General features: G+C 51.0%; 100 protein-coding genes and 2 pseudogenes (2 of these 102 running past the window's edge). 38 read left to right on the plus strand and 64 right to left on the minus strand.

Annotated features, from left to right (window positions below; genetic code table 11):
• Together LAT77_RS02280 and LAT77_RS02285 are read left to right on the plus strand one after the other, a co-directional pair.
• Positions 1-370, plus strand: the 3' portion of a protein-coding gene (locus tag LAT77_RS02280; protein WP_290562926.1) for a response regulator transcription factor. The gene continues 329 nt to the left of window position 1, outside the view; the window shows 370 of its 699 coding nt (coding positions 330-699); the start codon falls outside the window, past its left edge; the stop codon is at positions 368-370.
• A 3-nt stretch (positions 371-373) separates the two neighbouring features.
• Entirely contained in the window at positions 374-1,597 is a 1,224-nt protein-coding gene (locus LAT77_RS02285; RefSeq protein ID WP_290562927.1) for an ATP-binding protein, read from the plus strand.
• On the opposite strand, the gene pyrE is transcribed toward LAT77_RS02285, so the two are convergent.
• Complete coding sequence (gene pyrE, locus LAT77_RS02290) at positions 1,594-2,235, minus strand: orotate phosphoribosyltransferase (RefSeq protein WP_126793666.1); 642 nt, start codon at positions 2,233-2,235, stop codon at positions 1,594-1,596. The genes LAT77_RS02285 and pyrE overlap by 4 nt on opposite strands.
• Positions 2,232-2,948 (minus strand): ribonuclease PH, encoded by a 717-nt coding sequence (gene rph, locus LAT77_RS02295; RefSeq protein ID WP_290562928.1) that lies wholly within the window; start codon positions 2,946-2,948, stop codon positions 2,232-2,234. Before rph ends, pyrE begins: the two co-directional genes overlap by 4 nt.
• 227 nt (positions 2,949-3,175) lie before the next feature.
• On the opposite strand from rph, the gene LAT77_RS02300 reads away from it, so the two are divergent.
• A complete protein-coding gene (locus tag LAT77_RS02300; RefSeq protein ID WP_290562929.1) occupies positions 3,176-4,039 on the plus strand; it encodes a YicC/YloC family endoribonuclease in 864 nt (287 codons plus the stop codon).
• 18 nt (positions 4,040-4,057) lie between these two features.
• Here LAT77_RS02300 and LAT77_RS02305 read toward each other — a convergent pair whose 3' ends face one another.
• The gene (locus LAT77_RS02305) at positions 4,058-5,131 is read right to left on the minus strand and encodes a Fic family protein (protein WP_290562930.1); all 1,074 of its coding nucleotides are present in this window, start codon (positions 5,129-5,131) and stop codon (positions 4,058-4,060) included.
• A gap of 302 nt (positions 5,132-5,433) precedes the next feature.
• Entirely contained in the window at positions 5,434-5,559 is a 126-nt protein-coding gene (locus tag LAT77_RS02310; protein WP_290562931.1) for a hypothetical protein, read from the minus strand.
• A gap of 218 nt (positions 5,560-5,777) precedes the next feature.
• On the opposite strand from LAT77_RS02310, the gene LAT77_RS02315 reads away from it, so the two are divergent.
• Positions 5,778-6,074 (plus strand): hypothetical protein, encoded by a 297-nt coding sequence (locus LAT77_RS02315; protein ID WP_290562932.1) that lies wholly within the window; start codon positions 5,778-5,780, stop codon positions 6,072-6,074.
• A gap of 65 nt (positions 6,075-6,139) precedes the next feature.
• Here the strand turns inward: LAT77_RS02315 and LAT77_RS02320 are convergent, their stop codons facing one another.
• Entirely contained in the window at positions 6,140-6,967 is an 828-nt protein-coding gene (locus tag LAT77_RS02320; protein WP_290562933.1) for a MipA/OmpV family protein, read from the minus strand.
• A 232-nt stretch (positions 6,968-7,199) separates the two neighbouring features.
• Positions 7,200-8,585, minus strand: coding sequence for an amidohydrolase family protein (locus LAT77_RS02325; RefSeq protein WP_290562934.1), 1,386 nt, complete (start codon positions 8,583-8,585; stop codon positions 7,200-7,202).
• 283 nt (positions 8,586-8,868) lie between these two features.
• Between LAT77_RS02325 and LAT77_RS02330 the strand changes: the two genes are divergently transcribed.
• Complete coding sequence (locus tag LAT77_RS02330) at positions 8,869-10,323, plus strand: phospholipase D-like domain-containing protein (protein ID WP_290562935.1); 1,455 nt, start codon at positions 8,869-8,871, stop codon at positions 10,321-10,323.
• 7 nt (positions 10,324-10,330) lie between these two features.
• On the opposite strand, the gene LAT77_RS02335 is transcribed toward LAT77_RS02330, so the two are convergent.
• The 3 genes from LAT77_RS02335 to LAT77_RS02345 all read right to left on the minus strand — a co-directional run bounded on the left by LAT77_RS02335 (position 10,331) and on the right by LAT77_RS02345 (position 13,338).
• Positions 10,331-10,486 carry a hypothetical protein gene (locus LAT77_RS02335; protein ID WP_290562936.1) on the minus strand — a complete coding sequence of 52 codons (156 nt, stop codon included), beginning with the start codon at positions 10,484-10,486 and terminating at the stop codon, positions 10,331-10,333.
• 42 nt (positions 10,487-10,528) lie between these two features.
• Positions 10,529-11,839, minus strand: a complete 1,311-nt coding sequence (locus LAT77_RS02340) for a PQQ-binding-like beta-propeller repeat protein (RefSeq protein WP_290562937.1) — start codon at positions 11,837-11,839, stop codon at positions 10,529-10,531.
• 89 nt (positions 11,840-11,928) lie between these two features.
• Positions 11,929-13,338, minus strand: a complete 1,410-nt coding sequence (locus LAT77_RS02345) for a winged helix-turn-helix domain-containing protein (RefSeq protein ID WP_290562938.1) — start codon at positions 13,336-13,338, stop codon at positions 11,929-11,931.
• Positions 13,339-13,533: 195 nt separating this feature from the next.
• Here LAT77_RS02345 and LAT77_RS02350 point away from each other — a divergent pair, with 195 nt between their 5' ends.
• Positions 13,534-14,532 carry an alpha/beta fold hydrolase gene (locus LAT77_RS02350; protein ID WP_290562939.1) on the plus strand — a complete coding sequence of 333 codons (999 nt, stop codon included), beginning with the start codon at positions 13,534-13,536 and terminating at the stop codon, positions 14,530-14,532.
• Here LAT77_RS02350 and LAT77_RS02355 read toward each other — a convergent pair.
• The gene (locus LAT77_RS02355; RefSeq protein ID WP_290562940.1) at positions 14,507-15,244 is read right to left on the minus strand and encodes an endonuclease/exonuclease/phosphatase family protein; all 738 of its coding nucleotides are present in this window, start codon (positions 15,242-15,244) and stop codon (positions 14,507-14,509) included. The genes LAT77_RS02350 and LAT77_RS02355 overlap by 26 nt on opposite strands.
• Before the next feature lie 240 nt (positions 15,245-15,484).
• Here LAT77_RS02355 and LAT77_RS02360 point away from each other — a divergent pair, with 240 nt between their 5' ends.
• Both LAT77_RS02360 and LAT77_RS02365 read left to right on the plus strand, forming a co-directional pair.
• Positions 15,485-15,826: a PadR family transcriptional regulator gene (locus LAT77_RS02360; RefSeq protein WP_290562941.1), complete on the plus strand. Its 342-nt coding sequence runs from the start codon at positions 15,485-15,487 to the stop codon at positions 15,824-15,826.
• Positions 15,827-15,829: 3 nt separating this feature from the next.
• Positions 15,830-16,837 (plus strand): hypothetical protein, encoded by a 1,008-nt coding sequence (locus LAT77_RS02365; protein ID WP_290562942.1) that lies wholly within the window; start codon positions 15,830-15,832, stop codon positions 16,835-16,837.
• A 2-nt stretch (positions 16,838-16,839) separates the two neighbouring features.
• Here LAT77_RS02365 and LAT77_RS02370 read toward each other — a convergent pair whose 3' ends face one another.
• Positions 16,840-17,706: an alpha/beta hydrolase gene (locus LAT77_RS02370; protein ID WP_290562943.1), complete on the minus strand. Its 867-nt coding sequence runs from the start codon at positions 17,704-17,706 to the stop codon at positions 16,840-16,842.
• 182 nt (positions 17,707-17,888) lie between these two features.
• On the opposite strand from LAT77_RS02370, the gene LAT77_RS02375 reads away from it, so the two are divergent.
• Positions 17,889-18,980, plus strand: a complete 1,092-nt coding sequence (locus LAT77_RS02375; protein ID WP_290562944.1) for a sensor histidine kinase — start codon at positions 17,889-17,891, stop codon at positions 18,978-18,980.
• Positions 18,977-19,573, plus strand: coding sequence for a DNA-binding response regulator (locus LAT77_RS02380; RefSeq protein WP_290562945.1), 597 nt, complete (start codon positions 18,977-18,979; stop codon positions 19,571-19,573). The genes LAT77_RS02375 and LAT77_RS02380 overlap by 4 nt, the downstream gene beginning before the upstream one ends.
• Before the next feature lie 10 nt (positions 19,574-19,583).
• Here LAT77_RS02380 and LAT77_RS02385 read toward each other — a convergent pair whose 3' ends face one another.
• From LAT77_RS02385 to LAT77_RS02400, 4 genes and pseudogenes are all read right to left on the minus strand, one after another.
• Complete coding sequence (locus tag LAT77_RS02385; RefSeq protein WP_290562946.1) at positions 19,584-20,696, minus strand: diguanylate cyclase; 1,113 nt, start codon at positions 20,694-20,696, stop codon at positions 19,584-19,586.
• A 215-nt stretch (positions 20,697-20,911) separates the two neighbouring features.
• Positions 20,912-21,028: pseudogene (locus LAT77_RS02390) on the minus strand (glucokinase); the annotation flags it as partial.
• Between the two features lie 133 nt (positions 21,029-21,161).
• A complete protein-coding gene (locus tag LAT77_RS02395; protein WP_290562947.1) occupies positions 21,162-21,998 on the minus strand; it encodes a putative RNA methyltransferase in 837 nt (278 codons plus the stop codon).
• A complete protein-coding gene (locus LAT77_RS02400) occupies positions 21,998-22,459 on the minus strand; it encodes a DUF4870 domain-containing protein (protein ID WP_290562948.1) in 462 nt (153 codons plus the stop codon). Before LAT77_RS02400 ends, LAT77_RS02395 begins: the two co-directional genes overlap by 1 nt.
• A 279-nt stretch (positions 22,460-22,738) precedes the next feature.
• On the opposite strand from LAT77_RS02400, the gene LAT77_RS02405 reads away from it, so the two are divergent.
• The 3 genes from LAT77_RS02405 (at position 22,739) to LAT77_RS02415 (ending at position 24,815) form a co-directional block, all read left to right on the plus strand.
• Positions 22,739-23,065 (plus strand): helix-turn-helix transcriptional regulator, encoded by a 327-nt coding sequence (locus tag LAT77_RS02405; RefSeq protein WP_290562949.1) that lies wholly within the window; start codon positions 22,739-22,741, stop codon positions 23,063-23,065.
• The gene (locus LAT77_RS02410) at positions 23,065-24,375 is read left to right on the plus strand and encodes a type II toxin-antitoxin system HipA family toxin (RefSeq protein ID WP_367118125.1); all 1,311 of its coding nucleotides are present in this window, start codon (positions 23,065-23,067) and stop codon (positions 24,373-24,375) included. The genes LAT77_RS02405 and LAT77_RS02410 overlap by 1 nt, the downstream gene beginning before the upstream one ends.
• Positions 24,376-24,605: 230 nt before the next feature.
• Positions 24,606-24,815 (plus strand): cold-shock protein, encoded by a 210-nt coding sequence (locus tag LAT77_RS02415; RefSeq protein WP_126792102.1) that lies wholly within the window; start codon positions 24,606-24,608, stop codon positions 24,813-24,815.
• Positions 24,816-24,901: 86 nt separating this feature from the next.
• Here LAT77_RS02415 and LAT77_RS02420 read toward each other — a convergent pair whose 3' ends face one another.
• The 6 genes from LAT77_RS02420 to LAT77_RS02445 all read right to left on the minus strand — a co-directional run bounded on the left by LAT77_RS02420 (position 24,902) and on the right by LAT77_RS02445 (position 33,795).
• Complete coding sequence (locus LAT77_RS02420) at positions 24,902-26,311, minus strand: GGDEF domain-containing protein (RefSeq protein ID WP_290562951.1); 1,410 nt, start codon at positions 26,309-26,311, stop codon at positions 24,902-24,904.
• A gap of 114 nt (positions 26,312-26,425) precedes the next feature.
• On the minus strand, positions 26,426-27,310 hold the full coding sequence (locus LAT77_RS02425; RefSeq protein WP_290562952.1) for an alpha/beta hydrolase: 885 nt from the start codon (positions 27,308-27,310) through the stop codon (positions 26,426-26,428).
• Complete coding sequence (locus LAT77_RS02430; RefSeq protein WP_290562953.1) at positions 27,307-28,773, minus strand: NAD(P)/FAD-dependent oxidoreductase; 1,467 nt, start codon at positions 28,771-28,773, stop codon at positions 27,307-27,309. The genes LAT77_RS02425 and LAT77_RS02430 overlap by 4 nt, the downstream gene beginning before the upstream one ends.
• 10 nt (positions 28,774-28,783) lie before the next feature.
• Positions 28,784-29,665 carry a sensor domain-containing diguanylate cyclase gene (locus LAT77_RS02435; RefSeq protein ID WP_290562954.1) on the minus strand — a complete coding sequence of 294 codons (882 nt, stop codon included), beginning with the start codon at positions 29,663-29,665 and terminating at the stop codon, positions 28,784-28,786.
• Between the two features lie 72 nt (positions 29,666-29,737).
• Complete coding sequence (locus LAT77_RS02440) at positions 29,738-32,170, minus strand: adenylate/guanylate cyclase domain-containing protein (protein ID WP_290562955.1); 2,433 nt, start codon at positions 32,168-32,170, stop codon at positions 29,738-29,740.
• An 8-nt stretch (positions 32,171-32,178) separates the two neighbouring features.
• The gene (locus LAT77_RS02445) at positions 32,179-33,795 is read right to left on the minus strand and encodes an HD family phosphohydrolase (protein ID WP_290562956.1); all 1,617 of its coding nucleotides are present in this window, start codon (positions 33,793-33,795) and stop codon (positions 32,179-32,181) included.
• A gap of 212 nt (positions 33,796-34,007) precedes the next feature.
• On the opposite strand from LAT77_RS02445, the gene LAT77_RS02450 reads away from it, so the two are divergent.
• Complete coding sequence (locus LAT77_RS02450; RefSeq protein WP_290562957.1) at positions 34,008-34,196, plus strand: DUF2892 domain-containing protein; 189 nt, start codon at positions 34,008-34,010, stop codon at positions 34,194-34,196.
• A gap of 148 nt (positions 34,197-34,344) precedes the next feature.
• Positions 34,345-35,270: pseudogene (locus LAT77_RS02455) on the plus strand (linear amide C-N hydrolase).
• A gap of 4 nt (positions 35,271-35,274) precedes the next feature.
• On the opposite strand, the gene kynU reads toward LAT77_RS02455, so the two are convergent.
• The gene (gene kynU / locus LAT77_RS02460) at positions 35,275-36,513 is read right to left on the minus strand and encodes a kynureninase (RefSeq protein WP_290562958.1); all 1,239 of its coding nucleotides are present in this window, start codon (positions 36,511-36,513) and stop codon (positions 35,275-35,277) included.
• Positions 36,514-36,515: 2 nt separating this feature from the next.
• Positions 36,516-37,331, minus strand: a complete 816-nt coding sequence (locus tag LAT77_RS02465; RefSeq protein ID WP_290562959.1) for an alpha/beta hydrolase — start codon at positions 37,329-37,331, stop codon at positions 36,516-36,518.
• 159 nt (positions 37,332-37,490) lie between these two features.
• Between LAT77_RS02465 and LAT77_RS02470 the strand changes: the two genes are divergently transcribed.
• A complete protein-coding gene (locus LAT77_RS02470; RefSeq protein ID WP_290562960.1) occupies positions 37,491-39,542 on the plus strand; it encodes a PAS domain-containing protein in 2,052 nt (683 codons plus the stop codon).
• A 45-nt stretch (positions 39,543-39,587) separates the two neighbouring features.
• Here LAT77_RS02470 and LAT77_RS02475 read toward each other — a convergent pair whose 3' ends face one another.
• The 4 genes from LAT77_RS02475 to LAT77_RS02490 form a co-directional block, all read right to left on the minus strand.
• Positions 39,588-41,552 carry an Ig-like domain-containing protein gene (locus LAT77_RS02475; RefSeq protein WP_290562961.1) on the minus strand — a complete coding sequence of 655 codons (1,965 nt, stop codon included), beginning with the start codon at positions 41,550-41,552 and terminating at the stop codon, positions 39,588-39,590.
• A gap of 121 nt (positions 41,553-41,673) precedes the next feature.
• Positions 41,674-42,231 carry a YIP1 family protein gene (locus LAT77_RS02480; protein WP_290562962.1) on the minus strand — a complete coding sequence of 186 codons (558 nt, stop codon included), beginning with the start codon at positions 42,229-42,231 and terminating at the stop codon, positions 41,674-41,676.
• A 125-nt stretch (positions 42,232-42,356) separates the two neighbouring features.
• A complete protein-coding gene (locus tag LAT77_RS02485) occupies positions 42,357-43,403 on the minus strand; it encodes a transcriptional regulator (protein ID WP_290562963.1) in 1,047 nt (348 codons plus the stop codon).
• Positions 43,400-43,954 carry a hypothetical protein gene (locus LAT77_RS02490; RefSeq protein ID WP_290562964.1) on the minus strand — a complete coding sequence of 185 codons (555 nt, stop codon included), beginning with the start codon at positions 43,952-43,954 and terminating at the stop codon, positions 43,400-43,402. The genes LAT77_RS02485 and LAT77_RS02490 overlap by 4 nt, the downstream gene beginning before the upstream one ends.
• Positions 43,955-44,156: 202 nt before the next feature.
• On the opposite strand from LAT77_RS02490, the gene LAT77_RS02495 reads away from it, so the two are divergent.
• Positions 44,157-44,426, plus strand: a complete 270-nt coding sequence (locus LAT77_RS02495; protein WP_290562965.1) for a DUF4160 domain-containing protein — start codon at positions 44,157-44,159, stop codon at positions 44,424-44,426.
• A complete protein-coding gene (locus LAT77_RS02500; RefSeq protein ID WP_290562966.1) occupies positions 44,420-44,941 on the plus strand; it encodes a transcriptional regulator in 522 nt (173 codons plus the stop codon). The genes LAT77_RS02495 and LAT77_RS02500 overlap by 7 nt, the downstream gene beginning before the upstream one ends.
• On the opposite strand, the gene LAT77_RS02505 is transcribed toward LAT77_RS02500, so the two are convergent.
• Entirely contained in the window at positions 44,919-45,674 is a 756-nt protein-coding gene (locus LAT77_RS02505; protein ID WP_290562967.1) for a helix-turn-helix transcriptional regulator, read from the minus strand. The two genes, LAT77_RS02500 and LAT77_RS02505, sit on opposite strands and share 23 nt — an antisense overlap.
• A 137-nt stretch (positions 45,675-45,811) precedes the next feature.
• On the opposite strand from LAT77_RS02505, the gene LAT77_RS02510 reads away from it, so the two are divergent.
• Positions 45,812-46,801 (plus strand): M23 family metallopeptidase, encoded by a 990-nt coding sequence (locus tag LAT77_RS02510; protein WP_290562968.1) that lies wholly within the window; start codon positions 45,812-45,814, stop codon positions 46,799-46,801.
• Here LAT77_RS02510 and LAT77_RS02515 read toward each other — a convergent pair.
• The 14 genes from LAT77_RS02515 to LAT77_RS02580 form a co-directional block, all read right to left on the minus strand.
• Positions 46,798-48,663: a sigma 54-interacting transcriptional regulator gene (locus LAT77_RS02515; RefSeq protein ID WP_290562969.1), complete on the minus strand. Its 1,866-nt coding sequence runs from the start codon at positions 48,661-48,663 to the stop codon at positions 46,798-46,800. The two genes, LAT77_RS02510 and LAT77_RS02515, sit on opposite strands and share 4 nt — an antisense overlap.
• A gap of 21 nt (positions 48,664-48,684) precedes the next feature.
• A complete protein-coding gene (leuD, locus tag LAT77_RS02520) occupies positions 48,685-49,332 on the minus strand; it encodes a 3-isopropylmalate dehydratase small subunit (protein ID WP_290562970.1) in 648 nt (215 codons plus the stop codon).
• Positions 49,329-50,744 (minus strand): 3-isopropylmalate dehydratase large subunit, encoded by a 1,416-nt coding sequence (leuC, locus tag LAT77_RS02525; protein WP_290562971.1) that lies wholly within the window; start codon positions 50,742-50,744, stop codon positions 49,329-49,331. Before leuC ends, leuD begins: the two co-directional genes overlap by 4 nt.
• 8 nt (positions 50,745-50,752) lie before the next feature.
• The gene (locus LAT77_RS02530) at positions 50,753-51,157 is read right to left on the minus strand and encodes a hypothetical protein (RefSeq protein ID WP_290562972.1); all 405 of its coding nucleotides are present in this window, start codon (positions 51,155-51,157) and stop codon (positions 50,753-50,755) included.
• Positions 51,150-51,755, minus strand: a complete 606-nt coding sequence (locus LAT77_RS02535) for an isochorismatase family protein (RefSeq protein ID WP_290562973.1) — start codon at positions 51,753-51,755, stop codon at positions 51,150-51,152. The genes LAT77_RS02530 and LAT77_RS02535 overlap by 8 nt, the downstream gene beginning before the upstream one ends.
• A 2-nt stretch (positions 51,756-51,757) precedes the next feature.
• Positions 51,758-53,620: a hydantoinase B/oxoprolinase family protein gene (locus LAT77_RS02540; protein ID WP_290562974.1), complete on the minus strand. Its 1,863-nt coding sequence runs from the start codon at positions 53,618-53,620 to the stop codon at positions 51,758-51,760.
• A gap of 4 nt (positions 53,621-53,624) precedes the next feature.
• Positions 53,625-55,694 carry a hydantoinase/oxoprolinase family protein gene (locus LAT77_RS02545; protein ID WP_290562975.1) on the minus strand — a complete coding sequence of 690 codons (2,070 nt, stop codon included), beginning with the start codon at positions 55,692-55,694 and terminating at the stop codon, positions 53,625-53,627.
• Between the two features lie 45 nt (positions 55,695-55,739).
• Positions 55,740-57,005, minus strand: coding sequence for a DUF1329 domain-containing protein (locus LAT77_RS02550; protein ID WP_290562976.1), 1,266 nt, complete (start codon positions 57,003-57,005; stop codon positions 55,740-55,742).
• Positions 57,006-57,015: 10 nt separating this feature from the next.
• Complete coding sequence (locus tag LAT77_RS02555; protein WP_290562977.1) at positions 57,016-58,662, minus strand: DUF1302 family protein; 1,647 nt, start codon at positions 58,660-58,662, stop codon at positions 57,016-57,018.
• Between the two features lie 12 nt (positions 58,663-58,674).
• Positions 58,675-61,068 (minus strand): efflux RND transporter permease subunit, encoded by a 2,394-nt coding sequence (locus LAT77_RS02560; RefSeq protein WP_290562978.1) that lies wholly within the window; start codon positions 61,066-61,068, stop codon positions 58,675-58,677.
• Positions 61,065-62,087: a YCF48-related protein gene (locus tag LAT77_RS02565; protein ID WP_290562979.1), complete on the minus strand. Its 1,023-nt coding sequence runs from the start codon at positions 62,085-62,087 to the stop codon at positions 61,065-61,067. The genes LAT77_RS02560 and LAT77_RS02565 overlap by 4 nt, the downstream gene beginning before the upstream one ends.
• Positions 62,077-63,003: a hydroxymethylglutaryl-CoA lyase gene (locus LAT77_RS02570; RefSeq protein WP_290562980.1), complete on the minus strand. Its 927-nt coding sequence runs from the start codon at positions 63,001-63,003 to the stop codon at positions 62,077-62,079. Before LAT77_RS02570 ends, LAT77_RS02565 begins: the two co-directional genes overlap by 11 nt.
• An 8-nt stretch (positions 63,004-63,011) precedes the next feature.
• Positions 63,012-64,208, minus strand: coding sequence for a CaiB/BaiF CoA-transferase family protein (locus LAT77_RS02575; protein WP_290562981.1), 1,197 nt, complete (start codon positions 64,206-64,208; stop codon positions 63,012-63,014).
• A gap of 292 nt (positions 64,209-64,500) precedes the next feature.
• Complete coding sequence (locus LAT77_RS02580) at positions 64,501-66,549, minus strand: TonB-dependent copper receptor (RefSeq protein ID WP_290562982.1); 2,049 nt, start codon at positions 66,547-66,549, stop codon at positions 64,501-64,503.
• A gap of 184 nt (positions 66,550-66,733) precedes the next feature.
• Here LAT77_RS02580 and LAT77_RS02585 point away from each other — a divergent pair, with 184 nt between their 5' ends.
• The 3 genes from LAT77_RS02585 (at position 66,734) to LAT77_RS02595 (ending at position 70,612) form a co-directional block, all read left to right on the plus strand.
• A complete protein-coding gene (locus tag LAT77_RS02585) occupies positions 66,734-67,315 on the plus strand; it encodes a bifunctional 2-polyprenyl-6-hydroxyphenol methylase/3-demethylubiquinol 3-O-methyltransferase UbiG (RefSeq protein WP_290562983.1) in 582 nt (193 codons plus the stop codon).
• A 3-nt stretch (positions 67,316-67,318) separates the two neighbouring features.
• Positions 67,319-69,766, plus strand: coding sequence for a DEAD/DEAH box helicase family protein (locus LAT77_RS02590; protein WP_290562984.1), 2,448 nt, complete (start codon positions 67,319-67,321; stop codon positions 69,764-69,766).
• Between the two features lie 87 nt (positions 69,767-69,853).
• Entirely contained in the window at positions 69,854-70,612 is a 759-nt protein-coding gene (locus tag LAT77_RS02595; RefSeq protein WP_290562985.1) for a nuclease-related domain-containing protein, read from the plus strand.
• A gap of 221 nt (positions 70,613-70,833) precedes the next feature.
• Here LAT77_RS02595 and LAT77_RS02600 read toward each other — a convergent pair whose 3' ends face one another.
• The 3 genes from LAT77_RS02600 to LAT77_RS02610 form a co-directional block, all read right to left on the minus strand.
• Positions 70,834-71,598: an SDR family oxidoreductase gene (locus LAT77_RS02600; protein WP_290562986.1), complete on the minus strand. Its 765-nt coding sequence runs from the start codon at positions 71,596-71,598 to the stop codon at positions 70,834-70,836.
• A gap of 83 nt (positions 71,599-71,681) precedes the next feature.
• Positions 71,682-72,242 carry a hypothetical protein gene (locus tag LAT77_RS02605; RefSeq protein WP_290562987.1) on the minus strand — a complete coding sequence of 187 codons (561 nt, stop codon included), beginning with the start codon at positions 72,240-72,242 and terminating at the stop codon, positions 71,682-71,684.
• A gap of 130 nt (positions 72,243-72,372) precedes the next feature.
• Positions 72,373-73,035 (minus strand): YoaK family protein, encoded by a 663-nt coding sequence (locus LAT77_RS02610; protein ID WP_290563124.1) that lies wholly within the window; start codon positions 73,033-73,035, stop codon positions 72,373-72,375.
• Between the two features lie 223 nt (positions 73,036-73,258).
• Between LAT77_RS02610 and LAT77_RS02615 the strand changes: the two genes are divergently transcribed.
• Entirely contained in the window at positions 73,259-75,334 is a 2,076-nt protein-coding gene (locus tag LAT77_RS02615; protein ID WP_290562988.1) for a TonB-dependent receptor, read from the plus strand.
• Positions 75,335-75,443: 109 nt separating this feature from the next.
• On the opposite strand, the gene LAT77_RS02620 is transcribed toward LAT77_RS02615, so the two are convergent.
• A complete protein-coding gene (locus LAT77_RS02620; RefSeq protein ID WP_290562989.1) occupies positions 75,444-76,229 on the minus strand; it encodes a hypothetical protein in 786 nt (261 codons plus the stop codon).
• Between the two features lie 199 nt (positions 76,230-76,428).
• Here LAT77_RS02620 and LAT77_RS02625 point away from each other — a divergent pair, with 199 nt between their 5' ends.
• From LAT77_RS02625 to LAT77_RS02635, 3 genes are all read left to right on the plus strand, one after another.
• Positions 76,429-76,923, plus strand: a complete 495-nt coding sequence (locus LAT77_RS02625; RefSeq protein WP_290562990.1) for a hypothetical protein — start codon at positions 76,429-76,431, stop codon at positions 76,921-76,923.
• A gap of 17 nt (positions 76,924-76,940) precedes the next feature.
• On the plus strand, positions 76,941-77,519 hold the full coding sequence (locus LAT77_RS02630) for an SOS response-associated peptidase (protein WP_290562991.1): 579 nt from the start codon (positions 76,941-76,943) through the stop codon (positions 77,517-77,519).
• 125 nt (positions 77,520-77,644) lie between these two features.
• Positions 77,645-78,163 carry a hypothetical protein gene (locus LAT77_RS02635; RefSeq protein ID WP_290562992.1) on the plus strand — a complete coding sequence of 173 codons (519 nt, stop codon included), beginning with the start codon at positions 77,645-77,647 and terminating at the stop codon, positions 78,161-78,163.
• Positions 78,164-78,167: 4 nt separating this feature from the next.
• Here LAT77_RS02635 and LAT77_RS02640 read toward each other — a convergent pair whose 3' ends face one another.
• The 5 genes from LAT77_RS02640 to LAT77_RS02660 form a co-directional block, all read right to left on the minus strand.
• Entirely contained in the window at positions 78,168-78,347 is a 180-nt protein-coding gene (locus tag LAT77_RS02640) for a DUF6435 family protein (protein ID WP_290562993.1), read from the minus strand.
• Positions 78,348-78,453: 106 nt separating this feature from the next.
• Positions 78,454-79,152 (minus strand): OmpW family outer membrane protein, encoded by a 699-nt coding sequence (locus LAT77_RS02645; protein WP_290562994.1) that lies wholly within the window; start codon positions 79,150-79,152, stop codon positions 78,454-78,456.
• 244 nt (positions 79,153-79,396) lie between these two features.
• Positions 79,397-80,665, minus strand: a complete 1,269-nt coding sequence (locus tag LAT77_RS02650) for a DUF4236 domain-containing protein (protein ID WP_290562995.1) — start codon at positions 80,663-80,665, stop codon at positions 79,397-79,399.
• Between the two features lie 157 nt (positions 80,666-80,822).
• Positions 80,823-82,127 (minus strand): ethylbenzene dehydrogenase-related protein, encoded by a 1,305-nt coding sequence (locus LAT77_RS02655; protein WP_290562996.1) that lies wholly within the window; start codon positions 82,125-82,127, stop codon positions 80,823-80,825.
• Between the two features lie 68 nt (positions 82,128-82,195).
• Positions 82,196-84,721 carry an EAL domain-containing protein gene (locus LAT77_RS02660; protein WP_290562997.1) on the minus strand — a complete coding sequence of 842 codons (2,526 nt, stop codon included), beginning with the start codon at positions 84,719-84,721 and terminating at the stop codon, positions 82,196-82,198.
• A 233-nt stretch (positions 84,722-84,954) separates the two neighbouring features.
• Between LAT77_RS02660 and LAT77_RS02665 the strand changes: the two genes are divergently transcribed.
• Positions 84,955-87,453 (plus strand): EAL domain-containing protein, encoded by a 2,499-nt coding sequence (locus LAT77_RS02665; RefSeq protein ID WP_290562998.1) that lies wholly within the window; start codon positions 84,955-84,957, stop codon positions 87,451-87,453.
• On the opposite strand, the gene LAT77_RS02670 is transcribed toward LAT77_RS02665, so the two are convergent.
• Positions 87,442-88,020, minus strand: a complete 579-nt coding sequence (locus LAT77_RS02670) for a gamma-glutamylcyclotransferase (RefSeq protein ID WP_290562999.1) — start codon at positions 88,018-88,020, stop codon at positions 87,442-87,444. The genes LAT77_RS02665 and LAT77_RS02670 overlap by 12 nt on opposite strands.
• A 251-nt stretch (positions 88,021-88,271) precedes the next feature.
• On the opposite strand from LAT77_RS02670, the gene recC reads away from it, so the two are divergent.
• Genes recC through recD form a run of 3 tightly spaced genes read left to right on the plus strand, consistent with a single transcriptional unit; the run spans position 88,272 to position 97,682 of the window.
• Positions 88,272-91,928 (plus strand): exodeoxyribonuclease V subunit gamma, encoded by a 3,657-nt coding sequence (gene recC, locus LAT77_RS02675; protein WP_290563000.1) that lies wholly within the window; start codon positions 88,272-88,274, stop codon positions 91,926-91,928.
• Positions 91,925-95,677: an exodeoxyribonuclease V subunit beta gene (gene recB / locus LAT77_RS02680; RefSeq protein WP_290563001.1), complete on the plus strand. Its 3,753-nt coding sequence runs from the start codon at positions 91,925-91,927 to the stop codon at positions 95,675-95,677. The genes recC and recB overlap by 4 nt, the downstream gene beginning before the upstream one ends.
• Entirely contained in the window at positions 95,670-97,682 is a 2,013-nt protein-coding gene (gene recD / locus LAT77_RS02685) for an exodeoxyribonuclease V subunit alpha (RefSeq protein WP_290563002.1), read from the plus strand. The genes recB and recD overlap by 8 nt, the downstream gene beginning before the upstream one ends.
• Here recD and LAT77_RS02690 read toward each other — a convergent pair.
• From LAT77_RS02690 to LAT77_RS02710, 5 genes are read right to left on the minus strand one after another with little or no spacing between them, the layout of a single operon-like run.
• Positions 97,656-99,326 (minus strand): diguanylate cyclase, encoded by a 1,671-nt coding sequence (locus LAT77_RS02690; RefSeq protein WP_290563003.1) that lies wholly within the window; start codon positions 99,324-99,326, stop codon positions 97,656-97,658. The two genes, recD and LAT77_RS02690, sit on opposite strands and share 27 nt — an antisense overlap.
• Positions 99,327-99,330: 4 nt before the next feature.
• Complete coding sequence (pnuC, locus tag LAT77_RS02695) at positions 99,331-100,080, minus strand: nicotinamide riboside transporter PnuC (protein WP_290563004.1); 750 nt, start codon at positions 100,078-100,080, stop codon at positions 99,331-99,333.
• Positions 100,081-100,106: 26 nt separating this feature from the next.
• Positions 100,107-101,564: an NAD-dependent succinate-semialdehyde dehydrogenase gene (locus tag LAT77_RS02700; RefSeq protein WP_290563005.1), complete on the minus strand. Its 1,458-nt coding sequence runs from the start codon at positions 101,562-101,564 to the stop codon at positions 100,107-100,109.
• A 15-nt stretch (positions 101,565-101,579) separates the two neighbouring features.
• Positions 101,580-102,140 (minus strand): cytochrome b, encoded by a 561-nt coding sequence (locus LAT77_RS02705; RefSeq protein WP_290563006.1) that lies wholly within the window; start codon positions 102,138-102,140, stop codon positions 101,580-101,582.
• A 5-nt stretch (positions 102,141-102,145) separates the two neighbouring features.
• On the minus strand, positions 102,146-103,186 hold the full coding sequence (locus LAT77_RS02710) for a catalase family peroxidase (protein WP_290563007.1): 1,041 nt from the start codon (positions 103,184-103,186) through the stop codon (positions 102,146-102,148).
• Between the two features lie 208 nt (positions 103,187-103,394).
• Here LAT77_RS02710 and LAT77_RS02715 point away from each other — a divergent pair, with 208 nt between their 5' ends.
• A complete protein-coding gene (locus tag LAT77_RS02715) occupies positions 103,395-104,306 on the plus strand; it encodes a tetratricopeptide repeat protein (RefSeq protein WP_290563008.1) in 912 nt (303 codons plus the stop codon).
• 138 nt (positions 104,307-104,444) lie between these two features.
• Here the strand turns inward: LAT77_RS02715 and LAT77_RS02720 are convergent, their stop codons facing one another.
• Positions 104,445-105,137 carry a hypothetical protein gene (locus LAT77_RS02720; RefSeq protein WP_290563009.1) on the minus strand — a complete coding sequence of 231 codons (693 nt, stop codon included), beginning with the start codon at positions 105,135-105,137 and terminating at the stop codon, positions 104,445-104,447.
• Positions 105,138-105,408: 271 nt separating this feature from the next.
• Here LAT77_RS02720 and ubiG point away from each other — a divergent pair, with 271 nt between their 5' ends.
• Positions 105,409-106,155: a bifunctional 2-polyprenyl-6-hydroxyphenol methylase/3-demethylubiquinol 3-O-methyltransferase UbiG gene (ubiG, locus tag LAT77_RS02725; protein ID WP_290563010.1), complete on the plus strand. Its 747-nt coding sequence runs from the start codon at positions 105,409-105,411 to the stop codon at positions 106,153-106,155.
• On the opposite strand, the gene LAT77_RS02730 is transcribed toward ubiG, so the two are convergent.
• The 5 genes from LAT77_RS02730 to LAT77_RS02750 form a co-directional block, all read right to left on the minus strand.
• Positions 106,148-106,669 (minus strand): hypothetical protein, encoded by a 522-nt coding sequence (locus LAT77_RS02730; RefSeq protein ID WP_290563011.1) that lies wholly within the window; start codon positions 106,667-106,669, stop codon positions 106,148-106,150. The genes ubiG and LAT77_RS02730 overlap by 8 nt on opposite strands.
• A gap of 62 nt (positions 106,670-106,731) precedes the next feature.
• On the minus strand, positions 106,732-107,334 hold the full coding sequence (locus LAT77_RS02735) for a hypothetical protein (RefSeq protein WP_290563012.1): 603 nt from the start codon (positions 107,332-107,334) through the stop codon (positions 106,732-106,734).
• Positions 107,335-107,344: 10 nt separating this feature from the next.
• A complete protein-coding gene (locus LAT77_RS02740; protein WP_126792202.1) occupies positions 107,345-107,557 on the minus strand; it encodes a helix-turn-helix transcriptional regulator in 213 nt (70 codons plus the stop codon).
• Between the two features lie 22 nt (positions 107,558-107,579).
• A complete protein-coding gene (locus LAT77_RS02745) occupies positions 107,580-108,185 on the minus strand; it encodes a hypothetical protein (RefSeq protein ID WP_290563013.1) in 606 nt (201 codons plus the stop codon).
• 195 nt (positions 108,186-108,380) lie between these two features.
• Positions 108,381-109,181, minus strand: a complete 801-nt coding sequence (locus tag LAT77_RS02750) for a class III extradiol ring-cleavage dioxygenase (RefSeq protein WP_290563014.1) — start codon at positions 109,179-109,181, stop codon at positions 108,381-108,383.
• Between the two features lie 265 nt (positions 109,182-109,446).
• Between LAT77_RS02750 and frdA the strand changes: the two genes are divergently transcribed.
• The 5 genes from frdA to LAT77_RS02775 are packed head-to-tail and all read left to right on the plus strand — an operon-like array spanning position 109,447 to position 113,353.
• Positions 109,447-111,222 carry a fumarate reductase (quinol) flavoprotein subunit gene (gene frdA, locus LAT77_RS02755; RefSeq protein WP_290563015.1) on the plus strand — a complete coding sequence of 592 codons (1,776 nt, stop codon included), beginning with the start codon at positions 109,447-109,449 and terminating at the stop codon, positions 111,220-111,222.
• A gap of 1 nt (position 111,223) precedes the next feature.
• Positions 111,224-111,955 carry a succinate dehydrogenase/fumarate reductase iron-sulfur subunit gene (locus LAT77_RS02760; RefSeq protein ID WP_290563016.1) on the plus strand — a complete coding sequence of 244 codons (732 nt, stop codon included), beginning with the start codon at positions 111,224-111,226 and terminating at the stop codon, positions 111,953-111,955.
• 2 nt (positions 111,956-111,957) lie between these two features.
• The gene (locus LAT77_RS02765) at positions 111,958-112,338 is read left to right on the plus strand and encodes a fumarate reductase subunit C (RefSeq protein WP_290563017.1); all 381 of its coding nucleotides are present in this window, start codon (positions 111,958-111,960) and stop codon (positions 112,336-112,338) included.
• Complete coding sequence (frdD, locus tag LAT77_RS02770) at positions 112,335-112,685, plus strand: fumarate reductase subunit FrdD (protein ID WP_290563018.1); 351 nt, start codon at positions 112,335-112,337, stop codon at positions 112,683-112,685. Before LAT77_RS02765 ends, frdD begins: the two co-directional genes overlap by 4 nt.
• A complete protein-coding gene (locus LAT77_RS02775) occupies positions 112,682-113,353 on the plus strand; it encodes a DNA-3-methyladenine glycosylase I (protein WP_290563019.1) in 672 nt (223 codons plus the stop codon). Before frdD ends, LAT77_RS02775 begins: the two co-directional genes overlap by 4 nt.
• On the opposite strand, the gene LAT77_RS02780 is transcribed toward LAT77_RS02775, so the two are convergent.
• Positions 113,354-114,289 carry a sodium-dependent bicarbonate transport family permease gene (locus LAT77_RS02780; protein ID WP_290563020.1) on the minus strand — a complete coding sequence of 312 codons (936 nt, stop codon included), beginning with the start codon at positions 114,287-114,289 and terminating at the stop codon, positions 113,354-113,356.
• 213 nt (positions 114,290-114,502) lie between these two features.
• On the opposite strand from LAT77_RS02780, the gene LAT77_RS02785 reads away from it, so the two are divergent.
• Positions 114,503-115,343 carry the 5' portion of a thiamine pyrophosphate-binding protein gene (locus LAT77_RS02785; protein WP_290563021.1) on the plus strand. Its footprint extends 761 nt past the window's final position, so 841 of the gene's 1,602 nt are visible here — the first part of the coding sequence; the start codon lies at positions 114,503-114,505; its stop codon lies beyond the right edge, outside the window.

Below are 115,343 nucleotides of genomic sequence, written 5' to 3' on the forward strand. Positions count from 1 at the left end.
GGCGCGCATTGAAGCCTTACTGCGCCGTTTTCAACCGCGCGACAGCTTGGAAAATAGTAAAGCGCTGGAGTTTGGCCGGTTAAAACTCAACGCCAAATCACGAGCCGCGCGCTTTGGTGATGACGAAATTAAGCTCACTAGCCATGAATTCGATTTGTTGTGGTATCTCGCCCAACATGCGGGCGATTTAGTGACTCGGGAAACCATTCACTTTGACGTGATCGGCCGCGAGTACGACGGCGTCGATCGCACCGTTGACATGCGCGTGTCGAATATCCGCAAAAAAATGGCCGAATACACCGGCCGTGACGACGCGATTAAAACCGTGTGGGGGCGTGGCTACGTGTTTGTTGCCGACGCTTGGGACTAACCCGTGCGGCGCCTCGCGTTTCACTTCTATGGATTCTTATTACTGGCCGTGGTCGGCCTTGGCTGGACCATCGAGCAGTTGTGGAGCAGCCAACAGAACGACATGCCCGCTTGGGTCGAGCCATTAGCCGAGTCGTTCGTGAACTTAAGCCAGTATATCGAGCGCCCCGAACAGCTTGAGCAGGCACTTGATTTGCCGGTGCAAGTGGTCGGCAGCGGGCAAGTGCGCTGGCCCGCAGCACAACAAAGTAAGTTTGCGGCCGGTGAGCCGGTGATTCTGTTTGGCGACAGCACGCAATTGTACGTGTATATCCAACACCGCGACGATATCTGGCGAGTTGGCCCAGTCATTGATGAAACGCCAAGCCCAACCTATGCCTATCATTTGCTGTTTTTTTTGCTTCTCGCTGTGGTCACAACGATTTGGCTGTGGCCGTTGTCACGTGATTTAAAACGACTGGAAGAGCATTTGCGTTATGTTTCGCAACCTGACCAAAAGCCGCTGAATCTATCGAAACGCTCTTTGGTGTATCCGCTGGCGCTGAGCTTTAATACCATGCGTGAACGCATTTGGTACTTACTCGGTATTCAGCGCGACCTGACCCATGCCGTGTCCCACGACTTACGCACGCCGTTAGCGCGAATGAAGTTTGCCTTGGCGCTGCCTGACTCGCCGACGAAAACCGAAGCGCTGCAAGAAGACGTGCAAGAAATGGAAGCGATCGTCGACACCCTGCTCGACTATGCGCGCATGGAAGCCCAAGAAGAGCTGATGGAACGCGAAGACGTGGATGTCAGCGAGCTGTGTTCGCACGTGGTCGAGAAATACCAACGCGACGGTGCCCGGAGCATTCATTTAACCGCCCCTGAACATCTGCATTTTTGCTGTGACGGCCATTACCTCGAGCGCGCGTTAAACAACTTGCTGCAAAACGCCAGCCGCCATGCCAACAACAAGGTGCATGTGGAAGTGATTCAACGGCAGGGAGAGCTTGTGATTCACGTTGATGACGACGGTGCCGGCATTCCGGCCAGCGAACGGCAGAAAATCTTGAAGCCGTTTGTGCGTTTAGAAGAAAGTCGCTCGCGAGACAGCGGTGGTGCCGGTTTAGGGCTGACCATTGTCAGCCGGATCATGGAGTGGCATGGCGGGCGTATCGACATTAGCGATAGCCCGCTCGGCGGCGCTCGGTTCAGTTTAATATTGCCCGAGCCACCGAAGATTTAAATCCCGTATTGCTGGCGATACTCGCGCACTTTTTCGAGCATGGCTTCCTGGCCCGGTTGCTCGCTTAAGTACTCGATAATGTCGCCAAGCGTCACAATAGCAATGACTTTGGCATTGTAGTCGCGCTCCACTTCCTGAATTGCACTGAGCTCGCCTTTGCCTTTTTCCTGCCGGTCTAACGCAATCAACACGCCCGCAAGGCTAGCGCCATTGGCTTCAACAATGTCCATCGACTCACGAATGGCAGTGCCGGCGGTGATGACATCGTCGACCAACATAATCCGACCTTTCAGCTCCGAGCCAACCAAGTTGCCACCTTCGCCGTGAGTTTTCGCTTCTTTGCGGTTAAAGCAGTAGGGCACGTCTTTGCCATGGTGCTCAAACAGACTGACCGCTGCCGCCGTGGCAATTGGAATGCCTTTGTAGGCCGGGCCAAAGAGAACGTCGAACTCGATGCCCGAGTCTTGCAGCGCCGCCGCGTAATAACGGCCAAGCTTGGCTAAGTCAGCGCCGGTGTTAAATAAACCCGCGTTGAAAAAGTAGGGACTCGTACGGCCAGACTTCAACGTAAACTCGCCGAATTTTAAAACACCTTTGCCAAGGGCAAATTCAATAAATTCGCGTTGATAAGCCTTCATGAATTTAAAGCCTCTTTCTGTAAGTCGTTGAGCTCACGAATGGCGTGTTTAGCTAGCTCAACCATCTGGTTCATGTCGTCAAAACTAAACGGTTCCGCTTCGGCAGTCCCTTGAATCTCAATAATTTTACCGGTGTCGGTCATGACCACGTTCATGTCGGTGTCAGCTTCCGAATCTTCCGGGTAGTCCAAGTCAGCAACCGCTTCACCGCGATACATACCCACCGAAACCGCCGCAACCATACACTTCAACGGGTTTGATTTGACGAGGTTCTTTTTGCGTAAATGGTTAATTGCGTCCACCAAGGCCACGCAAGCGCCAGTAATTGAAGCTGTGCGGGTGCCACCGTCGGCCTGAATGACGTCACAGTCAACGGTAATAGTGTTCTCGCCCAGTGCACTTAAGTCGACCGCAGCGCGCAATGAACGCGCGATTAAACGCTGAATTTCCATGGTGCGACCGCCTTGCTTGCCACGTGCCGCTTCGCGATCCGAACGCGTGTGCGTCGCCCGCGGTAACATGCCGTATTCGGCAGTAATCCAGCCTTGGCCTTTGCCCTTCAAAAAGCGCGGTACCCCTTCTTGCACACTGGCGTTACACAATACTTTCGTGTCACCGAATTCAATCAGCACACTTCCTTCAGCGTGGCGGGTATAGTTGCGAGTAATCGTAACCGGACGAATTTGTTGAGCTGTACGGCCGCTTGGACGCATAGGAAAACCTCTTGCTTAGGTGGGTGGAATGAGCTGGGGGCATAGTATAAGCGTTTTGGCGCATTTTCGCCACGCATGGCCGCGCTGGCGGGACGGTCATTTCCCTGCGGCCATTTCCCAGTAGCTCAGCGAAACGCTATACTAAGCGGACATTTTGCTGCTTCTGAATGCGAAATTGACAGCAAAATGGACCTTTTATTTTCGATTAAAAACAAGAGAGCCATTTTATGATTTACAGTATGACCGCCTACGCCCGTGAAGAAGTGAAAGCCGACTGGGGCACCGCCGTTTGGGAACTGCGCTCAGTGAACCAGCGCTACCTTGAAACCTACTTCCGCCTGCCAGAACAATTCCGTGGCGTCGAGCCCGTACTGCGCGAGCGCCTGCGCCAAGCGCTACAACGCGGCAAAGTAGAATGCGGCTTGCGCTTTACCGCCAACCCAGGCGCGAGCAGCGAATTGAAAATTAACGAAGCCTTAGCGACTGCGTTACTGCGTAGCGCCGAGTGGGTGCAAAGCCAAGGCGCCAAAGCCTCAATTGACCCGATTGATGTACTGCGCTGGCCAGGCGTGCTGGAAGCCGCCGAAGCCGACATGGACGCCATTCAAGCCGAACTGATTGCCGGCTTCGACCGCGCCCTGCAGGCATTCATTGACGCCCGTGCCAGCGAAGGCGCCAACATGCGTGCATTAATCGAAACCCGCCTTGATGGCATTGCCGAACAAGCAGCATTCGTACGCGGCCGCATGCCAGAAGTACTGGAGTGGCAGCGCGAACGCCTACGCGGCAAGTTTGAAGAAGCACAGATGGAACTGGACTCCGAGCGCCTCGCCCAAGAAATGGTGCTGCTGGCACAGAAAACCGACGTTGCCGAAGAACTCGACCGCCTCGACAGCCACATTAAAGAAACCCGCAACGTGTTGCGCAAAGGTGGCGCCTGCGGCCGCCGCTTAGACTTCATGATGCAAGAATTCAACCGCGAAGCGAACACCCTCGGGTCGAAATCGATTAATGCGGACATTACCAATGCAGCGGTGGAGTTGAAGGTGTTGATTGAGCAGATGCGGGAGCAGATTCAGAATATTGAATAAACCACGCCCAGCATCCGCTTAACTTTGTGTTATTAATAGCGCGCACAGGGGCTCATTAACATAGTAGTTTGCGCGCCCGATCCGGTGCTTGGTAACGAAGCCGTGTTCAACGAGTTGCTCAAGGTACTTGCTGGCCGTGAGTCTACTCACACCTAATTCATTTTCGACAAACTCTATCTTGGTATACGGGTGGTGGAATAGGTTGTTGAGCAGCTCTTGACGATAGATCTTGGGCAACTCACCCCGCATGCGATGTTTTACATCTTTCATGAGAGATTTCATTGCTGTAATGAGCTCAATTGTACGCTTAGATGTCTCGCTTACACCCTCTAACATATAGAGTAGCCATGGCTCCCACTCGCCCGTTTCGCGCACGTGCTGCAACAGTCGATAGTATTCGGCTTTATTGCGCGTTATGTATCTACTTAAATACAAAACAGGAAGGTTCAGAAGATCCTTCGTAACCAAATACAGAATGTTTAAGATGCGACCCGAGCGGCCATTGCCATCGTAAAAAGGATGAATGCTTTCAAATTGATGATGGACAATTGCCATTTTTATCAATGGATCGGTATCACAGAGATGGTCATCGTTCATGTATTGAACGAGGTTATCCATTAAATTCGCAATTTCTTCGGCATGTTGGGGCGGGGTATAGACGACTTCGCCAGTAGCCATATTTCGCAGTTCGGTGCCGGGCAGTCGTCGCAGTCCAGCTTTGTTATGTTCAAGGTGACGCTGGACCTCAAGAATGTCGTGGAGACGAATGACTTTGGAGTGACGCACTTTTGCAAAGGATTGCTTTAAAGCAATGGCATAGTCTTGAACTTCTTTAGCGGCAGGATGCACGGTTCCACCTTCGAACAGACTCGCTTTATAAAGCTCATCGTGCGTGGTGACTATATTCTCAATTTCAGAGCTATCTTTGGCTTCCTGAAGCGACAAGGTATTAATGAGGATACTCTCATTCGGAATACTTGCTGCAACACCTTTCAGCTCTGCTAGAAAACGGTGTGCCTCAGCTGCTTTTTTGAGTACAGCTCGAGTCTCCAAGCGTTCTATGTCGGTGAGAGGAAGCATGGGTACAGACATATAGAAAATCCTATTATTAATGCAAGTGACCGTATTTATGTATAGATAATAGCATTATTTATACATATTGATTGGTATATGTATAGAAAATTCGTTTATTTATGCATGAGAGTTGTGGTGGCCAACTACCTTTGGCCACTTAATTAAAGGTGTTCCCACAAAACATACATGTAACGCAGCGGTTAGTGTTACACCGCAACACCACAAACAGTGGTTCAGGGATAACTTGCTCCGAAAATTAGGGATATAAGCGGTTCTGGCTACGAAATCAGAGCTAGGCTTAACCATCCAAAACTAATCCCCTATTCACGTGATTTCTTATTGTTACCCTTCCCAAATTTATCTCTATTGAGGTACACAAAAATGCCGATCAAGGCGAGGGCGAACAAAGGGGCGCCACCCAGAAAAATGGCCTGTGTTGTGCTCATAAGATAACTCCTCGTAAACGTTACTGTGTATCGCGCAAGCAACCCACTAACAGCTGCTTGATTAGCTCCTCTGGCGCAATACCAAGTTCGGCAGCCGGTACTTGTATCCCCAAGCAGGCGTGCTGTAAAAAACTACCCCGTGGCGGGGCAGTGCGCGCTATTATGTGCCTCTTGACTAGTTTCTAGGATATTATTTTGAGAGCTCAAGGCGTTTAACCATGCGTAAATCCGACAAACAACTCGAAAATGAAATCATTCGGCGTTTAACCGATGTGTGTGAAACGATGAAGCCGCAGCTGACAGGCTTTGTTTGGCTTACCCATGAGGTGAATTACAAGCGCTTTCCGGCAAGCTTAGTGGTCACTTTGGTTTTTAATGACGAGGTAACCGAGCAAGTCTTGCTGGAAGAATTTGCTGTCTTGCTGCCAAAAGTTCAAGCTGCACTGCAACCGGTGCTCGGTAAAGACTTACCCGCGAAACAAATTGAAGCAAGGCGCGAACATCGACTGCATTAGCTAATAAGCCAAAATAAAACGCCGAATAGAAAACTATCCGGCGCTAGTCTCATCCTGCGAAATAATTAAAACACGTAAATAAAACCAATACCGACTTCAGCTTCGAAGTTGCTGCGTGCAATTGGGCTGTTGCGCACGTCGCTGCTGTAATATTCATACAAAACTTCGCCGAAAATCTGCCAGTTTTTGTTCACAATGTGGCGATAACTATAGTCCAAACCGACCGAACGGAAGCCGCCGCTCATGCGGGTTTCCCGCAAGCCCGAAGCTGCCGCTTGTTGGGCGGTGATACCGAAGTCTTTGTTGGCAAACTCGCTATCATGGAATACCGCAACGAGGTTAATTTCTGAACCCGAGCCGTCAAACTTGTCGCCGAAACGACGGCCGACACCGAATAGGCCAAGGTTACCGTTTTCGCTAGCGACGACGCGGCCGACTAACCAATTTCGCCAGTCAGCGTCGAACGCACGTCGTGCTTCGAAGACGAACTCAAGGCCTTCTTTACCGTCACCAAGGCCGTCTAAATAGCCTTTGTCTGAGTCACCCTCTTCACGACCTTCGTCAAAGCCAATCAGCGCTTGCAAAAACCAAGTGTCGTTACGCAAACCACGCCAACCGAGTGCTTCGCCAGCGAAGAAAAAAATGTCATTGCCGCGGCGCCACTGAATGGCTCCCGCCGGGTCTACCTCGAAGCCAAATTCGTCCGAGCCTTCATAGGCCGTTTCATATTCAATACCGAGACCAAGTCCAAACGCCCAGCCGTCTTGTCCTCGAGTAAAATCATCGACAGAGGGCAACGGAACTAAAGCTGTACGCTCTTCTTGGGCCGTGGCGGTTTGTAAAAACAAGCTAGGAATCAACACTAACGCGAGTAAACCAGTGAGCTTTTTCATATCTATTTGCCTGCAAATATTCGGACAAATCCGAAAGTGGACCAAAGTTGGAATCGTTGGCTTCAATTTACGTTTCCCGCTTAATTCAGGAGCTTAGTTTGCTACTTTTTTTACAGGCCTCTTAAATTAGAACAACCCTTAGCAATTCCTCTAGTTGATGAACCTCGAACTCGCAATCCCACAAGGCCCTTTACCCACAAATTCTTATCCTCTCCCCCTTGAAGACTTGAAATCAGAGCGCGGACTGGATCACTTGTCCATCTTGCTTGTAAATTTTTCCTTCTTTCATGACAAATTCCACTTTTTGCAGCAAATTTATATAGCGCAATACATCGCCTCGAACAGCGATAATGTCGGCCACTTTGCCAGCTTGTAGGGTTCCAAATCGATCTTGGACACCCATCATTACGGCAGGCCAATAGGTTGCAGCGCGAATGGTCTCTTGAGCATCAAACTCCATTTCTTCAACCCACCATGCCATTTCTTGCCATGTAGACTGGCAATGAAATTTCATTGGAATACCGCTGTCCGTTCCAATCAACATAACCACGCCGGTGTCTTTTAGTTGCGCAATTTTATTCTTCAACGTCGAGCGACGGAGCGGGGTTAGCTGCATGTAGCCAAGCTGCGAAGGGTGTTGAATGGAGCTTCGAATGTCAGCTATCACTTCGTCAGAAAGGCCTCGCTCCCAACAGGGATCAGTCAAGCGGGTTGGGTTAGCAACAGTATTTGAATAATTCCAAAGCCCTTCAACCGTTGGTGTCCAGAATAACAAGCCGTCAAAAATACCCGTTGCAGTTCGCTCTATCAGGGCATCAAGGACATCCTGTGGGTAACCGGGCGCTGTGGTTAGGCCAGTGTGCTCAAAATTATCGATACCAATCTCGACACCGATCCGAATTTCATTTGGTTTGTGGGCATGGGCGACCACTTTCATTCCTAACCGATGGGCTTCTTCTACAATGGCTCGCGCAACCTCAATTTCCATATCGTCATGGTCAATCAGCTTAACGATCTCCATGCCGGCTTCGTGAAGTTCCCGAACGCGTAAACGCGCTTCCCTAACAGTTTTGACTTCCCAACGATAACCCTTCTGCCAATCATCCACTTCATGTTGCAGGAAAGGGCCTGAGGTATACAGGTGTGGTCCCGGAATACGGCCTTCGCGAATGGCGGCCTTTACATTAACCGACGCTGTTAATGGTGCACCCAAGTCGCGTGCACTGGTGACGCCAGCAAGTAATAATTGCAAAGCTGCCGCGGGCATAATTTCTGACTCGAAGCGATCAGAATAGGTGGCATTCCAGTGAGGGTAGTCCGCATGTCCCACCAGCATCAAGTGGGCGTGGTTTTCCCATAAGCCGGGCAAAATATCATGGCCGCCCATATTAATCTCACGATATCCCTCAGGAACTGGAAGCGAATCGACGGTGCCAACTTGCTGAATAATGCCATCATCAATCAAAATGACACTGTGTAACATAGGCGGTGCAACCGTTCCGTCGATTAAACGACCACCCACTAAGGCTATTTTTTCCGCGTGGACAGGAAGGCTCATTACCATCGCTAAACAACACAGCCAGATTTGAGTGACCGGCCAACTCCGCCTTTTTGTCATTTTTATTACCTCGAGCATTGTCAATAAAATCAGATTCTTATTGAGCATAGACGGAAATACGCTGGCGTCAATTTTCGTAGCGGTCGGTGATTACCGGCCAGAATCCAGCGAGCGCTTATGCGGTCGTCGCTACCATGGTCAAGCATTTGCGTTAAGTAGCGTGATGCAAGCTCACTAACACGCCCTCATTGCGAGGGTGTTTCTATTTACGCAGAATTATCATGTGCCCGTGCGATTTTTCCATTACACTCGTTAAAACAACACTATGAATGGAAGTCGTGGCATGAAATCGCGTTCAGTGATTCGAATTATCTTCTTGTGTTTTGCGAGTGTTTGGCTCGTGACCGCTGTGTATCATGTCTACAAACCGCTGCCTGCTGGGCTTAATTTAGCTGGCGCTGAACACCCGGTCGCGCAAGTTTCGTTTCTCACTGACATCACTTATGGTCACGCTGGCGAACCTGAAAGTCGTTACATAGAGCAGGAAATTTTCGACGGCGTACTCGACATGGTCGCCAACGCGCGTCAGTTTATCCTGGTCGACATGTTCCTGTTTAACGACTTTCAGGGGGCCGTCAGTGAAGATCACCGGGCGCTGTCGGCGGAGTTAACGCAGGCGCTTATCGATCAAAAACAACGGTACCCCGAGATCAACATCCACGTCATTTCTGACCCGCTGAATACGGTGTACGGTGGCCAAACATCCGAGCATTTTCAGCGTTTAGAAGCGGCGAATATTGACGTGACGTTAACCCGGCTTGCGCGTTTACGAGACAGCAACCCGGCCTACTCAGGGCTTTGGCGTTTGGTGTTTCAGCAATTTGGCAATAGCGAAGCGAACACGGCACCGAATCCGTTTGGTGACGGGCGCGTGTCCATTCGTAGTTACCTCGCGTTGCTCAACTTCAAAGCCAACCATCGTAAACTCATCATTAGCGACCAGCACGAAAGTTCAGAACTTGTCGCCTTAGTCACCAGCGCCAACCCGCACGATGGCAGCAGCGCCCACGGTAATGTTGCGTTGCGCTTTACCGGCCCTGCAGTGCTTGACCTACTTGAAAGTGAGAAGGCTGTACTCGGATTTTCTGGTGGTCCAGAAGTAATATTAAATGTACCAAGCCCAGAATCAACGCCAGAACCAACACCAACAAACACGACGCTGCAAGTCGTCACCGAGCGTGCCGTTGAACAAGCACTTGTCGACATCATTGACGCCGCTCAGCCCTCGGAAAACCTAGACCTAGCCGTGTTTTACCTGTCTGATCGACACGTCATCAGTGCGTTAAAACGCGCGACAACGCGCGGCGTTATCGTTCGCGTTTTACTTGATCCAAACAAAGACGCATTCGGCCGCGAAAAGAATGGTGTGCCCAATCGCCCGGTTGGCCACGAGCTCGCTCAAGTCGGCGTAACAGTGCGCTGGTGCGCGACGCAAGGCGAACAGTGCCATGCCAAATGGCTCATGCATCGCAGCGCCACCGGCCAGGCGACTATGCTATTGGGGTCGACTAATTTCACCCGCCGGAACCTCCACAACCTTAACCTCGAAACCAGTGTGATTTTGCGTGGGTCGGTAACCGAGCAAGCACTGCACGAAGGAGTCGAATGGTTCGACGATCAATGGCACAATCGCGATGGCCGCGTGTTCAGTGCTGACTATGAAGTCTTTGCCGACAGTAGCGTGAAACGCCGTTTGCTTTATCGGTTCATGGAAGCGACGGGTTTGAGTACGTTTTAGTACGAACTTATTTCTTCATGCCATCAAATATCAACCCAAGGACAATGGCAATACCGATTCCGGCGCCAATGTTGTCTATCGATAAGCCGACCGCGACCCCGAGGGGCAGGCTTACGTAAAAGCCAACGCCGGGCCAGCTTGATTTCTTCTTTTTGTCACTCATGACAATCTCCGTTTATGGTGTAATGAAGTAAGTTCAACAAATTTAGTTCGCTTGCCAAATATAAATATCACCAGCATTGCTGATCAGGATTAGTTGCTCGTTAGCCCAAGCAGGTGTTGCCATGAAGCCGCCACTGGCAAGTACGCGTGACATTAAGCCGTAGAGTGAGTCGTGCCGACTACCGTTCTGAGCTAGGTCCGCCAGACGACCGTTCTCGTCTAAAATGCGGTAAGTATCGGTGTGGTAAGCACCAAGGCGTTGCTCCCAAATCAGCTCACCGCTGAAATTCAGAGCCACGATTTTGCCAAGCATTGAGCTGAAGAGAACGGCGTCGTTAAATAATAATGGTGAGCTGTAATTCCAACTCTGTGTGGTATAGCGCCAGAGTTCATTGCCTGTATCGCGCTCAATGGCAATGACTAAACCAGTATCTGAACTGCCAACGAAGACAAGTTGCTCACTGACGGCTACGGTTGTTAGTACCCACGACCGCGCCATGTCATAGCGCCATTCAATCTCGCCAGTCGCAGCGTCCAAACGATACAAATAGCCATCGCGTCCGCCAATATAGATTTGGTCGTCGACCACAGTCGGGCTTGCTTGAACACCGAGCCAAACACTAAACTCTTGTTCCGACTCGGTGGCAAATTGCCATCGAAGTTTGCCGCTTGCTGCATCAAGCGCGTAAATGCGGCCGTCCCAAGAACCAACAATCACCACATCTCCCCAAAGTGCTGGAGAACTATGCACAGCACCACCCGTTTTATAACTCCAGACTCGTTTGCCAGTTGCTCGCTCGAGTGCGTAGACATGGTGGCCACTGCTACCAAAAATTACCAAGTCATTTGAAATTACCGCAGACGACGAAAGATAGTCCCATGGGTCAACAATGGGCGTGTCCTCTTGGATATTTAAGTAACCATAAGCAGAAAATCGTTGCTGACCGAGCGTTTTAAATTGCCAGGTCACGCGTCCTGTGGCGAGTTCAAAAGCATAGAAGTTACCGTCTTCACTGAGCACGTAACCATGATTCGCATCGGCAGTGGCAGTTGCACGAATGCTCGCCCCTGTGGGTAGCGTCCAAATAATTGTCTGCGTATTGATGTCAAATGCATAAAGTACACCGTCAAGTCCTGCAACAATCAGCCGATCCTCGCTCACAATCGGCGATGCTGTGACGGTTGTCGGTAGTTTGTGCTGCCAAACGAGGGTTAAATCCTGTGCAAAATTTTGTGCAACGCGGCCGTTGCGTTGGTTGTCACCTTTAAAACCAACCCAATCGGTGTGTGCGAAAAGCGCGCTACTAAACAGCAGAGCCGATGCACAAAGGATACGCGGAATTATTGTTTTCATTGGGTAATGCCTCAGTTAAGAAAGGCATCAGCATCAATCAAAACGGCGGCTAAGTCCTGAAGTAAGCTAAAGTTTAAGGTTAAGTTTTGTTAATTTTGTCCAGTAAGCTGCTGAAAATGGGTAGCGACGTCGATAAATTCAGGGTGGACATAGAGGGGTTCATAATGCGGGTCAACCAAGAGCCAAAGCACCTCCCATTGACGCTCAGCGATGGCTTGACGAATGGCAGCAATGGCCAAGTCGTTATGTCCGGCAACAATGGCGTGGCGCGCGGTTGCCATGGGTGGTCGATAATGACCGAGTTCCGGTGTCAGCGGATTTTGCATCAGAGCCTCGTGTACTGATGGAAGCCCTCCTTTTTCATAATGTTGCTGCAATTCCATTTGTATATCCTCAGCGACCTTAGCGAATTGCAGCAATTCAGCAAGGTATTGCCAGGCTAAATCATCATGCCCAGCCTGATATGCAACATGTTGTGCCGAGACTAAAATTTCCGCACTCGCCGGTTCAACCGCAAGGATTCGGCTGATCTCAAGCTGAGCCCTTTCGGTGTCACCGAGCAACAAGTGAAGCCACGCAAGCATTGGTGCTGCATAGTATTCTGGGTGATGACGTCGAAGCTCGCGAATGGCTCGTTCGACCCACGTAGACTCACCAAGCGCGAGCATGACCTCAGAAAACTGCAGTAAGAAACGAGGTGAGCGGTTGTCACGATTGAATTCACCGACCAGTAACTCTTTTGCTGTCGCAAAATCCCAACGGCCATAAAAATAGATCATGCCGAGTAGCCATTCGGCCTCAGGTAATTGCGCATCTTCTGCTAATGCCCGTTCAATTAAACTAATTAACTCATCGGCATGGATAGGGATTTCATGGGGCGATATCCGAGTTAATTTGGCTTTAGCCATGCCGTAGTAGGCTTGTGCATTCGGTTCTTCAGACAAAATATCGCGGTACAGTCGAATCGCTTCGTCAATCTCACGATCATTGCCGCTAGCGACCAACAAAGAGGCACGGTTTAGTGTTTCGTAATGTGCAAGTTGTGTTCCTGCTTGGTGATCTAGTTTTGCTGATGGCCAGAGGATGATACTGACGACAACAACGACAAGAAATGCCGCGCTGGCAGTGATGCCCTTACGCCACGTCGAACGCGGAGGTTTGGACGTTGCTGTATCATGCAGTCGTTGCGTACTGATCTTCCAGGCATACCCTTGACCCGGCACAGTTTTGATATAACCGGGGCCTTTTCCTTCCCGCAAATGCCGACGCAATTGACTGATAGCAACCGTTAAGCTCTCTTCAGAGACGACCCGTGGCGCCCAAATTTCATCAATGAGAAAATCACGGCTGAGTGTCTCGCCGGGGCGTTGACAAAACAATTCAAGCAAGCGCCCGAGACGTGGCTCAAGTTGCACCGTATCGCCATGTTCATGCACGAGACGATAGTCATCACAGTAATAGGTCCATTGCCCAAAAACAAAGCACTGACGCAAAATCATTCCTCGCTCAATGAGGTGTTGTTTAATGTTAGTCGAATTGAATGCAAACGAAGATAAACAGTGGCTTAAGCTTACCGTCTTTTTGTTGAAAAGGCTTTATTAAGGAAGGTTAAGGTTACTTCTTAATAAAGCTTCACTGGTGATAGGCGCGGTGCTCGATAAACTTGTTGTCATCAAACTAACGGGAGAGCAATCATGTACCAATCTACTCACACTAACAAACAAGCACATCAGCGTAGGGTTGGTCGGCTGGCTTCATTGTTGTTTTTTGCGGTGCTCGTCAGTTTTCAATCGGCGGCAGCAGAACCGCTACGCCAACAGTTTGCAGTCGCTCATGCGGGTAACACACTTCACGTCGAGGTAACGCGCGATGCTCAACGAGAGGGACGACAGCCTCTCGTCATATTTCTGGTCGGCTCCGGTGAGCCGTCGACCATCGCCAACAATCGCGCGATGATTGATTTTTTTTTGGAGCAACCCTTGCTACCCAAAGGCTATGCTGTGGCTGCGTTTGATAAGCGAGGGACTGGTAAATCGAGTGGCGTTTGGTATACCGCAAATTTTTCCGACCGTGCTGCTGACGCCGTGGCGGTTGCTCAATCACTCCAGCAGCTGAACTGGGTGGATCCTGAGCGTATTTATCTGGTGGGGCATAGCCAGGGTGGCTGGATTGTTCAAATTGCGCTTGCTGATCACCCTGATTTGTTTGCTGCTGGGATAAGCATGGCAGGACCAACCTTCGGTGTTCGCGAACAGCTCATTAATGATTATGCTAGCGCGTATCAATGCAAACATAATACGACGGAAGACAAAGCGTATCGAGTGATGTCGCGTCGGGTAAGCCTAGGGTTGTCACTGGCACGCTGGCTACGATTTTCAGATGAATTGAAACAACTTAATGTTATTAAAGACTTTACGCCAGATGATTATTTGACTGAGGTGACGCAACCGTTACTGCTGCTTTTTGCCGAAAACGACCCGCTTGTTAGCCCGGAACGGAGTATTGCTGCGCTGAACGACCTGTTTCCTGCAGGGGTACCGGAAAATATTAGCTATTATACGGCACTGGGTGAGGAACATTCATTTAAAAGCGCGCCGAAATGCTACGACGGTGCTTGGCGTGACATCGAGTTTTCACCCGCCACGCGTGATTACCTCGTGACTTGGCTCACACAGCAAAACGCGCATAAATAGGGTTGTGGTCAGACACCGTTGTCGTGTCGATAGCGGTGGCTTCTTTCAGCACCAAGTCGCGATAGAAAATGAAATCGAGCGGGTGGGTTCGATAGGTTTTAATGTGGTGGTCATCTGACATGTACGCCTGACGCAAGCCAACGCTGCGACAAAAACGCAGTAAGTGCAAGCGGCGCTGTCTGTTCCAAACGTTAAAGTCGCCCGCAACAATCAATGGCCCATTGTGATGATTCAATTCAGCGCGTAACAACTCCATTTCCCGCAAGAAATAGTTGGCACTGACAAAATTTATCGCGTGCACATTCACGATTAACAGCGACTGGTCATTCGCCAGTGGATGATAAGACAACATGTAGCTTTTATGGGTTGCGAACAAACCTTCGCGTTTGCTGGTGAGTCGTGTTTGCACGTCGGTAAAGGCGATTTGCGACGCAGTGAGAACGCCGTACACCGAACGGCTCGTTTGCATATTCGGTGCAACTGCGTATGACCAATGCGGAATTTTCCAATCATTGTGTAAGGTAAGTTTTGCTTCTTGGAGCAGCAAAAAAAGGCTCGGGAATTGATGCAGAATACGCGCTAACGCCACCTGAAATTTTAGTGTTTGCGTCAGCTTTTGTGTATTCCAGCACAGCACGCCAAACTCTTCACCACGAATAATCGCTTGTTGGTGAATAAAGCGTTGAGGAACAATGATTCTGGGCTTTAGCACTTCTCCGCCTTTCAATCGGTAATGGATGATCGCTGCAGTTTTAGACCATACTGCTTAAGAATTATACCAAAAAACCGTGGCAGACTCGTCTAGTTTTTCCGTGGATTTACCCCAAAAAACAATGTCTAGCCAATGTCTAGCCAATGCCTATCGACATTTTTTCACGAAATCTTGATCAATTTAGGTTTGTTTAGTAAAGTTAATTGCATTAGGCTTATTAAACATAGCTAAAGTGAATCCATGGCCAGAAACGAAAGTGAACAAATCTATAAAGGGCTGCTCGACACCTTAGTGTTGAATGTGTTGTTGGTCGCGCCAAATTATGGATTTGGAATTAAAGAAAGCTTGCGCGAGCAGCTTGGCGATGATGCCGAGGTGGTGAAAGAGGCGACCTTGTACCCACTCTTGCACCGTCTAGAACGCAAAGAGCTCGTGCTGTCATATCGTCAGCCGGGTGACCGCGGTACGCCCCGTAAATATTACAACATCACGCGATCTGGACATCTGTATCTGAAACAACAAATTGAAGCTTGGCGGCAAGTCTCGGCATTACTTGACCGAACAATTTTTAAGAAGGACTGACGTATGAACTTTCATCGCTTAACACGCTTTCCGAAGCATGCCTACCCGACCGACTTAGACACCGGCAATGCGGCGATCGACCAGTACTTGCGAAATCTTGATACGCGCTTAGTTGGTAGTACTGGGGTACGTAAAATCACGCTCGAGGAAACGCGCGACCATCTGCTCGAGTCGAGTGAGCTCTATCTTCAACAGGGTGAATCGCCAGAGGCGGCAGGACAACAGGCCGTGGCAAGCTTTGGCGACGCTGAAGTGCACGCCCAAGAGCAACGACAAGGTCGCTACAAGGTATTCGGTACAATGTTTCTTCGTTTTGGCTTAACATTTGCGACCCTCATGTTGTTGATGAGTTTGCTTTCGATGCCGTCGTTTCTTGGTGAAGAAAAGGCAGCGCGCGGACTCATTGAAAACGTACCGACGTTAGCCAAAACCTATCTCTTTAATGCCATATTCTTCGGGTTCTTCATGAGCTACTGGTATACCTTTGCGTTTACGCAAGCCAAACCAGCACCGGTAAAACCAACAGACGACGGTGAAGTGCTGGAAGTCTATTCGCAGAAAAGTAGCAAGTTCGCCGCTGTATTTTTGTTGATAGCCATGGGCTTTATTTCACTCTCCTGTTTAGCCGGTCTATTTGGCTGGGGTTATATGGCGCCGAGTGGTGTGGCGTTGAATATCATACTGTTTTTGCTCGGTGCACAGATGGCCATTGGTGGTTTCATTGCATGGGATCGTTACGAGTTGTCTCAAGAAGCATTCACCATCCGCTCGTTTACTGGCAATCACACGGTTCCGCGGGCAAGCATCGTGGACTTGCAGGAAAAGTCCTTTTTGAAGAGCTTTCTCGGTTTAGGGATTGGCAAACATTATGCGCTGATTTGGCAGGATGAGGCGGGTCAACGACACGCCATCAATCTGGTACTCAATGGCGAAATGCATAATTCCGACAGTCTCATTGCGACTTTAAAAGCAACTGCTGACGACAGCGCAACCGTCGCCAGCGATAACTAAAGTTAAAGCTCGGTCATAAACGCCTGAATCATGGTGACCAACCATTCAGGAGCGTCGGCCATAATGAAATGGCGCGATTGCTCAGCAAAGGCAAAGCGGTGGTAGTGCTTTGCCACGTGCTCAAACTGGTCTTCATAGTTTTTTTGCACTTGCTCGGCGGTCGCATACGGTGCGCCATTTTGCAGGGCGCCAAGCGTCAACATAGGTACCTGTAAACGGGCCAGTTCCTCACGCAGGTCAGCCATCATTAGTTCGCCCATGACTTGACCAGAGGTCATGCCGTCAGAGCTGAACATGTCGGCAACAATCCGCTCGTGCCAATCGCTGTTATTGCTCATGCCAGCCGCCATCGCGTGCGGGTCGAAAGCAGATGGCGCTGTTTCTGCCGCGTCCTGCTCGAATGGCCCGAATAAGGCGCCCAGTGCCGGTAGGCTATCCACATTGACCACGCCGGCGAGCAGTTCAGGATGCGTTAACGCAAGTTGCATTCCAATAAACCCACCGAGTGAATGACCAACGATAACCGGTTCAGTGAGGTCATGGCGAACAATATAATCCTCAATCGCCGAGCGTTGTGTGTGAATAAATCCCTGTTGTAACTGCTCAGCTGGCAGCGCCGGTAGACCGGCAAAACCGGCTAACTGGAAAACGTGCAATTGATAACTGTCTTTCAGCGCTGCAACCGTGTCGTCCCAGACGCTTGCAGACGACGATAAGCCAGGAATGAGCAGAATCGGCTGGCCAGTGCCATAAATGGTGACGTTGAATTCCGGCGTTTCAAGCGTTCTCGGCGCATTCTCGTCGAGAGCAGCGAAAGCAGGGTTGGTGGCCAGAAATAAGATCGTGACAAAAAGTGTTTTGATGTTCATCGTTGATTGCTCCAGTGGTTAAATTCGAAGCAATTATCCGACTTGGCGCGGGCCATTGGAGCTGTCCAATGTCACGGATTCGAGATGCACTTCGCATTTTATTTGATGACAAGTGTCACTAGCGTGGGCAGGAGAACACGATTAGTATGTTGCTCAGAAATTATGCATAGGACGAACGCACGATGAGCACGCACATAGAGCAATTACCGCAAAAGTATTCTTGGGTTTACCTCGTTAACCTGGTGTTTTTCTTTATTCCTTTCTTCGTGTTTCCCTACTCACTGGTCGAAGCCGCAGTTATGTTGCTGGGACTAGGGGTGTTTTTATGGCTCTACTTTACCGCCTACAAAAGCACGCAGGCGATGATGTTTAAGTATGCAGTTGCCATTGCCGCGCTCGGCTTTGCCTTGTTGTTAATGAACCCTGGCGCAGTGGCTTTGCTGGTGTTTTCTGGATTTTTCTTCGGTTATGCTTTGCCGTTGCAGCGTTACCTCCTCAGTGTTGGTGCTTTGATTGTCGGTGTTGGCCTGTTTGGCTATATCGGCCCCGGCAATTTTCACCCTTTCTTTCTGATATCGATGCCAGTTATTGCGTGGATTAGCTTCTTTGGCTGGGTCGAACAGAAGAAAATGGAGCAGCGGCGCGCGAAGGAACGAACCAACCAAGAAATTGAATATCTAGCGGCCAGTGTCGAGCGTGAGCGCATTGCTCGGGACTTGCACGATATCCTTGGACACACCTTGTCGTGTCTTGCGCTGAAAGCTGAACTGGCAGAAAAATTGCTGGCGCATGGCCAAGTTCAAGATGCCCAACAGCACCTTAGCGAGCTCAGCCAAACCGCTCGTGATGCCCTGACTCAAGTGCGTCAGAGCGTGTCGGGCTACAAACATGACGGGCTTAAAAACGAAGTGACGCGTCTGCGTAATCGTCTCGCTGACAGCGGTTTTAAGGTCACGGTCGAAGGTGACATACCGCTGCTTCCGGCACAGCTCGAAACGGTTCTTGTGCTCGCCTTAACCGAATTAGTCACCAATGTTTTGCGGCATAGTCAGGGCGATGCATGCGCTATTGAGTTTTCTCAACAAGCGGGTCACTGCGTCCAAGTCTATGACAATGGAACGGCGCAGACGCTCGACGAAGGTAATGGTTTGCAGGGTGTGCGAGAGCGCTTGCGTGCTTTTGGCGGCTCACTTGAGCTTGCGGTTACTGCAGACGGCACAGCTGCTCGAATCATGCTGCCGTTACCAGCGACATCAACGCCGGAGGCTCCATGAAAATACTACTTGCTGAAGACCAAGCTATGATTCGCACAGCCCTAGCGAGTTTGTTGCAGCTTGAAGGTGGGTTTACGGTTGTTGAAGTCGCCAATGGCAGTGACGCGTTAGTCCAGCTGCGAAACGCCGAATTTGATGTGCTGCTAACCGATATCGAAATGCCTGGCGCTACGGGAATCGAGCTGGCGCAATTCGTGCAAAAACACAAGCTAGCTACCAAAGTGGTCATCTTTACGACGTTTGGTCGCAGTGGTTATGTCAAACGTGCGATGGATGCGAACGTCAGCGGTTTCCTGCTCAAAGACGCGCCCGTGCAAAGTCTCATTCAAGCCATTCACGACGTCATGGCAGGCAAGAAAGTGGTCGACACGCAACTTCTACTCGATTCACTCGGCAGCCAAGATCCGTTAAACGATAAAGAACGCAACGCCTTGCGCTTGGCTGCCGAAGGCAAAAGCACCAGTGAAATTGCACAAGCGCTCTTTATCGCGGAGGGCACCGCGCGCAACTACCTTTCCGAAGCGATTAGCAAGTTGAATGCTGCAAATCGTATCGACGCTGCGCGGATCGCTAGTCAGAAAGGCTGGTTGTAGCTGTACCCAACTACAATTTCCGCTTCGCATCATAAAGCAGAATATCTGCATGGCGCATGAGATCTTGCACGTTGTTTGCTTGTTCTGAAGCGCAAGCACCAACACTAAAGGTCATGGCTTCACCGAGGTTTAGTTCGCTTTGCGAAGCGAAATCGTAGCGCAACTGGGAAATAATCTGCTCGTGTGCAATTGGGGTGTTGGTGGGCAGTAATAAACCGAACTCTTCTCCGCCGAGTCGGCCGCTAACACCCAACATATTTGTTTCTAGTTTCAGTAAAAGCTTGCCGAAAATCCGCAATACTTCGTCACCGGTTGCATGGCCAGAACGGTCATTTACCGCTTTAAATTTATCGATATCGATAAAATACAAAGTGAAACGCTCACCTTCTTGAATTCGGACGCTGACCGCTTTTTCGAAACTTTGACGATTGTGGATGGCGGTCAAATAGTCAATGTTAGCGCGCTTTTGCAGCTTCTCGTCGGAGCGCTCTTTGAGAAAACCAATAAAGCCTATGCCATTACCCAATGCACTAATGAACGTAGTAAACATGAACAACTGATTACTAAATACGGCTTGGGTTATGATGTAATCTGGGTTGTTGACCGCAAAGAGTCCGCGCATGAAACATAGTAGGGTAATGAAAAGGTTTACCGCCAATAATACTTTTGGAAAAACACTGCCCAGATGTTGGCGGCTGAGCCGATACAGCGCGTAGACATTCATACCCAGCGGCACGACCAAGAGAAATGAAATGGTCACCACGGTCAGGTTGTTCGGGCCATCACCGCTGGTGAAATGTACAAGCGTGAAAATGGCACTCGAAAGCACGAAACCGCTAACGAGATACAGGGCGGATATCTGGGTTTTTGACAGCCGCAAGTAAGCCTTAACTTCGGCCCAGCAGCCCAAAATAATGACTAGGTTAGCTACCCAACGTAGATCATTTGACGCGTAATAGAGGGCAATTGCATAAACAGCAAATGAAATGGCTTTAATGAATTGAGCCTGAGCCCAGGGTCGACAAGCCGCATGGGATTCTGGGTTGTTCACTTGCTGCCAACTGTAGAGCGCAAATGTCAGGTTGGTAATGCCCGTGAGCACTATAATTGTGAGTATGTCCATGCGTTTGTGGCATTTCCCATGAAGCCATTGAAGCCTAGTTCGAAACTTTATGGCTTTATGCACCAGCTTGCAAGTATTCTGACTTTGAAGGACTAACTGGGCAACGGAGATACTATGAACGAACTTTTTATCCTACTCACGCCGCAACTCGCAGCTATCCCAGCAAAAACATTGCAAAGCCCAATCGGCAGGTGCGTGTTGCCAGTGTGAAAAGCTCATGATTGACGTTCCAGTTTTTGTTTTAAATATTGGCCAACACCGCGCAAGCCTGCGTATTCAGCGGTGATCACGAAACAAGGAATGGCTTCGGCGACTTTGCAAAAGCGTCCTTTGTGTGCAAAGCGCGGAAAGCTAGTTTGGTATTCTCATTGCCTTTACCGTGACGCCGACCATAGTAATGCAGAGCTCGAGCGCGACAGAATCGAGTTTTTGCGCCGCCGGAATTGATTGTGCGGAATTCAACGTCTAGTCGCAGTTAACGAACTCACGCAGCCAAACATCAACGGTGACGGTCAGCTCGGAAAGTGCCTCCGCGCGAGATCTTCCTTCGCTGCTGGCGCGATAAAGGTGTGGCGTCATGACCAGCAGGTCACGAACAGCTTGGTTGCTAGGTAGGGTGACTGTGAATGTTACGCGCTGTTCGCTCGTTAACTGCCAGCTCGCGCCGGTAATTGGTAACTGATACGGCTTAGCTTTCACGTCCGTGTATATGACTTGTTTTAGCTCAATGAGATGATTCTCGGCGGGATCGACCATGATTAAGCGCCCATTTGGCGCAAGAACCCGAGCAAACTCTGCTTCGACTGGAAAGCCGAACACGCACAGCAGGGCGTCGATACTGCCTGCAGCAATTGGGATTTGATTGTTTGAGGCCACCAGCCAAGTTGCACGTTTGTCGCTGCGCGCCGCAGCTTGCACGGCCCATTTGGAAATATCGAGGGCGACAAGGTCTATATTCAGCCCGCTAGTTTGCGCAGCATCCAAGATCTGACGTAAGTAATAACCCTCACCACAGCCGGCGTCGAGTATGCTCTTTGGCTGTTGTTGTAAAACAACGCGTGTCAGCGCCTCTGCCAGTGGCTGATAAAAGCCACTGGCGAGAAACTCGGCGCGTGCCTGCACCATGGCTTTACTGTCGCCGGGATCCTTCGAGCGCTTGTTCTGCACCGGCAACAGGTTCACGTAGCCCTGCTTAGCTACATCGAAGCTGTGACCGTTTTCACAGCGCCAGGTTTTGCCATCGAGTACCAGCGCCGAGCCGCAGTTCAGCGGGCAACACAGTTTAGTGAATGGCTGCACCATTAGACTTTAAAGAACTTAATGCTCAGTGGATAGTGCCAAAGTTCGCCGTCCTTCGCTTTCATTGCGCCGATAATGGCAAAGACAACGTGGCAAATAACGAGTGCGAACAAGATAAAGAAACCAACTAGTACCGCTGCCAAAATGAGGCCGACGATTGAATAGATGACTGAGCTGATTAGCCAGTTCGCCACAATACGACCGTTTTGGTCAATGAACGGCTCTTCTTTCTTCACCAGCCAGAGTACGATGGGCACGATTAAGCCGATCCACGGAAAGACCAAACCAAGTAAAAGCGACAGGTGAATGAACATGGAGTAATCGCGGCTGTCGGTTGCGTTCAGCACCGAGCCTGTTGGACGAGGATCGTCGAGCAGCTTTTTCTTTTCTGCTTGATACTCCTCCTCACTTAAAACTCCATCTTCTTTTAGCTTATGTAAATCACGTAATTTTTCGGTATCCATAAGATTTTCCTTGTTATTCTTTTTCTTGAGTGCGCTAGCGCGTATCTGCGAATGTAGCCCGAATTTCTTAAAACAACAAGCGAGTGACTTCGCCTTGGGCATGAGCTCCGCTCTGAATGAATTTAATTAAAGTATAAATTTAATTACATAAAGTGGATTTTTTGCTATTAGTGGGCATTATTAATTACATTGATTATATTTTTTGATATCGTGAAGTAATGTGCTAAATTAGTATCATAAGTGAAAAAAGTGACGTTAAAGTAATGAAAAGGTATCACTATGCGGTTCAGAACGGCGCCTGTCGAAGCGATTCTTGCGGAGCTTGGTCAACGACTCAAGCAGGCTCGCCTCAATAAGAATCTAACCCAAGAAGACGTTGCCAAAAAAGTCGGGGTGGCGCGGCGCACCGTTGTTGAAGCGGAGAAAGGCCATGCGCGGTTGGAAACTTTTGTAGCAATTCTACAGGTGCTTGGTGTCGCTGAACAGCTTGAGAACTTCTTACCCGAACAAGATCTTTCGCCTCTGGAAATATTGAAACTCAAAGGGAAAAAGCGCCAACGAGCAAGTGGTCAAGTCGACGATAGCGAGGGCATGGAACAATGGTAATGGAAGTTGTTACGGTTCGCTATAAGGGCGAGGATGCCGGCGCGTTAAGCTTTGATACCACAAAAGGGTACGGCAGCTTTCAATATACCCCCAGCTTTATTAAGCGTGGCGTCGAGTTGTCGCCATTGACCATGCCCTTACAACCAAATCCGTATTCCTTTCCTGAACTGAACTTTGAAACTTTCAAAGGACTAACGGGCTTAGTCGCCGACTCATTGCCCGACGACTTTGGTAATGCCGTCATGAATGCTTGGGTAGCGGCACAAGGCAAGTCACCCCAGGACATAACGCCACTGCAGCGCCTACAATATACCGGCGTTCGTGGCATGGGCGCGCTGGAGTATGCGCCGGCCATAAACAAAAGGCTCTTAAACAAAGCGCAGCAAATAGAAATCGATAGCCTTATCGCGGTTGCGCAAGAGGTGATGAATAGCCGCGACCAGTTTTCAGTTAACCTCGCAACTGACCGTCAAGCCGACCGCCAAGCCATGATGGAGCTCTTATCGGTTGGCATGAGCGCAGGTGGTGCGCGGCCGAAAGCGGTACTAGCGTTTAACGACGACTTCACGCAAGTTCGTTCAGGGCAAACCACAGTGCCTGCAGGGTTCACTCACTATTTGATGAAGTTCGACGGTGTCACCGAGCACAATGCCAATCGCGAGACCTTTGGTGACCCAAGTGGTTTCGGTGTGATGGAGTATATCTATTATCGCATGGCCACAGCAGCCGGTATTCACATGGAGCACTGTGCGCTTTTACCCGAAGGCAATCGGCGACATTTCATTACCAAGCGTTTTGACCGCATCGGGAATGACAAGGTGCATGTGCAAACTTTAAATGGCCTAGCTCACGTCGACTACAAGAAGCCCGGTTCGTTTTCCTACGAAGAGCTATTCAGTGTCGGTCGTGAACTGCGTTTAAGTCGTGACGAGGCAGAACAACTGTTGCGGCGAATGTGCTTTAACATTGTCGCGCGCAATCACGACGATCACAGTAAAAACTTTGCTTTTATGCTTCCTGATAAGAAATGGCAACTAGCTCCAGCTTATGACGTTGCCTTCAGCTATAAGCCCGGCAGTAAGTGGGTCAACAGCCACTGGATGAGCTTAAACGGCAAACGCGAAGACTTTAGCCGTAAAGATTTTTATGGCCTCGAACGGTTCGGTAAGATTTTCAGTCCCGCGAATATCGATCAGATTCTCGACGAAACCATTGAGCAGGTCTCGCAATGGCGCACACTCGCTGTCGCGCATGAACTACCCGAGCATTTTATTCAGCAAGTGGAACAAGGTTTGCGTTTAGATTTGTAAGCCTTGTCGTCCCTTCAAGCTTCGCAGGTAGTAAAACTATTTCACGAATAAGTTTGACTTCCTGCCAGATCAGCGTAGAGTGCACGTCTCTGGTTAGTAAATATTCAGTTGTTCTACACTTCGTTGCCACATTATTCGTAATTAACTCCGTTCTGTTGCATTAACCGCTCTTATTTTCTCTCCAATGCATGCCTCGACAGGCGATTTTTATTATTTTAGGAAGTTTAATTATGTCTAATACAGTTACTGGTACCGTTAAATGGTTCAACGAAGCGAAAGGTTTTGGTTTTATTGAGCGTCAAGGTGGAGCAGACGTGTTTGCTCACTTCAGCGCGATTGCCAGCACAGGTTTCAAAACCTTAGCTGAAGGTCAAGCAGTGTCTTTCACTGTGACCCAGGGCGCGAAAGGCCCACAAGCTGAAAATATCGTTGCTATCTAAATCAACGTTTGGTGTGGTCACAGGCCGCATCCGTTGACAAAGACAATGATGAAACAAGGAGCCGCGAGGCTCCTTTTTGTTGTCTGCTAATCACTCACAATCTGATCGCGACCATTCTGCTTGGCCCGATACATGGCTTGGTCGGCACGGGCAATGAGGCCTTCGGGTGTATCACCCGGGCGCAACTCAGTGACGCCGACAGAGCAGGTTTGTCCGCGCGGCACACTTCGACGCATCCGCTCCAGCAATGGAATAGAGGCTGAGGCACTGGTTTCCGGTAAAACCACAACAAATTCTTCGCCACCAATTCGAGCGAGTCGATCACTTTGGCGTAAGACGGTCGACCAATTTGCGACCAATTCCACGAGTAAAGCATCACCTTCGGCATGGCCATATTGGTCGTTAAATGCTTTAAAGCGATCTAAATCGGCAAATGCGACCGTCAGTGGCTTATCGAGTCGTTGCGCACGGTACATCTCATGGCTTAAGACTTCATCGAGAAAGCGTCGGTTGCCGGCTTGGGTGAGCGGATCAATGCGGGTCAATTGTTCGAGCTTGTCCGCTTGTTCGTGGGTTTTCCGAATCAGCCCCGCCATGCGGTAAATCACCAGTAAAAAGAGAATAATCGACACGAATGCAGCGACGCGAACGGTTAGGACATCAGCACCAGCACTGAATAGAATGACTACCGGGGCCATCACTGTAGCCAGACTTAATACCAGTAGCCGTCGACTTGACATTTCCGCGGCTGACGCATGATCTTCAGGCACTTTCGTAGCTGAAGGATGCCACACGGCGACGGCTATAAATAGATATGCAGTTAGCCACAAACCATCGGTAAGACCACCTGCCAGATACCAACCACTGGAATTACCATGGGCGTACAACATGTCGGCAGCCAAATACGCAAGCATGCCAATCAGTAAGAAGTAATGTGAAAGAATGCGCGAACGATTAATAAAAATAAGTCGTATTATCAGTGGTAAAACGACTAAGTCTGCTACTGGATAGGCGGTCAGAACGATCAATTGCGTCAACGCCAGATTGGCCTCTAAATAAGGCGCGATCAAATAACTCCAGGCCGGTACTGCCGCTGCCACACCGACGATTACGGCGTCGGTCAGTGCGCCGTCGGAGCGGCCACGATGGCGGCCGAGCGTCCACAGCGCGAGAATGAACAATGGATAAACGGCTAAGTAAAAGGCGTCGGCAAGTGACGGAACCGGCTCTAAACCGTATAGATCGAGCCAAAACCAAATAATGTGACCAATTGCGGCCAACGCCAGAGCGCTAGCGATATACAGCCAGGCCTGCCCGCGAAATAAGGGGCGCTGCTGTCGCACGGCAGCAAAAACGGACACACTCGCCGCAGCGGTAATCACGACATACAGCAAACCGGCAAATTCTCCATAGGGAATCATGACATACAGCGCAATTACGAGTAAGCCGATAATCAGTAGCGATTGCCATGGCGAAAGAGGCTGAATGCGCGTCAAGCTATGATTCCTCAAAACAGACGATAGCGCTGCTGTGGTCAGATTTTGTACCGAAGGTGTATTTTACGGGGTTTCTGCGACGACAACAAGTACTCACGATGAGGTCTACCCTATCTACTGTGGAGGCGCTAAGGCCTGTAAGGCTTGTTTCACCGCTTGGGTCGCTTCTGGCAGCTGATGACAATGTAGTTGGAAGACATGCCACATGCCTTCAAAAACTTGTAAGTCTGCCGATACTCCGGCTTTCACTGCGGCTTTGTGCAGTTCTACGGCGTCATCTAGCAAAATCTCATCGGTACCGACTTGAATTAGCATGCGGGGTAAACCCTGTAAGTCAGCAAAAAGCGGCGAGCAAAGCGGATGTTCGCGCGGAGTCTGCGTACAATAAGCTGCTGCACAGTGTTGTAAACCGGATGGCAAGAGCATCGGATCGAGTGCCGCATTGCCAAAATGACTGGCGCGAGTCACGGTGAGATCCACCCATGGCGAGAACAAGGCTAATCCACGCGGTAACGGCACACCTTCATCGCGTAAGCGCACGGCTAAGGCGACACTGAGACCTCCACCGGCGGAATCACCAGCGACGATAATATCGTTAGGGCTAATGGCTTTATCCAGCAGTGCCTCATAGGCTGCTACGGCATCGTCGAGTGCTGCTGGAAATGGCTTTTCCGGTGCCAGACGATAATGGGGCATCCAAACCGTAGCGCGACCGATCACGGCTAAGCCATCGACGATTTGGCGATGGGTAGACACATCACCAAAGACGTAGCCTCCGCCATGCAAGTAGAGTATGTGCAGGGAGCCGGCGTGTGCCGCTGCTGCTTTGTAGGTCACCACGCCACCTAAGATCAATTCATCGCGCTGAACACCGCGTTGTTTGCGTTGCAGAAGTGCCGCACTCTTCATCAATTTGCGTCGCAACGAAAATGGCACGCGCGGGTGAAACAGCGGTTGAATCGCGAATTTAATCAGTCGGCGTAGCTGTTGTTTTTTCATGATGGCTCTCGCACCCAGTCATAGTCATCGACCTTTACGCGACGCGTCATCCAGCGGTAACTAAAGGTAAAACCAAACCAGTTGACGACATTGCGGCCGTTGTCGTCCAAATACCAAGAACTGCAACCGGACGACCACACGGTATTGTCTAATTTCTTTTGTAGTTTAGTGACATAGTGCTGCTGGCGCTCTGGCTTTACATCCATCGTCACGGCCCGGTGGCGTTCAAGTGCCCGCAAACACTGCAGGACATAATGCATTTGCGACTCGAGCATGAGTAAAATAGAGCTGTGAGAAAGATTGGTATTCGGGCCATAGAGCATAAATAAATTGGGGAAACCGCTGACCGATATGCCTTTGTAAGCTTCGGCACCTTGCGCCCATGCCTGATTAAGGTCAATGCCCTGACGACCAATGACCCGTATTGGGGTTAGAAATTCCGTCGCGCGAAATCCCGTACCAAGCACTAAAACGTCACTTGGATGTTCGACGCCATCGGCGGTCACAACGCCGCGCGCGGTGACACCTTTAATCGGCGAGGTGACCAGATCAACATGAGGTAAATCGATGCTGCTATACCAGTCGTTAGCCAAAAGGATGCGATTACAGCCAATCTTGTAATTCGGGATCAGTTGTTGGCGTTTCTGCTCATTGCTCATGTCACGGCGGGCTAGCCGGTGCGCTTGCCACTCACCATACTTTAAGAGCCAATTAAAGCGCGTAAACACCACCGCACGTGACTCGGTTTTTAAATACAAAAAGGTGCGGTACAAGCGAGCAACACCGGGGATATTCTGGAAACACCAGTGTTCCCAACGATGAAAAGGCCGGTCGTTTTTGCCAATCACCCAAGAGCCAGAACGCTGAAAAACCTGTAAGCGCTTGGCAATTTTGCTCAGTTGCGGCACGAATTGAATGGCGGAAGCGCCAGTACCGATGACGCCAACCGTTTTGCCGGTAAGCTCGACGCTGTGATCCCAGCGCGCTGAATGAAAGACTGGCCCTTGGAAGTCCGCCAACCCGTCAATGTTGGGATACAGTGGCTGGTTCAGTTGGCCAACAGCGGTAATCACGGTGCGGCTGAGGAGGACGTCGCCACTTGCCAGCGTGACGTGCCACAACTTTGCGCTGTCGTGAAAGCGCATTTCGGTCACTTCGGCATTGCAACGTAAGTGCGGTTGCAGATTGAACTGGCTGACACAAGACTCGATATACCGCTGAATCTCGGCTTGCGAACCGTAGCGGCGCGACCAATCGCGTTTCGGCGCAAATGACAGTGAATAGAGGTGAGATTCGACATCGCAGGCAGCCCCAGGATAGGTATTATCGCGCCAGGTTCCACCGACACTGCCCGCTTTTTCAAGGACGAGAAAATCGTGGCGACCGGTTTTTTTTAGTTGAATGGCCATGCCAATGCCACCGAAACCGGAGCCAATAATCAATGCGTCATACGTCTTGGTCATGGACGTGCACTCACTTGGCGAATTTATTACGGTACATGGAATGATCGGCATGCTGAAGTAATTGTTCAATGGTAAGCCCATGCACAGGCCAGAGTGCAATGCCGATGCTAATGCCAATATTAATCGGGAGCGACTCCACCTGCAGTGGTTGCGCGAACGCCTCGTCAATCTTTTTTACCACGGTATTCACCGCAGCTTCGGGGGCTAACTGGCTGTTACCGACATCGACAAGCACCACAAACTCATCGCCGCCTAAGCGAGCAATGGTGTCGGTCGGACGAACCGAATGTTGTAACCGTTGGCCGACGGCTTTTAAAACTTCGTCGCCGAAGGCATGACCTTGTTCATCGTTCATTTGTTTAAACTTGTCTAAATCGATGTAGAGCACGCCAAAACCGCGCTGAGAACGCTGGGCACGGGTGATCGCACCTTCGGCTCGGTCCGCAAATAACACTCGGTTGGGTAGCCCCGTTAACGAATCCGTGAGGGCCATCGACTCCAGCTTTGCTATCAAGGCTTCACGCTCGACTTCAAGTCGTTTCTGCTCAGTAATATCCCGAGCAACGCCGACGCGAACTTGGTCCTTTTCGGACCAACGTGTCGTCCAGTGAATATCGATCGCGTGACCGTCTTTGTGAATGTACTTGTTCTCGAAGTGGACGACATCACCGCCGGCGTTAACGCGGGCGGCCTGACGCAATGACGCTTCGCGATAATCCGGGTGCATGAATTCATAGATCATCCGACCGACCATTTCGTCCGGTCGATAGCCAAACACCCGCTCAGCGCCTCGGCTCACATAGCTGATGCGGTGATTCGGCTCAACCACACAAATTGCTTCAAGCAGCAAATCAAGATATTCAGCAAGTTCTGCAAACGCAGTGGAGGACATAGATAAGCTCGGTATCTTTTTATTGTTGTTAGCGATTGTTTATTAAGCCACCGTTTTTTGTAACCTGCAAATTTAATGCGGCGGATCGAGGAGATTCGCTGCTGCAGCGCGCATTGCTTGTCGTTGTTTGTTAAGACCACTTAACCACTGCTGAAAGCGCGGTTCGTCGTGCAGCGATGCAAAGTACAAGTTTTGCTCGGGGGTGTATCCGAAAAGTGTGGAGTGCTGCAACGTAATGATGCTCTCGGCGTGTAATTTCTCGAGCTCGTCGAGGGCGGCCTGTCGCTCACCCATCAAGGCAAGGACTTCGGCTCGAGTATAGACAATCCCGTAGATGCCGCGGTACGCAAGGTCGTTCTCTTGTAGGCGTGCCCAGATCCGCTCAAATAATGCGTTGCTTTCGTGCGTTTCCCCAAGCTGACGCAAACTATAGGCCTTGACCATGGCGGATTGAATTTGCGTACGGTCGAGACGTTCTTGCGGATTTTTGAGGCTACTTAGCGTCGACACCAGCTCAATTGCCTCGGTATAGCGCCCGATACTCATCAGCAGTTGAGCCAGCGGCGTCAAGGCTGTTTGTTGTCGCCCGGTAGCGTAGGCTTCCGCCAGTGAAGCCAGTGACGCATCGATATCGCCTTGAATCCATTCCGTGGTTCCTTGCATCGCCAAGCGGTAATACGGCTCTTCAATCGGTTGTGCCCAACCCATGGCTTGTTCGGTGGCATGCAAATAGTTAGCTAACGTCGCGGCATTGAAATAAAAGTGACTGTGCGGTGTGTGCTTGAGTTCTTGGTGAATAAGTTCTAATGCTTTGTCGAACTCGAAGGTGACAAACGCGTAATAGTTTTTCAGACAATAATAACTCGTATGCGGATCGTGGAGCTCGTCTTTCAATCGATGACAGAGTGCTTGCATCGCCGGGAAGTCGCCATAATACATGTGATAAAAAGCTTGTGAGCCGACATAGAGAGGATTGAGCGGATCGAGTTCGAGAATCCGCCGGAAGTACTGATTCGCTAGGTCATTGCGCGTGGTAAAGCTAAGAATATTGCGATAGGACATGAGCAGGCCAATATCATTCGGCTCTTGCTCCAAACCTTGCAAATAGTAGGATTCGGCGCCGTCGATGTCACCACTCAAATAGGCCACATAGCCCGCAAAGCGTAGTACATCAGTGCGCTGACCGAGTCCGCGTTCTAGGTACTCGTCGACTTGATGTTGCAATTCAGCCAGCGTCTCTGCAAATGGCAGGAGTCCACTTCCGACCATAAATCCACGTTGCAAAGAAACCGCAACTTCGGCTTCAATAAAATCAGGATCGAGTTCATGGGCGATTTCATACCAGCGCAACCGCTCGAGTCGATCTTGATAGGCGCTGCCGGTTGTGTCACGAGCACGCAAAAACGCCTCGTAAGCCGCTAAACTCTCAGTGCCGCGCGGGGTTACTTTGGTGAGTTGTAAAATGTCCGGAATTTCGTTGGCGACGGCGATAGCAATATCATCTTGAACGTCAAAGATAGCCGTTGTCGTCAGGGTCCGCTCAAATGATTCTTGCCAAATCGCGCGCCCCGATTGCGTGTCCACAAGCTCCGCCGTAATGCGCATACGTTCCCCCGCACGACGCACACTACCCGTAAGCAAATAACGCACGTGCAACTGCTCGGCTATCCTAAGCGGATCTTCACTTTGGTCACGGAAGCGGAACGACGAAGTGCGAGCGGAGACCCGTAAGCCATCAATTCGCGATAACGTCAGGATCATTTCTTCCGAAAGGCCATCGGAAAAATAGTCGGAGTCGCTTTCATGGCTGAGGTTACGAAAGGGTAAAACCGCAAGCGTGGCTAAATCACCCTTTCCGGAGGTAGTGGTTGTCGTGATCGGAGGCTCTTGATTCGGCGCAATGCTGCTCGGCGGCCAATTCAACCAGACCAGAATCACTAATCCAAGCAACACGGTCAGAGCCACAGCGATCTGAACAGCCGACGCTTTGGGTTTGGGCGCAGCAGTGACCGGTTGACCTTGTAAGCGAAAGACCTCAATCGGCTTGGCGACGTTCTTTAGACGCTTTTCACCTTGACTGAGTACTTGAAAATTGTCGTGGCCTAGCAAGGCTTGAGCAATCCCGTCGCTCACGAATATGTCGCCTGCGCTGGCCTCAGATTCAATCCGCGCAGCGACGTTGACGCCATCACCATAGACATCGTCGCCGGCGAGAATGATGTCACCTAAGTGCAAACCAATCCGAATTTGAAAGGGGGCTGCATCAAGAGCTTGCTGCAATGCCAACGCACAGGATGCCGCTTCAATGGAACTCTTAAAGATACATAAATAGCCATCGCCGAGTGCCTTGATCAATTCACCATGATAGGCGGGAAGCAGTCCTTTTAGTTCATGGCGAACCTGACGAACAGCAGCTATCGCTTGTTTTTCGCTGGTCGACATGAGCGACGTATAGCCGACAATGTCGATAAACATAATCGCGCATAACTTGCGGCGTTCGCTCATGACACTCCTTATCCTTTTTCTCTAAAGTTGTAGTGCAACAAAGCGTCTTCGTCGACCGAATCAAGTTGTTCGGCTTTTAGATGTTTCTTGGCGTAGTCGAGGTAAACTTTCTTGGAGACAAAAAGCGCGAAAATATCAGGATCAAGATGATAGTTCTCAACCATGCCTTTCATGATGCCCAAAGCCTGCGAAAGCGGCATGGGCTTTTTGTATGGGCGTTCATGCGCAGTCAGTGCCTCAAACACATCTGCGACACCCATCATGCGCGCGGGAATCGACATCTGATCGCGAGTTAAACCACGCGGGTAACCGCGCCCATCCATTCGTTCATGGTGTCCGCAGGCATACTCAGGAACGCGCTGGAGATGCTTCGGAAAGGGCAGCTTTTCCAACATGGCGACGGTATGGACCATGTGATCTTCCATAATCTTTCGTTCTTCGGCGTTGAGCGTGCCGCGTCGAATGCACAGGTTTTGGCACTCTTCTGCCGTGATCACGGGTCGGATTTGCCCGGCGCTGTCAGTCCAGGTCAAACCGGCAAGCTCTTCAATCCGCGCAATGTCACTGTCGCTGAGGAACTCGCCACCAATATTGACCTTGCGCAAAAAGTCCTCGGTGGCATGCATCGCAGCCAGTTGCGCGTCAAGCTCAGGCCGCGGTTGTCGCGCTGACGGGTCTTGCCGAAACCATTGTAGCTCAAGATCTTTTGCGGCCAGCTGCAAGCGTTCACAGACAGCGTCGATGCCGTCGCGCACAGTTTCGAGTTTGGTCGACTTTTCCATCACATGATGGGGGGTGATGATCTTGCCACAGTCATGTAGCCAGGACGCTATTCGTAATTCATATTCATCTGCTGGGCTCAGTGTAAATTCTTCCAAGCCGGGGAACTCCGCACCACTGGCAGCTTTTGCGATCATCATCGTGGCATCGGGAACGCGTCGACAATGGGCGCCGGTAGAGGGTGATTTGGCATCGATGGCGGTCGCGATGACTTCCGTAAAGCGGTCAAATAGCTGATGTAACTCGGTGATTAAATTTTGATTCGTCAGTGCCACTGCGCCTTGTGAAGCAAGTGATTCAGTTAATTCGCAATCATCGTCGTCAAAATGAGTGACCACGTCGTCGACTTTTTTGTTGATGAGCTGTAACGCGCCGATAACATCGCCTTCGTGGTTGCGCATGGGCACCGTTAAAAATGCTTGGGAGCGATAACCGGTGCGGCCATCGAAGGCTTTCGTACCGCTGAAGTCAAACTGATGATTGTTGTAGACATCGTCAACGCGAACTGTTGTTGCGGTCAGAACGGACTGGACGACGACCATGTTGTCGTTGGCCTGCCCAGACTCCAAATAGAGTGGGATATCGGGGAACTGTGCCCCGCGTTCGGCAACGGCGCAATTGACATCGAGCTGGAGCGATTCATTTTGAATGAAAGCAAAAGAGAGCGTTTGTGTTGCCGCATTGACAAGATAAAGAGAGCCCGCATCGGCTTGCGTCAGCTCGCGTGCGCTTTGCAAAATCGCGCGCAAAAGTGCGGAGTGACTGCGCTCTGCAGACAATGCAATCCCAATCGCGTTGAGTTTTTTTACCTTGTCGACTCGTGAATGTGGTCTCGATGATGTCATTTGAGTACTTATCCTTAACGACTCAGACTCGTTGGCTAACAAATTAACGTTGACCATAAGCATACTAACGAATTTTTAATCACTTCACCAATCGGTGGTAAATACGCACATTCAACATGCGACTGAGGCAGATTGCCACGGCAATAACATGCGCGACTTTGATGAATTTAGTCTACGCTTAAAGCGGACAAACAACCCAAAAGGAACGTCTCATGGCTAGTATGGTCAATGTCGGAACTGCCGACCGTGCAATTCGCATTATTGTTGGTCTTTTGCTCGCAGTTTGGAGTATTAATGCTGGTAACTTTTGGTGGATTTTGGGTATCGCACTGATTGCCACAGGTATTTTCCGTTTCTGTGGTTTGTATCGGCTGCTAGGTATCAACACCTGTAAGACGTAAACCAAGACTCGGAGTATTCATGAAAAAATCGCTTTCTGTCGTAGCTGCGGCAGTATTAACCGTGGCCGCTACCTACGTTCCTTAGTCCCATGCATGTACACGCCTCGTTTATTTGGGTCCTGACAATACGGTGCTCACCGGTCGGAGTATGGACTTCTCCATCGACATACCCGCAAATCTGTGGATATTTCCTCGTGGCATGGAACGTCAGGGCATGGTTGGCCCGAACTCGATTGCGTGGAAGTCGAAATATGGCAGTGTCGCCGCGAGTTCATGGGATATTTCCACACCCGATGGCATGAATGAGAAGGGCTGGTAGCCAATATGCTGTGGCTCGTTGCTTCTGAGTATCCGACCTTTGATCCGCAAGGTGATCAGCCGGGCCTTACGATTTCCGCTTGGGGGCAATATGCGCTGGATAATTTTGCCACCGTCGCCGAAGCCGTTGAGTTTTTCAGCGATGTACCCTTTGCGATTGTTTCTGACTTTATTCCCGGCACGGATAAATTCACCACAGTGCATCTTTCCTTGTCTGATGCGACGGGTGACAGCGCGATTTTTGAATATATCGGCGGTGAGCTTCAAATCCACCATAGCCGAGACTATCAAGTGATGACCAATGACCCGCCGTTTGAACAGCAGCTAGCAATCAAGAGTTATTGGGACACGGTGCCGGGGCAAGCATTTTTGCCGGGTACTGGTAAAGCAGCTGATCGTTTCGTTCGTGCTTCCTACTACTTAAACATGATCCCACAAACCAGTGATCCACGCATCGCAGCCGCTAGCGTATTTAGTGTCGTTCGCAATGTGTCCGTACCTTACGGCATTGGTTCACCCGAGCAACCGCATCTTTCCAATACCCGCTGGCGTGTGGTGGCAGACCAACGAAACTTGATTTACTACTGCGAAAATGTACTAACGCCGAATACGGTTTGGGTTAACTTCGCCAATGTTGATTTTAGTGAAGGGGCAGATGTGAAAAAATTAGAACTCGACCGCGAACAAATCTATGCGGGCGAATCGAGTTCTTATTTTGTCGCAGCGGAGCCGTTCCAATTTCAAGGTCTAGAATAACTGCTCAGGTGACCTGATTGCGCTGCTGAAACTTGGGGTTGAGGTAGCGCTTCTCTTGCATAATCTTCGCGAGTCGCTGTACAGCTGACTCCACTTCGGCGTAGCTATTGTAGAGTGGTGCGAAGCCGATACGTAGGTACTCAGGCGCGCGAAAATCGGCAATCACACCGTCGGCGATCAAGGCTTGGCAAATTGCGTACGCTTGTTCATGCTGAAACGCGAGTTGGCTGCCGCGTTCCTCAGCATGGGCTGGCGAAATGCTGGGCATTTCAGCCAGTAAATGATGCTTGTCCATACACTCTAACCAGTAGTTCGCTAGACCGATCGACTTATTGCGCACATCATGCATGCTGACATCGGCGAACAGGTCGAGCGCCGCATCGACCGCCACTAACGACAGCACCGGCGGTGTACCTGTGAGAAACTGACGGATACCTTGCGCTGGCGCGTAGTCGACAGCAAACGCAAAGGGTGCTGCATGACCCAACCAACCATAAAGTGGTTGTAAAGGCTGTGTTTGCGCGTCGAGATGGCGTTTGGCGACGTACAAAAATGCTGGCGCCCCAGGGCCCGCATTAAAATACTTGTACGTACAGCCCACTGCAAAATCAATGTCGTTAGCCTCCAGATGAACCGGCAAAGCACCGGCACTATGGGCAAGATCGACAATGGTCAAAGCGCCCAGCTTTCGTGCTCGCTCACTGAGATGGGCCATCGGTAAGCGTCGCCCGGTGCGGAAATTCACTTCTGTGACCAACACTGCGGCTGTATTTTCATTGATGGATTGCAGTAGTGAGTCTTCACTAACTAAACGCAAGGTGCAGCGCTCACCGAGTAATTGTTCAATCCCTTGAACCATGTACAGGTCGGTTGGGAAATTGTCTTCCGTGGACAGTATTTCCTGCCGTCCTTGGTTAATTTGCAGCGCGGCACACAGTACTTTAAATAAATTGATGGACGTCGAATCGCAGCAAATCGTTCGCCCTTCTGGCGCACCGATTAATCGGCCAATTTTGTTACCGACGGTTACCGGCAGGTCGATCCAACCATGTTTATTCCAGCTTGTGATCACGTCATCGCCCCACTCATGACGCAACGCTTGGTTCACGCGCTCATGCACGGACGGGGCCATCAGCCCCAATGAATTGCCGTCTAAATAAATGGTATTGGCTGGGATGTGAAACGCAGCACGCTTGTGCGCAAGTGGATCGTCTTTGTCGAGCGGATGCACGGCTGTCGTCATGATTACCTCGTTAATTCTGGATAGAGACTGCGAATGGTCGCAAGCACTTGTGCGAACGCCTCGGTGCCTGGATGAATCAAATCAAAATGGCCGGCGCCGGAGATTTCTACTGCTTCCGCGCCATCGAGTTGTTGTTGCTCGGCACCGACAATCGTATCTTGATCGCCATGGAATAAAAAGACCAGCGAATGGCGTGATTGATAAACTGGATTCATCGCTTCGGCCTGCTCGGGTGCGGTGGCCATGAAGTTCGCGCCCGCTTGTTGGCAGCCACTTTCACCTGCTGCATATGCTTCAATATCGGTGATCGCCGCCAGTCCCAATACGCCCCGAACCGGCAGTCGTCGTTGCGGTTGACTCGCTAACAAGGCCAAGTGGCCACCCGCGCTATGACCCACGAGCGTGAAGCTGTTCGGTCGATAGGAAGGTGCATCAGCGCTGCTTAACACCTCAATCGCAGTGACAATATCCTCTAAGCTTCCAGGCCAACCACCGCCTTCGTCGTTTAAGCGCCGATACTCCACCAACGCCACGGCAAAACCGTCGTCACGCAAGCCTTCGGCAAAACCGCGCGCATGGTCGACACCGAAACTGTTTTGCCAGCAACCACCATGAATATAGACGATTAAAGGAACGTCACTGGAAGCAGACTCTGGAAAATAGAGCTCAACGAACTGCGGTTCGGCGTCGCCATAATGAAGAATTTCATGGGCGCGAGCGGTTGAACGTTCCATCACCTGTTGAAAACTGACCGGCGAGTTTAACAGAGGTGTCGTGATCAACAACCAACTGAAAAGAAAGCTGAGCGCATAAGGCACAGTTGAGGCTCCTTTAAATTACCTGACAATGTTAAAACCAAAATCAAAGTTTGCGCGTAAGTGCCCTTAAGACAGCGCTATGACGTTACTCATATCCGACTATTATCAAATATTGATCAGTGCTAATATTTAAAAGTAAAGCTCAATGGAGTGAATCGTTTGCAGAATCAGTCACATTTTATGACTGCGTCGCAGTCACATATCCTGAACATTCTTCATAACTCAGAAATTGGCTTATGGGAATGGGATATGCAAAACGACATCAATCAGATCAATGAGCGTTGGGCCGCCATGATTGGTTATACAGTGGCGGAGCTTTCCCCGCTGACCTTTACCCGCTTCCAGAGTCTAATTCATCACGACGATGTTGCTATAGTTGGTGCTGCGCTTGACGCGAAAAAAGCCGTACCGGAACATTTGTTTAGCTGTGTATTTCGCATGCGCCACAAGCATGGACATTGGGTTTGGGTGAAAGCGCGCGGAGACTATAGTCGTTTTGAGGGCGATCAACCGGTAGCTATGGCGGGCGTGCACTTTGAAGTCACTGAGTTGATGGGTAAAATTGAACTTGATCGCGTCGTCTACCAGCAGCTCGACGAGTTGATGGCAGGTACGCGCGTTGCCTTTTATGCATTTGAACCAACGCCACCTTTTCATGTGAGCTACGTTTCGCCGAACCTAACTGCCGAGTTTGGTTTGTCGATGCACACTGGTGAAATCAATCGCGATTGGCAGGAACGCCTGCACCCAGATGAACGTGAATACGTTATCGCGGAGTTTCGTCAGTTCATGGCATCGAAAACCAGGACTGATTTAATCCGTACTTTTCGGATGCAAAATAACGAAGGAGTCTATCAGTACATCGAAGATCACTGCCACAAAGTGTTTGAGAACGGCAAACTCGTGCGCGTAGTTGGCTCAGCGCAAAATGTCCAAGAGTTTATGGACAAAGACCGGCTCTTGAAGCGGATCGCCGATGTTGCTCTGGGTTTACTGTATAAATTCGTGCAGCGTCCTGATGGCACGATTAGCTTTCCCTTCGTGAATAAATCGATCTTCGAAATCTACGGCGTGACTGCTGAGGAAGTCACCGAGGATGCAACGTCAGTATTCAATACAATTCATCCAGATGATGTGCAACATGTTGCTGACTCCATTGAACAGTCTGCAAAAACCTTAAAACCATGGGATTGTGAATATCGCGTGATTCGCGAGAATGACACCATTTGGGTGCGCGGACAGTCGGTACCCGAACTCGAAGCCGATGGTTCGATAGCTTGGTACGGCCTGATTATGGATATCACTGAGGCGAAAAAGACCGAGCAACAGCTTCGTGACTATCAAATGCAACTCGAGCGTGTGCAAGAAATTGCCAAACTTGGTCATTGGCGAGCCGATATGGCGACGGGTGAACTCTTTTGGTCTGACATCATTTACGATATCTTCGGCTTCGATAAGTCGGAAATCACACCTTCAGTTCAGCTCTTCAGTAGTTGTGTTCACCCCGAAGACATCGAAGCGGTGCGCGAAAGTGAACGGGTCGCGATGGAAACAGGCTTGCACGATGTTCAACACCGGATTATTCGTCCGGATGGCGAAGTTCGATGGGTGCATGAATTAGCTGACTTTACTCAAACCGACGGAAAGGGTAAATATCTTACCGGAACCGTGCGTGACATTACCGAAACTAAGCTTCTCGAGCTTGAGTTACGGAACTTGTCAGACACCGATGCGTTAACCCAAGTTGATAATCGGCGTTCATTCTTTTTAAAAGCACTACCGATATTCAACCGTCAAAGTCGGACGCAACTGCCGGTGAGTGTCATCATGTTTGATATCGATCATTTCAAACACGTGAACGATCAATATGGCCATGCCGCGGGCGATCAAGTGTTGGTCAAGGTCAGTAGAGCGGTGCGCAATCGTCTACGCGGCATGGATGTGTTAGCACGCCTCGGAGGCGAAGAATTTATTGTCCTCACGGAGGGTATTTCACTGTCGCAAGCCGCGAATGTTGCTGAACAACTGCGAGAGGTGATTGGCGGGTTGAACATCCAACTTGATCGTGATCGACATTTTTCAGTCACAGCCAGCTTTGGGGTTGCGGAGCGCCTGACGGATGAGTCAGTTGACGAACTTTTAAACCGTGCCGATAAAGCTATGTACAGAGCAAAGCAGCAGGGCCGTAATCAAGTTGTTGTAGCTGAATAATAGGTGTTCATCCCCAGCCGAAGTTGGGGATGAACATTTTCCACTCTACTCGTCTAAATACACTTCACTATCCACTGCAATCGCGCGACCGGCCGCGTCTACCATACCAGCGCCAAAGCTTAAATAGAACGATTGGTCGGCGGGCAGCGCAGTGCGTTGCTCATTTTCAAAACCATCCAGCGACACCACCAAGTGCAAGGTATTCTCCAGCCACACGGGCAGATAGGGGACCTCGGCATGCGTACTCGCATGGCGTAATTGCAAATTCGCCTCAACACTGTCACGGTCGACTGCTTGCGAAAACTCAATCGTCACTGAACTTCCCAATGCCTTGTCAAAAATCACTGCGGCGCCTGTCGTCTCATGGCTGGGCGAGTGATCTGGGATACGCAGATCAATGACGTTATCAATCTCGATGAACTGGCTCCGCCAGCGGAAATACGTGGCTTTAGAAACCTCTTCTTCATCGGCACCGGCCAGTAATTCCGCGAGATTCACCACTTGCACCCAATGTTGGCTGGCATAGGGGCGAGTAAACATGACAAAGAGTTGGTCACCAATCACCTGCAGACCATAACTGCGCTCTTCGTTTTGTCCTAGATTCAGTGGTAACAGCAAACGACGGGTTTCACCGCTGATGGCATTGATCATCATGATAAATTCTTGTTCCCAAGCGTTTCCGGCCCTTGCTTCTGCCATGTAAGCTAAAAACCAATCGCCATAGACGGCTTTAAAGCTGCCGAGATGACTCAGTCCAGCGAAAACGAGTGACTCATCGTAGAAAATGGGCTCGGCCTGCGGCGGTAGGATTGAATACATCCGTTTTGGCTCGGTACTTTGATTAAACAAACGCCCGTGTGGTCCACGGAAAATAAAGCCGAACGGACCACGCAGCGAGTCCGAAAAGTCAGCCCGCTCGATGCCGTCCGCATCGGCATGAACGATACGTGCCGAGAGGTTTCGGTCAAGTGCAAAGACTGTGTCGGCGTCGTCATAGTAAAGACCACCGGATGCGATGGATTGCACGTGGCTGAGTTCGCCATCGCTGTACTTCTGAATGACATAACCCGCGTCGTCGCCGCTGGTGGTGAGCGCTTCGATGAAAAGTTCGCCATGTGGATTGGCATGCATGGAGAATACGCGTTGGTCGGTCGGGGTGATGGCTTCAACATGGCCATCCAGGTCTAGTTGATAAACAGCGTTGGCGTTGTCACGTGCAACCCGACACCAACCGGTGAATTCACAATCGCCGGTGACGGTATAGGTCGTTGCAAAGAAATACAGGACGCCGACCCAATTCCCTTGCTCGTCCGTACGTGGATCCACCCGCAAAATGGGGTTTTCTTTACGTGGTCGCGTCGAATCGAAACCAGCGAAAATCAAATCGGGTGCCATACATGCGTACTCATCCGTGCTGCGGTCAACTCTCACCAAGCCACAGTTTTCGGTATGGACAAAATAGTTTTCGGAATCGGTACCGCCCAAGGCCAAGAAAACATAACGGCCGTCGGGACTGGTCGCAACATCATAGGCGGCGATATCGACGTTCGCTTCGGCAATAAAACGATAGTCGCCTTCGCTCGTCCAACCGACGAGATTGGACGCTTCCGTGAATGTGCTCACATTTTCGAATTCGTCGCGCGCATAGGTCAAGCGGAAAAGGGTTTCGACGTCTTCGGTGTGGAATGCTAATTCGATCGGCGGACGACCGAAATAAGCGGTAAAGTCGCACGGCGCAGTGACCGGGCCAACCGTATATTTATCGCCGTCTAACCGACCATTACAACCATCGGCACCATGAATTACGAAATCGTCGTAGGGCTCCAAGGTGAAGACATAGGTTCTGCCGTGCAAGGCGGAAACAGCGTTTGGCGTCAGCTTGCCGGGACCATAAGCGAACGCCTGCACCAGATGTCGCTGTTCGGGTGGTGGCTCTGACCCACCACCACCGCCGCAACCGACGAGAGCTGCGGTTAGCCCGAAGGCAAGGATGTTCTTCCAATGATTCATGACTACTCCAAAAAAAGAAGCACCCGAGCGGGTGCTTGAGTCGAAGATTTCATGTTAATGGATCGTTAACAAAATAGCTGCGATAAATTTGTAAACGTGTGTTGCGAGATAAATTGGGTATTTAGTACATCCAAATAATCAGCATCAACAACACCCAAGCCGCAAGCGATGCCGACATAATGGTATAAGTGGCGGACATACTCGTGATATCTATCGACGCGCGATGGCTTAATGCGCGTGTGCCAATGTAGACAATGACACAGGAGGCAATCAGACCAATGCCAACGACGAAGGCAGCGATTAACGCACTGGGAAAGAGTAAACCAACTGAAGAAAGCCACATCGGAATAGGCGCAATACCAGCGAGTAGGTAAGCATCATGATAGGTAATTTCCAGTTTGTTCTGTTCGAGAACGGAATGAATTAACCAACCCATGACAAAGAATGTCAGCAATTCGGCCAGAAAAAACGTCGTGGTAATAAACTGCCAATTCTTATTGGCAAACTCGGGTAAAAAGCCAGCGCCGTAATGGGTGCCGTTAAAGTACAAAAAAATAGGTGGCAGTAACGACAGTGGAATTACAAGTTTCCAAGCAAGGGAGGGAATATCGATGTCCATACCCTGTAATTGACCCCAACCTTTGCCCGAAAAGGGCAAGAAGAGAGTTGCAAGTTTCATAGCGCTTCCTTAAACATACATTCTATATCTATGTTTAGAGTGTCTAACGGAAATTTGCAAGTGAAGTGGCCCTTTATTTTTTCACCATCCCGAAGGCGAGAGGTAAAACGTCGACAATGTGAACCTCAATGTGAGGGGTTGAGTCGTTGTCGTGCTAGTTGCAGTGCGACCACCACGGCTGTCACAAATAAGCTACCTTCCACAACTGCAGAAAGTAGCTCAAGTTGTGTACTAAAAAACGGTTTGGGAAGATTGCTTGCTGGCACATTTTCGGCGACTAGGTTGAGGCTGCCTGCTAAAAGTTGGCCGCCACTTGCGACAATAGATGTCGCAGCAGCAGCGCCGATCACGCTGGCCGTGAGGAGCAAACGGCGCTGATTGTTATGCGTTGTCATGACATAAGCGAGCCCAACTGCGCCGCCAATAACGAAGCCTTCGACGGCACCGGTAATGTCGCCAGGGCTAGCGCCGAGCAGCAGGTGGAAGGTGTCGACCGCAGCGAGTTTCACAAACGCGCCAATCAGCAGCCCGCCACAGGCAGCGCTAAACACCACAAATGACCAGCGTCGACCCACGGCTAAATGTTGTTTAGCGAAGACATCACCGGCGGCCGTAGCAAAGGCCACACCGGCACCACCGAGCAAAGCGACTAAGACCGTAATCGCAATCATGACAAACATAATGGAAGCAGCACCAAACTGAGTGAGCGCCGCATGACTCAGCGTCAACGCCGCCAACAACGTACCACCGATAACGCCAGCCATGCCAGCACCTAAGGTGCCGAAACCGCCGAGCGTAACGATCTGATGAAAATGGGAGAGTTGCGGAGTTACCACGGCCTCAGTCGCACGCGACTTTCTCCTGACCGGTGCAATAAAACGATAGCCATGCTTGGGCACGGTTTCAATAAACTGAGACTGGCGCGCGCTGTCTCCTAAGACTTTGCGTAGCGTGCGAATACATTGCGTTAGCGCCTCGTCGGTAACGGCGATTCCGCCCCACACTTCGTGTAGAAATCGCTCTTTACTAATCAGCGTTCCCGGCTCGGACACCAGCAGAAGCAAGGCGTCAAAATAACGGCTGGTGAGCTCCACGGGTTGCGACTGCTTGAGCAGTAGCCGCTCCGTTGGATGTATGCTGAAATTGGAAAATTCAATGACGTCTGGAGTCATGCTTCATTCTGCGTTGCCGGTTTGACCTCATCATAGCGACCACCGGCGACTTTGAATAGTCCCGCTGCAATTAACCATAGAATGGCAAACGCTGAATTTAAGAAAAACGCCGGCTGTAAATCTGTAGGCAGCTTTAAGAGCACAGCTGCAATGGAAATGCTAAGTTGTGTAATTGCCGTAGCTATCATCAGCCAGCTCATCGCATTGGTTTTGGCACGCAAAAACACAGTGCCGACAGCGACCAATCCAAGCACGCTCAAATACATGAAGTTAGCTGGATTATCCTCATTCCCGATAATACCAACGGCAAGATTCAGCCAGATAATCAACAAGCAGTTGATTACTGCAATGGTCATACCCACGCGAAAGGCAGTGTTCGTCGACAACTTCGCACCCACCTCGATCAGTAAACCCGAGCCGCCCAACAACACTGCCGCCACGACAAAATCGAATGCGGTCCATTGCACCTCATCAGTGAAGCGCATCGCAATCGCCGGTGTTATTAACAAAGCCACAACCAAGCCCCAACCCAATACTCGAAACCAAGACATACTCACCTCCACAGTTAACTAAACGCTGGCAGCGTAGACGAAGCGAACAACGAAAGTCATGAGCAAATTCTGAGGAGTTGCTGATTGGTGGGAAATTGCTTAAATGATTGGTGATTTGTAAGGAGAGAGTCATGCTTATGTTGGTAATTTTAATTTAACTTGTCTCTAAAAAGAGACTATTCTATAGTTAATAGAGGTAAGGATGCCTGAAATAGATGCGTGGTTAGGATTGTCATTTCGAATGTACTTCTTTGATATCCAACAGCACGCCCAACCTCATGTGCACGTTTGTTATGGTGAATATGAATTAGTAATTGCGATTCAATCGGGCGAAAATTTGGCGGGATATTTGCCAAGTCGACAACGAAGGCGAGCTGAGCAGCATATAAAAAAACATCGAGTTCAACTTTTAGCAATGTGGGGCTTAGCGGTCATTGGCGTTAACCCAGGAAAATTAGGTGCGATATGTTAAAAATAGTTGATGTCGAATATCTTGGGAAATGTAATTTTGAGTTCGTTTTTAACGACGGACTTAAGGGGATGGCTGATCTTGAAGAGTTATTTGAGCAACCTAGTTTCGCTAACGGTGCCTATATAGAGAAGTTCTCACTCACTGCTGAAGGTAATCTACGCTGGGGACGAAGTGAATTAACCGCCACAGATGCAAAGCGTTATTCAATTCAGCTCACACCAACCACGTGCCTCGAACCTGCGGATGTCGAGTCTATTCTCAAACAAGCAGCGTGGGACTCTTTAAAACTCGGTCGCGCAGATATTCTCCAAGCCGCACTGCGGGCGTATGTAGAAAAGTTTGGCCATAAAAATGTCATAGCACGGGCTGGTATCAAGAGTCGAACAAGTGCCTATCGTTCGTTGAAACCTAATACCACACCGAATTTCTCAACCATGGTTCAAATCGGTCATGCGGTCATCGAGCTAGCCCAAGAACGTGATCACGAAAAAGCTAACAAGAATCCAGCGGAATAATGCTTGGCGATGGTTCGGCATCGGTGGCGTGCATGGCGACGGCGACTTGGCAACTGGGGGCGTCGGCGAAGAGTAACTCCGAAGCTTCGGCGTATTTATCGATGACTTGGCGAAGTTCGTCTTGGAGTTTGCGAGCGGCATGCTCGGGTAGATGCAGCGGTTTTAGCAGCATAAAGTCGAGGGATTCACGCTTATCATTTAACAGCCGAGCACTGGTGTCGGTTAAGGCCTGTGTAATCGATTGCCGTAAAACGCGGCTATTGGCGCGAAATCCTAACGGCGCACGAACCACGAACTTCACTTGGTTGCCGGGCGCTACCGCAATTAACTCCAAATTTTCCAACGCACGCAAATATCGATAAGTACTGAGTTCACTCAGGCCATGCGCTTCGGCAATTTCTTTGGGTGATTGTTGCTCAAAAAACAACGCTACAAAATAGGCATAAAGGTGTGGGTTGTCGGCGAAGGCGGCGTCCTGGCGGTCACTAAAAAAGTAGTGGGTCCCGTGCGTGACCGTGGCCGAGTCGATAAGCTCAAGACCATCAAGCCCACAAATTTCCGCCAGCCGCAGTAACCGCGTCAGGGTAATATCATCCTGATTCAGCATACGCGTGACCGTTACCACCGACAGATTCATGCGCTCGGCGAGCATGGTGTAGGTAATACCTTGGCGTTTCAGTTCTTGTTTAATCCGCGTTAAGCAGCGTTGAACCGTGAGCGTCGCTAGGGTCATATCGAACCGCCTTTTATATCATTTTATGATAGTTAAGCTATCATAAAATGATAGATAGTAAATTGAAACCACCAAACTATTGCTCCACCACCGTGCACTCTCTAAAGTTCATGACATTGAAACTGCACAGGTGAACTATGAAAAATCGCGACTGGTTAAAAGCTTGGTATACACCGATATTCTTTGCGCTACCGACGTATTTCCTGTTGATGTTTGCCCTCCAAATGGTCGCTGATGTCGACCTTAACCGCTGGCTTAAACTCGGGCTCTACTTTGCTTTGTATTTTTTCTTTGTGTGGTTTCTGGCAAAAATTGCCAATGCTGGAACCGACCTTGCCACGGAACGACACCCCGCCTATGACTGGCCGATTTCAGGGCCGATTCGCTACGTTGGAAAATATGTATTCTTCCTCACCTTCTATCCCACGCTAATATTGTCGTCGCTGAATCCGTTTCAATTCGTGCAACAATTTCGGCAAATTTTCGGTCAGGCCAAAGCGGCCAAGCGCTTGCAAGGTAACGAAGAGACCAACGCCAATTACCAAACGAAAGCGACCTACCGACTGCCTTTTAGCGGCGAGTGGTTGGTGTTTAATGGTGGCTTGAAAGAGGCGACGTCACACTCGTGGCAAGTGCTAGCACAACGTTATGCCTATGATTTCGTGCAAGCTGATGCGGAGTTTCGTCGTCACCGCGGCCAAGGTATGCGCTTGCGCGACTATTTCTGTTACGACCAACCGATTCTTGCTGCGGCCGACGGCGAGGTCGTTGATGTCGTCGATAAAATCGGCCCTGCGCCGTTAGTTGGTTTTGGAATTGCCGATTTCCTCTGCCGTCATTTCGCTGGCAACCATGTGGTGATTCGCCACGCCGATGGTGAATATGGTTTCTATGCTCATTTAATCAAAGGCACGATTCCGGTCAAAATTGGTGACTTCGTCAAGGCTGGCGAAGAAATTGGTCGCTGCGGCCATACCGGTCATTCGTCCGAACCGCACCTACATTTCCACCTGCAGGACACCCCCAGCATTTTCACTGGCATGGGTTTACCGATTCGCTTTCACGGGGTGGGCGAGATTGTTCGCGGCCAGCGCGTGGTTGGTACGCCGGTAAGCTCACCCAATTAAAGCTCCAGCTCTTTTAGGCGGCGCCAGAGGGTCGTCGGGCTGATGCCAAGGAATTCGGCGGTGCGCGTGCGGTTGCCATTGAAGCGTTCGAGCGCTTCAAGGATTTTCTGGCGTTCCACTTGCTGCAAGGTGTTGCCGTCATGACCGTTGTGCCGAGAAGATGGCGCACGTTGGTAAATTTCGGGAGCAATCTGGCGCAGTGCTTGGCGGAAGGTGTCGTTTAAACCGTAAATCGAGGATGAAACGACAATCCGCTCGAGCAGATTTTCGAGCTGGCGCACGTTTCCGGGCCAGTGATATTGACTGAAGTCGGGCAGTAACTCGCGAATTAACGCGTCAATATCGATGTTAATTTGATACTGCTCGGCGATCTTATTCATGAAATAGGTCATCAGCGGCTCAAGATCTTCAAGGCGCTCTTTCAGTGGCGGTAAATTAACAATGAATACGTTCAGTCGATAGTACAAATCTTCTCGAAAATTCCCAGCGCGCACTTCTTCCATCAAGTCGTGATGGCAGGCAGCGACAAACTTGATATTCAATGGAATCGAGCGCCGCGAACCGACCGGCCGCACTTCTCGCTCCTGCAGGACGCGCAACAATTTGGCTTGCTGTGGCATCGGCAGGGCGTTAATTTCGTCCATAAAAAAGGTGCCATTATTGGCTGATTCGAGCAGACCCGACTTACCGCCACTGCGCGAATGGGTAAACGCCCCGTCGGCATAACCAAACAATTCTGACTCGAATAATTCGCTTGGGATTGCCGCGCAGTTAATGGCAATAAATGGCCCTTCGGAAAAATGCGACGCGTAATGAATCTCGCGCGCGGCTAGCTCTTTACCCGTGCCGGTTTCGCCTTGCAGCAGCACGGTTCCCGGCGTCGCGCCGTAAACCTTCAATAACTTCGCCACTTCGCCCATTTTCTGCGAACGGTGAATCAGTCGTGACTGACTTTTCGCGTCGCTAATGGTCGACATCGGCGTTGCGCGGAAACGATAGAGGTAACCGACTAACTCGTCGTTCACTTCAAATGGCTTCTTATCGACATGGCAAAGCCGTTCGTTCAGGGTAATACTCTCGGCGGAAACACTGGTGCTTTGCAAAAAGCGCGAGTCGAGCACGCGGTCAATGCGTCGGTTCGGTTTTAGTCCTGGCACCAGCTGCGCTGCACCAGGGTTGAAATGAACAATAATATCGTCGGCGTTGGTGATAATGGACGCAGTTTGGGTGTTTTCTAATAAAAACTCGGCAAAAGCCGTTTGCTCCAGTCGGCGTTTCTCGGTCACCGCTCGGTCAATTGCCCGCTGAATCAAGTTCCGACAGGATTCCCGAGAATACACCATTACATAGGGAATATCGGCCGCTTCGGCTAAGTCACACACGAAGCTCGAGCCGATCACGACACCGAAACGTGACGGCTGCATGTTGTTAAACAAGTCTTTCGCTTCATCGACTGTGGTGTAGGTTTTGTGGGTGATATTCAGCCCTTGAAAATAGTCGCCGACGTCGGTTTGCAGCAACTGGTGAGCGTGCGTCAACAAGAGCACATCGCTACTCACGGCGCGAGCCTTTAACAGCGCTACAAACAAGTCACTTTGGTTCATTTCCAACGCAACAACAGGCACGGGCAGAGTGTCTTGCAAGTAAAAGGCATTGGCGCCGGCACTCATGAAAACGTCGATGGCGTCATGCTCAATCAAGCGTCGGGCTGCATGCAGGGCGTCATTAAAAATACTGTCGATAATCGTGACGTCGGCCACATCACGAAATTCAGGCAACAGCGAGTGCACCATCTTATTCAGTTTGGTGTTACCAATTAAACAAAGACGTACTTTACTCGCTTGTTTATTGGAAAACTCCACGGCACTCTCCCGCTGTAATGGTTAGTCCCCGGACTGAAAGAGCCAAGGGCGTTGTTGTCGGCGTTGTTGCTCGAATTGCAAAATCGCGTCTTTTTCGCGTAACGTCTCGCCTATACTATCAAGCCCAGCGAGAAGCGCTGCTTTTTTATTTGCGTCAATATGAAATGGCCAAACTTGCTCACCGCTCGACACGGTTTGTGCCTCAAGGTCGATGGTCAATTGCAAGCTCTGCACCGAACGCGACTCAATTGCCAAAATTTGCTTCACCTCAGTGTCACTGAGCGTGATCGGTAAAAGACCGTTGTTAAAACAATTTTGCCAAAAAATATCACCAAAACTTGGGGCAATAATGGCGCGAATACCGAAGTCACGCAATGCCCAAACCGCATGCTCACGGCTTGAGCCGCAGCCAAAGTTTGCGCCAGCGACGACAATCTCGGCATGGGTGTAAGGCGTCTGATTTAAAATAAAACTCGGGTTTTTCTTGCGCGTGCTGGGGTCGATATCGACATCACCTGGCGTCAAATAGCGTTCATCGTCAAAGAGAAAGTCGCCATAGCCAAACTTCTCAAGCTTCTTTAAGTAGTTTTTCGGCAGCATCGCATCGGTATCAATGTTGGCGCGCGGAAAGGGGACGACGATGCCTTTCACGGTTGTAAATGGTTTCATTTGAGTAGCTCCCGCACGTCAGTGATGTGGCCGTGGATCGCCGCCGCAGCAGCCATAATCGGGCTCATTAAATGGGTGCGCCCACCTTTGCCCTGACGACCTTCAAAATTCCGATTCGAGGTTGCAGCACAACGTTCGAATTCACCCAGTTTATCGTCGTTCATGCCTAAGCACATGGAACAGCCGGAGTCGCGCCACTCGAACCCTGCGGCAATAAAAATAGCCGCCAAACCTTCCGCTTCCGCTTGTGCTTTCACTAGACCCGACCCCGGCACAATAATCGCCTGTTGCACGTTGGCAGCGACCCGTTCGCCTTCGACGAGATCAGCGACCGCACGAAGATCTTCAATACGCGCATTAGTGCAGGAGCCGATAAAGACCTTATCGATGGCTAAACCCAGTAACGGTTGACCGGCTGCGAGCCCCATATAGTTGAGTGCGCGCTGCATGCTGCTGGTGTCGGCATCACGGGCGTTTGCCAAGCTAGGAATTTGACCATCGACGCCAATGACCATTTCCGGTGAGGTTCCCCACGTCACCTGCGGTGCGAGGTTGGCAACGTCGATGTGTATTTCGGTGTCAAACGTCGCGTCGGAGTCAGAGTGCAAGGTTTGCCAATAGTCCTCGGCTTGCGCCAAGGCTTCGCCCCGTGGCGCACGCGGGCGACCACGCACATAAGCGGCGGTCACTTCGTCGAAGGCGACTAAACCGGCTCGGGCACCTGCTTCAATGGTCATATTACATAACGTCATGCGGGCTTCGACACTGAGTGAACGGACGACGTCACCAGCGTACTCAATGGCATAGCCGCGCCCACCGGCGGTGCCGATTTTTTCAATGAGGGCGAGAATCAAGTCTTTAGCGCCAATACCCGGTGGTAACTTGCCGTCGAAAGTGACGCGCATGTTCTTCAATTTTTGCGTTCGCAAGGTTTGCGTCGCTAACACATGCTCTACTTCGCTAGTGCCAATCCCCATCGCTAAGGTCGCTAGCGCACCGTGGGTCGAGGTGTGTGAATCACCACACACAATCGTCATACCCGGCAAGGTTAGACCCTGTTCGGGGCCAATGACATGGACAATGCCTTGTCGTGCGTCGGTTAAATCAAACAACTCGACACCGAACTCAGCGCAGTTGTCGGCGAGGGTTTTGACTTGTTTACGGGCAATGGCGTCTTCAATACCAATCAGACCGTGTTCACGAAATCGGGTTGGCACCGCATGATCGGGGACGGCTAAGTTCGCATCCAAACGCCAAGGCTTGCGGCCAAACTGACGCAAACCATCGAAGGCTTGGGGCGACGTAATTTCATGCAGTAACTGCCGGTCGATGTAAAGCAAGCTGGTGCCATCATCAAGTGTAGTCACTAAGTGTTCATGCCAAAGTTTGTCGTAAAGCGTTGCGCCTGCCATTTGGACTCCTAATTTCTCGGCTCAACCTGTTGCCATTCTACCCATTGGTGCACTTCGTCCTGACTCGTGTCGGCAAAACGGTAACCGCACCAAGAGGTCAACGTGCCGTTCTGCTGCGGTTCAATAATGCACAAAGGGCGTGTGCACTGCGCGGTAGTCGTTTCGTCGGCAGCCAGTGCTTGCAACCGAGTGCGCTCAGCCGCTTGTTGCTGATCATTGCCGGCACTCATTGCAGCAACGTGGGCGACAAAACTGCGAACATAGTCTTGGCGGTAACTGGCGCAGGCTTCACCCTCATCACTTAGCCCCTGCTGCACAACTTGTTGTGCTGGCGTGAGCTGTGGACCTGTGGCGACACAAGCGACCAATAGCCCAGTTCCGAAAATAGCCAGAATCAGCCGAAATTTAATCACGAACCACCTCATCGAGTGTGGCTAAGGTCTCCGCCAGCGATAGCACGTTGACATACTTTAATGCTAGGTCGCGGAGATTCGATTCATGTGCAACATTGTCACGATCACCCACTGCTTCACGCGGGACAATTACCCGCAAATTGTGCTGCAAAGCATCGACCGCTGTCGCGCGGACACAGCCGCTGGTGGTTAAACCGGTGACCACGACACCATCGACTTGCGCAGCTTGCAATTGCGCGGCCAAATCGGTGCCAAAAAAGGCGCTGGCCCACTGCTTTTCAATCACCAGTTCGTCAGCGTGACGATGTAAACGCGGGTCGATGTCCTCTAAGCCGGAACCGCGTTGCAGCACGTTCAAAGCCGGTAATTTCTCACGAAAAACCGACGCTTGGGCATCATTGTCATACACAACCGTGGTAAAAAAGCAGGGAAAATCCTGCTGACGAAACCACGTCAGCAGGATTTGATTGGCTTCAATCACAGCGTCCGCCGCTGTCGCTAGCGGACTACGTGTTGGGTCGGTAAACCCAACACTGAGGTCGACGAGGATCAAGGCATACGTTTTGCCCGCGTCAATGTCTCGCTGTGGTAATGCCATGCTTAACGCTCCCATACCGGTGTGGCTGGCGCTTCGAGGCCGGTTTCGGCCAAGGCGCGTGCTTTGATCTCTGCAATCGTGCCACCACGGTTAAACAACGGCAATGCCTCGGTGCGACTGTCTTTCATGCTCGCCCGCAATTGCTCGGTCGCCGCTTCGTCAATGACACCATTGGCGTCAGCCACGACACCGAAGCGACGTGCGCCATCGACGCTAATTAAGCCGCGCTTGATGTCCGCACTCATGGCCCCTAAGTCGCGCTCGAGTGGGTCGCCCCAACCGCCGCCACCCCAAGTATCAAAGATCACCAAGTCGCCTTTCTCGACCTTAATGTTGTCGCACTTCGACGGCAAGATAATCTCTTCACCATTGGTTTTCTTCAGGATCTTACGGCTACGTTGACCCGGATCGCCACCGTTAACACCCCATGGATACGTCAGCCAGCGATCGTCGTGAATCGAAATCTCGCCTTTCGCTAACAAGCGATAGCCAACCCGAATACCATTACCGCCGCGATGCTTACCGGCACCACCGGAGTCTGGAATCGACTCATAGGTTTCGATGCGCAGCGGGAAGTAAGCTTCGATAAACTCGTTCGGGACGTTGGTGAAGCCCGGCCACAGTGAATGACCGTCAACACCGTCGCCAACCGGACGACCTGGAATACCACCAAAGCCGATCTGGAATAGCTGGAACCACTCGTCGTTCTCGTCATAACCTGAGTACATGAAGTGTGGTGAGTCACTGAAGCCCGCGGCACTCATGGCATCCGGTGTACCTTGACCGAGCAAACCACCCATGACATCGAAAATCCGACCTAATAAATGGGTCCGGCACGATAGCGCCGCAGGGAAATTCGGTTTCAGGATCGAACCTTGCGGAATCCGTACATCAACTAAATCGTAGAAGCCGTCATTAAATAGAATCGACGGGTCAAACAAGTTAATCGTGAAGGCACCGAAGAACATCTTGAACATTTCTTCGTTGAGGTAGAAGTTCACCGACGAAGGTGCTTGTGGATCGGTTCCGGCAAAGTCAAAAATAGCTTTGTCACCTTCGCGCCACATGGTGCAGCGAATCGTGTAAGGACCGAGGCCGGCACCGTCATCACAAATGTAGTCTTCGAACGACTGCTTCGACTCGGGCACCACCATGCGAATGATTTCGCGCATGGCCACGTAGTTCCGTTCGAGCATCATTTGCAGCGCGCTGATATAGGTGTCGTCACCGAAACGTTCCGCTAATTCAACACAGCGCTTACCGGCGGTACGGCAGGCCGCAACAATGGCATTAAAGTCAGCCTTGTTCCAGCGCGGTACGCGGACGTTGTGTAAGATCAAGTCGAGCACATCGCTATTTAGTTCGCCATTTTTGTAGATTTTCAATGGCGGAATACGAATGCCTTCCTCAAAAATGGTTTTCGCGTCAGTTGGCAAACTGCCCGGCACTTTACCGCCAACATCTGACATATGACCGAACATCGCGGCCCAGTTGATCAACCGACCGCCTTTGAAAATCGGCACCATGACCAACCAATCGGGTAAATGGCTGACTGCGCCATCACACATGTAAGGGTCGTTGGTTAAGAAAATATCACCTTCTTCAATGGTGCCGGCATACGACTGAATAAAGCCGGTAATGAAGGAGCCAAATTGACCGACGACCATTTTTCCTTCGTGATTGGCAATCATCGGGAAGGCGTCGCCTTGTTCGCGAATACCCGGTGACATTGCGGTGCGGAAGAGTACCGCGTCCATCTCGTTGCGGGCGTTCGCCATGGCATTTTCAATGATGTCGAGGGTCACGGTTTCAACGTCGATGCGTTGAAACGGTTTTTCGTTCTTGTGCACAATAGTTGCTGGCATAATTTTACTCCTTTCCACCGTGTTCAGGTTGAATCAGTAAGTTCCCAACCTTATCCACGTTGGCTTCATAGCCCGGTAAAATAACGGTCGTGGAATCCATTTCCAACACAATGGCAGGTCCTTGAATACGATGACCTGGGGTTAGTAAATCGCGATTGTAGTGCAGGGCGTTGTAGTGCTTCCCTTGGAAGTAAATTTCACTTTCGCCAATGCGTGCACTTTCAAGTTCGCGCTTCTCGCTGCCAAACTGCTTCTCAGCAATATTTGGACGTGGCGCACGGGCAATTGCGCGCAAGTTCACCAACTCGTGCTCTTCCTCAAGCGCAAAGCTGAACAGCTGTTCATGCTCAGCGTCGAACGACTTCGATAGCAGCTGTGAACCTTGTTCACGTAATGCTTCAGGATCCACGTCTTGGGTCAACAACAAGGCTTGACCTTGGTAGCGCAAGTCCGCTTGCCAAACAATACTTTGCTGGTCACGCGGAATGTCCTGACGGGCCAGAGACGACTGCACTTGCTCGGTCAGTTGCTCGAGGATTTTTAGGACTTCTTGGTCAGAGATTTTCGAGAAGCCTTTAATCAGTGAACGCGATGCTTCGTCTTTCACCCGTGTTGTGGCGTCACCGTAAGCACATAAAACACCCGGTGCTGGCGGCACAATCACTGGCCAAGCATTCATCAGCATACCCAGCGCGTTGGCGTGCAACGGACCGGCACCGCCGAAACCACAGAGCGCAAATTCACGCGGGTCGTAGCCTTGTTCGACGGAAATCAAACGCAGCGCACCAAACATGTGCTCGTTCGCAATCCGAACAATGCCTTCCGCCGCTTCATACAAAGAAATGCCCATCGCGTCGGCCACTTTTTGCACCGCAGCTTCAGCAAGATCTTTGCGCACTTGCATGTCTCCACCGAGCTTTTGGTTCGCCGGTAAGTAGCCCAGCACCACGTTCGCATCTGTGGTCGTTGGCAATTCACCGCCTTTGTTGTAGGCCGCTGGCCCTGGCTCAGCACCAGCACTGTCGGGGCCAACCCGCAAGGCTTTGGTCAGTTCCGGTACAAACGCAATCGAACCACCACCGGCACCAATTGTCCGCACATCCACCGAAGGTGCGCGGACAGCGATGTCACCGACGCGGGTTTCGCGGCGTAAACGGGCACTACCGTTTTCAATCAGAGCCACGTCGGTCGAGGTACCACCGACGTCAAAGGTCAGCACCTTGTCGAAGCCGCCACGACTACAGAAATAGGTCGCCCCGGCAACACCACCCGCAGGACCAGAAAGTAATAGGTTTACTGGTGTATCAGCGGCCGAGTCACAGGCAGACAAACCGCCGTCTGAGCGCAAAATGGAGAGCTCGACGTCGTCAGCCAAGCGCGCTTTCAGTTCGCGCTCTAAGTTGGCAATGTACTTCGACACTTCTGGGCGTACATAGCTATTCACCACGGTCGTTTCCGTGCGCTCATACTCTTGCATTTCAGGCACAACGTCAGAGGAAATAGAAACCGGTACATTGGGCATCACTTCACCAGCAATGGCTGCGATTTCTTGTTCATGCTCGCCGTTACTGTAGGCGTTAATCAACGACACCGTTAACGCTTCAATGCCTTTGTCCCGCAGCACTTCTAAGTCGCGACGAATAGCATCTTTGTCCAGCGCGGTGACCACTGAGCCGTCCGCTGCAATCCGCTCGTTGGCTTCAATGGTGTGCTCCAAGGTGGCAAGTAATTCGCCTTTTTGGAAAATAACCCAACCACCTAAACCCCCGGGTACAAACGAACGCGCAATGTGCAGCACTTGTTTGTAGCCTTTGGTGGTGACCAAGCCGACTTTTGCGCCTTTGCGGGTCAAGATAGCGTTCGTTGCAACCGTGGTGCCATGCATCACTTTGCGGATTTCTTTCGGATCAACCCCAGAAGTGCGGCAGATCTTCTCGATACCATTGAGTACACCAATCGATGAGTCCTTTGGTGTGGATGGAACCTTCGCGGTATACGTTGCGCCGGTATCATCGTTGATGAGCAGGAGGTCCGTAAAGGTACCTCCAACGTCAACGCCTAATCGATAACTCATAATTCCTCCTCAGTACTGCTCTTATCTTGTTAGGGCGAGCAGTGCTTAACGCACTGCCGCTCGTTCTAATTCACGTAAACTAATGGAGTTACCGTCGACACCTTGGGTATTCAGGCGAGCGTTCGGCGCAAGCACGAAGATGGTCGCGTGACGGCGTTGGTAATCAATGGTGAAACCGGCATTGGAGACAATACCACGGTCGCCATCTTCCGTTTCTAAGGTGCGTAGGTTGTAGTTCATCCACTTCCAGAACTCACCGCGGCGGTCATAGACATCGGCCATATAGAAACGTGGAAACTCGGTGTCCATGTACATGACTTTTTTCGAGTACGGATGTTCTGGTGGTGCAATCGCTTCGACCACCCACACTTCCCGCACTTCCCATTCGTCGCTTGGGTTCCACGCCGGGCTTGATTCAAGGTCAACAATCGGGAATTGCGCATTACCGCGCGCATTTTGGTCCCATGGAATCCGCTGGCTATTGGCAACCACCAGCATGTGGCGACGGTCAAGAATCCGATACTCTGGATACCAGGTTGGATGAGCATTGAAGATCTCGATGTCATCGTTGAGCTGATCGGTACCACCGATCGGATCCATCCAAGTACCGCCCGACAAACGGCGAGTACGGCGAACAGAACGCAAGTAGGCCCAGCTGTCATCGAGGCGTGGGCTGTCGTAGCGCACGGTGTACAAACCTAAGCCACGAATATCGGCTGGGAACGTTGCATACAATAACTGTTTCCAAAGGATATCGCCGTCACCTTCACTATGGTCTTCTTCACCTAAACGACCTTTCATGTAGTAACGCTGCAACACCCACTCTTGGGTCCGCTCGAGACCACGACGGCCGTCCACGAACAAATAGGCGAAGCTCTGATAGTCTTGGAAGTTCTTGGTTGGCTGAGCAACATGGTGGTTCCAGATTAACTTCTCGGCGCCATGCGGGTCGTCGATGGTGACATCCGGGAACGGAATACCCGCTTGCCAACCTTCCATCATGCGCGTTTCTGGATTGAACGTAACCGTACCGCGATAAGCGTCAGTGGCAGCCATATAGTCGCGACCGAGCTCTACCGGCTCTGAAGCCTTCAAGGTAATGACAAGGCCTTCGTTTTCAATCAGGTACACTTGCCGCTCTGACAATAAGTCACGCAACGTGTGACCTTCGAAGGTGTCGCCCAAGCGATCGTTGATATTACTGGCATTAATGACATCACCCGGCGCAAGTTCAGCCGCAAATGCCATATGCGTGCTCAGAAGAGCAGCTGCCGACAATGTGACGAGCGTTTTCAGATTAAATGATTTCATGTCGCTCTCCTTAGAATTGATACGTGAGTCGGGCTACAAACTGATCATTGCCAGAGAAGTAACCGAACAAATTCGTGCGATTAAAGCCTTGCAACGGCAAGTCTTGATCACGCTTGTGGAAGAAGATGTCCGCTTCTAAACGAACACGAATATTGTTGCCGTAGGCGAATTCGACCGACGGGATGACGAAGCCACCGCCATAGGTCAGATCCGTACCAACAGCTAATGACGGGTTAATCCGGTCATTGGAGTAGTTCATGCCGAGAATCGCCGTCAGGATCGTGCTGTGCTCACGCGCCGCGCCACCAAAACCAGCAAGGTTGACGATTTGTTCGTCTGCGCGGAAGTCGGTGATCCAGGTATTAAATAACTGCACCGACAAGAACGATGGACGGCTGGTGCCAATCACGTTTTGGAGATTGACTTGCTTGTCCATCCGCACCATGGTCGATAGCACTGACTTTTCGACGATGCCGCAGAAGCCAGGGAAGAAGCCACAACCGGGACCTTCGGCAATGCTGTATAAACCAACGTTGTAAGGTGATTTAGGGACATACGCGACTTCGGTGCTGAATACGGCATCAATACCGGGGAAGTAGTTGTTCGCTGTGAATCCGAAAACATCAATGAAGGGGTAAATGAACTCACCCGCTTCGGTCGCACCACCTTGATAAACGCCTTTGTATGGGCCGGTTTGCAGTTGTGGCTCGCCTGGGTTCGATGCCGGATTAGCGTTGGCAACCGGATCTTGACTTGGGCCATGGAACCACGCAAGTGAATAGCCCCAATCACCGGCAATGCCTGACCAGCGCAAGCCGTACGAGTCATCGCGCATATCTGCGTCTGGATGACGGTAGTTATAGCGGACGTTGGCGCCAAATGGCGCACTGGCAAAGGTAATTCCTTTGTTTGGATTATTCGCCCAACGACCACCTTCAACATCATAGCTGTTTCCGCGATATTGGTTGTCATTCAAGCTGCCGGGCACATAAACGAACTGCAAGCTGCCGTTTTGGTCGTCAAAACGACGTACCAAACTAACCATATTCAGCGGCTTACGCAGCTCTTCGTTTTCTGGCTCCAAGAACGAACGCCAGCGGAAGTCATAGCCGTGAATAACGTCGAGCAAGGTGAAGAAATCGGTTTCACCCCAAACAATTTGTTGGCGACCGACTTTGTATTCCCAGTTGTCGGCAAAGCTGCCTTCTACCCAGAATTCGCGCAAGTCTTCTTCGTCATAGACGTCCTTGCGCAGGTTCACGGCAGAGCCCGGCGCGCCGCCAGTCATTGCCCATTCGTCCATTACGGACTGCAAATCTTTCATGTAGTCAGTCGACTGTTCACGCGACACGCGGCCCGCAACTTTAAAGCGCACGTTGCCAAAGTCGCGATATAAACCGACGTTAAGAATCGTCCGCGACATCGACAAGTCATGGCGGTAGTTGCCGCGTTGCTCGCCATCAGGGCCGACTAGTGTCGGGTTCTCTAAGTTAAATGAGAGATGTTGGCGGATATAGCCGCTGACTTCCCAATCCTGTCCCAGCCAATTAGAGCTATTCGCTTGAGCGGTTCCGGGTTGTAAGCCCAACGCCACCGCTACAGCGACTCCAGTTAGTAGGACACGACCTCCTCGGTATTTCTGTTGTTGTGTTTTCATCGTGTTACCCTGTTATTGCTGTGAAGTTACAGTTTCCCGCTCGGGTACCACTGAGCGGTGGTGATTGGCGTGGTCGCCAAAAATGAATTTCGGTTTGAGAACGCGAACTAACGACGGCATTACGAACAGTGATGAGAACGCCGACGTCAGCAGCCAAAGTCCAATCAAGGTGCCCATCTCGGCCTGGAAGCGCAGCGAAGACAACGACCAGAACAGCACACCGGCGGCGAGCGTGACGGACGTTAACAACACGCCACGGCCAGCGGTAAAGACAGACTGGTGAATCGCTTCGACAGGATCGGCGAGCGGGTTTTTCTCTAAATATTCTTTGACGGAATCGACGATGTAGAAGGCGTAATCGACGCCAAGACCGATTCCGAGTGCGACCACCGGCAAGGTGCTAATGCTCATGCCGATGCCTTGCCAAGACATGAAGGCAAAGGTGACGATGTTAGAAATCAGCACGGGCACAATAAAGAAGATGCCGCTGGCAGAAGAGCGATAGACCACTAAGCAGCTGATAATCACTACCAATAAGGCTAGCGAAACCGCCTCAATTTGGTCGTTCAGTAAAATTTCATTCACCGCCGCAATCATGCCCGATGAACCGCCGGCCAAGCGCACGGTGACGCCATCGAGTGGATGCTCGTCAATGAAGCGGTTGATTTGATAAGTGGTCTGGCGCAGGTTTTCACCTTGACGGTCGCGTAGGAAAATCAGTACCGAGCCGGTGGTAAAGGTGGCATCAGCGAATTGCGCGAGATCGTCTGGCGCCGCGCCTTGCATGTAGAAGCTAATCAGCTCCCCATTTTCCAGCTGTGACGCGCCCAACTCACGATAACGTGGATTGCCTTCGTACAGGTTGCGGCGCACATCGGTGACAATATCGGCTAACGACACGGTGCCACCGACATGGGGTAAGCGCTCAATGCGGCGTTGGAAGTCTTGCATCCACTGCAACACGTCAGGGCGTTTGAGAATGTCCATTTCGTCACTTTCAAGGACAATGAACATCTGCTCGGAGCCTGGATAGCGCGAGTTAATCAACGCATTGTCTTGGTTAAACGAGGAGTCTTCCCAAAGTATTGGTGAGCCGGGGTCGGTGTCGCCGATATTAATTTGCACGGCTTGGTAAAGCAGCCCGGTCATCAACACCAGCACTACAGGAATCACCGCAAAGCGAGCACGCGTTTCAACCACTTTGGCAGCAACACCGAGCACCGCATTCAAAACTGGACGGCAGTTGAGCGGATGCGCTTTCGGCAGCGGTTTTTTCACCCAGCTGAGTAACACTGGCGTGAGAATAACGGCCGAGAAACCAATGGTCAGGACCCAAATTGCACCAATAATCGCGACTTTTTGCAGCAACGGAATAGGGGTGACAACGACACAGAGTATCGCGCCCGCGTCCGAGACAATACCGAGCAAACCGGGACGGAAGAGTTCTTTGAGCGTCACTTCAGCCGCTTTGCGTGGCTCCAAGCCGTCGTCATCGACGAGGTCGTCGAAGCGAACAATGAGTTGCACCGCATGACTGAAACATCGGGCGGTAATAATAAAGGCGACGACAATCACCAGCGGATCGAAATTGAACCCGAACATGACGCCGAGGCCGAGCGCCCACACCGCAGAGACCACGCCACTGAGCAGTGGCAGTAGCGTGCCGCGCCAAGTCTGGTTAAGAATAAACAAGGCCACCAACATAGCGGTCAGTGAAATCAGCGCAATGGTGACGGTTTCATCGAGGTGATACCGCACCCAGCCGTACAGAATTGGCTCGCCGACGAGGTGGTGCGTGACTAAATCAGCAACCGGCGTGTCATCGAGAATGGCTTGGATTTCCGGCAGGATCTTGGCGTAATCAACACGTTGGTCGTAAAAGTCGATTTGAATCAGTGCAGATTCGAGCTCGAGGTCGACATAAATGCCGTAAACCAGTGCGTTATTAATCACCGCCTCACGTAGAGCTTCGATTTCGCCCTCCGACGTCGGCACGTCCGGCCACATTAGGGGAACACTTTCGATACCCATGGACGAGGCATTAATGGACTTCAACTGACGCGACGCAATCGACACGATTTGGAACGGATTGACACCGCTGACCGTTTCCATGCCGCGTGTGACGCGTTGAATCTCTTCAAGGATGTCGCGCTGGAAAATCTCACCATCGCGAGCCTGCACCAAAATCGACACTTTGTTGGTGCCGCCAAAGGTTTCTTTGTATTGTTCGTGCACTTCTACATACGGGTGATTACTCGGCACCATGTCGCTAAACACCGTGCGCACGTCAATCCGGAATAAGCTCAATGCCATCAGCAAGGTGGAGATGACAATAACAGCGACCGTAGCCTTGCGGTGACGGATACACGAAGCGGCCAGCCAAGTGGCAAATTGATTCATACTCATGGGGTCATCTCTTGCGTTGTGTTCGGAAGGCTGAACCACTGCGAAGCGTGATCCGAATGATGGTCATGACTGAGTTTGCCGAGCTGACGGCCGGCGACTAGGGTGTAGTCACCAAACGCGATGGCGCGAGCGAAATACTGATTGCCCGACTCGGCGCTACGCAGGCTTTGCCAGCCATTCATGCCATCGGTGCTGGTCAATAACGTGCCGGCATCACCGACAATCACCCAGCGCGCTTGTTCGCTTTGCTGTTGCCAAATGACGTCATATAAATGCTCGTTTCCTGGAGTTGGCAAGGCAGTCCAACTGTCGCCTTGGTCGCGAGTGATGGCGATAAAACCTTGGTTACCGACGGCAATGCCGGTACTGCCATTGAAGCTAATCGCGCGAATACTTTCTTCGCCGAGCTCGTGACGACGCCAGCTGTCACCACCATCATTGGAGTGCAATAAAGTGCCGAATTCGGCAGCAATCCAAATCTGCTCGCCATCAACAAAAATACTGTTGAGGTTGATGTCTTCGTCGACTGAGAGGCTATTCCAGGTGACCAGATTCGAACTGGTGTAAACCGCACCCATCTCGCCGATGACATAAAAGCGTTGACCGTCGGTTGCCACATCGGTGAGCTTGTTAGCGAAGTCCGACAGCGGCAACTGCGTTTGCTCCCAGCTTTCGCCACGGTTGGTGCTGGTGTACAACCAACCGCCATTACCAGCAATCACCATGCGGCCGCGATCGTCAACCGCAATCGCTTGCAGGTTGTTGTCATCGACATTCATGCGCTGCCAACTGGCGGCGTCAATGTCGCCGCGTAAGACAGTGCCACCACCGCCGACAAACCACGCTTGACCGTCTTCGGTGACGGCAACGTCAAAGAACATGTCGCGCGATTCAACCAACGGCTGGGGCAGTTCGAGAGGTTCAATTTGCGGCGAAATAAACGCAGCGGCATAGGCTAAACCGCCAAGAATGGCCCATGGTGCAATCTGTGCAGCCACGCCACCAATTTTACGCAACATGCTCGCCTCCCGTTTGTTTGGCGATCTGTTGAGTCAGCCAGTTATAGCTGCGGCCACCGAGCTGTTTATTGACCAGTTTGCTGGCGGTGTCGATGGCGGCGACTAGGTCGAGCGGTGCAATGCCCGTTTTCAAGCCCATACTGTCGAGCATGAGCACCACGTCTTCAGTGGCAACATTACCGCTGGCGCCCGGCGAGAACGGACAACCGCCCATACCGCCAATGGCGCTGTCGAACTCACGAATGTCGCCGTCGAGCGCGGCTAAGGTATTGGCTAAGCCCATACCTCGGGTGTCGTGAAAATGGCAGGAGACCTTGTTGGCCGACGTCAGTGCAGTAACTTTGGCAATAAGAGAGCGCACTTCGGCGGGGTTCGCGGCACCAATCGTGTCGGCGATAATCAGCTTGTCAGCACCGGCTTTGAGCATTTTCTCCACCAGAGCCAAGACCACCCGCTCGGGCACTTTGCCTTCAAACGGACAGGTAAACGCCACCGCTAAATAAGCGTGCGCGTGAATGCCATCGGCTTTCGCTGCTTTGACAATTTCCGCACACGCCGCAGTCGTTTCCGCGAGCGACATGCGAATGTTTTTCTGATTCATGGTATCGGTGACGGAAAGCACCACGTTCACCGCTTGAGCGCCGGCAGCTTTGGCGTTTTCATAGCCGCGCAAATTGGGCACCAGTGCCGAATAGTTGACACTTTCGGTGAGCGGTAGCTGTTGAAACAATTCGTCCGTGCCAGCCATTTGCGGAACCGCTTTCGGCGACACAAAACTACCGGCCTCAATATGACGCAGACCTGCGTCGTTCAACGCCCGAATCAAGGCGATGCGGTCAGCAACAGACAGCACCGAACCAAGACTTTGCAAACCATCGCGTGGACCTACTTCATTCACAATCACAGAATCGCGCATGGGAATACCTATTTAATGATGTTTTGAGCTTTGAGCTGCGCAATCAAATCCGCGCTGTAGCCCATTTGCTGGAGAACGTGCTCGGTATGTTCACCAAGCTGCGGAGGAGCGGTGTAACTGTCTTCAGTGTCGACCGAGAGCTTAATTGGGTTACCCGGGGCCTTCACAAACTGGCCGTCGCCTTGGGGAATATCGACCACCATTTTGCGGAACAAAATTTGTGGGTCGGATAACGCCTGCGAGAAGCGATTGACCGGCGCACAGGGAATGCGCGCGGCAGTTAACTGTTCCACCCAATAGTCGGTTGGTTTGGTTTTCAGGAGCTCGGAAATTTTGTGATTAATCAGGTGGCGGTCAGCAAAACGTCCAGGTTGGGTGAGGTACTTTTCGTCACGTAATTCGTCAATATTGAGGACATTCAGTAAGTTGACCCAGAAGCTGTCAAAAATCACCGCGATAATCACAAAGCCGTCGGCGGTTGGGAACGTGTCGTAAGGCACGTGGACGAAATGGCTGTTACCGAGAGGCTTGGGATCTTCGCCGCTGAGGAAATACATGGTCGCCATGTAGTTCAACATACTGATTTGGCAGTCGAGCATGGAAATATCGACATGCTGACCGTGACCTTTGGCATTGCGTGCTTCGAGTGCGGCAAGTATACCCATGACCGCAAACATGCCACCACCGAGGTCACCAATAGGAATCCCCGATCGCGTTGGATGATTTTCGTCATGGCCGGTAATCGACATACCGCCACCAATGCCTTGCACCACTTGGTCGAACGCCGGGCGCTGGAAATGAGGGCCGTTTTGGCCAAAGCCAGTGACCGAGCAGGTAATAATTTTGGGATTTATTTTCTGCAAATGCTCATGGTCGATTTTGAGCTTGGTCGGGACACCTGCTGAGAAATTATCGAGAACAACGTCGGCATCCTTCACTAAGTCATAAAAAACCTTCAGGCCTTCTTCCGTTTTCAAATCGATGCAGATGCTCTTCTTGTTGCGGTTCAAGGTGATGAAATAAGCACCCTGACCGGCATAACTATGCTTGGGGTCATTCGCCAAAAGTTTGCGTGTTCCTTCACCGTGCAAAGGCTCAACTTTGATCGTGTCGGCACCGAGGTCGGCCAACAACATTCCCGCGTAGGGACCCGACAGCATGTGCGTCAGGTCAATAATTCGTACGTGATCCAAAGGCTTTGTCATATCGGTTCCATCTCATCCATTTTGAAAAATACAAAGTGAAAGACTGAAATGCGTTTCACATGAAATAGTCAGCAACATAAATGCCAACTTTGTTTTTAAATTGTTGATGTGAACTTAAGTAGAAGAAATGCAAGGGATTTATTTGTTAATTATGGGTTAATGATGTGGTTTTAAGATTTTGGAAGGGTATTTCAGGATAGAAAGATTATTTCAAGATGAAATAAAAGCATTTCAAAATGAAATGCTTTTATCGAGTGAAACGCTTTGTTTTACTGCCGTAAGTTGAGTACGGCTATAATCGGAAATTAACACTGGCCCATACGGTTCGGCCAGGCTCGGGTACTCGGCTCGGTTCGTTAAAACCAATCACCGCAGCACCGTTGCGACTGAGATGTTCAGCGTAATCGTTGTCGAACAGATTATCGATGCCAACATACAAGGTTGCGTTCGCAGTGAGTACGCGTGTCGCGTTAATTGAGAGGACACCGAACCCCGGCGAGCGCTCACCACGATCCAGTCCGGCGATGGTTCCCTGATTTGCAGCAAATCGATGTTGGGCAGCCGCCAGTCGCCATTGGGCGGCAAGGCTCCAGTTCTCTTGCAAGTATTCAACGGAAAAACGAGCCGAAAGCGGAGGTTGTTGCGCCAATGGCAAGCCGTCGGTCTTATTCCGACCACGAACATAGCTAATACTTGCACCCGTTTGCCATTGTGGTGTCAGTTTAAATGAGGCGTCCGCCTCACCACCCCAACTTGCGGTGGCGACATTACGCACAAACTCGCCCGTGTCGGTGAGTTCAATCAGAATGAAATCGCTGATGTCATTATAGAAAACACTCACCGCATAATCGGCGTGTTGGCGTTGCCACGCCAGTCCAGCATCGACTTGTTGTAAACGCTCAGACTCCGTGAAAAATGCACTGCGACTCTCGTCACTTGCGCGGTTGCGGCCAATCAATTCCCAGTAGTCTGGAAAACGATCGCTTTGACCCCACCCCAGATAGGCATGCGCGTCTTGCCAATGCCATTCGTGGCGAATAAAGCCGCTCCACAGTGTTTCAGAGCGTTTAGCCATGGCCGTTTCATTGGCAACGCCGGCGCCCATGCCCATTGGATTGTCATAAATAAACTCGCGTAAGTCCTGAGCTTGCCAGTGGTCAGCGCGAATACCAACATGCAGGCTCCGTAACGCATTCACCGTATACACGTTCTGCAGATAAACACTGGTTTGTTCGCTGTCCGAGTCGGCAACACGTGGACGCTCTTTGTAGGGCATCATGCGATCATTCATTGTCACGCGCGAACGATGCTCGGTGGTTAAGTAATCCATTCCGACTTTCATTTGCCACTGCTTTGACCAGTCAATTTCAGCAAAGCCAGCCAACCCGCGTGAGTATCGGTCGGGATTCGACGCGGAAAGCCGCTCGGGATTCATCGCTGGACGTAAACTGAAATTGTCCATGACATGGTCTTGATAACTAAAGGTACCGCGCAATTGGACTTTCGAAACGAGCGGATTGACATCGGTTAGGCTCCAACGTAACGCGACGTTCTCGGTATAAAACTTCGTGCCGTCCATGTGGCGGTCGGCGTAAGCCACGCGGCCATCGCCAGACGCTATGCTGAATACTAATTCCTGCCGATCCGACGGCGTGTAGGCAGCGGTCAGTTGCGTGTTATAACGTTGAAACTGTGAATGCACACGATTGCCGGAGCCGTCCTTGTAATCGCTGGAATGGGCAAAGTTATGATTGAGACGAACATAGCCCTGACTACCACCCCAAGTAAGTTCGGTTGTGGTGTCGGCGCGCTCAAAGCTACCCGCAGTGGCGCTAAAGAATCCCTGCAGTGCTTGCTCATCAAAGTTAGGTGTTGCCCGGGTAAAGTTGACGGTGGACGCCGACGCAGCCGGACCACTGTCGACACTCTGCGGGCCTTTGACAATGACCACGTGATCAAAACTCTGCGGTGACAAATAGGCAGTGGGTGGATCCATACGTGAGGGGCAACTCCCCATAAGTGGCTCGCCATCACTAAGCACCATCACCCGCGAGCCAGCCATTCCGCGAAAGACTAAATCGGACGATGCGCCACCTTTGCGTACCGCATGAAAACCGGTGATCGAGCGCAAATAGTCAGCACCATCAAAAGCAGGTAACGGTTGCACCGGCACTCGCGTATTCTGCATGACCATCCCGGCGTGTTCCATAACTTGACCAACAACCTGAATACGCTCGTAGTTGTCGTCGGTCGTCGGCTCAGTTTCCGATGCGGATGAAGAATGACTCAGTATGGACAGAATCGATACGGATAGCAGGGACAGTACAGCATGGTGTTTCATGATCAATGAGCTCTATATTTTATAAATGCAGAGCGAATATATTAGGTTTTACCCATGTAGTCGTGTGGCATATTGTTGCAGTGCTGGGGAGTGTTGCGACGGTGGGTGTCGCGAGTGAAACACCGAGAGTTCGGCTTTACGAAGAATTGCGCTATGATGGTTCAAAGAATTAAGGATAGACGCAATGAGCATTGATTATTACAACGAAAATGCAAAAGCTTTTGACGCCGATACAGCCGACGTCGACATGTCAGCGCTATATCAAGAGTTCCTACCATTATTGCCAGCTGGCGCTCATATTGTCGATGCAGGCTGTGGTTCAGGCCGCGATGCGATGGCATTTCAATCGCAAGGATTCCGCGTGACCGCATTTGATGCCAGTGAAGCCTTGATTACAATTGCCTGTCAGCGTCTTGGTGCTGACCTTGCAGTCCAAGCAACCTTTTTAGAGTTCTCAGTGAAAGAACCGGTCGACGCGATCTGGGCTTGCGCTTCGTTGTTGCATGTTCCTTTTGATGATTTGCCACGAACGTTCCAACACTTGGCTCATCAGCTGAAACCAAGTGGAGTGTTTTACTGCTCGTTTAAATATGGTGATAACGAAAGTGAACGGGGTGGCCGACGTTTCACCAATTTAAATGAGGCGCTTTTGGCACAGGTGATTGAGAGTGCATCATTGCGCGTGAAGAAAGCGTGGGTGACTGGTGACGCGCGACCGGAGCGTGAGCATGAAAAGTGGCTGAACGCTATTTTGGTGAAGGATTAAGTAATGGAATTGGCGAAGGGATATTTGCTGACTACAGGGACATCGAAAGACCCGCTCTTACCCAAGTTAATTCATGCCATTAATCATGCAACGGCGATTGATATTTGTGTTTCGTTTGCACAGCCTTCGGGTGTGGCATTACTGCTTGAACCGCTGATTGATGCAATAGATAACAATGCTGTCATTCGTATTATGACTTCGGATTATTTGAGCATTACGCACCCCCAAGCACTTCGCCAACTGTTACTTCTGCAGCAACGTGGTGCTGAAGTTAAGCTATATAAATGCTCGGATCGTAAGGCATTTCACCTTAAGTCTTATATATTTGTTCGGGAACGAGTATTCGAAAGTGGTGCAGAGCTTGAAGCGGGAACTGCATTTGTAGGTTCGAGTAACTTAAGTGCTAGTGCTTTAACCTCTGGTATGGAGTGGAATCTTCGTTTTGACTTAGCGCCAAATTCTGATCATTCACAGGAAGAATTCGCTCATATTCGACGTAGTTTTGAAACCATTTTTAACGGACCTGAAACCCACGAATTAACCCGACAACTGATCGAGTCGTACACCAAGCAGTTTGAAGAAATCGCACGGCAAAACGCGCCTTTGATTCAAATTTTGGACATCGAAGACGAACCGGAGCCTGAACAGTTCACCCCAAACAGCGCGCAAACCGAAGCACTCATTGCACTGCAAGAAAGTCGCAATGCTGGTTACAGTCGCGGATTAGTCGTCATGGCGACAGGGATGGGGAAAACCTGGTTATCCGCATTTGACGCCCAGCAAATGAAGGCTTCCCGTGTGCTGTTTGTAGCGCACAGAGAAGAAATTTTATTGCAGGCTCAGCGCACGTTCAGCAATCTCTTTCCAGATAAAAATATTGGTTTTTATAACGGCTCTGAAAAAGAAACCGATGCAGATTTTGTGTTTGCCTCCATTCAGTCATTAGGCAAGTTAGAGCACTTACTGAAGTTTGCGCGTGAACATTTTGATTACGTTGTGATTGACGAGTTTCACCATGCAACCGCCCGTGGCTATCAGAAATTGCTGAGTTATTTTAAGCCGAAATTTCTTCTCGGTTTAACCGCTACACCGGAGCGCACTGATCAATCGGATATTTTGAGTCTCTGTGATAACAATCTCGTGTTTGAACGCAATATTACCGATGGCATCGAGAATAAAATTCTCGTTCCGTTTCACTATTACGGTATTCACGATGAGTTTGTCGATTACCAAGAAATTCCTTGGCGTAATGGGCAGTTTGTTCCGTCTGCTTTGGATGTTGCGTTTGCGACGCAAAAGCGTGCGAAACATATCTATCAGACTTGGTTGGAACATAAGCAAACTCGGACGCTCGGCTTTTGTATATCGAAGCGCCATGCCGATTTCATGGCTGACTATTTTAAGCAGCAAGGCGTTGAAGCCGTTGCTGTTTATAGTGGTTCCGAAGTACGCCGTAACGAAGCATTAGCATGGTTAAGTGCTGGGAAAATTGACGTGGTGTTTTCTGTCGATTTATTCAATGAAGGTACCGATATACCGTCAGTCGATACTGTTTTGATGGCACGACCCACTGAATCGAAAATTCTCTTTTTACAGCAACTTGGGCGAGGGTTGCGACTGTCTCCCGATACCGGTAAATCACACGTCGTTGTCCTCGACTTTATTGGTAATCACAAATCATTTTTAATTAAGCCTTCGGGTTTGTTGGGTATCGGTGGATTACGTGCCGGTGCCAAACGCGTCGTAAACAATAACTTTCAGCTGGCTGAAGGGTGTCATGTCAATTTCGATGTCGAAGTTATCGACTTTTGGCAACGGTTAGTCCGCGAAATGGGCTCAAAGCTGGAAGATGATTACGACGAATTAAAAGTGGCGTTAGGACACCGACCGACCGCAACAGAATTTTTCCATGCAGGTCATTACCAGCGAGCAAAAATTCGTTCACGATTTAATGGTTGGTTGGGGATGATCGCCAAGCTCGAAAATGATCAGCGCCTGTTAACATTGAATGATCGCCATGGTGCATTTCTCCGACAAGCCATTGAATCTACGAATATGACCAAATGCTTCAAAGCTATATTCATGCAAGCATTTATTGAGCTTGATGGCTTTAAGTTACTCGATGGAGTAATGATGGGTGTTGATCTCAAGGCGCTTGCGGTACGAAGCTGGGAAATACTTCATCGCTATCCGAAGGCTGTTGCCGTTGACTTGCGGGAGCAAGAGCAAAGATTAAGCGCCGATAGTCTGGACTGGTATCGTTATTGGCTAAAGAATCCAGTGGCGGCTTTCAGTTCCGCAAATAAGTCAGATGACCAAGCATGGTTTACCAATGATGGAACTCGCATGGTACCGAACTTTATTGTAAGTGATGAAGAGCGAGAAGTGTTTGAAGCGATCGCACTTGAGTTGTGTGATTATCGGATGGCGGAGTACCTAAGTGGGAAGTAATTTAATAGGGCTAGACGAGGCGTAGAATCCATACTCGGCACTTAGGTTATTATTTACGCAGGTTTTATATTTGTTCATGGAGTTAGAATGAAGTCCCCATTGAAGGCGAAGCCGCTAAAGAACCCTGGTGAGTCACTTGAGCAAAGACGCATTGACGTCGCAGTCGATCGTGTGTTTTTCCCTCTAACTGTGGCAATTATGATGTTTTTTTGGGCCTTATATGAATGGTATCGCTGGCTGTTCGATATACCTTTAAGTCCCTATCTAAATACTGTACTCGCGTTGGGAGTTATCATTTGGGCGACTTTTAGGATTGTTCGAGCATTTAAGGAAATTAAGTTAATCAATCAAGGCATCGCTAGTGAAAAAGCAGTTGGTCAGTTTCTTGAACGGCTTAGGGCTGATGGCGCTGAGGTTTTTCATGATATTCAGGGAGAGAATTTTAATTTAGACCACGTTCTTATTCATAAAAGTGGTGTTTTCGTTGTTGAAACTAAGTCGTTAAATAAACCTCGCTCTGGTAAAACGGAGCTCATCTACAATGGCTCAGAAGTCTTACGGAGCGGAAAGCCATTAGCGCGTAATCCAGTAATTCAAGTATCAGCAGCATCCGGTTGGTTGCGACAATTGATCTATGAAAGCACCGGCCGTCGCGTTGCTGTGAAAGGAATTGTTACCTTCCCGGGGTGGTATATCCACTCCAATCACAACACGCCGAAAAATACTGTGTGGGTACTCAACCCGAAGGCAATTCCATCGTTTATTACTAAACAACCCGAAACACTCTCAAAAGAAGACGTGCACTTAATAAAGTTTCATCTTGGTAAGTACATTCGAGCGTTATAATTGCATAGCGATGAGAATTTCTTCATTCGACATGCGGGTGAGGTCGTTGTTTTGCATGTGTGGCCCTCTCAATAGTCCTTTATTGTCGGCACATCCTGTGCCCGTGCTCGGACGTTGTTCCTACGTTGCCATCGCTCCTGCTTGCGAGCTCGGAACCTTCCCTAGAAGCGACTGTAATCAGATTAGCAGGTAGCTGCGACATCCTGTGTCGCATGCAAATTTTATCGCGTGATCCACTTGTTACTGAGGCGCAACAGCCAGTCGGGTGAGATTTTGCTCGCGAAGGCCATGAGTTTGGTTTGTGTGCCCACCAGCCAATGCACTTTGTTGCCTTGGTAATGTGCCATCATCCACACAGTTTTTGCGACATCTTGTGGCGTAAGTCGCACACCTAATCGCCCGATACTGCCTGCATTCATATCGGTCACCATGTTGGTTTGGACGAAAAGAGGCATGACATCCATGACTTGAATGCCCTTCGTTTCCCACTCGAGGCTGAGTGCTTCGGTTAGAGCACGAACGGCGAATTTGCTGGCGGAGTAGACGGCAAGTGAAGGTTGTCCGTACAGAGCGCTGGCTGAGCTCATGTTGATCACGCGAGCGCCGGGTTTGAGGTAGGGCAAGGCTAGATAACACCCGGCAAGCACGCCGTTGACGTTGATGTTCAGTACGTTTTGTTGTGACGCCAGTGGTAGCGAGTCAACGGGCCCCGAGACAAGGACGCCGGCGTTGTTGAAGAGAACGTCAATGCGCTGATTGTTCTTGCTTGCAAACTCGGCGAGTGCGCGTTGCCACGCATCATTGTCGGTGACGTCTAGATCACCGATGACGAGGTTACTGCCGTGTGCGCTTGCCAGCTGTTGCAGCCCCTGTTGGTCAATATCATAGGCGCCGACCAACCACCCTTGGGCAAGGAAATGCTCGGCGGTGGCTTTACCAATACCGGCAGCGGCACCACTGATGAAAATGCTTTTTTGCTCTGACATGTTAGGACCAAGTGACTGATTTTCAGTCAATATAGCATTGTTATTGTCTAGTTTAACAATCGGTGATGTGATGGAAGTGACCACTACCAGTCGTCGAAGTCTGAATTAAAGGGGTCGTGAAGATCGTCTTGAAACAGGTCATCGTCGAGTCCTGTCGACATGGAATCATCGAATGCCGAGTGATTGATGCTCGAATGCACGTCGTCATCGAAAAGAGAGCTTCCTGATAGCGACGTATCAAACGAATCATCATGGATGGAACTAGAAAGATCGAAGCCGAAGGGGTTGCCGGCGATATCGATGCCGCCTTCCGACAGCATGGGTAATCCTGAGGCGGGGTTTATACTGGGTTCGATGTCTAATGATGTGACGGTAACGTCAGGGCTATCGTTGAGCGACGTTTCGCTCGCAAACATACGAGCCGTAGTACTCACCGGCAGGAAGTCTTCCTCGTCGGTAATGAGTGCGATTGAATCGTCGGTTGAGTCCGACAAAGAGCTGGGCTCGAACGCAGTTATCTCGTCCTCGTTGAGTAGATGGCTTTCTTGCTCAGCCGGCCATTGGTCTTGGGCCTCGCTGTCTCGGAAGAAGAACTTGATCGCGACGATCACAACAATCAACAACGGCCAGAACGCATATTCCATGGTTTAACTCCCTTTTTGGCAATTCTTCGATTATAGCGGACTCTCCAGTTTAAGGTGGCGACACAAACTTGTGTGATTGAGCATTCCGGCTCCGAGCCACAATTGTAACCTTCTGATTTGCTTGCAGATGTCAGTCACTATGCGTTTGTTTATACCAACGGTACGACACGGCCAGTAGGGCGCAAATCATGACGGGGACGTACAAGGCGTTGAAGGTGAAGTAGCTGAACATGACGGCGCCAAAGCTGCCGCCGACAATGAAGCCGGTGACAATCAGGGCGAAGAGCAGGGCTTTGCGACTGTCGAAGGGTTCGCCGCGCAGTTTGGCGCCAATCATGATGCCGATGTCGGTGAATATGCCGGTGACGTGGGTGGTGCGAATAACTGCGCCGCTATAAGTGGTGACCATGGCGTTTTGTAGGCCGCAGGCGGCGGAGGCAAAGTAGTGGCCAATCGACGAATCTTGGTTCAAAAAGGCGATGGCGGCAAGAAGTAATGTTCCTTCGACGGCGAGTAGGCCACTGTAATTACGCCCCATTTTTAGGGCGCCACTGCGGAGGAAAAAGCCAGAAATGGCTGCACCGATGACAAAGGCGGCGACAATCCCGGCTAAGTGCGCGGTGAGCCAGAGGCTATTCGTGGCTAGCCCGGTGCCGATGAGGGTGGTAATGCCTGAGAGATGCGAAATCGATTGATGCTGGAAGCCGAGCAAGCCGACGGCGTTGACGAAGCCTGCAACCAACGCAAGGATAAACGCGCCATATTCCACCCATTTCGGTAACCGAGAAACCACCGCAGTGTCCTTATGCATCCGACCTGCTACTAGCATAGCATTTTCGCCGGCGAGGTGGGTATGTGGTATTCCGGCTCCGAGCCACAATTCTAACTCACCGCTTTATATGGATATTTTGCCGACGCCTATTTGTTATAGTGTAACACTTCATGGTATCTTTCGGCTCGTTGTGTTGTCGTGATTCGACAACGGGGATGTGGCAGTAATAACGGCAGAATAGATCATGGTGCAGCGTAATCAATGGGTGGTAAGTGGTGTCGCACTAGCAGTGGCGGCGGTGTTGGCGGTATCAGTGCAAGCGCAAGAAGCTGAGGTCGAACGGACTGTTTCTGCGGCCGCGGATGAGGTGGAGCGTATTCAGGTTCGCGCTGCCGGCTTGCGTCGTGACGTTGTCGATATGGCGGGCCCGGTGTCGGTGTTAAGTGGCGACGAGCTGGTTCAGCGCGCGGAAGCGAGTATTGGTGAAACTCTGAAGTTTGAGCCGGGCGTGCATGGTAATTATTTTGGTCCAATTGCATCTAGTCCGGTGATTCGTGGTTTGGACGGTGCGCGCGTGCAGGTCGTCCACAACGGTATGGGGACTGGCGATGTGTCGCGTGAAGGTCCGGATCATGCCATTACTGCGGACGCAATTACTGCGCAGCAAATTGAAGTGCTACGCGGACCAGCGACGTTACTGTACGGCAGTGGCGCGATTGGTGGCGTTATTAATGTGGTCGACAACCGCATTCCTCGTTCAGCGGTGACCTGGCCAGAAACTGTCGTGCAGGGTCGCTTTAATACGGCCGCAAGTGAGCGCTCACTCAGTTTTGCTCACGACAGTGGCAGTGAGAACATTGCGTTTCATGCGGACGGTTTTTACCGAAATGGCAACGATTATCGGGTGCCAACCTATACCAGCGACGACGGCTTTAGTTCACGTCGTCTCGACAATTCGTGGTCAGAACATCAGGTGTTAAATCTGGGTACTAGTTATGTTGCTGACTGGGGTTTTATTGGCTTGAGTTACGGCGCTATTCGCAGTGAGTATGGGCTACCTGAAGGGCCAGACGATCCGGCCGAAGCGGATGATGGCGAGTTGATTAAACTGAATCAGCAGCGTTTCGCATTAGCGGCGGAATATCAACCACAACATGCGAACTGGGATGTATTGACAGCTGACGTCGCATTTACAGACTACGACCACGCTGAATACGATGATGGTGAACCGGAAACCGAATTCACCAGTAAGGCGTGGGAAGTTCGTCTGTCGGGAACCTATGTGTTGCCACAAGGCTGGCGCGGCATTGTGGGCTATCATGGCGCGTTTCGTGATTACGAAGCGGTCGGCGAAGAGGCCTTTACGCCGAGCACGGATACCGACAGTCAGGCGCTGTTTTGGCTGCAAGAGCGTGCATTTGGGCGGTTGACGGCTGAGTTTGGTGCTCGAGTTGAGCGTCTCACTCAGAAGGCGCCGGAAGTTCGTGATAGTGCCGGTGTTCAAGCAATTCGTGACTCTTTTGACTTGTTCAGTTGGTCGGTCGGTGCGGTTTATCGCTGGCGCGAAGGGCATCAATTGACTTCGGCGTTTAGTCGCGCTGAGCGTGCGCTCGCAGCCAATGAGTTGTATGCCAATGGTATTCATGTGGGAACGCGTTCTTATGAAATTGGCACGGCATATCGGGTGAATGGTGACGAGATTTTGGAGGACTCGAGTTTGTCCAAAGTCGAACGAGCGAACAACCTCGATGTGGGTATGCGTGGTGATATTGCGTCGGTGTCCTATCAGGTTAATCTGTTCTATAACGAAATCGACAATTTCGCCTATTTACGGAACCTCGGCTACGAAATTGAGGGGCTGACGGCGTACCAATATACGCAGCAGAAAGCCCGCTTGCACGGTGCTGAGGCAAGTTTGACCTGGCGTTTTCTTCCGAATCAGCAAGTGACGGTCATGGGTGACGTGGTTCGCGCGCGGTTGGTCGAAGGTGTTGCGGGCAACAGCAATCTGCCTCGCATTCCGCCACATCGTTTCGGGGCGGAATATCGTTATACGGCGAATCAGTGGGTTGCAACTGCCGGTGTTAATCGTTATGCGGCACAAACACGAGCAGCCGCCAATGAGTCGCCAACTTCGGGTTACACCTTGTTCGATGCGTCGGTGAACTACAACTTTGTTTGGAACGGCCACGATATGATGTGGTTTGCCAAGGCGCAGAATCTGACAAATGAGCTCGCTTTTGTACACAGCTCGTTTATCAAAGATGACGCGCCGCTGGCTGGCCGCAATTTGAGTGTCGGCTTGCAGGCTCGATTCTGACCATGGGTTTTGGCTCCGAGCCGCAATAGCTCACCAGAGTGCTTTTCGGCTCCGAGCCACAATTCTAACCTGCTGATTTAACGTGGGTTCCTAAATCTGTATCCGTTTTCTATCTTGCCGGCTCCGCAGCGATGACGTAGTCGTAGCCGGTGGGTAGGCCGTTGTGCTTGGCAATCAGTGCAAGGCCACGTTCGGTGAGTACATCGACTTGTTTTGTCATGGCGCTGGTAACGGCAGGGTCAATTCCACAGGCTTCGAACCGGGCAATGCGCTGGCGGCACATCTTCATTTGCGATTGCACAAAGCGCTCACCGAAGCGGATCGGAAAGCGCTTTCCAGAAACAATATTGAAGCCTGCTCGCTGCAAATGACGCGCTATCCAATCACTGGGATACTCGCGATACGGTCGTTCGCGTGCCATGAGTAAACAGCTGTCTCGAAACCGCCCAACATCCCCCACGTACAGTCCAACCTCGTCTTTTTCGACAACAGGGACATAGGGCTCAAGTCCAATGATGTACATACGTCCCTTTACTAGAGGGCGCAGGCGCTCGAATACGAGGTCTTGCCAATAGGGTGCGAAGCCGTCGATGGCTCCGACCAAATAATCAACCAGCACCGTGTCAAACTGTTCGCCTTTCAAAAGCTCGGGGTCAACCCAATTGCCGACGACCAAGCGGTCATGGTCGCGCATTGTTCCGGGATAGCTTTCTTGTGACGACTTCGCCATCGCTTGTGATGCGGTAATCGCCGTCCAACGTTCGGTGTTCAAGGTGCTGATCCATTGCAGCGACTTCACCCCAGTCCCCGTGTCGAGGAAGCTTCCCCACGGCGTATCACCTTGAAGTTGTTCGACATACTTAAACAGACCCGAGATTTTGATTGGATTTTCCATAGTTGTAGGTACCGAAATATCTGAATGAAGAAATTTTCGGATGTTATAACATATCAATTATTCTGATGCGAGTTACGGCTCGGAGCCGAAATGCCTTTTCGGCTCCGAGCCACAATTCTAACCCGCTGATTCGTATATGGTTGTGAAATCTCTTGTTGCGATTTATGGTTAGGGCACTGAGATTTAGAAGGATAAATAGATGTTGCATAGCTACGATATTGGTCTGTCATTACACTTTTTTATGGCCTTCATGATAGGGGGGCTTTGTTTTGTGCCGTTGTGGATTTCGCTGGGTGTGAAGCGAAAAATCGATATGAATGTCGCGATTAGCCTCGCGATTGGTTCGGTGGTTGCGGTGTGGTTGCTGTCCTATTCGGTATATGGAACGAACGAGGTGCGGCTTGAGGGTGACTCGCTTAGCGTACGTGCTGGGCTGCATCGGACGAACGTGGCGGTTAACGATATTATTGCTGTTCAGCATCTAAGTCGAGACGCGCTACATGCTTCAGAGTTTCGACCGGGTCGGCGTGTGGGTGGCACTGGTTTTGGGCAGTATCAAGCGGGCTGGTTTCGCTTGGAAAGCGGTCAGCGAGGCTTTGTTTTGTATGCTGAGCGCCCTCAGGAATTCACCGTGATTGAAACCGTCGCCTACCCGATCGTTTTGGGTGGTCGGGTGAATGTTCCTGGACTGTAAATCAAGAGGTTCAAGCTATGTGTGGACGATTGAATGTGGTTGATGATCCCTTGTCGCGCTTGGTTTCTGAGCAACTAGGCTTGGACTTCCGGGTGACGACGAACCGTGATCTGCGACCGACGCAGGACGTGCAGGTGGTCTCGGCAGCAGGCGCTGGCATGCAGCAGCTCACCACACACTGGGGTATTCAGCCGAACTGGGCGAAACGTCTGTTGATTAATGCGCAGGCGGAGACGGTTGCGAGTAAACCCACGTTTAAGCGTGCTTTTGCGGAGCATCGTTGTTTGGTGCCGTGCAGCGGTTGGTATGAATGGCAGGCGCAAGCTGGGCAGGCGCGCAAAACCAAGTATTTGTTTCACGAAGCGTCGGACTTGCCGCTGTATATGGCAGGTATCTTTTATCCTTCAGTTGAAGGCGCACAGCTTGTCACACTCACCACTGCACCCACCGAGCAATGTGCGACCTACCACCACCGCATGCCTTTGTTGATCCGCCCTTCAGAAACGCAGTTTTGGCTGCACAGTCGCGCCGACGAGTTAGGGCCATTGCTTGTTGCACCAGCGGATATTGAATTGGCGGTGGAATCGGCGGGGTAATCGCTGGTTTTGTTGGTGGCTCATGGTCTACAACGACTGGGATCTGTATTCTCTTTTTGGTGTGATTTCGGGAATAATTAAGATTGTTGTCAATTGACAATAGCAAGATGAAGGACTATCGTTGTATGACCAGTAAAAAGCATCCTGTTGGGGGCAAAATGAAAATGTTTGAATTCAGTTTGCGATTTGATATTTCAGCGTGTCAGAAGAGTATCGATGCTATTGATGATCTTCTGTTCGAAGCTGGATGTGATGACGCGCTTGTACGGCATGGTCGTAAAGGTGAAATTCAAATCGATTATAATCGAGAGGCTGAATCAGCATTGATGGCATTCGAACGGGCGAAATCAGAAGTTCTCTGCGCACTTCCTGGTGCTCGGTTTCTTGAAGCGAAACCAGATTATGTGAGTCCATCGGATATAGCGGCGAATTATCAAATAAGTCGCCAGCGAGTTCTTAAGATCATGCAAACGAAGGGCATCAGCATTCATCCGATGACCAGCGTCGGCAACACTCAGATCTTTCGTCTGGCCAGTGTAATGAACCAACTTGAAAAACTTGGGACACCGATTGTTGACGCTAGTTTGTACGAAGCAGCGCAGGCCGCGCAGAAGTTAAATGCCGAAACGCAACAACTCGGCTAGAGGCTTAGCCTTTCGTTTCACCTTCAATCCTTTGAATTTCCTGCCAAATCTTATCGGCTTCTGCCGAGATCTCTGAGCTTTTGCGAATATCGCCGTTGCGTGATGCGTACATAGCGTCAGCCTGTAGCTTTGCCAGTTGTTTACGAAGCTTTTTCGTCGGGTGAGATTTGAATAAGTTAAACATGGCGTATCCGTTAGTTGGGTTTGTAACGGATACGCCGTTGCAGCAAAAACAGTTCAGTGCAGGCATTCCGGCTCCGAGCCGCAATTCTATCTTATTGATTTAATGCTTAAATCTTCCAGCGAAAACCGAGCATGGCGACGACTGGGTCGATGTCGACGTTGACGCTTTGCACGGTGTTGCCGTTCACTTTCACTTTACCGGTAGTGTCGATGGCCATTTTGCTGACCATGAAGTGAATGCCCATGCGCTCAGTTAGTTGATAGTTAAAGCCAGCCTGCAATGCTAAGCCCCATGACTCGCTCAAACTCAGGGTGACGTCGTCGGCAGCCGTGGTGACGTTCAACGCAATTAATGCGCCTTCAAGATCAGTGCTAACTTTCTCACTAAAGAAGGTGGTGTAGTTCACGCCGATGCCAACAAATGGCTGGAACGTGTGGTGTTGGGTGAAGTGGTACTGTGCCATCAGCGTTGGCGGCAAGTGTTTGGTTTTGCCAATATTCAAGCCGTCAATCGCCGAACCTTTTACCTTCAAATCATGGCTGAATGGCGTGGCTGCGATTAATTGCAAACCGAAATTCTCGCTCATGCGATAGTCGAAGGTTAAACCCAATTGAGTGTCATTACTCACACCGACGCGAGTTGAGTTACTGGGTAAACCGGCAACCGTCTCGATGACATTTAAGTTACTGCTGCTTTCGTCCGGCATAACACCGATGGCTCCGATGTTGACAGAGAAGTCGGCCATAGCGGGTGCAGCTAAGAAAGAAGAAAGAGCGAGCGCGACAATTGATAATTTCGTTTTCATAGGGGGTATCTCCAGTTTGGTAATGGCACCATTATCGAGCGCTTACCGCTGGAGACTTTGCGGTAGATCAAATTACCCTATTCGTTATAGGAGCAATTCTGCAAAACATTGAGCTAGAACAAGTTCTGGGTTCTGGCTCGGAGCCGCAACTCACCGCGTGCATGGTGTGGTTTTCGGCTCCGAGCCAGTACGGTAAACAATTCCGGCTCCGAGCCGGAATTGTAACTACATGATTTATCTCAGGTTACGAAATGTGTATCGGGCGAAAAATGCCGGTTTTTGTCATGTCGCGTTTTAGGTTGAACTGTTCGAGCGCACGAACGAGGTCGATGCTCTCGAGTTGCTCGAGGTTGAGTGTCGCCCATTGCTGGCGTGTGATCATCACTGACAATAGATACTCGTCGACCTCGAACCCGGTCGCAGCGCTCACAGTTTGGGTATAAGCGGAAACTTCGAGCTCATCGATACTGGGTAATGTCACGAAGGCCACACCAGCGATGCGGAAAACGACGCCATGGACGTGGCGTGCGTACTCCAGCCTTTGCTGCGTGGCGCTTTTCTCCCGGACGAGCAATCGGCGTTGGGCGTTATTGAATTCGGCGGATTTGCTCGGGAAGGTATCCGCAGTGGGCAAATCGACATCCAGTTTGAGTTGACCGTCCATGATCTCGAAGTCGACTTGAGTTTCTCTAGGCCAGTCGAGTTGGCTTAGCTCCTGCTCCAATACATTGCTCATAAAGTTAGGGTCGTTCCGCAAGTCTTCGGCAAAGGCCTCATGCAAGGCTTTCTGTTCTCCCTCGTGGAGTGACTTTTCGTTGCGCCAACTTGCTAATTTCACCGAATAGACTTCAGTGAGTTCTGCCCGCTGCTGCTCAATAACGCCATATTCTGCTTTCCAGCGAGTATGCTGCGCTGCGTTGTTCTCACAGCGTCGTTTTTCAAGTGACGGCAAGAGGCGATGCCAGAACCGTTGCGGCGTCGCTGCGGGCTCCGACGGTAAATCGGGAAGAACGGGTGGTTTGGGTTCTGGCTGCGTATAATCCACCACCTCATATTCCGGCGGTGAAACGGACAAAGACGGTGTATCGTGGTGAATATTGACTAATAAATCATGATCGTCATTAATCCGGTTGCGCTCTTGCTGCAAAAAGGCGAACACCTGCGCTTCATGGTGCTCCCAAATATGCCGTACCAACGCGTTGCTTGCTGCAGTGCCGTCTTCGTTGAACATCGACAACTTACCGCGTTCATCACATTCAAGAGTGATTTTTCCGGCACCTGTTAGCCTGTTGTTGGCAGCGCGAGACGCTCGCCTTTGATGCGCTTTACTCTTGTCGAGGCGCGTGCGATAGGACATGCCAGTCCCTGGCGCACCAACGTTGCCGTATACGCCACGCCGACCTGCAGTAACACTCGCGCCACGAATCCCGGCAGAAACGCTAACGCCGGTTTTGCCAAAATTGAGTCGAACACCCGGAAAAATCCGAACCCGTCGTTGAAATCGAAAAGCCATACAGCGCTCCTTGTGCAGTGAATTCCGGCTCCGAGCCGGAAAGGTAACTCATTGTTATTCGGTGATTTCCCGAAGTTGTACGTGATTGTCGTTGGAATTCGGGCTCCGAGCCGGAACGGTAACGCACTAATTATAGTGAAGTTTTCAATTTTGTACGTTAGGGCTTGCGGCGTTCGATGTAGCGCTGGAACAGCGGCAGGTAGCCGTGGTGTTCGCGCACGGTGATGTCAAAGTCCGCTTGAATCAGTCCAGCGCCGGGGTGGCGTGTAACCAGCCACTCCCAGGTGACTTGACCGGGGTTAATTAAATGCACTGGATACCACTCGAGATCATCGTCGCTGAATGGTTCACCGCTATACTGGGCAACGATGTCAGCATCGACGCCAAGGCCTAAGGTATGCGGTAGCGACACGTCATGATGGCGGGCGCCAACGCCGTTTTGGTGCACGGCAAACGCGACATGATATATCGAGCCCGGTGTCAGGGTTTTGCTATCGAGCGGATTTGGGCTCGCCAAGCTGCGTGTTAGCGTCACCCGCCATTCGCCATCGGCATAGCCACCAGAAGAGCGAATCGCGCCACGCGCTCCATCCGGCTCCTGTAATAAGCGAAACGGCAGCACGTCACCGTCTTGCCATTCGCGTGCTGCGTCAATGGGGACCGCGACCTCTTCACTTAAATAATACCAATCATCCTGGTTATACCCTCGAGCGAGCAACGTGTCCCACGACAGCGCATGAAAACCCACTTGCTCGGCATCGAACATATAGGCCGGCCCTTCGTCTGCAGCGTTATCGCGATACATACCGCGACCCTCTGAATTCAAGCGATAATGCAGTACATAGCCATTATCCGCATAGCCTAACGGATGCGAGCGGTGCGCCCGCCATTGCCATAAATCCAAAAATTCACCGCGCTCTTGCATGGCGGCAATATCACGCAAAGGTCGCACCGCATCCCACGCCGCCGGCTCGGTGTAGCGTGAAACCGTGCGCGACTGTGGAATGTATTTGCGCACATCGGTGCGGCCCATCTCGGTACCTAAAATTGGGTGCGCAGCAACGTCGTCGGCAGATACCGCCGAGTCCAATGTGCGCATGCCGGGATGCACCAGCATCCAACCGCCATAACGGCTAAAGCCTTCAACGGAGCCATCGTCGAGCATCATACTAATGCGGTCTTCGTACAGCCGATTGTCGTCTGGCCCCGATGCGCCGGATCCCATCCGCACCCAACCGCCATCGCGGTAAAGCCAGTATTGGTGATACCAACTGGGCTCGGAAATGGCCATGCGGTAATGCAGTCGAAACACCTCGTCGTCATACTCCGCTGCGACATACAGTGTTTTGAGCTGGGTCTCGGGTGCTGGCTGTACGGCAGCGACTTCAGGGTCGCCGATCTCACGAGGTGAACAGGCGGACAGGATCAAAATAAGAAGAAAAACCAGCAGGGTACGTTGCATAGCGACAGCCTTATCTTGTTGTTGTCACAGCAGCATAGCAAAAATCGTCGCGTAAACTCCAGTGGAGCTTATGTGGGCAGAACGAGTTCGTGCAACGGTGCGGGCTTGGCAAAATAAAAGCCTTGTAGTAAGTCGCAGTGTTGAGCACCGAGAAATTCAACTTGTTCGGCAGTTTCTACACCCTCTGCAACAATTTGCAGATGCAATAGGTGCGCCATGGTGATCAGGCCTTGCACAATAGCAACGTCGCCTTGGTTGTCGGGCAAGTTTTGAATAAAACTACGGTCCAATTTGATTTTATTCACCGGCAAACTGCGCAGATAGCTCAAGCTTGAATAGCCCGTGCCAAAGTCGTCAATAGCAACCTGAATACCCAGCGAACGCAATTCATCCATAATGGCGATGGTTCGATCAGCGCCAAGCAGGAGCACGCTTTCGGTCACTTCCAACTCAAGCAATTGCGGTGGTAATTGGCTCGCTTTTAAGACCGACTTCACTTCGTCGACAAAGCCGGTGCGGCGAAACTGTAGCGGGGAAATGTTGACTGCAACTCGTAACGATTGCTGATGTTGCTGATTCCAAGTCGCGATATCGAAGCAGGCTTGGCGCAAAACCCAACTGCCGATGGTAACGATTTGTCCGGTTTTTTCCGCTAACGCAATGAATAAGCCCGGCGGTACAATGCCCCGCTCTGGGTGCCGCCAACGAATCAGAGCCTCAACTTCAACCACCTTGTTATCTTTTGACTGCAGTAATGGTTGGTAAAACAACGTGAATTGTTCTTGCTCAATCGCTTCCATGATTTCGCGTCGTAAGTTGGCATACTCGGTCGTCAACGAGTCGTCACTCTCATCTGACCAACACCAGGTGTTCCGACCTTGGCGTTTCGCCTCATTCATTGCTGAAATTGCATGTTGCAAGGCGTCAAGGGCGCTAGTTGCTTTTGGCTTGCGCTCACAGAGTCCAATGCTGGCGCTGACATGAAGACGGTGTTCGCTGACCGCAATCGGTTGGGCGAGAACATTCAGCAGTGTCTCGGCAACATCGACGGCCTCGGCTTTGTTGTCGACGTTTGGCATCAATACCGCGAACTCATCGGCAGCGACCCGCGCGACAATACCTTGTTCGCCGAAGATGGTTTTCATTCGATGTGAGACTTCAATTAATAGTTGGTCGCCAACTTCATGGCCAAGACTCTGATTTAGCGAACTAAAGTCATCTAAATCGATGTACATGACGACGGCTAAACCGGTCGTTGGGACTCTATTATAGCGCCACAATTCCTCTTCAAACGCCTGACGATTATACAATCCGGTTAAGTGGTCATGGTTTCTTTGTGCAGCCAGCTGTGCTTCTTGTTGGCGTTGCTGAGTGACATCCTGCTGAATCCCGATGTAATGTGTGCAAAGGCCATTGTGATCAAAAACGGGACTAATGATCAGGTGATTCCAAAATGGCGTTCCGTCTTTGCGATAGTTTAACAAGGTGACTTCAACTTCGCGTTGGCGGCGAATGCCCTCACGCAATGCGTGTACTGCCTCTGGAGTTGTATCGGCTCCCTGCAGCATGCGACAGTTTTGACCGATAATTTCGTCAGCAGCGTAACCTGTGATTTTCAAAAAGGCGGGGTTTGCATACACAATTGGCATGTTAGTTTTGCGGGCGTCGCTCATGACAACGCCATGCGGGCTCGACTCAATACCACGATTGAGCAATCGTAAACGCTCCACTAGTTCATGTTTTTCGGTGATGTCTTGGCCAATGCCAAACACCCCAACGAGCTCACCTTCGACATAAATCGGCAAATTCGTGATTTCAAGCCAGTAAACTTTGCCACTGGCATGGTAAACCGTTATTTCGTAATGCTGAGGCTTGCCTTCTTTGGCCAACGCGAAGGAGCGATCGGCTAGCTCGCGGAACGCTTCCGTGACAAAGGCGTTGTAGTGCTGACCTTGGACTTGTTCTACGGAAAAACCCGTGATTGCGCTGCCGGCCGGATTAATGGTCGTTAAGTAGCCGTCTAGATCCATTTCAAAAACAGCGTCCGGGTGGTGATGAAAGAGAGACTCGTAGCGCTGATCGGTACCGATGCGCAGACGCCGCTCCTGATAATGTGCAAGCGCGAGTGCGACCATGCTTGCAGCACGGCGAAGCACACTGATTTCGACTTTGGACGGGCTTCTCGGTTCGCGATAATAGGTGGCGAAGGTGCCATAGAGTTCGTTGTCGACTGTCACAACGGGGATAGACCAGCATGCAGCGATGTTTTCTTCACGAGCCAGATCGTAATAGCCATCCCAGTTTGGGTCGTTAAAGATATTTTCAGTGATGACGAGCTCACGGGAAAAGGCGGCGACTCCACAGCTACCCACCTTTGGACCAATCACCAGATCCTGTAATGTTTCATTGTAGTGAGTCGAAAATTGACTTGAGGGATGCATGCTCAAGGTTTGATGGGCGGCATCGAAGTGCATAATAGAAATCAGCGCCGCAGGAATCTGCTGCTCAACCCAATCAGTAATCGCTTCAAGTAGGACGTCCAGATCGGCATGTTCGCCGATGAGCTGAAGGACCCTTTCACTACTCATATTCATAAACACTTGATTTCCTGCGCAGCGATTCGACTACTAGGTATAGCCGAAAACTAAGAAAATACGAGCTTTTTCGTGCGTTCGGATAAAAAAATCATGGTCTCTGATCAACACCGTAAAATGTGTATTGCAGTTACTCATAGTGATCCTTTTCTTTGGTTTGTCCATACTCCTCAAAGATAACAAGTCGACCGAACTTGTCGAATTCGATCCATCGGCCTACAGGAACGTACCGATTGACCTACTTACGCTTTGTCTCAGATCACCATGACCTCACCACTGCTTACGTTGGTGAACACCTTTTTAGTTTAGTTCTACTTTCAGTGGCGCTCGCCACTCTCGCCTCATACGTGAGTTTGTTGCATACCAAACTGATGCGTTCGGCGACGAGCCCTGCGCGTCGGCAGCTTTGGCATTTAAATGGTGCGGTAGCGATGGGCGCCGGCGTGTGGGCGATGCACTTTATTGGTATGGTCAGTTTCCGCATCGATGTCCCGGTACTTTATTCACCGGTGATCACCGCAGTTTCCGTATTGCCGGCCATTTTTGCCGCCTGGATTACCTTGTGGGTGCTACATAATGCGCAAGACCGTTGGTCAGCGATTGTGCTAGGCGGTGTCATGATGGGGGCTGGTATTGGCGTCATGCATTACACGGGCATGGCTGCTATTCGCACCCATGCTGAGATGCTTTATTTACCCGGAATGTTTGTACTTTCAGTTGTAGTGGCGGTGGTTTTGGCCATTGCTGCCTTGGGTGCTCGAAGAATCTTGCGCCCTTATATCGCGAAAGCCACGACGCGGATTGTTGTGAGTGCTGTCATCATGGGGTGTGCGATTTCGAGCATGCATTATACAGCGATGCACGCGACCGTCTTTCTTCCCGCTTCGGCAGGCGCGACATCTGTTGTCGCGGGTGCCGACAGTAATCTCATTGTCATGACCACATTAATTGTTGCGGTCTTTATTGTTGTTTTAAGTACGGTGGTGGTTGTTTTGATGAACCGCCAACAACGTCTCTCCATGCAAGCTCAGTCTCGAGGCGCGCAAGTAAAAGCCTTAACCGAGCGCCTACAGTCAGTGGCTGAACGTATTCCTGGCATGGTCTATCAGTTGCATCGTGATCAATCTGGATTTATGTCCTTTCGCTATTTGAGTGATGCGGTTCAGGAGCTTTTCGATGTCTCAGTCAATGAAGCGATTGAAGATGCGCGTCGCGTTCTCAGTAAAGTCCCGACGCGAGAACGAGAACTTATTTTCGCCAGTTTAAAAGTAAGTGCGGAAAACTTAACTCCGTGGAACTATGAGTTTCCTGTGGAAAGGTCATCGGGACAAATCCGTTGGCTGTCCGCTACTTCGATACCTCAACGTGAGGACGATGGCGGCGTCAGCTGGAGTGGATTTATTAGTGACGTCACTGATAAGCGCAAAGCCGATGAAACCATTAAGGAGCTAGCTTTTTCGGACACGCTCACGGGGCTACCAAACCGTCGCAGTTTGCTTGACGAACTGGCAACGCGTATCGAGAAATTAGAGCGCCGTAGTGCTCCACTTGTCGTCATGATTGTAAATTTGGATAACTTTAAACGTGTGAATGACGTGCATGGACAAAAGCAAGGTGATGCGGTGCTCCAAGAAGCGACGAAACGGATGCAAGAGGTCTTATCTGAGCGTGCGTTTTTGGCTCGAGTGACGGCGGATGAGTTTGTTATTGTTACCGAATTTACCGATGCCGATCAGGCTCGCCTGGCTTGTGAGCAGAAATCCTCGGCATTGCTTCGGGCGTTGCGAGCACCTTTTAATTTGCCGAGTTTGCGTCATCAATTTACCGCTAGTATCGGCATCGTTATGACCGATAATAGTTGGTTGGGCGCGGAAGAATTGTTGCGTCGAGCTGATTTAGCGGCCAGTAATGTGAAAAGTGTGGGTGGCGACCATTTTGCTTATTATCACCCGAGTATTGAGAAGGAAATTAGCGCTCGGTTCGCCCTCGAAAACGATCTACGGGCTGCGGTGGACACGGACCAACTTGTCTTATTCTATCAACTCCAAGCCGATGAACGCGGTCAATTCATTGGCGCCGAGGCGTTGTTGCGTTGGCACCATCCGTCTCGAGGCATCGTGTCGCCTGCGGAATTTATTCCGTTGGCTGAGGAAAGTGGCCTGATTGTTCCGATTGGTGCGCAAGTGTTACGTCAAGCTTGCCAGCAACTGGCGCTTTGGCAAAAAAATGAAGCGACACAACATTTACAAATGAGTGTGAACGTGAGTGCGAAGCAGTTCTACCAGTTGAACTTTGTTGACGTGGTCTTGAGTGAAGTGCAGGCCGCAGGTATCCGGCCGGAAGGGTTGAAGCTTGAGTTGACGGAAAGTCTGGTGTTAGAAGATATGGATTTAGTGCTATCGAGCATGCATCGACTGAAGCGGGAAGGTATCTGCTTCAGTATGGACGATTTTGGGACCGGCTATTCAGCACTGTCGTATCTGTCGCAGTTGCCGTTTGACGAGGTAAAAATCGACCAAGCCTTTATTCGCCGTGCAAGTATGGCCGAACATGAACGCGACTGGACGATTGTTGTGGCGATAATTCACATCGCCCAAGACCTCGGTATGGAAGTGATCGCCGAGGGCGTGGAAACCAAAGTGCAACAAGAGCGTCTCGCTGCCAGCGGTTGTTTGCGCTACCAAGGCTACTATTTTAGCCGGCCAATGCCGGTCGACGAGCTACCGCTTTAGGATGCGAAGTAACTCGGTTTCGATGGCAAAGACGTGCGGATCATCCGCATCGAGCTGACGGAGTGCTTCGGCTAAGTTAAGCAAATAGTCCGGATTCGGACCGCTCGGACCTTCCGACCGGGCGATATGTGCGGCGATGTCCGCCTCATTGGCGGCGCCAAGAAACGCTTCATTGTCGGGACCAGCGACATAGACCAAGCCTTCAACCTGCTGATCCGCTTGATGATCGAGCCACTCAAATGTGGTGAAAAAACGCAAGTAACCGTTTTTTTCCCGATGATCGAGATGAGTAAATACATCCGGCGTGACTTCATAAGCCATACCTACACAGCTTGCCTGTGGCGCCTCAATTAGCGTCGCCACGCGACCGGGCTTCTCCGGCGTTCCACGATGATCATGCGATCCCTGCCAAAAGCGCCGCTGCCAACCATGAATACGCGCAGGCCGGCGCTGTAGATAGGGAAAATCAGCCTTGTAAATGAGCGACCCATAACCAAATAACCACACCGACTCAAGATGGTCGAGCGGTAACCGCTTCTGATTCTCTGCAATCGTGTTATGCGACATACAACCTCACCCGTGAACAACGCCCATACTATGCCACACCGACTCCCGCAAAAGAATATGGCTCGGAGCCGGAATGCGCATTCCGGCTCCGAGCCGTAATTCTATCTAGCTGATTATGTGGGATTTTGCTGCGACACAAACTGTCGTTGCAGAATGTTACTATAACATTTAGCGTAAAACGAAGGTTGGCGCTAGAGTGGTTTTGCTGGTCGTGGTAAAACTAACGGTAGGTGAACTGATAAGGACAACGCATGCAGCAGGAACTTGTACCCGGCTTGGTCGTCGCACACAGTCATCGTCTCGAGGACTTAACCTCGGTAGCGGTGACTTTTATGGCGAATTATCCGCTGGCGCCGCTCGAGGAAGAGACCGTGCTGGTGCAAAGCAACGGTATTGCCCAGTGGCTGAAAATCAATTTGGCCGAAGCCAATGGTATTGCGGCCATGCTGAACGTAACCTTGCCTGCTCGCTTTGTTTGGAAAGCCTACCGAGCCGTGCTTGGCGATAGCATTCCAAAAGAGTCACCGTTTGACAAAGACCGCTTAACTTGGCGGATTATGCGCATTTTGCCCAAGCTGGTCGCGGCAAATCAGGACGGTGTTTTTAGCTCATTGGCGAATTATCTTGGCGCCAGTGCGGCCCAGCCAAGTCAACAGGATGATCAACGCAAACTGTTTCAGCTAAGCCAGCGCATTGCCGACCTTTTCGACCAATACCAAAACTATCGTGCGGACTGGCTTGATCACTGGAGCGCTGGTCGCGACTTTCTCGATAACGACAGGCAGCCGGTTCCGGAGAAAGACCTTTGGCAACCGCAATTGTGGCGCGCGCTCGTCACCGACATTGGACCGGAACATTTTTGGACCAACCGGGCTGAGCTGCATCGGCAGTTTACCCAGAAGGCGAAGGCACTCACCCAACGTCCCGCAAACATGCCTCCGCGGCTACTTATTTTTGGTATTTCCAGCTTGCCGCAGCAGACTCTCGAAGTGCTCGACGCCATAAAGGGCTTTACCCAAGTGGTCCTGTGTGTCCACAACCCGTGTCAGCATTACTGGGCTAATATTGTCGACGGTAAAGAGGCGCTGAAACAGGTGCTCAAGCAGGCGCCACGCCGTCACGAATTAAAAGCCGACATGGCTGAAGACATCGCCGATGATGAGCTGCATCATCATGCGCAGCCGTTACTGGCTGCCTGGGGCAAGCAAGGTCGTGACTATATTCATTTGCTTGACCTGTATGACGAAACCCTCGCCAAACAAGAAGCGTTCGAAAGCATCCGTTTTGAGCTCTTCGACGAAACTCCGGCGGAAAACTTACTGCAACAGTTACAAAATGACGTGCTGAATTTACGTCCTTTGCATGAAACTCAAGAGCATTGGCCGCCGGTTGCAGCACACGATCGTTCGTTGCAGTTCCATAATTGCCACAGTATTCAGCGTGAAGTTGAAGTGTTGCATGACCAACTCCTGGCGGCTTTTGCCAATGACAAAGAGCTACGCCCGCGCGACATCATGGTCATGGTACCTGACGTGAATGCCTATGCACCGCATGTGCAGGCAGTGTTCGGGCGGCTTGATCGACAAGACCCACGCCACATTCCTTTTACCATCGCAGACCAAGGCCAGCGTCATCAACAGCCGCTCATGGTGGCATTGGAATTGCTATTAAGCCTGGAACAGTCGCGGGTGACCCAAGCGGATGTCTTTTCATTACTGAGCGTACCGGCGTTGCAGCAGCGCTTCGGTTTCAGCCAGCAAGAAATCATTGAAGTACAACGCTGGCTCGATGACGCCGGTGCACGTTGGGGGCTAGACGCACAACACCGTGCACAGTTTGGTATGCCAGAGCAAACTGCCACAAATAGTTGGTGGTTTGCGCTTGAGCGCATGGTGTTCGGCTATGCCATCGGCCGGCCTGCTAGTGAAGAACAAGCGCGTTGGCACGATATCGAACCGTACCATGAAGTCGCTGGCCTCAGCGCCGATGCGGTCGGTAAGCTCGCTAGCCTCATTGAAGCATTAAACCAATGGTGGCATCTCACTCAGCAGCGTCACGCCATGGTCGCATGGGCACAGCACGCTGGGCACTTGCTAGCACGCTTCTTTGCTGCCACCGATGATGACGAACAAGTGTTGTTGACACAATTGCAGCAAGTGCTCGAGAGCTTGCAAGAGGTTGTCAGCGAGAGCGGCCTAACGGCAGATTTAGAGCTGAGTATTTTCAAAGAAAGCTGGATGTCGCAAGTAGACCAACCGAATTTGAATCAACGCTTTTTGGCTGGCGCGGTGAACTTCGCCACACTGATGCCAATGCGGGCGATACCATTTCGCCACATCTATGTCCTCGGCATGAATGACGACGCCTATCCGCGGCGGCAACCTAGCTCTGACTTTGATTTAATGGTCGAGCGCTATCGGCCTGGTGATCGGGCGCGTCGTGATGACGACCGCTACTTGTTCCTCGAGGCCTTACTATCGGCGCGTGATTGTTTTTCCATGAGTTGGGTAGGTCACAGTGCGCAAGATAATAGTGAATGGCCGCCGTCGGTGCTGATTGCCCAATTGCGCGAACATATTCAACAAGGGTGGCGACTAGAAAGAGCCTCGGGCGAAAGTAAGGACTTACTTGCTAACCTCACCTGCGAGCATAAACTGCAAGCGTTTAACCCGTTATATTTGCAATACAGCACCCCACAGCCGCCGTATTTTACCTACATGCATGAATGGCTTGCGGCGCATACCGACAGCGCTGATCAGCAGCTCGACGTGCCGCCATGGCAAGCCGATGCCCAAGAACAACGTGTGCTAAACGTGCGTGATCTGGTGAAGTTCTTGCGCGAGCCTGCGCAGCCGTTTTTTAACTACCGGCTCGACACCTATTTTGTCAGTGATGAAAACCAAACCAATGACAGCGAAGCGTTTTCCTTAGACGGTATCAGTGCATGGCAAATCAAAGAAGAGCTGCTGGCTGGCAGTTTAACTTGGCTGCAACACATTCATGCGCACACGCCCGAGCAACTTGCCGAACTGGAAGACTTGGAATCGCTGCAAACAACCTTGCAACCGCAATTGGCGCGCATGCAGCGTGAAGGCCGGCTTGGCGTCGAACCGATGACAACGGTTTTAGCGAACCGTTTATTTGATAAAGTCACACCGCAGTTGCAACATGCAGCAGCTTTATTGCAAGCCTATCCAATAGCGGTTCCGGACCGCGAACTTGACTATGTTTGGGGCGAGTTTGTGCTGCGAGATGTGGCACAGCAGCTGTATCAGAACGAACTCGGCGAACAATTACAGTTGTTGGTGTCGAGCAGCAGGCTGAGCGAAAAACATGAGTTTTTGCCGTACGTGAAACACCTCCTGCTTAGCCTTGTGAGCGGTAACCGTGTGACCACGGTGGCCCTATTTGCGCCCGATCAATATGGCAATGTGAAGACATTGGAATTGCCACCATTAAATCGCGACCAGTCCGTCAACGTGATCACGGAGCTGCTGAGCGAGCTTCGTCGTCAGCTCAGCTCACCATGCGGTACAGTTGGCGAACTGGCGCTGAGCTGGTTGGAAACCTATACCCAAGCCATTTCCGGCAGCAAGCCGAACGCAAAAGGCAAACAAAACACTGCTCCAGTGAGCGCCGAGGAAGCCATAGACATCGCCAATGAGAAAGTGCTTGAGACTATCGACAGCTCATCGGCAGGTGATTTAAGTGCTTGGCGCTACGCCGGTCGCATTGAAAGTGATGCGGCAACCATGTTGGCTAGCGATAGCTTTTGGCAGTTACTCGAACGTGTTTACGGGCCATTTGTGCGGTTAAAACACGGGCAGCCTATTGAGTTTGCCCTTCCAGAATCGGATTTCGCCGAGCAAGCAGATAGCAAAACAGATAGCAAAGGAGATGCTTCATGAGCCATATTCTTGATCCCTTGACGTTTCCATTGCATGGCAGCCGTTTAATTGAGGCCAGTGCAGGTACCGGCAAAACCTACACCATCGCCGCTTTGTTTGTACGTTTGGTACTTAAACATGGCCAAACTGGCGAGCAAGGCCAGCCTGCGACAGCGTTTGAGCGCGCGTTGCAACCGAAACAAATTTTGGTCATGACCTTTACCCGAGCCGCAACCGCCGAGCTCGCCGACCGTATTCGCGCTCGACTCAGTGAAGCAGCGACTTATTTTCGCCACACTGACCACGACAGCAGCGATAAGTTTTTACTCGAGCTCAAACAAGACTGCCTTGCAACCGCAGGCGCTGGTGCGTTATCCACGTATGCGCGGCAGCTCGAACTTGCAGCTCAATCCATGGACGAAGCCTCGGTAAGCACCATTCATGGTTGGTGTCAGAAAATGCTCACCGAGCATGCATTTGCCAGCGGCAGTTTATTTGACCAAGACGTCGAAACGGACGAAGAAGAATTGCAGCTTGCGGCAGCAGAGGACTATTTCCGGCATTTTGTTTATGGCCTTGCCCCTGAACTTGCGGAACAAGTTTTAGCTATTTTGGATACGCCAGAGCGCCTACTGCGCAAAGTGGGCCGGCAACTCATCGATAGTCAGCAAGGCTCGAGCACGGCAAATTTCCCGTCACTGGTCGACACTTATCGTCAGGCCGAAAGTGAAAATTTAGCGGCGGTCACTGACTATCGAGACAAATATCGAACCATTGCAGCCCGTGTCTATGAAGCGATTATGGCCCTGCCAGATAGCGGCAATAAAGGCCGCAAAAACGCAGCGCAAGCTCTGCATGCTTGGGTTACTGGCGAGGTAGCGCAACTGTCTCTTGGCAGTGATTTAAAATACCTAAAACCGGCAGATATCGAGAAGAAATTAGCCGGGGCAGCGCCAGATGGTCTCGCTATTCTGAGTGAATTGCCCGCTGACTACGCAGCATTAAAAGGCTTAAGTGCTAAATTTGAGTCCATGGTGCTCTTGCATGCTCGCGACTATTTGCATGGCCGCATTAATGAGCTGAAATTGCGAGCTGCCGTAATGGGGCATAACGACATGCTCACCCGTTTACGCGACGCTTTGCGTGGGCCAAACGGTGCCGATTTAGCAGCGACTATTCGGCAACAATATCCCATTGCCTTGGTCGATGAGTTCCAAGACACCGACCCCATTCAGTACGAGATTTTCGACCGTATCTACGGTATTGCCGACAATGACGTTAGCACAGGGATCTTTTTAATCGGCGACCCAAAGCAGGCGATTTACAGCTTTCGAAATGCCGATATTTTTACCTACTTGCAAGCCCGTGAAGCAACTGCGGGGCGTCATTACACGTTAGCAACTAACTTCCGCTCTTCTCACAACATGGTTGCAGCAATCAATGACTTATTTGCCCGTAGCGAGAACAATAGCGAGCGCGGTGCCTTTTTATACCCAGACATTCCGTTTCAGCCAGTTGCGGCCAATGGCCAAAAGCTCGAATTTCGTGGCTTAGACGGGGAACCGGCAGCAGCATTGCAATGGCAAATTGGCAGCGAGCCAGTAAAAACCAAAGGCGACTATCAGCGCCCAGCTGCAAATTATCATGCCAATCTAATTGCTCAATTATTAAACAGTGAGCGCGCAGGTTTTTATCAGCAAGACGGTCAGCGTACAGCGGTGCAACCAAGCGACATCGCTGTGTTAGTGGGCAATGCTAGCGAAGCACGGCTAATTCGTCGTGAATTGTCACTTCGCGGTATTCGCAGCGTGTATTTGTCGGAAAGTGACTCTGTGTATGCACAGGCGGTCGCTAAAGACCTGCTGTTGATTATTCAAGCTTGTGCGCAGCCGCGTGACCCGCAACGCGTTCGCGCCGCCATTGCCTGTCGGTTGCTGCAGTTACCACTGGCCGAATTGGTGTTATTGCAAGAAGACGAGCAGCGTTGGGAAGCGATGGTGGATCGTTTCGATGGCTATCATCAGCTCTGGGAAAAGCGCGGTGTGCTGGCACTGTTGCATCGCATTTTGCACGAGTTTGCAGTACCGAAATACCTACTCGCCAATCAACGCGATGGAGAACGACAGCTAGCCGATGTGCTGCACATAGCCGAGCTATTACAGCAAGCGAGCGCAGCGCTCGACGGCATGGCCAGTCTCGAGGATTACTTTGCTGAGCAAGTTCATGAGTTTAGCTATAGCGGAGGCTTTGGCAGCAGCGGCAAACGCACCAATGCTGAGTCGCTGCAACTGCGCCTCGAAAGCGACCAAGCACTGGTGAAGGTGGTCACTTACCATAAATCTAAAGGGTTACAGTATCCTTTGGTGTTCATGCCTTTTGCGGCCTACACCACGACTGAACAGCACCGAATTCGTTTCCCGAAGAGCTATCATGACGAGCAACGCCAGCGCCAGGTGGCGTGGGACAAATCAAACGCCGACGCCGTGCAGCGCATTAGTGATGAGATACTCGCCGAAGATCTGCGCAAAATGTACGTGGCACTCACCCGTGCTGAATTCGCGACCTTCGTAACCTTACAAGCGGTTGGCGACCCGAATGTCAATCCGCTGTTTTACCTCTTATATGGCGCCGGTGACAAACGCAAAGTGGCGGATTACACTGCGGTCTTTACGGATGCCGAAGCAGCTTGGAAACAGGTGCATACAGCGATTCAGTCAATGCCTTATGAAACTCGAATCAGCTATTCCGCGCCGGTACCAAGCGCACAAAACTTGCAGGCGGCGAAGTTACCGCAGGATCATCGCCTCGAGCGTTGGTGGCTCGCAAGTTACAGTGCCTTGCAGGCAGGCGTGGAAATGCATGCACCGCAAACCACATTAGAAATGAACGTGCTAGAAGAAACGCGTGCAGCTGACGTGGCGCAAGGCGACGAAACAGAAACTACCGCAATGCCTGAGCAGCGCCCTGAGTTCGCCGATCATATTCATATACTACCGAAAGGCGCAGGCCCGGGAACCTTTTTGCACAATATACTCGAAGATGTCGCAGAACGTGGCTTTGCTGAGGTTGCCCACGACGAACAAGCTCGCATGGAGTTAATTCAGCGGCGTTGTCGTAGTGATTTTTGGCAGCCTTATGCGCAACAACTGCAGGAATGGCTGGGCGTGTACTTGCAGAGTGACTTCCCGCTGAGTGCCGAAGGGTCATGCGTGCGGCTTGCGGACTTAACCGTTTACAAAGCCGAGCCGGAGTTTTGGTTCCCGGCCCATGGGGTTGACGTGTTACAACTAGACCAACTCGTCGCAAGCCAGATTCAACCACAGTTTGCACGGCCGAAACTCGAGAAGAACATCCTCAACGGCATGCTGAAAGGCTTTATTGACTTAGTTTTCGAGTATCAAGGCAAGTATTACGTGGCCGATTACAAGTCAAATTGGCTCGGCGAAGACGACAGTGCTTATCATTTTGCCGCCCTGCGGGAGAAAATTCTGGCCAGTCGTTACGACATGCAATACGTCATTTACACCTATGCATTGCACAAGCTGTTGCAAGTGCGCTTGGGGGCTAACTACCGTTATGAAGAGCATGTCGGCGGGGTGGTGTATTTGTTCTTGCGTGGTCATCGCGCTGACAGCCGCGGTGCGTTCTATGACCAAGTGCCTTTCGCGTTAATTGAGCAACTTGACGAATTATTTATGGGTTCATCCGAACCCGTTGCATTCAATTCGGGCTCAGTCCACTCAAACGAACAGGAAGTTGCCCATGACTAAACTGGAGATTTCATTGGCAGAGGTATTAGCTGCGTGGCAAGAACAAGGCTGGCTCCGCCCGCTCGACCGCAGCTTGGCCATGATGTTACTGCGCCAAGGTGCGAGTGATTTTGAAGCCTTGATGGCCGCCTTGGTTTCGCACCAAATCGGGCGCGGGCACACCTGTTTGTCATTGGCCGAGCTAGCCACCGACCCACAGCGTACGCTCGACATTCCTCCAGCACAGTGGGACGCCCGAAATGCTTATTTAATGCACAGCTCAACTGTAATGGAAAACTTATTAAAACCAACCGAGTTGTTATGTCAGGTACTTGGTGAAAATGACCTTAAACTGTTATCAACGCGTTGGCTCGAGCAAGCTCGCCAGGGGCAAACCTGTGCTTGGCAACCTGAACAAAAAACCACAGGGCTGCACCCACTGGTGTATGACGAACACACGCAGCTGCTCTTTTTACGCCGCTATTGGTCGTACGAACAACGCATTAATCATTGGCTCTATGAGCGTATGCAGCGGTCAGCCGATCAAGTCGATGCAGCAACGATAAAGGCAATCGTCGAGCGACTGATTCCCGATGTGACTGAGCACCCAAGTTGGCAGCGGATAGCCTGTGCGAATGCCGCACAACAAAGTTTTAGTGTGATTACCGGTGGACCAGGAACTGGCAAAACTTATACCGTGCTGCGTGTTTTGGCGACTTTGTCTGAATTGCACCGTGTCACCGCACCGGAACGAACCCTGCGGATTGCGCTTGCAGCGCCAACCGGAAAAGCTGCAGCGCGCATGCAAGAATCAATAAGTCAGTCGTTGCAAGACACCCAATCTGACGAATTTAATCAGCTGCAAACAATCTTGCCGGCAAAAGCATCGACCTTACATCGCTTGCTCGGCTCGCAGCGCAATAGCCGCTATTTCCGTCATCATCGAGGTATGCCGCTACCTTACGATGTGGTGGTCATTGACGAAGCGTCGATGATCGACACCGAAATGTTCGATGCGTTGTTAGATGCCTTAGCCCCGAGTACACGCTTAATTCTCCTTGGTGACAAAGACCAGCTTGCGCCAGTTGAAGCGGGGTCGATACTCGCCGCGCTCTGCGAGGGTGCCGAGCAGGGTGGTTACAGCGCTGCCCACTGGCAATGGTTACAAGCGGCCAGTGGCGAACCGCTGCCAGCAGAAACACAAACGGCGGGCTCGCAGACACGCTTAGATCATGTCGTGATGTTGCGTAAATCCATGCGCTTTAGCGGCGCGATTGCGGATTTAGCAATGGCCGTTAATGCCTGTGATGTGGAGGCTGCGAATGCCGTGTTAGCGGCTCATGCGGCCATGCCGTCTGCTCCCGTGCACGTGGTGGAAACTCGGCAGCCACAGAATGCAGCGGTTGCAGCAAACTGGCTCTCGCCGCAACTGCTGAGTGGCTACGACAACTTTATAAAAGTGTGTGGCGAAACTCCGTCACCAGAGGAAACCGATACGTGGGCGTTGCGCGTGCTGTCGGCGTACGGTGAGTTCCAATTTCTCACTGCTTTGCGGGCGGGACCCTATGGCCAAAAAGCCGTAAACACAGCGGTGGCACGACACTTTGGCCAAACGCCAGAGCACTGGTATCACGGCCGACCGGTCATGGTGACGGCCAATGATTACAGTTTGAATTTAAATAATGGCGATATTGGTATCGCTTTAACCCATCCCGAAAGCGGCCTATTAAAAGTCGTATTTCCCGGGCAAGAGCCCGGCACGGTGCGATGGGTATTACCAAGCCGTTTGTCGCAAGTGGAGACCACCTATGCCATGACCGTGCATAAATCGCAGGGCTCTGAATTTGCTCATGCGGTACTGATACTGCCGGACCGTAGCGCGCCTGTGCTGACCAAAGAGCTAATTTACACCGGCATCACTCGCGCCAAACAACAATTGACGTTAGTGATACCCAATGAGCGCGTCTGGAACCAAGCGATCACCCAGCGAATTGAAAGGTTAGGCGGGTTGTTTACTGCGGTATAGCGCTTGATCGGCAGTTCGGTAAAGGGTTGCGTAATTAGCGTCACTTGCAGATCGAGTATGCGCATATCCAATTGCTGCGTCGATTGTGAGTTCCAAGCCCCGATGGTTGACCGGCGCAGTAAACGATTCATTTAGTCGTTGTGAGAGTATAGCGATTGCGGCTTTTGCGTCCTCATCGTGAATGAGAATGGCGTATTCGTCGCCGCCCAAACGACTGATATGGTCATGGTCGCGCACCGCTTGTTTAATTCTCTGAGCGACCGTTTGTAGCAAAATGTCACCCACATCGTGACCATGTGTATCGTTCACAGCTTTAAATTTATTTAAATCTAATAAAATCAAACCGATTTCGCCATGGTTCTTAGCCCTGATGTGCTGAAAAGCTGCGTCTAAACCGCGTCGATTCAGCACCCCGGTTAACGGATCTTGCTGTGAAGCACTGACGGCAAGCTGATGTTTTTGCTGCAAGGTTTGAATTCGATGTGCGAGAGCAAGTGAAAAGATTATACATTCGAAAGCGACCGCGGCCGGAAAGATATATGTGTTTACATCATGGGGGTCAATGATACCTAACGTGCGCGCCACCATAATCAGCGCCGCTAAGAAAACAACACCATGACCAATTAAAAAATACAGCGCGGTTCGGTTCCCTTGCATGACGCGAGTGACTGCCACCATAACTAGAATGATAATTCCAATGAGGGCAAATGGTGCGAAGAGTTTGGTCGACAGCCATTCAATGCGGAGTTGGTGACTCACCCAAGTTAAAAAACATATTGCTGCTAACGCGCTAACCAGTAGGTGAAGGCGCGGTGTATGTTTTTTGGTATGGAGCAGGTTCTGCGAGAACAAGGCAACCGCAAAGCCCCAGAGTGCACCTGTACTTGTTCGATCAGCCCAGCGTGGCTGAACGCCTTCATGGAATAAATACTGAACGCCAAAACTCGTGCCATCGAGTAACAAAAATAGAACTGCACTGGTGCTAAATACGTACCAGGCGTACATAGGTTCACGTAGATTGACAAGTAGTACAAAATTATAAAGTAGTAAGCCAATGACGATGCCGAAAATGATCCCGAAGCCTAAATGCTCGGTCAAATTATTATGCTCAAGATGTTCGACGGTAGTGAGCTGTAATGGGAAAACACTACCGACAGGATCGGTGTATTGCAGATAAATTACAGTGGGTTGTGTGTCGCTTAAATCGAGGCGAATATTTGGATGACGATAGTTGATGTCGCGTCCTTCTCGGTAAGAACTTTGCTTGCCAGAGCGGACTATACGAAGGTCGTCGGATGTTTGCACAAATATGTTCAAGTGGCGCTGGGAAATGGCGCGCGAAACTAAAACCCATTCTCCCGGCGCGGAGTCCTGCGCAAGCAGTTCGATGCGTAGCCACGTCGATTGTGTCGTTCCAGCAACGGCCGCAACACCCAACGCCGGCCGAAACGCGCCATTCTCATAAGCTGCAAGAATGTCCGCAAACGCCATATTCGGGTCGGCATCCGTCAGTATCCATGCATGATCATTCAGGGGTTGCTCAACATTGTTGCTTACCCAATAGGGTGATTGCTGCGCATTCGCAGAGCCACTGCTGAGTGTGAGAAATAGCAGAAATCCGAGCAAACAAAGCCGAAATATCATCTGGTTATGCATCCTTTGCTTCATCACATGTTTGTGATTGCCACCATCCATACAAGGCTAAAAAGGCATTCACTTGATACACCATGGTTTGAATCGCGAATATCACATTGTTATTGGCGAGGTTCACCGCAAGCCAAACGAAGTTAACAATAATCCACAGTAGCCAACTCATCGAATAGCGCAAGATCATGGTGGTTTGCGCGGTCACCCCGAGTACAAATGCAAGCACATTAATTTGATACCAGGAGATATCGAGGCCGAGCAGGGAAAGTGCCGTATCGGTGTCAGCGCCAATAAAACTGTACTGCTGCAACTGCGCGTTTAACCACGGAAAAATTGCCAAGCCAATGGCGATAAATACCCCGGTGATCAGCCATACGGAAAGACCTGCTTGGCGCGGTTGCATATCACCATTGGCGTCTTGGTTGCGTCGCCAGTCGAATAAAGCGTACAGGTGGGTGAGAAAATAAAACAGCGGCGCAAGCATAAGGCCGGTGGCACCGCTGCGCCCTTGCACCATACTTTCACCTAAGTTCGCGACCATGCCGAGGCCGTTGCCAGCTTTGTTTTTGCGAAACGCGAGGGCAAGCACACAGACTAAGCCAATGATGGCAACCATGAGCATGATAACGTCAAAAGTGCTGCGTTCGGTACTCAGCCAAAAACCAGCACTGAGCGCAATGACACCACAACTAAACCAGATCACCGCCCAAGGGCGCGCCCATTCGTTAAGTAACTTGTCGAGCAGCTGCATGTTCAGTCCTTTTTGCCATGGCGTGGCTACACGTCGATACAGACATACTTAAGTTCGGTGTATTCATCCAAACCTTGATGGCCGCCTTCACGGCCCATACCGGACGCTTTGACCCCACCAAACGGTGCGGTGGCATTGGAAATCAGGCCGGTATTGACGCCAACCATGCCCGCTTCAATGCCTTCGGCGACTCGGCGAATACGGCCAGCGTCACGCGCATAAAAATAAGCAGCGAGACCAAACTCTGAAGCATTGGCATATCCCAGTGCTTCTTCTTCGCTGTCAAAAGGAATCAGTGGCACGACCGGGCCGAACGTTTCTTCTTTGGTGCAAAGCATGTCGGGCGTGCCGTTGCTTAAAACAGTCGGTTGGAACCATGTGCCGCCAAGCTCATGGCGAGCACCACCGTAAACCACTTCAGCGCCATGCTGTTTGGCGTCAGCGATGTGTTTCTCTACTTTTTCAACGGCCTTTTCTGAAATCAGCGGACCAGTGGTGACACCGTCGTCAAAGCCGTTACCAACGTTCAGAGCTCGCACTTTTTCGAGTAGTTTTTGGGTGAATGCATCGGCAATTGAGCGCTGGACATAGACGCGGTTGGCGCAGACACAGGTTTGCCCTGCGTTGCGGAACTTACTGTCGATTAAACCTTGCGCCGCTTTGTCGAGATCAGCGTCGTCAAAGACAATAAACGGGGCATTACCGCCAAGCTCAAGGGAAATACGTTTCAGGCTGGGCGCAGACGCGGCCATCAGCGTCGCGCCAACGGCCGTCGAGCCGGTAAAGCTGATTTTGCGCACCAGCTCGCTACTGGTAAAGGCTTCGCCAATGGTTTTGGCATCGCCCGTAACCACACTAAATACCCCAGCCGGAACGCCCGCTTCTTGCGCTAATGCAGCGAGTGCCAAGGCAGTTAAGGGTGTTTCCGATGCGGGTTTAACCACAATCGTGCAGCCTACCGCTAATGCGGGTGCAACTTTTCGGGTAATCATCGCCGCTGGAAAATTCCACGGGGTAATCGCTGCACAGACGCCCACGGGTTCGCGGGTGACAATAATGCGTTGGCTTGCGGTTAAGCCAGGAATTGTCTCGCCATAACTACGCCGTGCTTCTTCAGCGAACCACTCAATGTAGCTGGCGGCATAGGCAATCTCGCCCTTGGCTTCAGCGACCGGCTTACCTTGCTCGAGCGTCATCAGCTCACCTAAGGCTTGCTGATGTTCCATTACGAGCGCATGCCAGCGTTTCAGTACTTGCGCACGCTCGGCCGCAGTTTTTTGCCGCCACACTGGCAGAGCGGTGGCTGCTGCCTGAATAGCACGTTCGGTTTCAGTCGCACCACAATTGGGCACGTGGGCGATAACTTTTTGTGTGGCTGGGTTGGTGACAGCAATTGTTTTCCCGCTGTCTGCGGATCGCCATTCGCCGTTAATCAAGCACTGCTCATAAATGAATTTGCGCAGGTCCGGTCGAATGTCGCTCATGCTGGCACCTCCTCGTTAGTCTTTTGGTTTTTGTTCTTTTGAAAAATTGAGTCCTGTCATACTTTCTAACACGCCATCGCGCTTAATTAAACCGTGATGCAGTGCCGCGCCGATGTGCACCAATACAAGGAGAATGAGTCCCCAAGCAATCAGCGCATGCATTTCCCGAAGAAAACCATACAGCTCCATGCTAATCGGTGTGATATTCGGCAAGGTAAACCAACCAAACACCGATACCGGACGACCTGCCGCGCTTTGCATGAGGTAACCCGATAACGGCATCGCGAACATCGCCGCATATAAAAAGAAATGCGACAACTGTGCGATGCGTTGTTGCCAATGCGGCACCGAGGCAGGTAAGTCCGGCTGCTGCTGACTTAAGCGCAGTGCTAGCCGGATAATCGCCAGTAGTAGCGCCATAACCCCAAACGACTTATGTAGCGACAGCAGGGTGAGATGCCATGGCTCTAGGCTCTGCACCATGGCTAAACCAGCCAGTAACAACGAAATCAGTAGCAGTGCCATGGCCCAGTGAATGATTCGAGCAGCAAGGCTATACGTAGTAATAGTCGACATTAGCGTTACTCCATTCCTTGCTGGTAAAAGTGCTCACGTGCGCGGCGGCGGTATGATTCAGCATACACCGACGAGCGTGCCTGTAAGATTTGGTCATTGGTGGCAGCCATGCCCGGCGGTAATACGAGCGGGTCAAAATTAATGCCGTTACATAAGCCTTCGGACTGATCAGTTGCGCTGTGAATGACGATTTGCCCAGCAACGATTTGTTGGCGGTCAGCTGGCCAACGTACGGTTGGGTCATTTTCATCATCTGCATCGGTAGCTAAGGTAAAGACCAAGTCATACACCACAGGTGCAACATCTAAGCGCGCCATAAACTCGTTTTGCAGCGCGTTCGGGTCATCGCGATCACCTTCAAAGCCGCGGCCGTGTGACTCAGCTTGCGGCACAGCTGCCCAACGTACCGCTTGACGCTGACGGCCATTAACAAGGTAAAAAGCGTTGATGCTGTTGTAGGTTTCAGTCGCATAGCTCTCCGTTGCCGTGTACGACGCTTGCCACTCTCGCGCCGCTTGCGTCTCTGGGTGTGCTGCTAAAAAGGCAGCAACACGCTCAGGATTCGGCCGACCGGTTTCTGGATCCGGTCGAAAGGCATTCATTTGCTCGAAAAATGCTTGGCCGGTACGGACGGGCATCACAGGCGGTGTGTTCATCGCTGTTTGCCAGCGAAGATTGGCTTTGTCGCCGATACTTAACGCCAGGCTGCGCACGCCTGATGCTAAGTCAGGTGCGGTCGGGTTGCCGCCACCGATCGAAATACGACCAACAAAGGGTGTCGCGCCCGGTTGGAAAATCGTTGCGCTGGAATAAGCGCTTAGTTCACCATTGGCAACGAACTCACCGGCCAAACAAAAGCCTTTGGCATGCGCACGACGAAAGCCAAGATGAGGGTTACCGCCTTCTTGAAAATCGACAAATTGTTGGGCGGTGACGCGGCCTTGGCCGAGGCCATTGGCAACGCCATAAAACAAAAGTGCTAGCCCACCGACTGCCACAGCGATAATGCCGTAACGCAGTGCGAGGGAAGAAGATTGCTGTGCCATGTGGATGTCCTGTTTGGTCGTATCTGAGTTAATGTTGACTAACTGAAGCACTACAAGGTTTGTGACCGAATCGATCACTTCACTGGATTATTCATTCGTAACAAAGTTTTACAATGTATAGTTTGTGAACAATTTGTAATTGACTAAGCTTAAACCTGATTCTTATCGATTGAAACTGATTCAACCAAAATTCACTAAGGATAGCGTCATGACCATTCGTATTTTAGGCTTTCTAATTGTCGCTTTTGCCTTCACCGCTGCGGCGTTCAATTCGAGCGCCCATGGGCAAACGCTCGACGAGCTCTGCACTAGCGAGCAATGCCATGATCTCGTCAAAGGCTTTGAGCGCTATGCACAGCATGGCAACACCCACTCGATGGTGTTCCTTGCGTTGGCCTATGCCAATGGCGAAGTTGTTGAGCAAGACCATCGCAAAGCCAGCATGTGGATCCGCGAGTCCGTGCGATTGCGCTCGCCTCTCGGCGCTTATGTGAAAGCGCAGTGGCGTCGTCAGGGTTTTGTTTTTGAGCAAGATGAAGAACGTGCGGAATGGTTGATTGACCGAGCTATTGCAGGTGGTTTTTCTGTCGCGATGTACGATCGCGCCGTGCGCTTCTTGCACGACCCAGAGCGCATGCAAGAAGGGGCTGACTTACTTGAGGAAGCGGCAGATTTAGGCTTGCCCGATGCGCGTTATTTATTCGCGTTGTTGCTTGAACATGGTGAAGTGTATGAACAAGATCTCGTGATTGCCGGTTTGCTCTATCGCGAGCTTGCCGTTGAAGGCTTCCGTGACTCGCGCCAACGTTTAGAAGCGGTGATTACTCAGGTCGAGCGTTCATCAGCGGAAGACGTGCAGGCGGTTGTTGCGCAACTCCGTGCCTATGACGACATGGAAGTAATTACTGTGTACGGCCGATACGGCAGCTTTGATGATCACCTTGCGGCAATTAATGCCAGTGTCCGCGACCGTTTCTACCAAAAGCCAACCGGAACTCGCATGCGCCGTGCGCGCCCTTGTGAAGACACTGTTGGTTGCCGAGTGCTCTTCAATCGCGACTGGGGAGACGTTGCCGTTACTACTCTAGCAGGTGCCTTAGGTCTCCCAAACGGAATGTGACCTGAACCCTATATGGACGCTAACTCACACTTTTATGCGCATAAAAATGTAAAAATTAACACTTTTATGCGCATAAAAGTGTTCTAAGAGAGTTCAGCGCCTTAATTCACTGACGTGGACACAACGGATAGCGCTCACCTAATCGAGAATGAGCGAGCCATCAGTATAATCGAAGATAATGCGCATTTGATTCACGCCATCAATGCTCACCGTTCTGGCAATGATTCCGGCAAAACCACGGCCTTCGCGGAAGAATACGTCGTTCATAAACAGCTCGATGCCGTCTCTGTCGTGGTATCCCACTTTTGCGAAACAAACGCGATTGTTGCAGGTGAAATCTTCTAGATAGACGTCGTTTCGATGCAACTGCTCAGAGTCTCGAAATATTTCTTGGTATTTTGCTTCCACTTCATACGATTCTGAATTTCTGTCAATTTGGCGTGCATATTCGAATAGATTATCGAAATCCCGGCTGAGCATGTAATGTTCTGCAGTCGCACTGCTCAATCCTTGTGGGGGAGATAATTTTGCAAACTCAGCTTCGATCAGATCGCTTGTACTTGCTTGCGTTGTGCTGTCGGCAGATAAGTTTGTTGAGGTCGCCTCTGGGCTTTGATCGCTGTCAGTGACTGAACTCTCCGAATTGCCCGCAAACGCACCGGCGTGTTCGTCTGAAATGTCAGCACTCTTGTTCTGCGCTTGTGTACTTGCATGTTGTGATGTCGAATCGCCGTTGATGCGTGCAGCTTGCTCTGAGTTGACAAAAACAAAATAAACGAGCGCTGCCGCAATGACAATGATTCCAATGATCAAGAGCTTCCCTGATTTCATAATAGTCCTTAAGTTTTAATAAAATAGACCGCAAGCACAATTGCTCAGTCTTTTCGAGACTACTTGATAAGTGACGTCGAATCAAGGACCTTGTGTACCTCAGTGTTTTGATTGGCAGACTAGCTGATATTCCTGTGCGATCTGATACAATACTGAACACCTTAGTACAGTAATGAGTTTTCAGGAGTGGTTATGGCAGTACTCTCTGTTTTAGATCCAGTCTTGGGCAGTGTGCGTAGTTGTAAGCTCCTGCTGTGAATAGGAAATGGCCATGCTCGATAAGTCAGAAAAGTCCGAGTTACAGACGCAAGAGCTGCGTAAATTTGATGCGATGGCGAACGAATGGTGGGACCCCGCCGGTAAATTTAAGCACGTTCTCGCCTTCAATGCCGCCCGTTTGGCAGTCATTCGCGACATGCTGGTGCAGCACTTTCAACTCGATCCTGCGCGCGCCGAGCCGTTGCATGGTTTACGCATCCTCGATGTTGGTTGCGGCGGTGGCTTGCTGAGTGAGCCGCTCGCGCAACTCGGTGCGACGGTGACAGCAATTGATGGCAGTGCCGTCAGTATTCAGATGGCCAAAGCGCATGCGAAGCAGTCTGGGGTTCAGGTTGATTACCGCCATAATTTAGTCGAGGAGTTGTTAGCCCAGGGCATGAAGCCATTCGATGTGGTGCTTAATACGGAAGTGATTGAGCATGTGCAGGATCAGCAAGGGCTCATTGATACCTGTTGCCAACTGTGCAAGGACGACGGCTTATTTGTTATGGCTACGTTAAATCGCACCTGGAAGTCCTGGCTGTTTGGCATTATTGGCGCCGAATATGTGTTGCGCTTGTTACCTCGAGGCACCCACGATTGGCGTTTCTTTGTCACACCTGCAGAGTTCGCGGCCATGCTTAAACTCCACGGTTTCCGTGCCTTGGAGCCGGTCGGCCTGACCTTTAACCCGTTCACCAAGCGCTGGCGCACCTCGTCCGATACCCGCGTAAATTACCTCTTGGCTGCCGTTAAATGATCTCGGCGCGTGCGCTTTCTTTTAAGAAATAAACAGCGAGTGTAATAAAGGCGGCGGTGATGAGTACTAGCGTAAGCCAGTCGAAAAACAGTGCCGTTGCAATCGCTAGGGTAAAACACAAGCCACTCACGCGAAGCCATCGACTGGTTTTATTGAGTGCAAGATAGATACCCAGAATAAGCGCGAGGATAATGGCAACGATCAGGCTGACAAGCCAAATTGAGCTCGGAACCAGGTTATTTCGTGCTGCCACTGAAATCACTCCGGCAATGAGATTGATGCTATACACACCCATCAGCCCGAGGAGCAACAAGCGACTTGCGGTGCTATTGATTTGGCTGCGTAAGCTTTGGTGTAGCGTGGCCAGCACGATCATTTGAACAATGAACAGCGTTACAGCGAAAGCGAATTGTCCGGTCGCTAATGTTCGCTGCTCATACCAGGAGAGCGGATTGGGATTGTTCGCCAACGACTGGAGTAGATAGATCCATAAGGCTGCCGAAATAATTGCCATGACAGCTGCGGTTGTGCGCTGCCATCTTGCTATATGGTTGCTGAGTTGCATCGTAGAACCTCTTAAATTAAGTCGACACGGGATTCAGCTTGCCAACTATGAAACGCCAGACTGACGAGTGCGAGTGAGACCAATACTGGAGCGACGGGGAGTAACATACCGAGACTAAGAAACGGCGCGATAACAGCAATAAACAACATTAAACCCGCCAGTTTGACTGGGGACGCGATGCGCTTTTCGAGGGCTTGTAGGCTTAAGCCAAGTAACGAGGCCGAAATAAGCCCAGTGACTGAAACAGCAAGCATAATGAAGCTTACGGGATGATACGCATCAAACGTTGGCGGGCTGGTGGCAAAAACTTCCACGGTGCGAACCGCAGTAAACAGCAAGCAACTTAGGCTGAGTATTGCCGTGAGTGTGATTGCTGCAAAACGCGTGACTTGATGCTGAACGTGTTGGCCAAGCGATTTGCGGCAGCTGACTAGCAATGCGATGGCGAGGAGCATGATCACTAGCGTGAATGCATCACCCCAGCGAAATACATCGGTAGCTGGCGGGAAGAATTTGCGCTCCATAAACAGGCCAAACTCGGAGAACCAATACAGCGGAACTAAGACCGCCATGGTTAAGGCAAGTGCGGCGGTCTTTCGAGACGTGCTGAGCATATTCATATCCTTATTCTTGATCCGGCTCGTGCGCAAGAATGTCGCCGGGTTGACAGTTGAGTGCCGTGCAAATGGCATCGAGTGTGCTGAATCGAATGGCTTTGACTTTGCCGGTTTTGAGCAGCGAGAGGTTGGTCATCGAAACCCCCACGCGCTCCGACAACTCCGTCAGTGACATCTTGTTCTTGGCCAATTCGACATCGAGATTGATTCGAATACTCATGGTTTACACCTTGTCGACTGCTTCAGATGACTTCAACTTCGTTCTCACCACGGTAAAAATTCAAGGCCAGTAATAGCATCAGTATCGGAAATAAGAAGATATTGATGATGCCCAGAATCACCGTGAACTGGAACACACAGGCGATCAGTAAGCCAGTGGCAAAGACCTTCATGATGCCGTTTAGCTGACGAAAGCGCATGAGTAGGGTAATGGCGAAAATGAAGGCACTGACTGCGTAAAGAAACAGCATGATTAAGGCGTAGATACCAACACCGAGCACTAAAGTTTCCGGATCGTGAGCGAAAAGGCCGAGTGCATAGCCGACATCAACAAAGACCGTGGCATGAAATAGCGCCACGAATACCATCATCAAAATCAGCAGAAATGAGGGCGTTGTGCTCTCGAGTTGGTGGCTAAACTGTTTCAGCAGAAATGCATACACTGTGATTTCCAAAACACCGAGCAACACAAATAAGCCGTCCCAGAAATCCAATACTTGAATATCCTGCGTCATGATTTGAGTAAACGAATCGCCACTCCACCAGTGAGGTGATAACCAGTAAATGGGAAATAAAATCGCAAGTACCACCGCTGCCGCTGAGGCATATTTATACGATTGCGTGTTCATGGTCATTCCTTAGTGAACGTTGAAAACATGAACACCTTACGATCGAAGTTTATGTGGATCAATAATTATTTTATGATTAACGTAAATTAATTTATGTTAACTAAACCAGTAAAAATGAGAAACCCTGCTAAATCATAACGTTATAATTCCGGCTCGGAGCCCGACTGCAAAACCCTTTTGGCTCGGAGCCGGAATTCATTTCCACAAGTGGCAGCTGCCTCTTTTGTTGAGCGCGGTGAAAGACCAGCTGCGTTGTAAAGGGGTATCTCCGGCGGCACCGACACAGGCATGTAACGGCAGTAAATGCTCTTCGCGGGGGTGGCAGAAGCGAGCGTGCGGCGCTTCTTCCCAATTGATGAGCTGATGCTGGCGCGCTGCGTTATCCGGCTCAGCTAGTGTAGTTAGAATCCAGTCTTCAAAGGCTTGGTTCTTGGCATTGTCGTTCGCATTGTCGGGGCCGAAGAATGTCTGCATGTTGTGGAAGGAGTAGCCGGAACCAATGATCAGAATGTTTTCAGCGGCCAAACCTTGCAGTGCCTCCCCGATCTTTAAGTGACGTTCCGCACTCAGCCCTTTCTGTAACGAAATCTGTAAGGTCGGAATATCGGCGTCAGGATGCAACAGTAAGCCAGGAATAAATACGCCATGGTCGAGTCCGCGACTATCATCGAGCACGGCTTCAATGCCGACGGCCTCGAGGCGCTGCTGCAGATCTGCGGCTAACTTTGGTGCACCGGGCACGGGGTATTTCAATGAATAGGATTCTGGTGGGAAGTTGTAATAATCGTAAAACAATTCTGGTGTGGCCGCGCTGGTAATGGCTACTGGCTCGCGCTCCCAATGTGCGCTGACGTACACTATGGCATCTGGTTTGGCAAAATGCGCATGCAGGTAATCCCGAATCTCGGCAAAGGCGCGAAGCATGTCGCTATGACTTGGGTGGTTAAGAATCGGCAGTGGTCCACCGCCTTGAGAAACAAATAGAATCGGTTGCATAAGTTCGCCCTCCTACAAGGTGTACCTATTAGACGCTTCTTTCATTTCTTATTCATTCGTATTTGTAGAATAAAAAATGCTACTTTGTTCAATATATATAAATAAAATTACTGTTTATAGTGAACGCGCAGCTTCCTTGGCTACATCCGTTTTTTAACCTTGTAACTGTGCTTAATGCGGCAGCATGTCATCGCCGACATGCTTAAGTTCCATGCCATTCAGTGCTATAACTGATTGAAAGTTCAATAAACAGGGATTCTAATGCATGCAGCAATTTGATGTGCTGGTGGTCGGAGGCGGTGGTGCGGGATTACGTGCAGCCATCGCTGCCGCTGAAACTGCGCCCGAGGGTCGTATAGCGTTACTGTCGAAAGTCTACCCGATGCGCTCGCACACGGTGGCGGCAGAAGGTGGTGCCGCAGCAGTCACTCGCGCGGATGACTCCTTTGCAGCTCACTTTGCCGACACGGTTGCCGGTGGCGATTGGCTTGCGGAACAAGGTGTCGTGGACTACTTCGTTAAACATGCTTACCAAGAGTTGGTGCAAATGGAGCATTGGGGCTGTCCTTGGTCGCGGCAAACGAATGGCGACGTGCAAGTGCGTCGCTTCGGCGGCATGAAAACCGAACGCACCTGGTTTGCTGCCGATAAGACTGGCTTTCACATGCTGCATACCCTGTTTCAAACCTCGCTCAAGTATCCGAATATCCAACGCTTCGATGAGTTTTTTGTGGTTGATTTGCTGGTCAACGATGGCGAAATCAATGGCGTGTTGGCGTTGGAAATTAGTACCGGTGAATTGCATGCGATTCAGGCCAAAACCGTGATTATGGCCACCGGTGGCGCCGGACGAGTTTTTCGCTTCAATACTAATGGCGGCATTGTTACCGGCGACGGTATGGCGATGGCTTACCGGCACGGGGTGGCGCTCCGAGACATGGAATTTGTGCAATACCACCCGACCGGCTTGCCCGGCAGTGGGATTTTGATTACCGAAGCGAGTCGCGGCGAAGGTGGTGTCTTGGTGAATAAGGACGGCTACCGTTACTTGCAAGACTATGGACTCGGACCGGAAACGCCGCTCGGCAAGCCAGAAAATAAATACATGGAATTGGGGCCTCGTGACAAGCTTTCGCAGGCGTTTTGGCAAGAGCAGAAAAAAGGACGTACCGGTAATTACAATGGCTCCGACGTGGTTTACTTAGACTTGCGACATCTTGGTAAAGATTACCTGTATGAGCGCTTGCCGTTTATTTGTGATCTCGCGAAATCGTACGTCAACATTGACCCAGTAACACAACTCATTCCAATCCGCCCAGCAGTGCATTACACCATGGGTGGCATCGAAACGGACGCATTAACGGAAACTGCGATAAGCGGCCTGTATGCGGTCGGCGAGTGTGCCTCGGTTGGACTGCATGGGGCTAATCGTTTGGGTTCGAACTCATTGACTGAATTGCTCGTATTTGGCCGTCTTGCCGGTGAACATGCGATGCGTAAGGCACAATCCACGGATCGCCAAACAGACATGGGCAAAAACCAAGAAGCCTTGCGGCAGTGGCAGCAAAAATTACAAACTTTGATGGCGTCAAAAGCGAATGGTGTGACGTGGGTGCAACTTAAACGCGAGCTGGTCCAAGCCATGGAAGACGGTTGTGGGATTTACCGCACAGAGTCCGGCTTACAAGCGAGTTTGGCGAAGGTACGGCAGTTAAAACAGCAGTATCAGCAGGTACAAGTGGGTGATACCAGTCGTGCCTACAACACCGACTTACTGCAATGTCTCGAACTCGAATTTTGTCTGGATGTAGCCGAGGCGATCGTCTTGGCGTCGCTCGAAAGACGCGAATCACGTGGCGCGCATCAGCGTTTAGACGAGGGCATGACGGACCGCAATGATCAGGACTTCTTGCGCCACAGCCAAGTGTTTTTCCAATCACAAGCGGACGCTACCTTGACTTGGCAGGCGGTCGACACGAGCCTTTCGACGCCCGGTGAGCGCGCGTATGGTGCGCAAGGTCAGCAGTCGGAGGCGCGTTAACATGCACAAAGACATTCAAATAAAGCGCTATTTACCGGAGGAACACGCCGAACCGTTTTGGCAAACCTTTCACGTTCCTTATGACGACACGACTTCAATCCTCGACGCCCTGAATTACATTAAAGAAGAGCTCGACCCGACCGTGAGTTTCCGCTGGAGTTGTCGGATGGCGATTTGTGGCTCCTGTGGCTACATGGTCAATGGCATTCCGAAACTGGGCTGTAAAGACTTTGTCCGCAATTATCCGTCGGCCCTGCATATCGAGCCGCTGGCGCATTTCACCGTTGAACGTGACTTAATGGTCGCGATGGATGAGTTCTTGCAGCACTTGGAAGCGGTGAAACCCTATTTAATTGCTGAGCAGCCGGAGCCGACTGAGCCGCACAAGCCACACCGACAAACACCGGCGCAGCTGGCGAAGTATAAACAGTTCGCGAACTGTATAAATTGCGGCTTGTGTTATGCCGCATGTCCGCAGTTCGGTTTGAATCCAGAATTTGTTGGCCCCGGCGCTATTGCTCTTGCGCACCGCTACAACCTAGACAGTCGTGATCACGGCAAAGTCGAGCGCATGCCAGTTTTAAATACGCACAATGGCGTTTGGAGCTGTACCTTTGTTGGCTTTTGTTCAGATGTGTGTCCCAAAGGCGTTGACCCCGCTGCTGCAGTCAACCAAGGCAAGGTCGAGTCGGCAAAAAGCATGCTCATTCAAATGTTTCGGGGAGGCGCTTGAGGATGGCTTATAAACCGAACTTACAACGTACGTGGTGGTTGCAGCACCGATTTTTCCGCGCCTACATGCTGCGCGAAGCGACAGTTTTACCGCTGGTGTTTTTACTCTGTTCGCTGCTGGCTGGCGCTTATAGTTTGGCATCGACAGAAGCCTTCATAGCCTGGCAAGAGTTTATGGCGAAACCGTGGGTCATTGTCATTCACGCGCTGGCTTTGCTGGCGAGTTTGTATCATGCCTTGACCTTTTTTCAGCTCTTCCCGCGCGTCATGCCCATTCGTCTTGGTGACAAATCAGTGCCTGCAGCCGTCATGATTGCAGCACAGTGGGCGGGAACAGTCACTGTTATTGCCTTATTCCTCTGGTTGTTCGGAGGTGGTTTATGAAGCGTTGGCGAGGACTGCATTTAGAACCTGTCTGGTGGGGGCTATTCAGTGCCGGCGGTGTCTGTTTTGCGGTATTCATACCGGCTGTTGCCCTCGTGTTCACCGTACTCGCGCCGCTCGGTGTTGTTGAACTCAATGACCAGCAGTTACAGGCTTGGTATGGCAGTTGGTGGGGACTTATGTTTACTGGCGCAGTGATTTGCTTACCTGCGTTCCATGCCGCGCATCGGATCCGTCACGGCTTGCATGACTTAAAAGTCGGCGGCGGTTTTTGGTCGGTCTTGATTTGTTATGGTTTAGCCGCGATAGTCAGTGTTTTCGCACTGTGGATATGGTTTAACGCATGAAATTCCAACCTTTTTACCAACGGGCAATTGAACGTAAAGGCAGTGAAGCAGCGGTACTTGCGCGGTTACCGCAGCTGGCGACCGCTGCACAATTACAGGCACTTGGTGACGACCGCTATTTGTCGGCGATGACGAAGTGCGTGTTTCGTGCGGGTTTTGTCTGGCGCATTATCGAAAATAAGTGGCCGGGTTTTGAAGAAGCCTTTAGTGGCTTTGTGCCTTTGTACTGGCAACAGGTGCCGCCAGAGCGGCTTGAGGCGCTCGGCAACGACGAACGGATTGTCCGCAATATGCAGAAAATCACCACGGTACCGCACAACGCGTTCATGATCGTTGAGGCCGCGGAACAGTACGGTAGCTTTGGTCATTTTCTTGCCCAGTGGCCGTCCAACGATCAAGTTGGCCTGTTGCTCTGGCTGAAGAAAAATGGTGCGCGGTTAGGTGGCGCGAGTGCCCAGTATTTCTTGCGAATGGTCGGCTGGGACGGCTTTATCCTCTCCACCGATGTGGTAACCGCGTTGCAGAATCATCATTTAATTGATGCCTCGCCAACGACACAAAAAGGCCTCAAACAGGTGCAGGACGTGTTTAATCGTTGGCATGAAGAAACCGGGTTACCCTACGCGCATTTGTCGCGGATTTTGTCCTATACCCTGGATGCGCGGTAATTACCGCGCTAGAAAACTTGCGGTAATCGGCACATAGAGCAACACATTCAGTGGGAAGGTGATGCCCAAGGCTGCGAGCATGGCTTTACCAATATCAGCGTTTGGCATGGCGGCGCGGATTGCTGCTGGCGCGGCAATGTACGACGCGCTGGCGGTGAGCGCTCCAAGCACCAGCACTGAGCCGGACGGTAAGTCCAAATACCAACCCAACAATAAGCCAGGCCAGAATAGAACGAGCGGCGTCACGGCTGCAAAGACGATCAAACGCCACAGCTGCCAGGGAATAGGACGACAAATCCGTGCCGTGGTTAAGCCCATTTCTAATAAAAATAGCGCGAGCAACGCGGTAAACCCATTGAGGACTAACCCTTCAATGGACGCCAGCCCCTCAGGACCATATAACCATCCAATCACGACTCCGCCCATGAGCAGAATGACACCGCGGCTGGTTAACGCTTCGTGCCATATTGCACCCATGCCTTTTGGAGCGCCGGAGTCACCGGAACGCCAATGGTAAAACGCGAGCATGAGAATAATGGCGGGCAACTCAAGAATCACTAAATATAGCGTTGTCTCTGGTGCCAATGGCAGTTGATAACTTTCCGCCAATGCCCAAGCCACCGCAAAGGTACCGGCACTGACTGAGCCATAATGGGCAGCGATACTGATCGCGTCAACGCGCGAGAGCTTCACTAAACGCCGGAGCAGCGGTAGTAAAATCGGCGGAATCAGAAAGCCCAAGGCCATGATCAATAATAAATGCGTGACGACAACGGACGAGCCGTTACTGTGCAGTGCTAGTCCGCCTTTAATACCGATGCTGAGCATCAGCAAGATGGTGAGGATATCGTAGACTTGACCGGGTACTTTGAGGTCGGATTTAACGAGCCCAGCAATCAGGCCGAGCGCAAAAAAGGCAACAACGATATCTGGCACAGGCAACCCTCAACGATAAGCGTGGAGGCAAAAGTTTAACATCAATAAAATTATCTGCGCACCTGTTTTTGAACGGTGTGTGCAGTGGTCACACCGCCGACCAGTCGTGCTGAAATACCACCTTTGCGCCGGATTTGCGCGGCGGCAAGTTGACGTGAATCAACACTTTTCGCTGAAAAACTGCGCACACTGCAGCACAAAGAGGAGATTCCTATGTTATTGGTCGACGCGTTAATCAATGAATGTAAGCAGTTTGGGGTGAAAGAGTTTTTTGGTATTCCCGGTGACTTTGTCTTGCCACTGTTTCAAGCCTTGCAGCAGCGCAATGCTTTGCCGCTGTATTATTTAAGCCATGAACCTTCGGCGGTGTTTGCGGCGGACGCTGCAGCGCGCATTAGTAATAATCCGAGTGTCGTAATTCTTACCTACGGTGCGGGTGCGTTAAATGCGGTCAATGCTGTTGCTCAGGCGTATGTGGAGCATGTGCCCTTGGTGGTCATTGGCGGATTTCCCAGCAAGCAAGAAATTGAGCGCGGCCTCGCTATTCACCACCAAGCGCGAACGATCGACTCTCAGCGTGATGTGTTTCGCGAAGTCACAACACTACAAGTGCGCTTAGACAACCCCAAAACCGCGGCTGAGCAATTGCGATTAGCGTTTCGGACGGCGAAAGAGAAAAGCCTACCCGTGTTTATTGAAATACCCCGTGACGCGACCAACGCTATCGTTCACGCTATGCCTCCCTACCAGCCTCGAGCAGTGGAGCATGACGCTGTGGTTGCTGAAGCGGCGAAGCTAGTTGAGCGCCTACGAGTCGCGAAGCGGCCGGTGATTTTGGCCGATGTCGATGTGCGGCGCTTTCATGCGGTGGAAGCACTGGAAGTCTTTGCAGCACAGTTTAACTTGCCGATATTGAATACTTTTATGGGGCGGGCGAGTATTGACCAAAACCATCCCTGTTATGCTGGGACGTTTTTAGATCGAACTGACACCGAAGCGGCTGAGTTGATACGCGCAGCTGACTTAGTACTGCAAGTTGGCGTGATCAAAACCG

Origin of the sequence: Aliidiomarina sp. (genome assembly GCF_022565475.1) — a bacterium.
Lineage (GTDB): Bacteria > Pseudomonadota > Gammaproteobacteria > Enterobacterales > Alteromonadaceae > Aliidiomarina.

What these genes read in the sequence shown, in the direction of transcription:
- pyrE (WP_126793666.1), bottom strand. Translation starts at nt 2,235, where the DNA reads ATGAAGGCTTATCAACGCGAATTTATTGAATTTGCCCTTGGCAAAGGT.
- rph (WP_290562928.1), bottom strand. Translation starts at nt 2,948, where the DNA reads ATGCGTCCAAGCGGCCGTACAGCTCAACAAATTCGTCCGGTTACGATT.
- LAT77_RS02300 (WP_290562929.1), top strand. Translation starts at nt 3,176, where the DNA reads ATGATTTACAGTATGACCGCCTACGCCCGTGAAGAAGTGAAAGCCGAC.
- LAT77_RS02305 (WP_290562930.1), bottom strand. Translation starts at nt 5,131, where the DNA reads ATGTCTGTACCCATGCTTCCTCTCACCGACATAGAACGCTTGGAGACT.
- LAT77_RS02310 (WP_290562931.1), bottom strand. Translation starts at nt 5,559, where the DNA reads ATGAGCACAACACAGGCCATTTTTCTGGGTGGCGCCCCTTTGTTCGCC.
- LAT77_RS02315 (WP_290562932.1), top strand. Translation starts at nt 5,778, where the DNA reads ATGCGTAAATCCGACAAACAACTCGAAAATGAAATCATTCGGCGTTTA.
- LAT77_RS02320 (WP_290562933.1), bottom strand. Translation starts at nt 6,967, where the DNA reads ATGAAAAAGCTCACTGGTTTACTCGCGTTAGTGTTGATTCCTAGCTTG.
- LAT77_RS02325 (WP_290562934.1), bottom strand. Translation starts at nt 8,585, where the DNA reads ATGACAAAAAGGCGGAGTTGGCCGGTCACTCAAATCTGGCTGTGTTGT.
- LAT77_RS02330 (WP_290562935.1), top strand. Translation starts at nt 8,869, where the DNA reads ATGAAATCGCGTTCAGTGATTCGAATTATCTTCTTGTGTTTTGCGAGT.
- LAT77_RS02335 (WP_290562936.1), bottom strand. Translation starts at nt 10,486, where the DNA reads ATGAGTGACAAAAAGAAGAAATCAAGCTGGCCCGGCGTTGGCTTTTAC.
- LAT77_RS02340 (WP_290562937.1), bottom strand. Translation starts at nt 11,839, where the DNA reads ATGAAAACAATAATTCCGCGTATCCTTTGTGCATCGGCTCTGCTGTTT.
- LAT77_RS02345 (WP_290562938.1), bottom strand. Translation starts at nt 13,338, where the DNA reads ATGATTTTGCGTCAGTGCTTTGTTTTTGGGCAATGGACCTATTACTGT.
- LAT77_RS02350 (WP_290562939.1), top strand. Translation starts at nt 13,534, where the DNA reads ATGTACCAATCTACTCACACTAACAAACAAGCACATCAGCGTAGGGTT.
- LAT77_RS02360 (WP_290562941.1), top strand. Translation starts at nt 15,485, where the DNA reads ATGGCCAGAAACGAAAGTGAACAAATCTATAAAGGGCTGCTCGACACC.
- LAT77_RS02365 (WP_290562942.1), top strand. Translation starts at nt 15,830, where the DNA reads ATGAACTTTCATCGCTTAACACGCTTTCCGAAGCATGCCTACCCGACC.
- LAT77_RS02370 (WP_290562943.1), bottom strand. Translation starts at nt 17,706, where the DNA reads ATGAACATCAAAACACTTTTTGTCACGATCTTATTTCTGGCCACCAAC.
- LAT77_RS02375 (WP_290562944.1), top strand. Translation starts at nt 17,889, where the DNA reads ATGAGCACGCACATAGAGCAATTACCGCAAAAGTATTCTTGGGTTTAC.
- LAT77_RS02380 (WP_290562945.1), top strand. Translation starts at nt 18,977, where the DNA reads ATGAAAATACTACTTGCTGAAGACCAAGCTATGATTCGCACAGCCCTA.
- LAT77_RS02385 (WP_290562946.1), bottom strand. Translation starts at nt 20,696, where the DNA reads ATGGACATACTCACAATTATAGTGCTCACGGGCATTACCAACCTGACA.
- LAT77_RS02395 (WP_290562947.1), bottom strand. Translation starts at nt 21,998, where the DNA reads ATGGTGCAGCCATTCACTAAACTGTGTTGCCCGCTGAACTGCGGCTCG.
- LAT77_RS02400 (WP_290562948.1), bottom strand. Translation starts at nt 22,459, where the DNA reads ATGGATACCGAAAAATTACGTGATTTACATAAGCTAAAAGAAGATGGA.
- LAT77_RS02405 (WP_290562949.1), top strand. Translation starts at nt 22,739, where the DNA reads ATGCGGTTCAGAACGGCGCCTGTCGAAGCGATTCTTGCGGAGCTTGGT.
- LAT77_RS02410 (WP_367118125.1), top strand. Translation starts at nt 23,065, where the DNA reads ATGGAAGTTGTTACGGTTCGCTATAAGGGCGAGGATGCCGGCGCGTTA.
- LAT77_RS02415 (WP_126792102.1), top strand. Translation starts at nt 24,606, where the DNA reads ATGTCTAATACAGTTACTGGTACCGTTAAATGGTTCAACGAAGCGAAA.
- LAT77_RS02425 (WP_290562952.1), bottom strand. Translation starts at nt 27,310, where the DNA reads ATGAAAAAACAACAGCTACGCCGACTGATTAAATTCGCGATTCAACCG.
- LAT77_RS02430 (WP_290562953.1), bottom strand. Translation starts at nt 28,773, where the DNA reads ATGACCAAGACGTATGACGCATTGATTATTGGCTCCGGTTTCGGTGGC.
- LAT77_RS02435 (WP_290562954.1), bottom strand. Translation starts at nt 29,665, where the DNA reads ATGTCCTCCACTGCGTTTGCAGAACTTGCTGAATATCTTGATTTGCTG.
- LAT77_RS02440 (WP_290562955.1), bottom strand. Translation starts at nt 32,170, where the DNA reads ATGAGCGAACGCCGCAAGTTATGCGCGATTATGTTTATCGACATTGTC.
- LAT77_RS02445 (WP_290562956.1), bottom strand. Translation starts at nt 33,795, where the DNA reads ATGACATCATCGAGACCACATTCACGAGTCGACAAGGTAAAAAAACTC.
- LAT77_RS02450 (WP_290562957.1), top strand. Translation starts at nt 34,008, where the DNA reads ATGGCTAGTATGGTCAATGTCGGAACTGCCGACCGTGCAATTCGCATT.
- kynU (WP_290562958.1), bottom strand. Translation starts at nt 36,513, where the DNA reads ATGACGACAGCCGTGCATCCGCTCGACAAAGACGATCCACTTGCGCAC.
- LAT77_RS02475 (WP_290562961.1), bottom strand. Translation starts at nt 41,552, where the DNA reads ATGAATCATTGGAAGAACATCCTTGCCTTCGGGCTAACCGCAGCTCTC.
- LAT77_RS02480 (WP_290562962.1), bottom strand. Translation starts at nt 42,231, where the DNA reads ATGAAACTTGCAACTCTCTTCTTGCCCTTTTCGGGCAAAGGTTGGGGT.
- LAT77_RS02485 (WP_290562963.1), bottom strand. Translation starts at nt 43,403, where the DNA reads ATGACTCCAGACGTCATTGAATTTTCCAATTTCAGCATACATCCAACG.
- LAT77_RS02490 (WP_290562964.1), bottom strand. Translation starts at nt 43,954, where the DNA reads ATGTCTTGGTTTCGAGTATTGGGTTGGGGCTTGGTTGTGGCTTTGTTA.
- LAT77_RS02495 (WP_290562965.1), top strand. Translation starts at nt 44,157, where the DNA reads ATGCCTGAAATAGATGCGTGGTTAGGATTGTCATTTCGAATGTACTTC.
- LAT77_RS02500 (WP_290562966.1), top strand. Translation starts at nt 44,420, where the DNA reads ATGTTAAAAATAGTTGATGTCGAATATCTTGGGAAATGTAATTTTGAG.
- LAT77_RS02505 (WP_290562967.1), bottom strand. Translation starts at nt 45,674, where the DNA reads ATGACCCTAGCGACGCTCACGGTTCAACGCTGCTTAACGCGGATTAAA.
- LAT77_RS02510 (WP_290562968.1), top strand. Translation starts at nt 45,812, where the DNA reads ATGAAAAATCGCGACTGGTTAAAAGCTTGGTATACACCGATATTCTTT.
- leuD (WP_290562970.1), bottom strand. Translation starts at nt 49,332, where the DNA reads ATGAAACCATTTACAACCGTGAAAGGCATCGTCGTCCCCTTTCCGCGC.
- leuC (WP_290562971.1), bottom strand. Translation starts at nt 50,744, where the DNA reads ATGGCAGGCGCAACGCTTTACGACAAACTTTGGCATGAACACTTAGTG.
- LAT77_RS02535 (WP_290562973.1), bottom strand. Translation starts at nt 51,755, where the DNA reads ATGGCATTACCACAGCGAGACATTGACGCGGGCAAAACGTATGCCTTG.
- LAT77_RS02540 (WP_290562974.1), bottom strand. Translation starts at nt 53,620, where the DNA reads ATGCCAGCAACTATTGTGCACAAGAACGAAAAACCGTTTCAACGCATC.
- LAT77_RS02545 (WP_290562975.1), bottom strand. Translation starts at nt 55,694, where the DNA reads ATGAGTTATCGATTAGGCGTTGACGTTGGAGGTACCTTTACGGACCTC.
- LAT77_RS02550 (WP_290562976.1), bottom strand. Translation starts at nt 57,005, where the DNA reads ATGAAATCATTTAATCTGAAAACGCTCGTCACATTGTCGGCAGCTGCT.
- LAT77_RS02555 (WP_290562977.1), bottom strand. Translation starts at nt 58,662, where the DNA reads ATGAAAACACAACAACAGAAATACCGAGGAGGTCGTGTCCTACTAACT.
- LAT77_RS02560 (WP_290562978.1), bottom strand. Translation starts at nt 61,068, where the DNA reads ATGAGTATGAATCAATTTGCCACTTGGCTGGCCGCTTCGTGTATCCGT.
- LAT77_RS02565 (WP_290562979.1), bottom strand. Translation starts at nt 62,087, where the DNA reads ATGTTGCGTAAAATTGGTGGCGTGGCTGCACAGATTGCACCATGGGCC.
- LAT77_RS02570 (WP_290562980.1), bottom strand. Translation starts at nt 63,003, where the DNA reads ATGCGCGATTCTGTGATTGTGAATGAAGTAGGTCCACGCGATGGTTTG.
- LAT77_RS02575 (WP_290562981.1), bottom strand. Translation starts at nt 64,208, where the DNA reads ATGACAAAGCCTTTGGATCACGTACGAATTATTGACCTGACGCACATG.
- LAT77_RS02580 (WP_290562982.1), bottom strand. Translation starts at nt 66,549, where the DNA reads ATGAAACACCATGCTGTACTGTCCCTGCTATCCGTATCGATTCTGTCC.
- LAT77_RS02585 (WP_290562983.1), top strand. Translation starts at nt 66,734, where the DNA reads ATGAGCATTGATTATTACAACGAAAATGCAAAAGCTTTTGACGCCGAT.
- LAT77_RS02590 (WP_290562984.1), top strand. Translation starts at nt 67,319, where the DNA reads ATGGAATTGGCGAAGGGATATTTGCTGACTACAGGGACATCGAAAGAC.
- LAT77_RS02595 (WP_290562985.1), top strand. Translation starts at nt 69,854, where the DNA reads ATGAAGTCCCCATTGAAGGCGAAGCCGCTAAAGAACCCTGGTGAGTCA.
- LAT77_RS02600 (WP_290562986.1), bottom strand. Translation starts at nt 71,598, where the DNA reads ATGTCAGAGCAAAAAAGCATTTTCATCAGTGGTGCCGCTGCCGGTATT.
- LAT77_RS02605 (WP_290562987.1), bottom strand. Translation starts at nt 72,242, where the DNA reads ATGGAATATGCGTTCTGGCCGTTGTTGATTGTTGTGATCGTCGCGATC.
- LAT77_RS02615 (WP_290562988.1), top strand. Translation starts at nt 73,259, where the DNA reads ATGGTGCAGCGTAATCAATGGGTGGTAAGTGGTGTCGCACTAGCAGTG.
- LAT77_RS02620 (WP_290562989.1), bottom strand. Translation starts at nt 76,229, where the DNA reads ATGGAAAATCCAATCAAAATCTCGGGTCTGTTTAAGTATGTCGAACAA.
- LAT77_RS02625 (WP_290562990.1), top strand. Translation starts at nt 76,429, where the DNA reads ATGTTGCATAGCTACGATATTGGTCTGTCATTACACTTTTTTATGGCC.
- LAT77_RS02630 (WP_290562991.1), top strand. Translation starts at nt 76,941, where the DNA reads ATGTGTGGACGATTGAATGTGGTTGATGATCCCTTGTCGCGCTTGGTT.
- LAT77_RS02635 (WP_290562992.1), top strand. Translation starts at nt 77,645, where the DNA reads ATGACCAGTAAAAAGCATCCTGTTGGGGGCAAAATGAAAATGTTTGAA.
- LAT77_RS02640 (WP_290562993.1), bottom strand. Translation starts at nt 78,347, where the DNA reads ATGTTTAACTTATTCAAATCTCACCCGACGAAAAAGCTTCGTAAACAA.
- LAT77_RS02645 (WP_290562994.1), bottom strand. Translation starts at nt 79,152, where the DNA reads ATGAAAACGAAATTATCAATTGTCGCGCTCGCTCTTTCTTCTTTCTTA.
- LAT77_RS02650 (WP_290562995.1), bottom strand. Translation starts at nt 80,665, where the DNA reads ATGGCTTTTCGATTTCAACGACGGGTTCGGATTTTTCCGGGTGTTCGA.
- LAT77_RS02655 (WP_290562996.1), bottom strand. Translation starts at nt 82,127, where the DNA reads ATGCAACGTACCCTGCTGGTTTTTCTTCTTATTTTGATCCTGTCCGCC.
- LAT77_RS02660 (WP_290562997.1), bottom strand. Translation starts at nt 84,721, where the DNA reads ATGAATATGAGTAGTGAAAGGGTCCTTCAGCTCATCGGCGAACATGCC.
- LAT77_RS02670 (WP_290562999.1), bottom strand. Translation starts at nt 88,020, where the DNA reads ATGTCGCATAACACGATTGCAGAGAATCAGAAGCGGTTACCGCTCGAC.
- recC (WP_290563000.1), top strand. Translation starts at nt 88,272, where the DNA reads ATGCAGCAGGAACTTGTACCCGGCTTGGTCGTCGCACACAGTCATCGT.
- recB (WP_290563001.1), top strand. Translation starts at nt 91,925, where the DNA reads ATGAGCCATATTCTTGATCCCTTGACGTTTCCATTGCATGGCAGCCGT.
- recD (WP_290563002.1), top strand. Translation starts at nt 95,670, where the DNA reads ATGACTAAACTGGAGATTTCATTGGCAGAGGTATTAGCTGCGTGGCAA.
- LAT77_RS02690 (WP_290563003.1), bottom strand. Translation starts at nt 99,326, where the DNA reads ATGATATTTCGGCTTTGTTTGCTCGGATTTCTGCTATTTCTCACACTC.
- pnuC (WP_290563004.1), bottom strand. Translation starts at nt 100,080, where the DNA reads ATGCAGCTGCTCGACAAGTTACTTAACGAATGGGCGCGCCCTTGGGCG.
- LAT77_RS02700 (WP_290563005.1), bottom strand. Translation starts at nt 101,564, where the DNA reads ATGAGCGACATTCGACCGGACCTGCGCAAATTCATTTATGAGCAGTGC.
- LAT77_RS02705 (WP_290563006.1), bottom strand. Translation starts at nt 102,140, where the DNA reads ATGTCGACTATTACTACGTATAGCCTTGCTGCTCGAATCATTCACTGG.
- LAT77_RS02710 (WP_290563007.1), bottom strand. Translation starts at nt 103,186, where the DNA reads ATGGCACAGCAATCTTCTTCCCTCGCACTGCGTTACGGCATTATCGCT.
- LAT77_RS02715 (WP_290563008.1), top strand. Translation starts at nt 103,395, where the DNA reads ATGACCATTCGTATTTTAGGCTTTCTAATTGTCGCTTTTGCCTTCACC.
- LAT77_RS02720 (WP_290563009.1), bottom strand. Translation starts at nt 105,137, where the DNA reads ATGAAATCAGGGAAGCTCTTGATCATTGGAATCATTGTCATTGCGGCA.
- ubiG (WP_290563010.1), top strand. Translation starts at nt 105,409, where the DNA reads ATGCTCGATAAGTCAGAAAAGTCCGAGTTACAGACGCAAGAGCTGCGT.
- LAT77_RS02730 (WP_290563011.1), bottom strand. Translation starts at nt 106,669, where the DNA reads ATGGCAATTATTTCGGCAGCCTTATGGATCTATCTACTCCAGTCGTTG.
- LAT77_RS02735 (WP_290563012.1), bottom strand. Translation starts at nt 107,334, where the DNA reads ATGCTCAGCACGTCTCGAAAGACCGCCGCACTTGCCTTAACCATGGCG.
- LAT77_RS02740 (WP_126792202.1), bottom strand. Translation starts at nt 107,557, where the DNA reads ATGAGTATTCGAATCAATCTCGATGTCGAATTGGCCAAGAACAAGATG.
- LAT77_RS02745 (WP_290563013.1), bottom strand. Translation starts at nt 108,185, where the DNA reads ATGAACACGCAATCGTATAAATATGCCTCAGCGGCAGCGGTGGTACTT.
- LAT77_RS02750 (WP_290563014.1), bottom strand. Translation starts at nt 109,181, where the DNA reads ATGCAACCGATTCTATTTGTTTCTCAAGGCGGTGGACCACTGCCGATT.
- frdA (WP_290563015.1), top strand. Translation starts at nt 109,447, where the DNA reads ATGCAGCAATTTGATGTGCTGGTGGTCGGAGGCGGTGGTGCGGGATTA.
- LAT77_RS02760 (WP_290563016.1), top strand. Translation starts at nt 111,224, where the DNA reads ATGCACAAAGACATTCAAATAAAGCGCTATTTACCGGAGGAACACGCC.
- LAT77_RS02765 (WP_290563017.1), top strand. Translation starts at nt 111,958, where the DNA reads ATGGCTTATAAACCGAACTTACAACGTACGTGGTGGTTGCAGCACCGA.
- frdD (WP_290563018.1), top strand. Translation starts at nt 112,335, where the DNA reads ATGAAGCGTTGGCGAGGACTGCATTTAGAACCTGTCTGGTGGGGGCTA.
- LAT77_RS02775 (WP_290563019.1), top strand. Translation starts at nt 112,682, where the DNA reads ATGAAATTCCAACCTTTTTACCAACGGGCAATTGAACGTAAAGGCAGT.